The organism is Microbacterium rhizomatis (assembly GCF_008710745.1).
GTDB lineage: Bacteria > Actinomycetota > Actinomycetes > Actinomycetales > Microbacteriaceae > Microbacterium > Microbacterium rhizomatis.
Genome location: NZ_VYSA01000002.1, coordinates 56,712 through 170,545, shown reverse-complemented (window position 1 = coordinate 170,545; position 113,834 = coordinate 56,712). Strand labels below are relative to the sequence as shown.

The following is a 113,834-nucleotide window of genomic DNA, read 5'->3' as shown; positions in this document are numbered from 1 at the left end:
CGCCCACGCCCGCACAGCGGCGATCAGAGCTGCCCCGGTCCCTGAGCTGCGCGCGCCCGGAACGACGAACAGATCCTCGAGATAGCAGTAGTCGGTCGTCGACCACGTGGCCGGATGAGTGAGCCAGTGCACGAGCCCGATGGCCCGGCCGTCCTCGTCGCGTGCGAGCGCGCCGTACAGTCCCGAGCCTGGCGTTGTCAGTCGTCGGAAGGTCGATTCGGTCGTCGCCCCCGGAAGTTCGGTCTCGTAGAACGTCAAATAGCCGTTCCAGAGCGCGAGCCAGTCGGGTTTGTCGTTCGAACTCAACCGGGTGATGGTTGCCATCGGACGATCCTACGGTCGACCCTCTACCCTCGCCCCGCGACCGTCGGCTCAGACCCGCGTGCCGACCCATCCGAGAGCCGGAGCGACGTACTTCGCAAACGACTCGACCATGCGCAGATTGAACGCGACGCCCAGCTGCGACGGGATCGTCAGCATGAGCGTGTCAGCGGTCTGGATCGCCGCATCCTCGAGCAGCTGCTCGACCAGCACGTCGGGCGCGGCCGCGTACGTCTTTCCGAAGGTGGAGCGCATGCCGTCGATGTAGCCGACGCCGTCACCGTCCTGACGTCCGCCGAAGTACATGTCCTCTTCGTCCGTCGTGATCGGGAAGATGCTTCTGCTCACCGAGGTGCGCGGTTCTCCCGGGTGTCCTGCCTCGCGCCACGCCTCGCGGAAGGCGTCGATCTGCTGCGCCTGCAGCTCGTCGAACGGCAGTCCCTTGTCTTCGGTGAGCAGCGTCGACGACATCAGGTTGACGCCCATGCGGCCCGCCCATTCGGCCGACTCGCTGTTGCCGGCGCCCCACCAGATGCGCGAGCGCAGCCCGGGGGAGTACGGCTCGATGCGCTGCCGCCCTGTTCCATCGCCGAAGGGGCTGTTCGGGTCGCGCTCGGCCATGCCCTCGCCCTCGATCGCGCGGAGGAACGTCGAGAAGTGCTCGCGCGCGATGTCGGCGCCGCGCGGGTCTTGCGATCCGGTGTACCCGAACGCCTCGAACCCGCGGACGACCGACTCGGGTGATCCACGGCTCACCCCGAGCGCCAGTCGTCCGTCGCTGATCAGGTCGACCGCGGCCGCCTCCTCCGCGAGGTACAGCGGGTTCTCGTAGCGCATGTCGATGACGCCCGTGCCCACCTCGATCCGCTCCGTGCGGGCGGCGATGGCCGCGAGCAGGGGCATCGGCGAGGCCTGCTGCCGAGCGAAGTGATGCACGCGGAAGTAGACGCCGTCCACGCCGAGATCATCCATTCCCTGCGCGAGGTCGATGGCCTGGTGCAGCGAGTCGCCGGCGGTGAGCTCGCGACCACCGCCGAGCGGGCCGTAGTGTCCGAACGAGAGCGTTCCGAAGCGTTGCATGATGATGTCAACGATAGGGACGCCGCATCCATTCCGGTGAATGGATGCGGCGTATTGGGGTTGCCGCTGCCGGTGCTTCTTTACGGCAGCGCAGGGGCGGAGCTGCGACACGCGAAGGTCGAGCCTCCTTGAACGTCGTACCACCACAGCTGCTGCGACTCAGGGCAGAGACCTCGTTCGGTCAGGTACGCGACCGCGCCGGCAAGCAAGATCGTAGAGACGACGCAGACACCGGGAATCGCACAGAGGACCAATCCGAGTGCGGTACCACCACCGCCAAGCAGCATCGCTTGATCAGCTCGGTTAAGCCCAACCGCTACGTACTGCCCCCTTGTCACCACCTCGATCATCGGTGTCACAACGTTCGGGTCGGGGACAGCTTCATCGAACTCTGCGGATGCTAAAAAGGTGGCCTCCGAGGGAAACGTCAGTGATCCTTCGTCGAAGTGGTACTCGTAGAACGTGGCTCCGTCGGCTTCGATTGTGGTGCGAGGGACATCGCTCCCCTCCAGGCCATGTAGAGCAGCCTGAAAGAGATCGGGAGTCACGGTGGCCGCCTGCGAGGCTCCTACTGTCGCATCGGCATGCTCGAGAGAATTCGCGGAAGCTGTTTGCGCTCCGGAGAAGCTGGCTGCGGCCACGAGGGCGGAAATGAGGAGAGCGCCTACGGTGTTCCGGCGGTTTCGCATGAGAACCCTTCGTTCGAGTGGTGAGTCGCCCTCTTCACCGCACATCGCCATCCCTCGGCGGAGGGCTTCTCGTGGGCTGGTTGTGCCTGGTTGCAAAATCGATAAGGTGAGAACCGACTCGTTGGAGATGAACTTTGAAGTACTGGTATATCCTATTCGGCGTTCTCTTAGCAATGCTTGCCCTCGTTTGGTTCGCGGGCTACGCCGCGCCGTCCGACTCATGGCTCGCCCCTGCTCTGGCGGCAATGACCGTCGCGGTCGCCGGAGTCGGCTCGATGGTCATCAGGCGGCGGCAACGTCGAGACCGTTCGCGATCGTCGGATTCTCGCTGAAGGGCGAATCGCGAGGAGGCCCGGACTGATCAGCGCGATGATGGAGCCGTGAACACCCGAACCCTCCACGACGGCGCCGTGCTGCGCGCCGCGCAGCCCGGTGACGAAGCAGGCATCCTGGCGTGCATCCAGGCGCTCGCCGACTATGAACACGAACCGGATGCGGTGGCCAACACCGCTGAAATGCTCACCGCGTCGCTGTTCGGCGCCGATCCCCGCGTCTTCACCCATGTGGTGGAGCGCGAGGGGAGGATCGTAGGCATCGCGATCTGGTTTCTCACCTATTCGACGTGGACGGGTCGCCACGGCATCTGGCTGGAAGACCTCTTCGTCGGCGAGGAGCAGCGCGGTCGCGGATACGGAAAGGCGCTGATCGCGTCGCTCGCGACCGAGTGCGTCACGCGCGGATACTCGCGTCTGGAGTGGACGGTGCTCGATTGGAACGCGCCGTCGATCGCGTTCTATCGATCACTGGGCGCGACTCCGATGGACGAATGGACCACTCAGCGCCTTGTCGGAGACGATCTGGAGACACTCGCCGCCCACGCCGGCTGAAGCGCGGTCCGGATCACGGAAGCTGCGGAGTGGGTGCCTTGCCTCTCGAGGTCGCGTCCTCTGCGACCAATACGACCATTAATCGGCAGCTGGCATTGCACTCGTTACGGTTTCCGTGTATCTCGCCGATGACGGGTCGAGATCGCTCGAGACCGCCACTGTCGGCGGACGGAAGGAGGAGTGATGCGTCACCCAGACTCGAGCATGCCCGGCTCTTCGGAGATCGAACGAGTCCGCCCAGTGCGCCCGGGAGACAGAGTTTCGGCGACCGGGCGCGCAGTCGGCGGCGGGGGAATGCTACGGCTTCAGGCGGTGGGGCAAGGTCACTACGACCGGGTCTTCCAGAATGCGGGCGGTCTCAGTATCCCCATCCGTGTAGACAGGCATCACGACGATGCACACGTCGTGACGGTGGAAGGGATCTGGACGGGAGATGCCATCGACCATGTGCGCATCGTGTCGCCCGTCGCGCCGGTCGCGCCGCCCGAGCACCTCGGCGCCCGGATCGACCCGGCTATCGTGCCGCGCGAACGCCGTTCGAGAGAAGAGCTGCTTACCCCACCGGTGCTCGAAGCAGTCGATCGACTCCGTGCGGAGGGGCTGCTCTTCTACGGAGTTCATCGGTTAGTCGATGGCTGGGTAGGCGTCGCCTGCACCACGAATGCTGAATCGGCGGTGGACGCGCTCGAACCGCTCCTGGGAGCAGCTTTCACGGTCGTCGAGGTCACCTGGAGTGGTCAGGACCTCGAGCGCGCGGATGACGCACTCGACCTAGCCGCGCGAGACGGCGTGCTTCTGTTCCAGGGGAAGTTCATGGACCCCGGTGGCCATTACCGCACGTGCGCGCTGGTGGGCATGGTCACGCAGGAACTCTACGGAGCACTCTCCGCCATCGATTCCGACGCACTCGTCCTAGACAGCTGGATCCGCAGAGCGTGACTCCTGCGTCTGGCCCCACAGCACCCACACGAAGTAACAGGAGCGCTATGTCCCATCACACTCGCCGGCGCAAGCGGTCAGCGGTAGCGGTAGTGCTGCGAGACGGTGTTGATCCACGTGGCGAACTGGCCCGCGCGGCCCTCCTGCCCCGGGGGCACGGAGGCCAGCCAGACCTCTGACCCCACCTCGACGAGAAGGTACGTCGCGCCCGGGTCGATCGATCGCTTCAGCAGGTTCGGAGTGATCGGGCCTGCCGGCCCGAGGAGGGCGCGTGCCACCGCGGGCCGCGCGAGCCGGCCTCGCTTGAGCAGCTCTGCACCGGCGGATCGTGTCGCGGATGCCCCGGCGACGGGCTGGGACGACGGGCCGAAGTGGATCCAGCGTCCGTCGACGACGATGCCGGCGAACTCCTCCTCCGAACCGCTGTAGCGCGCGGCATCCGTCCATCGCGTGCCGTTCCACCAGCGGAGGCGACCTCGGCTGTCGTCGTACCATCCCTCGCGTGCGGGAGCATTCGTCGGAGCCGGGTCGCTGCGCAGTTCGAGGTAGCGATCGTTCAGATCGATGTACTGATCTGTCCACCGCGAGCCGTCCCACCAGCGCTGCTTGCCGGTGCCGTCGTCGTACCAGCCCGCCTCGGGTCCTGTCGCCATGCATCGAGGGTAAGCCCGTCGCAATCGGGAATACCGCGAGCGTCATCGATGTCATGTCTGCAATGACATCGAAGACGTGGTTCATCACCGGCACCTCCCGTGGATTCGGACGGGAGTGGACGATCGCGGCGCTCGAGAGAGGCGACCGCGTCGCCGCGACCGCGCGCGACACATCCACCCTCGGCGACCTGGCGGACAGGTACGGAGACGCGCTTCTGCCCATCGAGCTCGACGTCACCGACCGCGCCGCGGACTTCGCGGCCGTGCAGCGAGCGCACGAGCACTTCGGCACGCTCGACATCGTCATCAACAACGCGGGGTACGGGCACTTCGGCATGGCGGAGGAGATCAGCGAGCAGGAGCTCCGCGATCAGCTCGAGACCAACGTCTTCGGGGCCGTGTGGGTCACTCAGGCGGCGCTTCCGATCATGCGCGCCCAGGGCTCCGGCCACATCCTCCAGGTGTCGTCCATCGGCGGTGTCTCGGCGTTCCCCAACCTCAGCGCATACCACGCGTCGAAGTGGGCGCTCGAGGGCTTTTCGCAGGCGCTCGCGGCCGAGGTCGCCGAGTTCGGCATCCATGTGACCCTCATCGAGCCGGGCGGGTTCGCGACCGACTGGTCGGGACCGAGCTCGCGCCACTCGTCGGACATCCGCGCGTATGACGGCCTTCGCGAGCGCAGCACGGCGGAACGGGCGAAGCGTGCGGCTTCCGGCGGGGGAGCGGGCGACCCGCAGGCGTCCGCCGCGGCGCTCCTGCGCGTCGTGGATGCTGTCGAGCCGCCGCTGCGCGTCTTCTTCGGCGCCTCCGCGCTCGGCATCGTCCGTCCCGACTACGAGTCGCGCCTGGCGAACTGGGAGAAGTGGGATGACGTCGCGCGTCTCGCCCAGGGCTGAGTCCGCTCCTGCTGATTCGGCGAGAATGGGCGCATGACAGATCCCGTCGACATCATTCCCCCCGCCTACCGTCGTTTGCTCGAAGCGCCGAACTACGGGAGCCTCGGCACGATCCGCCCCGACGACACCGTTCAGGTCACGCCGATGTGGTTCGAATTCGACGGCGAGCACCTGCGCTTCACGCACACGAACAAGCGGCAGAAGTACCGCAATCTGCAGCACAACCCGTCGATGGCGCTGTCGGTCATCGACCCCGACGACCCGTTCCACTACCTCGAGGTGGCGGGCGAGCTCGTCGAGGTCATTCCGGATCCGTCAGGGGACTTCTACGTCCGGCTGCAGAACCGGTACGGCAATCCGAGCGATGTACCGCCGCCCGACAAGGCTGACCGCGTCATCCTGGTCATGTCGATCTTGCGGGCGACCAAGCAATAGTCGAGGGCACCGCCTCCTCGCGGCCCACTCATCCTGAGCGCATGCCGTTCGCAACGGTCGCGGGCAGCGCCATCGGCGCTGCCCTGGTGGTCAACGCCGTGCCGACGGGGTGAGCGGGGTGCAGGGCAAGCCCTTCCCCAGCCCGTTCGCCGACCCTCCCGGTGTCGGGATGCCTGCGCCGCTCGCGAACGTCTCGTACCAGCCCGCCTCGGGTCCTCTCGCCGTGCATCGAGGGTAAGCCGGGCGTGTGTCTCGCCCAGAGGAGATCTCCCCACGCTTTCGGTCTGCGTGAGAAAGCGAATCGTACAGCAGGCAACTTATTACTCATCATCCTCACCTTTTGCTTGACCGTTGTCATTACGAGACCGTACGGTGGGAAAGCTTCCCGATCCCCCGCCGGAGGCTCGCGCAGAGCAGCGCACAGTAAAGGACGACGATGACCCACACTGTTTTCGACAATGACCGCCCCACGACGCCGCGCGTCGGCGCCTGGTTCATCGGCGCACGAGGATCGCTGGCCACGACCGCCGCGATCGGACTGCACGCGCTGACCCGTGGCATCGCCGAGCCGTGGGGTCTGACCACGACCTCATCCGACTTCGACGACGTCCCCTTCGCCGGATTCGATGAGATCGTGATCGGCGGTCACGACATCTCGCAGGTGCCGCTGGCCCGCAAGGCCGCGGCGCTCGCGGCCGGTGGAATGTTCCCCGCAGCTGTGGTGGCCGCGGTCGAACCCGACCTCGAGCGCGACGAGGCCGAACTGCGGGTGATCGACCAGACCGGCCTGACGCAGCAGCACACGATCGATCGCATGGCGGCCGATATCGCCGGCTTCCGCGATCGGCACGGCCTGCGCACGGTCGTGGTCGTCGACGTGTCATCCACGGAGGCTCTGCCGGCCGACCATCCCGCGTTCCACTCGGAGGACGCCCTGACCGCGGCGCTGCGAGACCCCGCCCTTCGCGTGCTGCCCCCGAGTTCGATCGCGGCCGCAGCCGCGATCCAGGCCGGCGCCGCCTACGCCGGATTCACCCCGTCCGCGGGTCTCAGCCTGCCGGTGCTGCGCGCCCGCGCCGAGGCTGCCGGGATCCCCTTCGCCGGCCAGGACGGCAAGACCGGCGAGACGCTGTTGCGGACTGTGCTCGCGCCCATGTTCGCCGCTCGAGGCCTGAAGGTGCTGTCGTGGGCGGGCACCAACCTGCTCGGCGGTGGCGATGGCGCCACCCTCGCCGACCCCGAGGCGGTGCGTTCCAAGCTCGCCTCGAAGAATCGGGGTCTGCACGCCCTGGTCGGAGACGACGTCGTGGCACCGCTGCACATCGACAACGTGCCCGACCTGGGCGACGTCAAGACCGCGTGGGACCACGTGAACGCGATCGGTTTCCTCGGCAGCCGCATCACTCTGCAGACGACCTGGAGCGCGTACGACTCGACGCTCGCCGCGCCCCTCGTCATCGACCTCGTCCGTGTGCTGGCGCTCGCGTCGGCCGCGGGACAGTCCGGGCCGATCGCCGAACTGGGCTGCTTCTTCAAGGATCCGTGGGGCAGCGATGTCCACGCCTTCGCCGAGCAGACCGCCGCGTACGTCACCTGGGTCCAGCAGACCGGCGTCCTTGCGGCGCTGGATCACGAGGTGCGCGCGGGATGACTCCGCGCTTCAGCGACGTGCTCGAGCTCGTTCGGGCACCCGCGATCCTGACCGTCATCGGCGACGCGGTGGTGGGAGCCGCGAGCGCGAGAGGCGGCGCCGGCATCCGTGCGGTACCGCTCTCGAGCTCGTCTGCCTGCTTGTACGCGGCGGGAATGGCCCTCAACGACGTCGCCGATGCCGAGCTGGATGCCGTCGAACGGCCCGAGCGGCCGATTCCGTCCGGTCGCGTGCGGCGCAGCACGGCGTTCGGCATCGGGGCGATCCTGACCGCCGTCGGGATCGGAGTCGCCTTCTCGGCCGGTCGCGCCGCGGGACTCGTCTCCCTCGCGACCGCAGCGTCGGTGTGGACGTACGATCTCGCCGCGAAGCCCACCCCGGCGGGCCCGGCTGTGATGGCCCTCTGCCGTGGTCTCGATGTCATGATGGGCGCCGCCGGGCCCGGATGGCGGCGCGGGCTCCTCCCCGCCGCCGTGGTCGCGGCCCACACGCTGGGCGTCACCGCGCTTTCGCGCGGCGAGGTCGCCGGCACGAGCCGTACGACCGCCGGGACGGTTGCCGCCACCAGCGTCGCGGCAGCGGCGGCGGCGACGTTCGGCGCCGGGACTTTCACCGGCGGCGCGCTGGTCGGGGGTGCGAGCTATCTCGCGTCGACCCTTCCATCGCAGCTCACCGCTGCGCGTGAGCCGACCGCCGCGCACGCACGGACCGCGACGCGCCAAGGGATCCGCTCGATGATCCCGCTGCAGACGGCCCTCGTCGCCCGCGCAGGATCGGTGGCTGCGACCGCGTTCCTGCTCGGCGTCGACGTCGCCGGGCACGCCATCGCCCGTGCACGCACGAAGGGAGACGTGACATGACAGAGCCTCGCTGGGTGCCGGGCTACGGCACGAACGGCTTCGCCGACCACACGCTCAGCGACGCGCTCGACGTCATGCAGGGGTGCGGCTACGGCGCGGTCGCGCTGACCCTCGGGCATCCCCACTTCGATCCGTTCGCCGTGGACTGGGAGGATGCGGCGACCTCCCTCGCCGAAGACCTCCGCCATCGCGGGCTTCGTGTGGTCGTCGAGACCGGCGCGCGTTACCTCCTCGACCCGTGGGTCAAGCATCGCCCGACGCTCGTCGACATCGATGCGGACGCCCGCCGCGCGTTCCTCCGCCGCGCCGTGCAGATCGCCGCGATCCTCGACGCCGACTGCGTGTCGCTGTGGAGCGGGGTGCTCCCCGCTGACGTGACGGCCGAAACCGGGTGGGCACTCCTGATCGAGCGACTCGGATCGCTCGCGCGATTCGCCGCAGACCGGGGCGTCCGCATCGCGATCGAACCCGAGCCGGGGATGCTGGTCGAAACCGTCGCGGATGCACTCCGTCTCCGCGCGGATCTCGGTGATCCCGACAACGTCGGCATCACCGTGGACCTGGGGCACTGCGTGGCGGTCGAACCCGACGGAGTGGTGCGAGCGCTCCATCGGGCCGGTCCGCTCCTGTGGAACGTGCAGGTCGATGACATGCTGCCCGGCATCCACGAGCATCTCGAGCTCGGAACGGGCGCGCTCGACCTCGAGGCGGCGATCGAGGCCCTCGACGCCATCGGCTACGAGGGGGTCGCGGCCGTCGAGCTGCCTCGCCACTCCTTCGACGCACCGCGGCTCGCCCGCCAGAGCATCGACGCGATCCGCGCGGCGGTTCCCCGGCGTGCCGACCCGTGGACGATCGAGGCGGTGGCGGCGGTGGTCGAAGACCGCTCGAGAGTGCACCGGCTTTTCGCCGAGGCCGGGCGGGCCGTGGGTCGCCAGCCGCTCGATCCGCGCGACGATCCGGGGTTCGCCGTCACCGCCGACGATGCCGCGAGGGCGGCGCTCATCGTTGCGCTGTCATCCGGCGCCGAGCCTGCCGCGGAGCGCGTGCGGACGCTCTATCGCGAGGGCGACGATGCCGAGCGCCGCGGCGTGCTGCGGGGGCTCAACGCGCTCGCCGCGGGCCACGACCCCCTCGATTCTGAGTGGCGGCGCATCGGTCGCGAGATCGTCGACGATGCGCTCCGCACGAACGACCGGCGGCTCGTGGCAGCGGCGATGGGCGACTTCGCTGCGGCGGAGCTCGACGCCCACAGCTGGCGTCACGGTGTGCTCAAGCTCGTGTTCATGGACGTGCCGCTCGCTGTGGTGAGCGGCCTCGAGCGCCGTCGCGACGACGAGCTCTCGGCCATGGCTGCGAGATTCGCCGAAGAGCGGCGCGCGGCGGGGCGCAGCATCCCCTCAGATCTAGACCTTCTCGTTCTCGCGTCCCAGGAAAGGTGACCCATGCGCATCTTCGATCCGCACATCCACATGACCTCCCGCACGACCGACGACTACGAGGCGATGTACGAGTCCGGCGTCCGGGCACTCGTGGAGCCGGCGTTCTGGCTCGGCCAGCCCCGCACGAACGTCGGCTCGTACATCGACTACTTCGACGCGCTGATCGGGTGGGAGAGATTCCGTGCGGCGCAGTTCGGGATCCGGCACCACTGCACGATCGCCCTCAACCCCAAGGAGGCGAACGACCCGCGCTGTCGCGAGGTCATGGCTCACCTGCCGCGCTACCTCGTCAAGGACGGGGTCGTGGCGGTGGGGGAGACCGGCTACGACTCGATGACGCCCGAAGAGGACGACATCCTCTCGCAGCACCTCGCACTCGCGGTCGAGTACGACCTGCCCGCGCTCGTACACACTCCCCACCGCGACAAGGTCACCGGAACCCGCCGCACCCTCGATGTCGTCGTCGAATCGGGACTGCCCGTCGAGCGCGTCCTCGTCGACCATCTCAACGAGACGTGCGTCGACATGGTCGCCGACAGCGGAGCGTGGATGGGCTTCTCGATCTACCCCGACACGAAGATGGACGAGGGCCGCGTCGTGGCGATCATGCAGCGACTCGGGCTGGACCGGATCATCGTGAACTCGGCCGCCGACTGGGGCCGGAGCGATCCGCTGAAGACCGCCAAGACCGGGCTCGCGATGCTCGAGGCGGGGTTCAGCGAAGACGACGTCGATCGTGTGCTGTGGCGAAACCCGGTCGAGTTCTACGGCCAGAGCGGTCGCCTGGAGCTGGCGCCGGTGCCCGGGTTCGCGCCCGCTCAGCAGGGCCCCGACACGTTCGAGGGCAACTCGGTGCTCCGAGGCATGGCCTCGCGTCGGGCGGTGTGAGCGGATGGAGCTCTCGTACTGCACCAACGTCCATCCCGCCGAAGACCTCGACGGCATCATCGAGCAGCTCGACGTGCACGCCGGGCCCGTTCGCATCGCCGCGGGCCGCGACGTGCTCGGCGTGGGCCTCTGGATCCCCGCGCAGACCGCCGCCGTCCTGGCGGCCGACCCCGCCGCCCGCGGGCGCCTCAGCGAGGCCCTCGATCGCAACGGGCTCACGCTGCGCACGATCAACGCGTTCCCGTACCGGGGCTTCCACGACGATGTCGTCAAGCTGGCCGTCTACCGTCCGGACTGGACCACGCCCGAACGGCTGCGGTTCACGATGGACTGCGCGACCCTGCTGGCCGAGATGCTACCCGAGGGCGCGTCGGGCAGCATCTCGACGCTGCCGCTCGGGTGGCGGGAAGGGTGGGATGCTGCAGCCGACGCCGCGGCCGAGGCCTCGCTGCTCGCCCTCCGCGACCACCTGCGCGACCTGCAGAACCGCACCGGGCGAACGGTGCGGATCGGCATCGAGCCCGAGCCCGGGTGCATTCTCGACAACGTGGCGGACATCGTCGCGTGGCTCGGCGCCCGTCCGCACCTCGTCCAGGACGGTCTGATCGGCCTCTGCCTGGACACGTGCCATCTCGCGGTCTCCTTCGCCGACCCCGGTGAAGCGGTCGCCGGCGCGACGGCGGCAGGTGTCCGCATCGTCAAGGTGCAGGCATCCGTCGCGCTCGAACTGACGGATCCGTCGGGGGGCGCTGCGACGGAGGTGCTGGCGCCGTTCGCCGAAGCACGGTACGTGCACCAGGTGCGTGCCCGTCCGACGGGCGCAGGCCCCGGTTCGGGCACCGTCGAGTTCGCCGCCGACGATCTCGACGAGGTGCTGGCCGCGGGTTCGGGATGGCCCACGGATCGCCCATGGCGCGTGCATGTCCACATCCCGCTGCACGCGACGCCGGCGCCGCCGCTGCGGGCGACGACCGAGGTTCTGCTGAGCGCCGTCTCGGCGGTGCTGCAGAGCCCCGGCGGGGCGGATGCGCACCTCGACGTCGAGACGTACACCTGGACGGTGCTCCCCGAGGCGCTCCAGCCCGAGACTCTCGTCGACGGGATCGCCGCCGAGCTGAGGTGGGCGGCCGCCCACCTCTCACACGCGATCACCGCCCCGGCGTCCGTGCGCACCGACGTGATCGGGGCGGCGCGATGAAGAAGGTCCTCCTGCTCGACGTCGTCGGGTTGACCCCGCGTGCCCTCTCATCGATGCCGGCGCTGCGCGCCCTCGGCGAGCGCGGGCGCACCGTCCAGTTGGAGACGATCCTGCCCGCCGTCACCTGCAGCGTGCAGTCGACGATCCTCACCGGTACGATGCCGCGCGATCACGGAATCGTCGGCAACGGCTGGCACTTTCGGGGCCTCGGCGATCCCCTCCTCTGGCGGCAGCACAACGCTCTGGTGGGGGGCGAGAAGATCTGGGAGACGGCACGTCGGGCCGATCCGGCATATCGAGCGGCCAATCTCGGGTGGTGGTACGCGATGGGCGCCACCACCGACATCACCGTCACCCCCCGCCCGATCTATCACGCCGACGGCCGCAAGAGCCCTGACGCCTACGTGCGCCCGCCGGCGCTCCACGACAAGCTCACCGGCGATCTGGGCGAGTTCCCTCTCTTCCAGTACTGGGGCCCGACGGCCACGATCGCGTCGAGCCGGTGGCTGATCGATGCGACGCGCGGCGTCCTGTCGGAGCGGTGGGGGGATGCCGCGCCCGAGCTGGTGATGTCGTACCTGCCGCACCTCGACTACGACCTGCAGCGCTTCGGGCCGAACTCGGGCGAGGCCGATCGCGCGGCGCGCGAGCTCGACGGAGCGCTGGCGCCCCTCCTCGACGATGCGGACGAGCGCGGCTACACCGTGATCGCGCTGGGCGAGTACGGCATCGCCGACGCCGATCGGCCCGTCGACATCAACCGGGTGCTTCGCAGCGAAGGCTTCCTCGAGGTGTACGAGCAGCAGGGGAGGGAACAGCTGGATCCGTGGGTGTCCCGCGCATTCGCGGTCGCCGACCACCAGGTCGCACACGTCTACATCTCCGACGCCGCCGACATCCCGCGCGTGGCCGCCGTGCTCCGTGCGATCCCCGGGGTCGACGAGGTGCTCGATCGTGCCGCACAGGCACGGTACGGGCTCGATCACGAACGAGCCGGGGAGCTGGTCGTCGTCGCCGAGCCGCGTGCGTGGTTCACGTACTACTTCTGGCTCGATGACGCCAAGGCGCCCGAGTACGCCCGCGGTGTCGATATCCACCGCAAGCCCGGATACGACCCCGCCGAGCTGTTCTTCGACCCGGCCGATCGCCTGGCCAAGGCCAAGGCGGGACTCAACCTCGTCAAGAAGAAGCTCGGCCTTCGCTACGCGATGAGCACGGTGCCGCTGGACCCGACGTGGGTGCGGGGCACGCATGGCCGTCTGCCCGAGTCGACGGCCGATACGCCTCTTCTCGTGACATCGGACGCGTCGCTCCTGGACGATGCCGCCACGTCTGTCGCCGCATCCGGTGTGCGTGATCTGGTGCTCACTGCGCAGGGTCTGGCGGCACCTGCAGATCTCTCACGATGAGGGCCCACTGCAGAAGGAACCGCGGCTCGTCGAGCCGCTTGCGCCGCATCCACGAGGTGACCTCGTCGTTGCTCTTGCTCGCATTGCACGACCCGCACGCGGGGACGACGTTCTCGAGCGTGTAGCGACCGCCACGCGAGATCGGGAGCACGCAGTCCTTCTGGAGAGCCGCGCCGTTCGCCCCGCAGTACGCACACGCGGCCCAGGCGTCCAGGATTCGGAACCACTCCGCGTCGGTCAGATCGCTGCCGGATGCGGCGACGCGGAGGGTGCGACGGCGCGCAGCGCGCGCCCTGCGTGTCTGCCGTACCGCCATGTCGCCACGCTAAACGGCCGCGCCGTTCCGTGAGCGCTGCCGCGCCGGAAACTCACTGCCCACACTCAGTCTGGACGATATATCGTTATGTATCGCCGAACCTCGGATGGGTCGGCGCAGAGGAGGTCATCATGAGCAACTTCAATCTGGGCGACGCATTCGGAAAGCCCGGTCGCGGCGGTTCGCAGGGCTGGCCGATGAGCGGCCTGTGGGAAGCCATGGAGCAGTTCGGGAAGCAGTTCGAGCAGAAGGTCGGCGGCACGCGGATGGCGCGCGGCGATGTGCGCTCGGCAGTGCTCTCGCTTCTCGCCGAGCAGCCGATGCACGGCTACCAGATCATCCGCGAGATCGAGGATCGCAGCGGTGGGTCATGGAAGCCCAGCCCCGGTTCGGTCTACCCGACGCTCCAGCTGCTGACCGACGAGGGCCTGATCAGCGCTGAGGAATCCGATGGACGCAAGACCTACTCGCTGACCGAAGCGGGTCGCGCGGTCGTCGACGCCGATGGCGACAAGTCCGCACCGTGGGAGGGCTCGAGCTCGCGCGAGAACCCGCGCACCGGCGCCCTTCCGAAGGCCGGTATCGACCTGGCCCAGGCGGTCGCACAGGTGGGTCGCTCGGGCAGCCCCGAGCAGGTGCAGCAGGCGGTCGACGTCCTCAACGAGGCACGTCGTAAGCTCTTCAGCATCCTCGCCCAGGACTGACACTGCCTTCCCGCTCGGCGGAATACCCGCCGCACGCCGGCGTCAAGGAGATCTGATGACCGACGCCGGTGAAATGCGCGCTCGCTACCGCAGGATCCTGCGATTCGCGGGCCGGTACCTGGTGCAGGCGTGGTGGTTCGAACTGTTCCTGCCTCGTCTGGGGCTGGCCCGCGTATCGGCGCGAAACCGCGCAGCGCGGTTGCAGCACATCGCCCGGCGCTTCCACGTCCTCGCGGTCGATCTCGGTGGGCTCATGATCAAAGTCGGCCAGTTCATGTCATCGCGTCTGGACGTGCTGCCCCCGGAGATCACGAAAGAGCTCGAAGGGCTGCAGGATGAGGTGCCCGCCGTCGATTTCGCCGCGATCCGCCTCCTCGCCGAGGCCGAGCTGGGCGTCCCCCTCGAGCGCGCCTACGCGTACGTCGATCCGACGCCGCTGGCGGCAGCATCCCTCGGTCAGGCACACCGCGCGCGACTCTCGGATGCTGATGCCGCCGACACCGGGCTGACCGACGTCGTCCTGAAGGTCCAGCGGCCGGGGATCGATCAGATCGTCGACGTCGACCTCCGCGCGCTGCGCCGGGTGGCCGGCTGGCTGAGCCGCGTGCGGCTCGTGTCGGACCGCGTCGATATGCCGTCGCTCGTGGAGGAATTCGCCGCGACGAGCCTCGAAGAGATCGACTACCTCCACGAAGCGGCGAACTCCGAGCGGTTCGCCGCCGACTTCGCCGACGATGCCCGGGTCGCGGTGCCGGCCGTCGTGTGGGAGCGAACGACGCGCCGCGTGCTCACGCTGCAGGACGTCACCGCGATCAAGATCAACGACGTCGACGCCCTCCGGGCCGCCGGGATCGACCCGTCGGAGGTCGCGAAAGAGTTCGCGGCGGTGATGTTCGATCAGCTCTTCGCCGACGGCTTCTTCCACGCCGACCCGCACCCGGGCAACATCTTCGTGACGCCTCTCGCGCCGTCCGCGCCGGGGGAGAGGGCGGATGCTCCCTCCCGCGCCTGGAAGCTCACCTTCATCGACTTCGGGATGATGGGCGAGGTGCCCGACGGGCTGCGGCGAGGTCTGCGCCGCATCCTGATCGCCGCTGCATCTCGCGACGGCAAGGGCATGGTCGACGGCATGCGCGATGTCGGGGTCTTCCTGCCCTCGGCCGACACCTCGGAGCTGGAGCGGGCGATGACGCAGCTGTTCGCCCGTTTCGGGGGCATGGGTTTCGCGGAGCTCCAAGAGGTGGATCCGCGCGAGTTCCGCGCCTTCGCGATCGAGTTCGGCGATACGATCCGGTCGCTGCCGTTCCAGCTGCCGGAGAACTTCCTGCTGATCATCCGGGCGATGTCGCTCACCTCGGGAATGTGCAGTTCGCTGGACCCGAAGTTCAACATCTGGGACGCTGTCGAGCCCTACGCGAACCGCCTGATCCGCGAAGAGAGCGGCAACGTGCTCCAGGGGTTCGCCACGCAGGCGATATCGGCCGCGCAGGTCGTCGCCGGTCTGCCCCGACGCCTCGACGAGCTGACCACCCGGATCGAGGCGGGGCGCGTCGTCGTGCAGAACCCGCGACTCGAGCGTCGGATCGGTGTGCTCGAGCGCACCGCGCGTCGAGTGGTGTCGGCCGTGCTCTTCGCCGGTCTCCTCGTCGCCGGCATTCTGCTGCGCTCGACGGACGTCGTCTTCGGGACGATCATGATGTGGGTGTCGGTGCTGCCACTGCTGCACGCCGTGTTCGCGGGCATCGCCGGCCGTCGAGGGCCGGGCTGAGCTCGGTTGGCTGAGCCGGCCCGTCGGCCCGTCCCGGCGTCGGTTCAGCCCGTGGCCGACGTTCGACCGTCGGCGATGCGCGCCTGTGCTCGGTCGTGGTTGTGCGTGATCGGTACGAGCGTCGTCGCCTTCGGCAGCCCCATGGGCTTGGTGGAGACATAGATACTCTCGGCGCGTTCGACGATGAAGGTCTCGTGCCAGATTCCGACAGCGCCGGGGGCCTTCCGGGCCGCCTTGTTGAAACGCGACCATGCGGGCCGGTGCTCCTGCGACGGCGCGGACGCGTACCGATAGAGCTTGTCGGCGGATGACCAGTACTGCACGACGTATGGGCCGCCGGCGCCCATCAGCAGCTGGAAGCCGAGGAATCCCGAGTCCGGGTCCATGCTGAGCTCCCGGAGCATGCGGGGCATTGCTCCGAAGACGGGCAGCCAGAGGTCCAGCCGCCACCATTTGTTGATCTGCATCCCGATGTGGAAGACGACGAGTTCGCCTTCGTACGAGTGGGTCATGCGCCCCTGGACGACGTGCGACACGGTGTCTCCCTCTGCAATGGATAGTATCGCTATCCATTGTGGATAGCGATACTATCCAAGTCAAGGGGTGAAATGAGAATATCTGAGCTGTCCGCGCGGGCGGACGTCGCGGTGCCCACGATCAAGTACTACCTGCGTGAAGGGCTTCTGCCGGAAGGGCAGCGCACATCCGCCACGCAGGCGACCTACTCCGACGTCCACGTCGAGCGGCTACGCGTCGTGCGCGCCCTCATCGAAGCGGGCGTCAGCATCGCCGAGAGCAGGAGGGTGCTGACCGCGCTCGACGCACCGCACGCGGCACCCCAGGATCTCCTGGCGGCCGCGCACGCGGCAGTCACGCCCGCCGCGGGCGAACAGATCGATCTGACGACAGCGCAGCGACTGGTCGAGCGGATCGGCTGGCACCCGGGCATGTGCGATGACGGGGTGCTGGCCGGGATCGCCGTGGCACTGGACAGGCTCGACCGCGCGGGGTTCGAGGTACCGGCAGACGTGATGCCGGTGTACCTCGAGTCGATCCAGCGGATCGCCCGCGCCGAGATCGCCGGCGTCCCGACTGACTCCACGGAGGCGGCGGTGCGCTACGTCGTGCTCGGCTCCGTGCTGGTCGAACCTCTCCTGCTGGCGCTGAGGCGAGCGGCGGAGCAGATCGCCTCAGCGGAGCGGTTCTTCATGACGCCGGGTTCGGATCAGTACCAGCCGACCGATTCGGACTGAGCCCAGGCACCGCACGGGTTGCCGTAGCGGCCGGAGATGTAGCCGAAGCCCCACGCGATCTGGGTGGCGGCGTTGTCCTGCCAGTCGGCACCGGCTGACGCCATCTTGCTGCCGGGCAGAGCCTGGGGGATGCCGTAGGCGCCGCTGGCGTTGCCGGCGTGCACGTTCCAGCCCGACTCGCGGTTCCAGAGCGACACGAGGCAGCCGAACTGGTCGTCGCCCCAGCCGTACCCGGCCAGCATGCTGTGCGCGATGGCCTGCGCATCACCCGAGCTCGTGCCTGCCGACGCGTACGACGGCGAGCTGGCCACCGATGAAGATCCGGACGATGACGACCTCGACGAGGATGCGGCAGCTGCCGCGGCGGCTGCCTCGGCCTGTCGCTGCGCCTCGGCGGCCGCCTCCTGCTGCGCCTTCAGCGCCTTGGCTGCGTCGAGGCTGCTCCGCAGCCCCTGCACGCTTCCGGCGACGGACACGCGGAGTGTGGTGACGGTGGTCGTCAGATCGGGAAGGAGCGGCGCCGGCAGCGTGTCGGCGGCTTTGAGGCGCGCGGCGGCGGCCTTCAGCGCGGTGGTGTCGACCGTCGTGTGCGGAGTTCCGATGTCCAGACCCGAGGCCTGGATGTCGGCGGTGACCGTCGTCGCGGCGGCCATCGCCGCGTCCGCGTCGGCCAAGGCCTGGTGTGCTGCCGCGAGCGTCGTGTCGGTGCCGGGCGTCTGAATCGACGTGAAGGCGGGCTGCGAGCCCGTGAACGATGCGAGGGCGAAGCTCGGAGCAGAGGAGGATGCGGTTGCCTGCGACGCCGTCGCCGTCACCGTCATTCCTGCACTGGCGATGAGGCCGAAGGCGAGGCCGGCCGCGAGAATCGCGGGGCGGCGGCGGGAGTGGCGTTCGGTGAGACGACGAGTGCGGCGGGCAGACGGGGAGGGCGTAGTGGATCGCATAAAACCGGTTTCGTATGAGAGATCCGCGCCTCGGGACGGCGCAGCGCATCCGCTTCTGCGGGCACAAGTCCCCGAGTGTGGCGGACCAGTCTGGGCGTTACCTGAGCGTTACATGGGAGCGGGGGCGGCGGAAAAGTGCTGATCAGAGGGGTGCACTGACTGTTCGGGGCCTCGGAGGCGCGCCGGCGGAGCCGAAGATCCGTACGATGCGCAGTCATATTCGCATACCAATATGCGAACAAAGGTGCTAATGTATCGGGGTGCAGTGTTCAGGTTCCAGACCCTATGGCGAGGCGGGCGATCTCCCGGGCGAATGGGGCTATCTCGGCGGCGTTCCCTACGACGTCGACCGGGAGTGTGATGCCGCTGTCTTCGTCGACGCCCTCGGCGTTCTCGAGCGTCACATGCGCGCCGAGATCCTCATGCGGGCGCTGCCCCTGACCGAAGTCCAGCCACCCAGGTCGTTTCGCACAAATATACGAAAGACGATCGAGGGCGCTGGGGTTCCGACCGACGAGGGCCGTGAGATGTGCAGGCGCCACAGGCTGGATGTGGGTGCTCACTCATCCCGAGTCCGGAGTGGTGCTCTCCGCCGGGCGCGACCTGTGAGGGGGCGGTGGTGCCATCGCGTGGATCTCACCCACGGCGCGCGGGTACCGCGTCGAACCGACGCGCCAGCTCGCGATCCGGTCGGCTCCCGTGTTCACGCCATCGGATCGGGCCGGCGGAGTGAAACCGCTGTTCTGACCACCCTGCCGCTCCCGCCCTCCTCTGCCAGCGGGCGTAGCCTGAGCGGATGTCGATCGCTTCGCCTCCGCAGAGCGCGCGAGCCCAGCTGGCCGCTCTGGCCGCGCAGGCCGAATCCTTCGCGAGAGAGGGGAATGCGAACGGGCTCTGGCCTGAGCTCGCCGGGTTCCCCGAGGTAGCGGATGCCCGTTCGGCCGCCGTGCTCATCCTGTTCGGCATGCTCGACACGCGGCCGAGCGATCGCGAGGCTCAGGCGCGGGCCGTATCCCGCGATCTCGATGTGCTCCTGCTATCGCGGGCCACCACCTTGCGCGCGCACCCCGGCCAGGTCGCCTTCCCCGGCGGACGGATCGATCCCGGCGATGCGTCGACCGTTGACGCCGCGCTGCGCGAAGCACGGGAAGAGACCGGCCTGGATCCCGCAGGCGTCGACGTGCTCGGAACACTCGGCACGGTCCCGCTCCCGTACTCCCAGCACGTGGTCACTCCGGTGCTCGCGTGGTGGCAGCATCCCTCGCCCGTACGAGTCGTCGATCTCGCCGAGTCGGCCCACGTGTTCCGGGCGCCTGTGGCGGAACTCCTCGATCCGGCGAACCGAGGCTCCACTGTCATCCGACGTGGCGGGCGAGAGATGCGCGGTCCTGCCTTCCTGGTGCGCCGAACGCCCGACGAGGATGGGGGAAGGGCGGGCGACCGGCCGGCGGACCATCACCTTGTCTGGGGATTCACCGCGGTGCTGCTCGACGGCCTCTTCACTCGCCTCGGCTGGACGGAACCGTGGGATCGGGAGCGCGAGCTCCCACTGGAGCTTCCGGCCCGCTGAGAATCGCCCTCCGTCGATCCAGGCTCTGCCCTGCGGGCCGATGATTCCTTCCTGAATGTTTGTATATTGATATATGAACAACCCCGAATCTCAGGAGGATCTCCCGTGAAACGCTCGCACGCTCTTCTTGCCGGAACTGCGGCCGTTCTCCTCGCGGTGGGGGGCTTGTCGGCTCCGGCATACGCCGAAGACCCTGGCATCGGCGATACGAAGATGTTCCCTTTATGGGATGGAATTGTTGCCGCCGGCAACATCGTCCCGCTTCCCCGCGCATTCACGTGCCCGGCTGACTTTCCCTATCTCGAACGCAAGCAGTATTCCGCGGGGCGTTTGGTGCCATCCGGAGTGGAGGTCACGACCGATTCAATATGGGTGGGCGTGAACATCAGCGGGGTGTACAACGTGGGACGAAGCCTGCCGGCGCCGCCCACGCACCCGACTCCGGGTGCGTTCCGAGTCGCGGGGTGGACGGACTCCACCCTGCAGGTCGCGAGCGTCAGCAACTGGGACGGGCTCTCCCCGCACTATGTCTCCATCACCGTTTCCTGCACGAACGACTCTTTCGACGGATTCAATTACGATTCGTGGCCTGACTGGCATACGGGCAGCCCCCGTTACCTGCGTCTCTTGCCTCAGTAGAACGACCATCCGCAATCGCGCCGCGGTCGCGGGCACGCGAGCTCCCTCTAACGGGGCGCAGTGAGACCCGTCCGCGCGGCGAGCCGACCCCACCACATCAGCAGAGCGGAGCCGACCAGGCCGAACCACAGCCACATCGCGAACGCACCCAAGGTGCCGGTGAGGAAGAATCCGGCGAGCAGAGCGACGACCCAGCTCACGACGATCGCGATCACCGCGACCACGACGGCGAGCACCGCGCGCCATGTCGTCCGGGCGAACACCGCGAAGCCGCTCACCGCGCTGCGACCGGCCGCAACTCCGGGCAGGACGCAGAGCATGACGATCGCGATGAGGGGGAGCGCCAGCGGGAACACCACCGCGACCACCCCGGTGGCAGCCACGGCGACAGCGGCCCACGCCCACAGCCCGCCGCGCACCCTGCCGAGCGGGGCTCTCGCGGTGACCGCCGCGGCAGCCCAGGCCGTCGCGACCAGCTGCAGCCACAGCGCCACCACGGATCCGGCCGCGGCGACGGCGAACAGCCACGTCGGCATGCGCCCCAGACCCGGGGCGGCGCTCACGGCCTGAAGAACGGCGCCGACGACGATGGTCGCCGCGAGCACGAGCCAGGGGATGCTGCGCCCCCCGCTCATCGCTGCATCGCCTTCTCGAGCACGTCCTGCACCGACCCGTCGTAGAGGGTGTCGGATCCGACCGTCACCGTGACGTCGTCCGGCGATGCGCCGGTCGACACCGCGCGGATGGCCTGACCGTCCACCGTGGTCCCGCCGCACGTGACCGTCTCATCGGCGCCCTGCGTACATATCGGCGCCGTGAGGATCTCGACGTCCGCACTCGTCAGCACGTCCAGCGCTGCGTAGCGCACCTCCGCCAGCCGGCTGCCGCCGACCGGGGCGATCGCCGCGACCTGAGAACAGCCGCTCAGGATGACCGCGGCGACTGCGAGCAGTGCGGCAGCCAGCCGGCGACGAGTCACTTCGTCGCCACTTTGCGCTCGTGTGCCGCGATCCGGGCGCGCTCGGTCATCCGCTGGGCCTCGAGCGCAGCATCCGTGATGGTCTCCATATCGAAGGGCGCGGGCAGGAGCAGCTCGGTGTTGCGGTCCAGCGGCGAACCCCGGCGCATCGACGGCGACTCGGCCCAGTCGTTGGCCGCGAGCTCCCGCGCTCGGGATGCGAGATCGATCGAGCGACCCGATGTGCCCGGCGCGGCGGGCGAGGCGTGATCGAGCACGGTCGTGAAGAGCGAGAGCGTTCCGTCGCGATTGTCGATGATCTCGACCACCTGCTGCTGCTGCGGGAAGTCGATGCACGACGCGGTCGTGATCTCCCAGAATCCGCCCGTGGGGGAGGTGTGGGCGAGGATCTGGTTGAGATGAGTGTGGCCGTTCAGCCAGGCGATCGCGACCGGATACTGCAGGAGCAGCGCGATGAGTTCGTCGGCGTGATGCAGCGTCTCGTTCTCCCCGGGCCGCTGGGCGGTGTTCTCGAGCGTCAGGCTGTTGTGGTGGCTCAGCACCAGAACGAGCGTCTTCTCCTTCTGAGCGCGGGCCAGTTCCGCGCGGAGCCACTGGAACTGGGCATCGGGCACGGCGCCGTCCGGGCCGGCGACGGCGTTGCAGGTATCGAGTCCCAGTGCGCGCACGTGAGGGCTGAGGTCGGCCTTCCACCACGTTTCGCCGGAGTCGATGTTGTGCTGCGTGAAACCGTGCCCGACCGGTCCTGGGTCAGGCTCGGTGACGAAGTGCTCGGCCATGAATTCGCGGTTCTCGAAGAGCCGGCGCTCAGGATTGGCCGTGACGGACCTGAAGCCGGCGCGGCCGAACGCCACCCCGAGTGCGTCGAAAGCCTGCTGGATCGCACTTCCGCTCGATGCATATCCGTTGAGGATGCTGGATGCCGTCGCATCGAGCGCGTACGACTTACGTCCTCCAACTGCCAGGGCGTGCAGCTGCGGACTGAGGTCGAAGGTGCCGAGGAGAAGCGTGTCGTGGTTGCCGTAGACCGCGTACCACGGTGCGGGAAGGCCGGGTGAGGTGACCGGCGCCGCGATCGCGTCGGCCAGAAGCGACGGCAGCCGAGGGAAGCCGTAGGCGCCGAAGTCGCCGCCCGCCGGATCGCCCGGTCGATACGCCCATGTCGCTTCCGACCAGGCCTGCACGCCTTGATAGTCGGGCCCGGCGCTGGCCGGATCGACCGACAGGCCGTCCATCAGATCGATGTACCACCGAAGCTCGAGGTGCGAGTGCATGTCGGCACTGTCGCCGGTCACCACCGCGGCCCCCATCGGGGCACCTGTGAGGGGGCTCACCCGCGCATCGGAGAAGGCCTGCACCATCGCGGCGGTGGTGTGCGGACTGAGCGGATCCTGCGGGTGGAACGCCGAACCCCACGCGGAGTGGTCCTGCACGATCATCGGCTCGATCCGGCCCGGAGACTGCGCGTCTATCACGTGAAGATCCGAGAGATGCCCGAGATAGAGCAGCGACCGCCGCCGGGCGGTGCGACTGGCGTCAGCGCCCTTGCGGAGCACGTCCAGCCGGGCGATGTAGGGCTCGCCCGGGCCTGTGGTGAGCGTGCGGTAGCTCCCCGTCGTGATGCCACCGTGCAGGATCGTCTGCAGCAGGGTCGACGGCACGGTGCCAGGGTCGGTGCTCGCCCGGGCGAGCAGGGGCGCGAGCTCGTCGATTCCCATTCCCCACGCAGCGGCGAGTACCGCCGCTCCGGAGAGGAAACGGCGTCGGGAGAGTCCGCCCATTGCAGCCCTCTGCCTTCATCGATTCGGGTTGGTGCAGTCACGGGACAGACCACATGATGGCAGTCGGACACAGGCGGCGGCAAACCTCCACCGCGGCCTCATGGGGCACCCCTAGACTTCCCCTGGACGCCCGTCGACGCGAGGAGTAGCGATGCAACTGGGAATGATCGGCCTTGGCCGGATGGGGGCCAACATCGTGCGGCGCCTGATGCGCGACGGTCACGAGTGCGTCGTCTTCGACGTGAATGCGGATGCTGTCACCACCCTCGCGGGCGAAGGGGCGACCGGCTCGGGCTCGTACGCCGAGCTCGCCGCCCAGCTGAAGGCACCTCGTGCGATCTGGCTGATGATCCCCGCCGGACTCACCGGTCAGGTCGTCGACGAGGTCGCCAAGGTCCTCGAACCCGGCGACATCATCATCGACGGCGGCAATTCCAACTACCGCGACGATGTGCGTCGGGCGGCGAAGCTGAAAGACGCCGGCATCCACTACGTCGACATCGGCACGAGCGGTGGCGTGTTCGGACTCGATCGCGGGTACTGCCTGATGGTGGGCGGTCCCGACGAGGCGTTCGCCCGCATCGAGCCCGTGCTCCGCACCATCGCCCCGGGGGAGCAGGGCATCCCGCGGACACCGGGCCGGGAGGGCGCACTCACCCCAGAGGAACTCGGCTACCTGCACTGCGGGCCCTCGGGCGCCGGCCACTTCGTGAAGATGGTCCACAACGGCATCGAATACGGCGTCATGGCGGCGCTCGCCGAGGGACTCAACATCCTGGATCACGCCGATGCGGGGCTCGACCAGGCAGAGCACTCGGCCGAGGTCGCGCCGCTCGAAGAGCCTGAGTTCTACCAGTTCACGATCGACACGCCGAAGGTCGCCGAGCTCTGGCGGCGCGGCTCGGTCATCTCGTCGTGGTTGCTCGATCTGACCGCCGCAGCCTTGGAGTCCAACCCCACCCTCGACGGGCTCGCCGGACGTGTGTCCGATTCGGGCGAAGGCCGCTGGACGGTCAAGGCCGCCGTCGACACCGGGGTTCCGGCGCCGGTGCTGGCAGCATCCCTCTTCGAGCGCTTCGCCTCGCGGGGGGAAGACCACTACGCCAATCAGCTCCTCTCCGCGATGCGCCTGCAGTTCGGCGGGCACCAGGAGCTCCCGGCCGGGGACGTGCTGGAGGCCGGCGGCGCGAAGTCCGAGTCGACCCCCTAGATGTGCTGACAGCCCTGTCCTGACAGCCCCGCCCTGACAGCCCCGCCCTGACAGCCCGGTCCTGACAGCCCGGAGCGCGCACAACGCAGGATCGACGCCGGATCCGAGACGCTGATCGCGGCGTGTCGCGTGCTGGTCGCACGATCCGTCCTGCGTTGTGCTCGCCACCATCACAGGCAGGGCCGGTACCGTTAGCCCCATGCGACTGACTGCCGTGCTCCTGATGGCATTGATCGCGATCGTCGGCGTACTGGGTGGAATCCTGCTGATGATGCGACCCGACGGGGGAGCCCTCGGTCTGAGCCTTGCGCTGCTGCCCGAGTGGTACACGGGCAGCTTCTTCGCATCCGGCATCCTGCTTCTCGCGGGGTTTGCCACGGTGCCGATCGTCGGCATCGTGCTCCTGCTGACACGACCGCGTATCGGATGGTACGCAGCGGCCTACATCGGCGCGGGCCTGATCATCTGGAGCTATGTACAGGTGATGACCTTGGGCCTGATCCTTCCCGCCGTCCAGATCGCGTTCCTGCTCGTCGGGGTCGCGCTGGTCGTGCTCGGTCTCGCACGTATCCGCGCCGTCCGCAGAGAAGCGGCGAACGACGAGGAAGTGCGCGCCGCCCGCTAGGTTCGGCCCGTTGGGGGTCCTCGGGCTCCGTCCGAATCATCCGTGGTGGGTGACGGGGTCGATGACGCCGCTCAGTACTGTGACGGGAGACCGCTCGCTCACCCGTCGAAGGAGCATCCCGATCTCCCCCTCGAAGCAGCCACGACGTCAGAAGCCGCCGCGCAGTGAATTGAAGAGCACGGGCTACGAGATCTTCATCGGCATCCTGTCGGTGCTCTCGATAGTGAACCTCGTGCTGCTGCTCACGTTCGTCGATGATGCGTCGATTCAGATCGTGCTGATGGTCATGAACGGGCTGTTCAGCGTGATCTTCCTGGGCGACTTCATCTATCGGCTGTCGACGGCCCCGTCGCGCAGCGCCTATTTCTTCCGTCACTTCGGGTGGGCCGATCTGCTGGCGAGCCTGCCGTTCGCGCAACTGAAGGTGCTGCGCGTATTCCGGCTCGTGCGGGTCTACCGGCTGCTGCGCCAGCTCGGTCCGCGTACGATCTGGCGCACACTCACCAGAGACCGGGCGGGAAGCGCCCTGCTCATCCTGTTGCTCATGGGCATCCTGGTGCTGGAGTTCGGCAGCATCTCCATCCTGTACATAGAGAAGGACGCCCCCGGTGCGAACATCACCTCGGGCTCGGATGCCATCTGGTACGTGATCGTCACGATTTCCACCGTGGGATATGGCGACCAGTATCCGGTGACGAACCTCGGGCGACTGATCGGAGCGCTCATCATCATCGTCGGGGTCGGCATCTTCGGCACATTCACCGGATACCTCGCGAATCTGTTCCTCTCCCCGCGCAGCGACGACGGCGAAGGCGAAGACGCGGAACCGCTCGTCCAATCCCCGCCGGTCGCGTCGGTGCACGCGTCGTCTGCCGAGGTGGAGGAGCTCCGTTCGCTGCTCCTCACATCGCAGTCCGAGCTCGCCGAGATCAAGCGCCTTCTGTCACCCGGCGGCGGGGGCGGACCGAATCGGGCAGACTGACGGAGTAGGACGGCCACCCGGAAGGAACACATGCAGGCGATCGGCCATATGATCCCCATCGCTCTGGCGGTCGCGATCAGCTCGGTGCCGATCATGGCGATGTTCTTCATGCTGCTCTCACCGGGCCGCAATCGCTCGGCCGTCCCCTACATGATCGGCTGGGTCGTCGGCCTCGTCATCGTGCTGGCCGTGTGCGCGCTGCTGGCCCACACCGTTCCCACCGCAAGCTCGGACCGTCAGCCCGACCTGGCCGTCGGAATCGCCGAGATCGTCGTGGGGATCGCACTCGTAGGGCTTGCGTTCTTCTCCTGGCGCCGCTCACGGCACCAGACCGCCCCACAGACACCGGGTTGGCTCAGTTCGGCGGGAAAGCTCGGTCCGTGGTCGTCGCTGGGACTGGGTCTCGTCCTCAACATCCGGCCGAAGGGAATCCTGCTCGCCGTCGCGGCGGGCCTCACGCTGCGCGCCGATGCCGACACCACCTCGGTCGTGGTCGTCTCGATCGTGATCTACACGGTGATCGCCGCATCCACGGTCGCCGTGCCCATCATCGCGACCGTCGCCGCACCCAAGCGGATGGAGCCACGACTGGTGAGCGTGCACGATTGGATGCTGCGCAACGGCGGCCTGCTGACCGGCGTGATCGTCGGATTCGTCGGCGTCGTCGTCATCGGCACGGGAATCGGCCGGCTCTGACCGCTACGTGAGCTCGCCCTGCGGCTGACGGTCGCGGGTGAAGTACCACAGCACTCCGACGAGCGCGACGAGCCCCAGGTAACAGGCGATCGGGTTCGCGGCGACCCCGGTGAAGATCGGCTGCAGAACGGTATCACCGCCGACGGCGATGGCGACGATCCATGCGATGGCCGCGACGATCGCGACCGATGCGACCCCGATCCGGAAGCCCGCGTACGCCCGGGCATGTGACAGCCAGATGAGCAGCGGGAGCACGAGCACGGCGGCGATCAGCTGCGCCAGTTCGACCCCGACGTTGAAGCCGAGGATCGCGAGCAGCTTCTCACCGAACCCGAGGTTGAGGTCGAGGATCGTCGTGGCGAAGGCGGTTCCGTGCACCAGGCCGAATACTCCGGCGATCAGCAGCTCACCGCGGGGGAGGAGCGGCTTGATGGCGTGGGCGGCGGCGACCATGATCGACACCGCCACGAGGATCTCGACGGGCTTGGTCGGAAACGACAGGAGCCCGAGTGAAACCAGGGCGAGGGTGATCAGGTGCCCGGCGGTGAACGATGTGATGATCAGGGTCGCCCGGCCGATGGTCTTCCTCAGGGGGATCGGCTCCGTCCACCGGTGGCCCCAGCGGGCGCGCACCGCCATGGCGGGGGCGACGATCAGCAGCGTCGAGAGGAACAGCAGGTGGTCGGTGCCTTCGGCGATGTGCAGCATCCCGAGCCAGACGACGGCGAGAAAGCCGCTGACCGGCGTCTGATCGGTGCGCTCCAGGGTGATCGATGTCACGCCGCCCCCGAGCACGCCGAGTACCTGCGGGTCTCCCTCGGCGACCTGTCCGTTGCTCCAGTCGCTGACCAGCGACACATACACCTGGTGGCTCGGCATGACGTCGAGGATGAAGGTGTCGTCCAGCGTGACCTCGCCCGAGAGGGGTCGGTCATCGGTGAACCGGAGCTTCGTGACGACCGCGTCGTCGCCGTTGATCGTCTCGAACCGGGGCTGATCGATCACCTCGGCGGCGAGGGCGCCGGTCGAGTCCGAGACGTGCACCCGGTTCATGATGAACGACATGAGGTTGTCCGCGACCTTGTCGAGCTCGGACTGCACCGGTCCCTTGTCGTAGCCGGTGGCGGCGACGAACCCGTCCATGTGCACCTGCATCTCGACCTCGACCGCGTCCGACTGCACCGTCACGAGCACTCCCGTCGTGCCTGCGGGGTGGGCGTGGGCCTTCTGCGCAGACACCACCACGAACAGCACGGCGAGCGATGCCACGAGGGCGATGAGCACGGGGCGCCGGAGTCGCCGGGTCTGCAAGAGCACGCCGCGACGATAATCACCGGCCGGGAACAGTCCGCGTACGGAAGGCGAACGGATGCTCAACACCGGGTGCCGCGGCCTAGTATCGTTCGGCGGGGGCCGGCGAGTGCCGTGAGCCCCGACGAGCGGAAGGCGGTCGGACGATGCGGTTCGGACTGATCCAGAACTACTCCTCCGACATCGCGGAGATCGCGGATGCCGTCGATGCCTACGAGACGGCTGGCCTCGACACGATCGCGGTCGCGGAGGCGTATTCGTTCGATGCGGTGAGCCGCCTCGGTTACCTCGCGGCCAAGACGCAGACCATCGGGCTGATGTCGAACATCTTCCAGCTCTACACGCGAACTCCTTCGCTCACGGCGATGACGGCCGCGAGCCTCGATTCACTGGCCCCCGGCGGGTTCACCCTGGGATTGGGTGCATCGGGACCGCAGGTCATCGAGGGATTCCACGGTGTTCCCTACGATGCGCCGCTCGGGCGCATGCGCGAGATCGTCGAGATCTGCCGGCAGATCTGGCGACGCGAGCCCGTGGTCCACGAGGGCAAGCACTATTCCGTTCCGCTCAGCCGCGAGCGCGGCGGATCAGGCCTGGGTAAGCCTCTCAAGCTCATCAATCCCATGGCGCGGCCCGACATCCCGATCTCGATCGCGGCCCTCGGTCCCCAGAGCGTCGCCCAGGTCGCCGAGATCGCCGATGGGTGGCAGCCGATCTTCTTCGATCCGGAGCTCGCCTCGAAGGTGTGGGGCGAGTCGCTCGAGGCGGGCACCGCCAAGAGGCGGCCGGAGCTCGGACCCCTCGACATCCAAGTCCAGGTGTTCTTCGCATTCGGCGACCCGTCGCCCGAGGCGGTCATGCGGATCCGGGCGTACCTTGCGCTGTACATCGGGGGCATGGGAGCCAAGGGCAAGAACTTCTACAACGACATCGTCTCGAAGTATGGCTTCGACGCGGAGGCGGCCGAGATCCAGGACCTCTACCTCGCGGGGCGTCGCGCCGAGGCGGTGGCCGCGGTCCCCGACGAGCTCGTGCACGGCGTGACGCTCATGGGTGACCCCGAGCGGCTGCGGAGGCGGGTCGCCGGGTTCGCCGCTGCCGGCGTGACAGAGCTGCTGCTCGCGCCCGTCGCCGAGACCGCCGAGCAACGTCTCGACGACGTCATCTCGCTGCTCGGCGCTGTGCGGGATTCGGGCACCGCGCAGCGGTAGACCGATCGGAGCGCATCGCTCAGCGGATTCATCGGCGGATGAGCGACCCTTCACGGGTGGATGCGCTTCTGAGCCCGTGGGCGCCGAGCGTGGTGGGCCTTGGTCTGCCGGCGCTCGCCGCCGTCGCGTACGCGGTGGGCGTCGCGGTCGCGCGTGGTCGCGGCATCCCGTGGGCCATCTGGCGCGTCGTGATCTGGATGGTGACGTGCGCGCTGGGGGTGTGGACCTTCGCCGGTCCGGCGCAGGCCCTCCGGGACGTGAACCCCTGGATGGACGGCGTCTCGATCGGCATGGCCGCCGCCGTGCTGCCGCTCGGCGTCGCGCTCGGCGATCCCGTCAAGCTCATCGAGCTCCTCCGCGGTCGGCGCATCGGGTGGGCGCGCGGACGCGTCGCTCGATTCGTCATGTTCCCGGGTGTGGCGTCGCTCGTGAGCGCCGTCGTGCTGACGTACGCCATCACGTCGCAGTGGTACCAGGCCTCGCTGACCGAGCCGTTGCCCTGGGTGCTCCTGCTGCTGACGGCGTTCGTCACAGGTCTGGCGGTGAACCTGCCGCTCTTGAGCGACGACCTCATGCCCGAGTGGGCCACGCCGGCGGTCAAGACGCTCGTGGCGTTCGCCGACGGTCTCTTCGACGCCGTCCCCGGGCTCGTCATGATGCTTCTCATCAACAAGTACTCGGGGGGCGCCCTGCTCGCGATCGCCGAGGTCATCGGTATCCCGATGATCGCCGCCACCGTGGTCATGTGGGTGCGCGCCGATGCGCGGGAGCAGCGTGAGATCGACGCCGAGCTGGATGCTCGCGAGGCGGAGGGACAGGGCCCGTGGTGGCTCGACGATCCTCGCTTCGCCGATCGTTTCCGCGACTAGCGAGGCATGATTGTCGAGGCGATTGAGAAGAGGTTCACCACATGATCGCAATGAGCATCCCGAGCCCACCTCCTGAGTGGGCGCAGTTCTCCCTCGGCCCGCTGACGATCCACACCTACGCGCTCTGCATCATCACCGGGATCATCGCGGCGACGATCATCACGCAGCGTCGCCTGTCGCGTCGGGGCGCCGAGGACGGTGTCGTGCTCGACATCATCCTCTGGGCGGTACCGCTGGGGATCGTCGGAGCGCGGTTCTATCACGTGTTCACCCACGGCGGGGACTACTTCTACCCGGGCGCGAACCTCTGGAATGTGTTCGCGATCTGGGACGGCGGCAACGCGCTGTACGGGTCGCTGATCGGCGGCGCGGTCGGTGCGTACATCGGGTGCCGTCGCACCGGCATCCGATTCTGGTCCTTCGCGGATGCTCTCGCCCCTGCCATGCTGGTCGCCCAGGCGATAGGCCGGCTGGGCAACTACTTCAACCACGAACTGTTCGGATTGCCGACCACGTTGCCGTGGGGTCTGGAGATCCTCCCGACCGACACCATGTTCCCCAAGGATCTGCCGGCCGGGACGCTGTTTCATCCCCTGTTCCTGTACGAGATCATCTGGAATCTGGTGGGCGTCGCGATCATCCTTCTGCTCGAGCGCCGGATCGATCTGCGCTGGGGTCGCGCCTTCGGCGTCTACCTGATCTGGTACGGGCTCGGCAGGAGCTGGCTGGAAGCGATCAGGATCGATCCCACCAGCGACGCGCTGTTCGGGATCCCCGCTAACGTGTGGGCCTCGTTCGTCGCCGTCGGGCTGGGCATCGTTCTGATCGTGGTCCGAAGCCGACAGCATCCCGAGCCGGAGACATCCGTCTACCGAGCCGGACGCGAACCCGAGCCTGCGCTGCCGCGCGATGCTGACGGCGACCACACCGCCGAGCCGGCCCCGGCCGCGGTTCGCGAACCGGGACGGCCGTGACCGGAGGCGAGAGCCGTGAGCTCGATGAGCTGCGCCGGAGAGTGTTCGGGCCCGATCCCGCCCAGACGGTGACGGATGCCGACATTCGGCGCCTGCGGGAGCTCGAAGGGATCCAGAGCGAGACCGTGACCCTCCCCGCGCCCGTTGACGCGCCCCTCGACGGGCCCCTCGACGAGCGCCCACCCATGGGCGAGCCGGGCGAGCCGGGCGATCCGGCGATCGTCGGTGCGAAGAGGTTCGCGCCGTCGGGCTGGCCACGCTGGCTGCTTCCTTCGGTCAGCGCGATCGCGCTCGCTGCGATCGGACTGTGCGTCGGCGTCGGCATCGGCGTCGGCATCGCTGGAGGCCGTGTTCTCAACCCGGAGGCAGGCAGCACGCTGCCGGAGCTGGCCACGGCGCAGACCGATGAAGACCGGCTCCCGGCACAGTTCCTGGGCTCGGATCCGCACATCGATCCGGACACGGTGCGATTCGTCGCGATACTCGACGGTTACTACATCGCTCTCGCGCGCCCGTCCGCGTACGACGGAATATGTATCGTCAGCTTCCGGACGGATCGGCAGAATCGCACCGCCGATTCGGTGGGCTGCGCGGGTGAGGGTGCCAGCGGCAGCGTCAGCGGCAGCGGATTGGCTGTCGCCATCAGCGGGACGCTGAACGTCGTGGTCGGTGAGATGACCGTCGAGGGGGAGCCCATCCGGCTATCTGAGAGTGTGACCGCGTACCGCCACTAGATCGGCCGCCGAGCCGTGAGTGTCCCGCGGATGTCCGCGGAGATGAAAGATGTCTCGCGACATGTGAGACACACGTCGCGAGACATCAGTGGCGGAGGATGGGGGATTCGAACCCCCGAGGGCTTTCACCCAACACGCTTTCCAAGCGTGCGCCATAGGCCACTAGGCGAATCCTCCGTGGTCCCGGAGGACCGCAGACCATCCTAGCGTGCCCGTGCGTGCGAACCCGACCCTGCCCCGGAACCCGCGTACGCGCTGCCGGGGCGCACGATCAGCGAGCGCGGAGCGGCGATGGCCAGTAGGCGACGAGGCCGGTCGGCCGAAGCCAGCAGGCCGGTGCGCACGGCGGCGGCAGCATCCGCCAGCTCATCGCCCTGCCAGAAGCCGTGGTGACCGCCGGAGGCGTAGCTGGCCCGCTCGATTCCGCCGATGAGCACCGTCATGGGATCGGGGGGAGCCCCGTGCTCATCGACGAGTCTGGTCCCGAGCGACCGAGGGGACTCGCTCGCCGGCACGGGGATGCCGAGGTCGATCGCAGCGTCCTGCACGCTCATCCACGCGGCGGCCGCGTCGCCGGAGCGCGCTGCGGCGAGCAGCTGGCGCCGCCTGATCTCGCGGATCAGGCCGGGGATCGCGAGAGCGAGCAGGATGCCGAGCACTGCGGTGATCGCGGGCAAAGGGTTGACCGCTGTCGCGGTGCTCCGTGCGAAGGAGTCATCCCGCGGCAGATTGGGATCGACCGTGCTCTGCGTCGCCGTCGGGGAGGGCGTCGCCGCGGGCCCGGTCGTGGGAGCGGCCGTGCTGCCGGGCACACCCGTCGTCAGCGAACCGGGTGAGAAGGATGTCGGGCTCCCCAGGCTGTTGGTCGGCTCGAAAGGGATCCAGCCGATGCCGCCGAAGTAGACCTCGGGCCACGCGTGCAGCTGGCTGCTCATGACCGAGTACACGGTCTCATCGCCGATGGACGTATTCGTGTTCGATCCCGGGAGGTAGCCCACCACGATGCGGGTGGGCATGCCGAGACTGCGCGCCATCAGGGCGAAGGCGGAGGCGAAATGCACGCAGTACCCGGCGCGCACGTCGAGGAACTGGGCGACCGCATCCGCACCGGTCCCGTCGAAGCCCGCCTCGACCGGAGCGTTCAGCGAGTACCGGAACGCGGAGCTGCGGAACCAGGTCTGCAGGGCGACGAGCTTGTCGTAGTCGGTCGTTGCGCCGGCCGTCACCTGAGTGGCGAGCTGACCGATGACGGGCGGCAGATCGGCCGGCAGCGAGAGGGTGTCGTCTGACAGCCCCGCCGCGCTGGCGGAGTGCGAGCGCGCCTGTTCGAGCGTAGGACGCGGCACTTGCGTGACGATGTCGTACGTCTGGCCCTGCGTCGACGCGCCCTGCGCGATCACGGTGCGGTTGGTGGGTACCGCCGCCCACGCGCCCTCGAGCCCCGTGACGGCGACGGCGGGGAAGGCGACGGGCAGCCACGCCGAATTGAGGTTCTTGACCTCGACCGTGGTCGTGTACTCGTCGACGCGGATGTCGGGGTCGGCGGTGACCGGCCCCAGGCTCGCGTCGCCGAGGGGTACGGAGCTCGGCTGATCGGGCGACCACACCGCCCCGTCGAACTTGGACAGGGTGGCGGCGCGGAGATAGGGCGCCGCGGGCGCCGAGCTGCGCACCGTGAGCACCTCGATGTCTCGGGGTCGACGCAGATCGTTGCCCAGCTGCAGCGAGGGATCGATCGCGGCGCCGACGCCGGTGCCGCCGATCCCCGATGCGGTGGGCGCGGGCAGCAGGGGAGTGGCGACCATCGCGATGATGACGGCGACCGCGCCGATGCCGAGCGCCGTCGCCGACACGCCGTTGTTCACCTGAGCCGGCGCCCGTATGGTCGCCGGATCATCGACGGCGTCTCGGCCGCGCTGCTGTTCTCGCGATCGCGTCTCCACGCGCATCATGAAGAGGATCGCGGCCGCCAGCAGCACGAAGGCCGTGCCGTCCAGCGGCCCGGGCACCGCGATGGACGGAACGAGCGAGATCGCGATGAGTCCGACGGCGGCCAGGAGCGGCATCCGTGCCGTCAGCACCACGTGGTCGATCGCGATCGCCAGCAGGCCCATCGAGCCGACGATGACGAACGAGAGCGCCGGGGACGGGTCGAGGGGGGCAGCGCCGAGCTGGACCGCATCCATGGCTGTCGAGACCAGCGCGGGCACCGTGCGCACTGTCTCGGGCGTCGGAACGATGCCGACCAGGGCTGTATCGGCGAGGAACATCCCTGTGAGCAGCGCGACCCAGACGACCAGCTCGATGAGGGTGACGGCGATCGCGGGAAGGCGGAACCGGCGCGCGACGAACCCCGCCGCGAGGATCGCGCCGGTGAGCGCGAGTGCGCCGAGCACCCACCAGCTCAGCGTGACCACGCGGATCAGCGGCATCATCGCGGCGTAGAGCGCGACGTACACCCCGATCGTCAGTGCGAGCTCCGCCGGGCGACGGGATGCCGCGGCGTCAGGCGACGACATTGCTCACCCCCTGATCCGCAGCTCCCGACCAGGCGGCCACCAGATCGGCGTCTGCGCCGATCGGCGCAGCGCGCCAGCCGAGATCGGTCGCGCGGTCGAGCGCGTCTCCGGTGGGAGCGGCGGCCAGCACGATCGGCAGGGCCGAGTGATGAACGAGCGGGGCGAGGGCCTCGGCATCCGCGGGATCGAAGCGCCCCGTCACCACGACGACCGGGCCGGTCATGGCGCCGGCGAACAGCAGGGGGAGCTTGGCGAGGGTGTCGCCGCGGCGAGCCGTGATGGTCGCCAGGTGCGTGGCGACGGCTTCGACCCCGCCGAGGTCGCCCCCGTCGATGGGGTCGGCGAGCGCCGTGCCGTCCGAATCGATCAGCTCGACCACGTAGCCGTCGGTGACGAGGCGAGAGACGACGGAGATGCAGCTCGAGACGGCCGCCTCGAAACCCGCGTCCAGGCCGGTGGTGCGCAGTGCTTCGGCGCTCCACCGCTCTGCGGCGCGGTCGAGCACGACCGTGGCCTCGGGAGTGGATTCCTGCTCCTCCTGCCGCACCATGAGCGCGTCGCGGTGCGCGGTGGCCCGCCAGTGGATGCGGCGCATCGAGTCGCCGGGGGCGTAGGGGCGGGCGATGAGGTTGTCCGAGCCCTGTCCGATCTGATTCGTCGTGGTGTGCAGGGTGCCCCCTGACTCGCCGGAGAAGTTCGCGAGCACCGGCAGGTCGACGATCGCGGGCGTCACGGTGACCTGCGTGCGCACGCCGAGCACATTGCTGCGCCGCGCGAGGCCGAACGGATCGGTGGATGTGACCGAAAGCGGGCCGAGGGGGTGCACGCCCCTGCGCGCACCCGTGATCGTGTACCGCAGCTCGACGGCTCGCTCGTCGCCCCGCAGGCCCGAACCGAGCGCGGGGAAGACGCCGTGCGCCACTCCGGTGAGGCCGGCCGGCACCGCGTCGCGCCACAGACCTGCCGCCGTCGGCACGGCAGTGCGCACGCCGACCCGGACAGTGACGGTGGACGGTCGGCCGACGGTCGCGACGTCGGGGCTGAGGGAGCGCCCGACGCTTTCGGTGCGCCGGGTCACGTAGAGCGAGACGATGCTTGCCGCGAGGGTGGCGAGCAGGAGGATCCCGAAGTACAAGAGCTCGACCAGTCCGAGCTCGTTCGCCAGCACGAAGCAGGCGATCGCCAACACGAGCGCGCCCGTCCCTCGGACGGTCAAAGGCCATACGCGTCTCATCGGCGGGTCACTGTCGGGTCACTGTCTGGTGGGCGGGGAACTCTTCACGGATGACGTCGTCACTGCCGAGCCGCAAGGGGCACGCGGACGGTGGCGGCGATGCGCTCGAGGATGCCGGTGATCGCGTCCGTCGTCGATCGGGCGCGCACTCCGCCCGCTGCGCGCGTCGGGATCAGCCGGTGCGCGAAGACGGGAATCAAGAGCGCGGTGATGTCGTCGGGGATGACGAACCCCCGGCCGTCCAGGGCAGCCCACACCTTCGCCGCGCGCACGAGCTGCAGCGTCGCCCGCGGGCTTGCGCCGAGGCGAAGGTCGGGGTGGGTGCGCGTCGCCTGCGACAGCCCCACCGCGTAGTCCTCGATCGCGGGGGCGACGTGCACGGCGCGCGCCCAGCCGATGAGTGCGGTCACCTCCGCCGACGAAACGACCGGGGTGAGCGCCTCGAGGGGGTTCACCGCATCCCGCTGCCGGAGCATCAGGGCCTCGGACCGCGCGTCGGGGTAGCCCATCGAGATGCGCATCATGAACCGGTCGCGCTGCGCTTCCGGGAGCGCGTACGTGCCCTCCATCTCGAGCGGGTTCTGCGTGGCGACCACGAGGAACGGGTAGGGCAGCGCGTGGGTCTGTCCGTCGACGGTGACCTGGCCCTCCTCCATCGCCTCCAGCAGCGCGGACTGGGTCTTCGGCGACGAGCGGTTGATCTCGTCCGCGATCACGATGTTGGCGAAGATCGCGCCGTGCTTGAACTCGAACTCGCGATCGACGGGGTTGAACACGCTCACGCCGGTCACGTCGCCGGGGAGCAGATCGGGCGTGAATTGGATGCGGCGCACGGAGGCGTCGACCGATGCGGCCAGCGCTCGCGCCAGCATCGTCTTGCCGACGCCGGGGACGTCTTCGATCAGAAGATGCCCCTCTGCCAGGAGCGAGACGAGGGCGCTGCGGACGGCATCCGGTTTGCCATCGATCACCGTCCCCACCGAAGTGAGGATCTGGTTCGTCAGACTCTCGAACGACTCGGGCGACATGACGGGTGGTGTCGGGTGCGATCGGTCGGGCGTGCCCGACTCACCCAGCGCGATGTGGTCCATGGGCCCCCTCCGGTCCGCGGGTGGGCATCATCGCCCGGCGTTATTCGATCGTAACCTCCAGCCATGACCGGTGGCGCGGGGCGCAGGGGATTCGCAGGTGCCCCGGACGCCGGTTAGAATAGTCTCAGCTCTCCGCGCGGCGGCATCCAGGCCAACTCCCCCAGGACGGAAACGTAGCAAGGGTAACCAGGCTCTGCCGGGTGCGCGGAGAGTCTTTCCATGTCCGGCCCCCGATCGGGCCCAGGCGATCTCGCGACATCGAGAGATCCCCGTGTGGCGGCGGCACGCCGACTCTAGGCTGAGACCGTGACGCAGAGCATCTTCATCACGTCGGCAGAGGGTCATTCGGGCAAGTCCACGATCGCACTGGGCGTGCTGGATGCGCTCGGTCGCGCGACTCCGCGCGTCGGCGTCTTCCGCTCGATCGCACGGTCGACGGTGGAGCGCGACTACGTCCTGGAGATGCTCCTGGCCCACGCCGTGATCGACCTCGACTACGATGAATGCGTCGGCGTCACGTACGACGACGTGCGTGCGGATCCGGATGCCGCACTCGGCACGATCGTCGAGCGCTACAAGCGCGTCGAAGCCCAGTGCGACGCGGTCGTCGTGCTCGGCAGCGACTTCACGGATGTCTCGAGCCCGGCAGAGCTCGGCTACAACGCCCGGATCGCGGCCAATCTCGGCGCCCCCGTGCTGCTGGTCGTCGGCGGACGCAGCCAGCAGGGTTCGGAGGAGCAGCTCGGCTCGTCGACCCCTCGGACGCCGGCCGAGATGGGTCAGACCTCCGCGCTCGCCCTCGTCGAGCTCGCTCACGAGCGCGCGGAGCTGTTCGGCGTCGTCGCGAACCGCGCGAATCCCGACGAGCTCGACGAGATCGTGGCGGCGATCCGCGCCGCGGTCGACGCGTCGCCGGTGGTGACGGCATCCGTCCTCGGCGACGATTCCGCGGCTCACCCGGTGGTTCCGGTGTGGGCCCTCCCCGAAGACCGCTTCCTGGTGGCTCCGTCGGTGCGCGGAGTGATGCGCTCCGTCGAGGGGCGCCTCGTGCGAGGCGACCCGGAGCTCCTGACGCGCGAAGTGCTCGGGGTGGTGGTGGCCGGCATGTCGATGGTGAACGTGCTGCCGCGTCTGACCGAGAGCGCGATCGTGGTGGTACCGGCAGACCGCACCGAGGTGCTCCTGGCGACGCTGCTCGCCAACGCGTCCGGGACGTTCCCGTCGCTCGCCGGCATCGTGCTCAACGGCGGTTTCGATCTGCCCGAGTCGATCGTGCGCCTCCTCGACGGCCTGAGCTCGTCGCTCCCGGTGATCGCGACCGATCTCGGGACATACCAGACGACGCTGCGGATCATCAATACCCGCGGACGCCTCGCCGCCGACTCGCAGCGGCGGTACGACACGGCGCTGTCGATCTTCGAGCGTCACATCGACACCGACGAGCTCGTCAGGGCACTGGGAGTCGCGCGGGCGAGCGTGGTGACCCCGCTCATGTTCGAGTACGGCCTCATCGAGCGCTCGCGCTCGGACCGCCGGCGCATCGTGCTGCCCGAGGGCACCGACGACCGGATCCTGCGTGCCGCGGCGACCGTGCTGTCGCGCGGAATCGCCGACCTGACGATCCTCGGCGAAGAGATCGAAGTGCGAAACCGGGCGATCGAGCTCGGCATCGACATCCGGGATGCTCAGGTGCTCAGCTCGTTCGACGCCGTGTACGTCGACCGGTTCGCACGCGAGTACGAGCGCCTCCGGGCGCACAAGGGCGTCACCTACGCGCAGGCGGCCGACACCGTGACCGACGTGTCGTACTTCGGCACCCTCATGGTTCACCTGGGCCTGGCCGACGGGATGGTCTCCGGGGCGGCCCACACAACGGCGCACACGATCCGCCCGGCCTTCGAGATCATCAAGACCAAGCCGGGAGTGTCGGTGGTCTCGTCAGTGTTCCTCATGGCGCTCGCCGACCGCGTGCTCGTGTACGGGGACTGCGCCGTCATCCCGGACCCCACGAGCGAGCAGCTGGCCGATATCGCGATCTCGTCGGCAGCGACCGCCGAGCAGTTCGGCATCGAACCGCGCATCGCGATGCTCTCGTACTCGACGGGCGAGTCCGGCTCGGGCGCGGAGGTCGAGAAGGTGCGGACGGCGACGGCGCTCGTGCGCGAGCGCGCCCCCGAGCTGCTGGTCGAAGGACCGATCCAGTACGACGCGGCCGCCGATGCCGCTGTCGCGAAGGCGAAGATGCCGGGTTCTGCCGTCGCGGGCCGGGCGACGGTCTTCATCTTCCCCGACCTGAACACCGGCAACAACACCTATAAAGCGGTGCAGCGCTCGGCGGGCGCCGTGGCGATCGGCCCGGTCCTGCAGGGGCTCAACAAGCCAATCAACGATCTCTCGCGCGGCGCGCTGGTGGACGACATCGTCAACACCATCGCGATCACCGCGATACAGGCACAGGGAGAACCGTCGTGAGCGTGGTCCTGGTCGTCAACAGCGGATCGTCGTCCTTCAAGTACCAGCTGCTCGACGTCGAGACGGAGCGGATGCTGGCCTCCGGCCTCGTCGAGCGCATCGGCGAACCGATGGGTGTGTCGAAGCACACCGTGTTTGCGCCGTCGGCCGAAGGGGCGACGATGCTGGACGCGACCTACTCCCGTGAGTTGCCGATCCCGGATCACACGGCCGGTTTCGCCGTCATGCTGGACGCGTTCGCCGAGAACGGGCCGTCGCTGGCCGCGCATCCGCCGACGGCCGTCGGCCACCGCGTGGTGCACGGGGGTGCGCGCTTCTTCGAACCGACGATCATCACGCCGCTCGTCGAGATCAACATCGCGGATCTCTCGGTGCTGGCCCCGCTGCACAACCCCGCCAACCTCGCGGGGATCGTCGCCGCGAAGAAGGCGTTCCCCGACGTGCCGCACGTCGCCGTCTTCGACACCGCGTTCCACCAGACCCTGCCCCCCGCGGCGTACACGTACGCGATCGACGCGGAGCTCGCCGCATCCCATCGCATCCGCCGCTACGGGTTCCACGGTACGTCGCACAAGTTCGTGAGCGAGGCGGCGGCCGCGTTCCTCGGACGGCCGCTCGGCGACCTCAGGCAGATCGTGTTCCACCTCGGAAACGGCGCCTCGGTCGCCGCGATCGACGGCGGTCGATCGGTCGAGACCTCGATGGGCCTCACGCCCCTGGAGGGTCTGGTGATGGGCACCCGCTCGGGCGACATCGACCCCGCCGTCCTGTTCCACCTCTCGCGCCGTGCCGGCATGTCGATCGACGACCTCGACGCGCTCCTGAACCGCGGGAGCGGGCTGCAGGGCCTCGCCGGCGTCTCCGACATGAGGGACATCATCGCGGGCGTGGAGGCGGGGCAGACCGCACCCACTCTGGCGTTCGAGGTGTACGTGCACCGCCTTCGCGGCTACGCCGGGTCGTACATGGCCCAGCTCGGCGGCGTCGATGTCATCTCGTTCACCGCCGGAGTCGGCGAGAACGCACCCGAGGTACGCGCGGGCGCCCTCGCCACGCTCGGGTTCGCCGGGGTCGAGATCGATCAGGAGAGAAATGCGACGCGAGGTCGCGGCATCCGCGTCATCTCCACCGATTCGTCGGCCGTCACGGTTCTGGTGGTCCCGACCAACGAAGAGCTCGAGATCGCGCGCCAGACCCTCGCTGCGACCGGCGGATAGACGTCGGGCGTTCCCGGTTATCGTGCGTGCGCACGCCCGCACTACGCTGGTATAACGGCGCACCGTCGAGCCGTTCACCCGTCGCCCTCTCCCCTCGCTGGAGGCTTTCGTGACCGCCGAACTGCCCGATCTCACGACGTATGACGCCGTGCTCTTCGACCTGGACGGGGTGATCACGCCGACCGCCGAAGTGCACATGGACGCGTGGCGGGCGATGTTCGACACGCTGTTCACGGAGTGGGACATCACGCCCCCCTACGGCGAAGCCGACTATTTCGAGTACCTCGACGGCAAGAAGCGCTACGACGGCGTCGCGAGCCTGCTGCGCAGCCGTGACGTCGAGGTGCCGTGGGGGGATCCCTCCGATCCGCCGACCGCCGACACGGTCTGCGGGATCGGCAACCGCAAGAACGAGTTCTTCGCCCGGGTCCTGCGCGAGGAGGGCATCGTCGCCTACCCCGGCTCGATCGCCGTGCTCGACGTCCTCGCCGCGGCCGGTACGCCGATCGCGATCGTCTCCAGCTCCAAGAACGCGCGCGAAGTGCTCACCTCTGCCGGGATCATCGATCGCTTCCCCGTGATCATGGACGGGGTGATCGCCGAGCGCGACCACCTGGCCTCCAAGCCCGCTCCCGACGTCTTCGTCGAGGCGGCGCGGATGCTGGGGGTCGCACCCGCCCGCAGCGCCGCCGTCGAAGACGCCCTCAGCGGGGTCGCATCGGCCGCCGCGGGGGGATTCGGCCTCGTGGTCGGCGTCGACCGCGGCGTCGGTGCCGATGCGCTTCGCGAAGCGGGTGCCGACCTCGTCGTCCCCGACCTTTCCGCCTTCACCGCCCCCGCGCCTGAACGAGAGGCATCCGCATGATGAATCGCGATCGATTCCCCGTCGATCCGTGGCGGCTCGTCGAGACCGCCCTCGACCTGGAAGACGCCGGCGTCACCGAGACGCTGTTCGCGGTCGGCAACGGCTACCTGGGGCTCCGCGGCAATCACCCCGAGGGCAGGCAGGCGCAGGAGCACGGTACCTTCATCAACGGGTTCCACGAGACCTTCCCGATCCGGCACGCCGAGCAGGCCTACGGCTTCGCAGAGGTGGGTCAGACGATCATCAACGCGCCCGACGCGAAGGTGATGCGGGTCTACGTCGACGACGAGCCGCTGTCTCTGGATGTCGCCGACATCCGAGAGTACGAGCGTTCGCTCGACTTCCGGGACGGGGTGCTGCGCCGTCACATCCTGTGGGCGACGCCGTCGGGCAAGCTCGTGCGGATCGACTTCGACCGGATGGTGTCGTTCGAAGAGAAGCACCTCGCCGTGCTCAGCGTCGAAGTCACCGTGCTCAACTCCGACGCTCCCGTGACGGTCAGCTGCCAGCTGATCAATCGGCAGGACGGCGAGGATGTGTACGGCGGCACGCCCAACGCGACGAAGAAGGCGGGATTCGATCCACGCAAGGCCGATCGCATCCACGAGCGGGTGCTGCAGCCGCAGGAGTACTGGCAGGACGGGCTGCGCTCCACTCTCAGCTATAAGGTCGCCGACTCGGGAATGACGATCGCCGTGGTCGCCGACCACGTCATCGAGACCGACAACGAGTTCTCGGCGCGGACGCTGATCGAGCCCGACATCGCCAAGAACGTGTTCCGCGTGCAGGCGAAGGCGGGGGTACCGATCCGGGTCACCAAGCTGGTCAGCTATCACACGTCTCGGGGCGTACCCGCGCGAGAGCTCGTGGATCGCTGCCGGCGCACGCTCGACCGGGCCCGCTCCGAGGGGGTGGCCCTTCAGTACGAGCGTCAGCGCGCGTGGATGGATGCGTTCTGGACCCGTTCCGACGTCCGCATCGGCGGCCATGACGACCTCCAGCAGGCGACGCGCTGGTGTCTGTTCCAGCTCGCCCAGGCCGCCGCCCGCGCGGACAGTCAAGGGGTGCCCGCGAAGGGCGTCTCCGGGTCGGGGTACAGCGGCCACTATTTCTGGGACACCGAGATCTACGTGCTCCCGTTCCTGGCTTACACGACCCCGCTCTGGGCTCGCAATGCCCTCCGGATGCGGTATCTCATGCTTCCCGCATCCCGTCGACGCGCCCGTCAGCTGAACGAGGCGGGAGCGCTCTTCCCGTGGCGCACCATCAACGGTGAAGAGGCGTCCGCGTACTACGCGGCGGGCACCGCGCAGTACCACATCAACGCCGACGTCAGCTTCGCGCTCGCCAAATACGTGCGCTCCACCGGCGACGACGACTTCCTCCGCCGCGAGGGCGTCGATATCGCCGTCGAGACCGCTCGTCTGTGGGAGACTCTGGGGTTCTGGCGCGAGAGCGACGGCGAGGACACATTCCACATCCACGGCGTCACCGGCCCGGACGAGTACACGACGGTCGTCAACGACAACCTCTTCACGAACGTCATGGCGCGATTCAACCTGCGATTCGCCGCCCGCACCGTGCGCGAGATGGCCGAGGACGACCCGGAGGCCTACCGCGCGGCCGTCGACAGGCTCGGGATCGAACCTGGTGAGCCGGAGGCGTGGGACCGGGCCGCGGAGGCCATGCACATCCCTTACAGCCCGGCGTTCGGCATCCACCCTCAGGACCACGTCTTCCTCGACAAGGAGGTATGGGACCTCGAGAAGACCCCGGCCGACCAGCGGCCCCTCCTCCTGCATTTCCACCCGCTGGTGATCTACCGCTACCAGGTGCTCAAGCAGGCCGATGTCGTGCTCGCGCTGTTCCTCCAGGGCAATCACTTCTCGGACGAAGAGAAGCTGGCCGACTTCGAGTACTACGACCCGCTCACGACGGGCGACTCGACGCTCTCGGCGGTCGTACAGGCGATCCTGGCCGCAGAGGTCGGATACCAGGACCTCGCCCTGGACTACTTCCGGGAGTCGCTGTTCGTCGATCTCGCCGACCTGCACCACAACGCGTCGGACGGCGTCCACGTGGCGTCGGCCGGCGGCGTCTGGACGGCCCTCGTCTCGGGCTTCGGCGGAATGCGCGACCACTTCGGCGACCTGTCGTTCGACCCGCGCCTGCCCGCCGACTGGCCGGAGCTTGCGTTCGTGCTGCACTGGCAGGGCACGCGGCTGGGGATCACGATCACGCGTGACGAGATCCGGGTGGCAGCAAGCGGTGGCGCGCCTGTCGGCTTCTCGGTGCGCGGCGCCGCGTTCGTGGTCGGCGACGGCGAAGAGGTCGTCGTCCCGCTCGCCGACCAGGGTCCGGTCATCCCCGGCAAGCCTTCGCTCAAGCAGTTCGCCGACATGCGCAGGGAGGACGGCACGTTCCTCTCGGCGTCGGTTCCCACTGTCACGTCGACGATTCCGGTCATCACGGCGAGCGTTCCGATCATCGTCACCGAGTCGTCACTGGAGACTGCCGACCCGAAGGTGGGGGCCGATTCCTGAGCGCCCGCGAGGGAGGCGCGATCGGAGTGGACGGGGCGGGCGGGATGTCGCGGGCACGGCCTAGGCTGGGTGCGTGACCACCGCCCTCTATCGCCGCTACCGTCCTGAGGCGTTCGGCGAGATGATCGGCCAGTCGCAGGTCACCGACCCGCTCATGACGGCGCTGCGCAGCGACCGGGTCGGCCACGCGTACTTGTTCTCGGGCCCGCGCGGGTGCGGCAAGACCACGTCGGCGCGCATCCTGGCGCGGTGTCTGAACTGCGCGCAGGGTCCGACCGACGTGCCGTGCGGCACGTGCGACAGCTGCGTCGAACTCGGGCGCGACGGTGGCGGGTCGCTGGATGTCGTCGAGATCGATGCCGCCAGCCACAACGGCGTCGACGACGCCCGCGATCTGCGCGAGCGTGCGATCTTCGCGCCCGCGCGCGACCGCTTCAAGATCTTCATCCTCGACGAGGCGCACATGGTCACCCCGCAGGGGTTCAACGCGCTGCTGAAGCTCGTCGAAGAGCCGCCCGACCACGTGAAGTTCATCTTCGCGACGACCGAGCCCGAGAAGGTCATCGGCACGATCCGTTCCCGTACCCACCACTATCCGTTCCGCCTGGTTCCGCCCGCCGCGATGCTCGAGTACGTGCAGGCGCTGTGCGAGACCGAGGGCGTGTCGGTCGAGCCCGGCGTCCTGCCGCTCGTGGTGCGAGCGGGCGGCGGCTCGCCGCGCGACACCCTCTCGCTGCTCGACCAGCTGATCGCCGGATCAGATCCGGCGCCGGATTCGGGGGCGGTGCGCGTGCGATACGAACGCGCGGTCTCGCTCCTGGGCTACACGCACGCCGAACTGCTCGATGAGGTCATCGACGCATTCGGGGCCGCCGACGCGTCGGCCGCCTTCGCCGCGGTCGACAGGGTCGTCCAGACCGGTCAAGACCCGCGACGGTTCGTCGACGATCTGCTCGAGCGTCTGCGCGATCTGATCATCATCGCCGCGACCGGTCGCGGGGCCGCTGCGGTGCTGCGCGGAGTGCCCTCGGAAGAGCTCGAGCGGATGACGCGACAAGCGTCGATCTTCGGTGCCGACCGGCTGTCGCGCACCGCCGACCTCGTGATCGCGACTCTCGACGAGATGACCGGCGCGACCTCGCCGCGCTTGCAGCTCGAGCTCATGGTCGCCCGTATCCTCACCCACGCGGGGATCGGCGTCGCGGCTGCTGCGGTGGCGGCGCATGCTCCTGCGCCTGCTCCGGTGGCTGCGCCTGCTGCGGTGGCTGCGCCTGCTGCGGTGGCTGCGCCTGCTGCGGTGGCCGCCCCTGCGCCTGCTGCGGTGGCTGCGCCTGCTCCGGTTGGTCCGCCCGCCGAAGCGTCACCCCCGGTGGTATCGCCCCCGGCCCCTCGCGGTCCGGTGACCGTGCAGCTCATACGCGATGCGTGGCCCGAGATCCTGGGCGCGCTCGAGACCACGAGCCGCGCGTCGTGGCTCGTTGCCAGCGGTGCGCGCGTGATCGGATTCCGCGACGATGTGCTCAGTCTCGCGTTCCAGAGCCAGAGCGACGTCGCGTCGTTCAAGAAGCTCAATGCGGGCGCCGGGCCGAGCGAAGACCTGCGTCAGGCGATCGTGGCGGTGCTGGGCGTCCGCGTGAAGTACATCGCCAAGCACGACAGCGACATCGCTCCGCACGAGCCGCCGCCCGAGACGGACGACCCGGGTCCTTCCGACCCCGGTCCCTCCGACCCCGGTCCCTCCGACGTCCTGCCGCCCGACGTCCTGCCGCCGGACGTCCCGCCGCGCGACGTCCCACCGCCGCCCGCGTCGACCCGCCGTGAGCCGGACCGCCCTGAGCGGCAGGCGCCTTCCACGGCCCGTCGTGCCGCCGAACGCCCGCCCGCGCGTTCGGCTCCTGCATCCGCTGCCCCGGTGACCGAGTGGGCCGTCGCGCCGATCCCTACCGAACAGCCTGCCCCGTCGGCGGTGTCGCAGTTCGCCGTCGACGACGAACCCGAAGACGTCGCGGGTGCAGCGCGCGCACGCACCGCGACCCTGGCCCCCGCGCCGGCGCGGGGAGCCGCTGGCCTCGACGGCACAGTTCTGCCCGACGCCGAGGTGGAACCTTCGATCGAAGACGACGAGCTCGACCCGACCGACGTCATCGAAGCCCCCACCGCCGACGCGCCGGTGCCGCCGGTCGTCGCGCCGCCGCTGCCCATCGGCAACGCCGCTGCGCGAGGCGTCGCGGCAACCAACGGGGGAGTGCAGCGCTATGGCGAGGCGGTCATCCGGCAGATGCTCGGGGCCGCGTTCGTGCGCGAAGAGCCCTATGAGCCCCCCACGAGGTTCAGCTGACCATGTACGACGGCATCGTTCAGGATCTCATCGACGAGTTCGGCCGACTTCCGGGCATCGGGCCGAAGTCGGCGCAGCGCATCACGTTCCACATCCTTCAGACGCCGTCGTTCGACGTCACCCAGCTCGCCGAGCTCCTCGCCCACGTCCGCGAGCGGGTGCGCTTCTGCGAGATCTGCGGCAACGTCTCTGAGCAGGATCGGTGCGCGATCTGCCGGGATCCCCGCCGCAACGCGACCCTGATCTGCGTCGTCGAAGACGCGAAGGACGTCGCAGCGATCGAGCGCACGCGGGAGTTCCGCGGGCTCTACCACGTGCTGGGCGGTTCGATCAGCCCGATCGCCGGCATCGGCCCCGACGACCTTCGCATCCGTCAGCTCATGCAGCGTCTCGCCGACGGCACGGTGCAAGAGGTCATCCTCGCCACCAACCCCAACCTCGAGGGCGAAGCCACGGCGACCTATCTGAGCCGGCTCCTGCACACCCTCGAGATCTCGGTGACCCGCCTGGCCTCCGGGCTTCCGGTGGGCGGCGATCTCGAGTACGCCGACGAGGTCACCCTCGGTCGCGCGTTCGAAGGGCGTCGCGCGGTCTGATGGCCGCCCCTCTCACACGATTCGACGCTCGCGCGTGGATTCTCTTCGGCGCGATGGCGTTGCTGTGGGGCCTGCCCTATCTGTTCATCAAGCAAGCCGTCGACTCGTATTCGCCCGCCGCCGTCGTCTCGGGGCGCACACTCGTCGGCGCGCTCCTGCTCCTTCCGTTCGCGCTCCGCGCGCGAGCGCTGGGCCCGGCGTTCGCCAAGATCGGCTGGGTGCTCGCGTTCGGCGCGATCGAGATGGCCGGACCCTTCCTGCTGCTGGGGCACGCGGAGCAGACGCTCCCATCCGGGCTCACCGGACTCCTGGTGGCGACCGTGCCGCTGTTCGCCGCGATGATCGCCCTCGCCGGAGGCGACCGGTCGGTGCTTCGTCCGTCCCGCGCGATCGGGCTCGTGGTCGGCTTCGCCGGCGTGGCAGTGATCGTCTCGGGGCCGGGCCTCGCGGTCTCCGGAGGTGCCGGTCTGATCGCGCTGGGCGAGGTCCTGCTGGTCGCGGTGTGTTACGCGACCGCACCGTTCCTCATCGCGCGCAAACTGGTCGACGTGCCCTCACTCGGCACGATCACGCTGTCGCTCGCGGCCGTAGGCATCTTCTACCTCCCGATCGCTCTGCTCACCCAGCATCAGGTGCCCACGCTGCAGAGCACGGTTTCGCTGCTTTCTCTGGCGGTGCTGTGCACGGCTGTCGCCTTCATGGTGTTCTTCGCGCTGATCGCCCGGGTCGGGCCCGTGCGCGCACCGCTGTTCACTTACGTCAACCCGATCGTGGCGATCCTGCTCGGCGTGATCGTGCTGGGGGAGCAGATCACCGTAGGACTGCTCATCGGCTTTCCGCTCGTGATCTTCGGATGCTGGTTGGCCGCCACAGGCGGCATGCTCCGGTCTCGGCGCAACGCCCCCGACGAGCGGCCCTTCGCGTCCGGTTAGGTCGGGTCGCGGCATCCGCCTCAGTTCTTGCACGCCGTGTGGCGTTGTGGCGCAGGAAAGTGGCGCCGGTCGGTCGGGAAGGGCGTCGGTCAGCGCAGCACTTCGACCAGGACGATCCACGACACGAGGAGCGATGAGACGATCGCGATGAGCGATCCCGCCGCGAACCACACGAGTCCCGAAGGCGCGCCCGCGACGAGCAGGACCGAACCCACGAGGTAGGCCGCCGGCGCCGCGAAGCACACGAGCGACTTGACCAGCTTCACGTGGTTGTCAGGGTGCCGGTTCGCGTAGATCTGCCTCGCGGCCTCCACCCCGAAAACCGCAGCCAGGAGTGAGATGACGAGCATCGCGATGCCGTAGGCGCCGATCGTCACCTCGGGGATGAGCCCGATGGCCGAGGAGATCAGAGCCAGCACCAGGCCGGCGACGCCGGCCGCGAGACGCGCGGTGAGGGACTTCTCCTTGACGATGTCGGCGATGTTGACGCTCGCCGCCACGATCATGAGACCGGCGAGGGCCGCCGTCGCGCCCGCCATGGCGACATTGAACTCCGACCAGCCCTCTACCGTCGCGCCCATGCTCGCATGCTAGCGGCTCGCCTCCGCGGATGCCGTCACATGGCCGGCTCGGCATCCACGCCTCCGTAAGATGGTGCGTTGGGCGTGGCATCCCGCCCGTTTCAGGTCGCCCTCGCAGAAAGACGGACCGGCGACACATCCCCGGGGAGTTCCACTGTGGCGCTGATCGTGCAGAAGTACGGCGGCTCGTCCGTCGCCGACGCGGAGAGCATCAAGCGCGTCGCCAAGCGCGTCGTCGACAATCGCCGTGCCGGGCACGAGGTCGTCGTGGCCGTCAGCGCGATGGGCGACACGACCGACGAGCTGCTCGATCTCGCCAACCAGGTGTCGCCGATGCCCGCTCCGCGCGAGCTCGACATGCTCCTCTCCAGCGGTGAGCGCATCTCGATGGCCCTGCTCGCGATGGCGATCCATTCCATGGGCTTCGAGGCTCGTTCGTTCACCGGCAGCCAGGCGGGCATGATCACGGATGCCACGCACGGCGCTGCGCGCATCGTCGATGTCACCCCCGTTCGCCTGCGCGAAGCGCTCGACGAGGGTGCGATCGTGATCGTCGCCGGATTCCAGGGCTTCAACCGCGACACCCGCGACATCACGACGCTCGGCCGCGGCGGGTCCGACACGACCGCCGTCGCCCTCGCCGCCGCGCTCGATGCGGATGTGTGCGAGATCTACAGCGACGTGGACGGCATCTTCACGGCCGACCCGCGGGTCGTGCCGAAGGCACGAAAGCTCGATCACGTCTCGAGCGAAGAAATGCTCGAGCTCGCCGCCAACGGCGCCAAGGTCCTGTACATCCGCGCCGTCGAGTACGCGCGCCGCCACGGCGTGCTGATCCACGCGCGCTCGTCGTTCAGTTCGGGCGAGGGCACGTTGGTGCTCAACGACAAGCACCGCGCCCGGTATGTGGAAGAGGGAAAGCCCATGGAAGAGCCCATCGTCGCCGGCGTCGCCACCGATCTCGGCCAGGCCAAGATCACCGTCATCGGCGTACCGGACGTCCCGGGCAAGGCGGCCGAGATCTTCAAGATCGTCGCCAACTCCGGAGCCAACGTCGACATGATCGTGCAGAACGTCTCGGCAGCGACGACGGGCCGCACCGACATCTCGTTCACGCTGCCCAAGGCGGATGCCGCGACCGCCATCCGCGCGCTGGCTTCGGAGCAGGCGCAGGTCGGCTTCGCGAGCCTCGTGCACGACGACCAGATCGGCAAGCTCTCGGTGGTGGGCGCAGGTATGCGCACGCACTCCGGCGTCTCGGCGACGCTGTTTGAGGCGCTGAGCATCGCGGGCATCAACATCGAGATGATCTCGACGTCCGAGATCCGCATCTCGGTCGTCGTCCGCGGCGATGACCTGGCCGCCGCGGCGCGGGTCGTGCACACCGCGTACGGGCTCGACGGCGACGACGACGCCATCGTCCACGCCGGCACGGGCCGCTAGGCACGCCGCCCCGTACAGCGAGACTCCAGCATCCCGCCTTACCTTCTGCTCGGGAGGAGGATGCTGTGGCACGAGCGAAGCTCTCTACCCGGGCGCGCTGGCTGTGGAGTGCGACCGCGGCGATCGCGGTGCTGGCGGTCGGGGCAGTGCTCTTCCAGCCGTGGCTGCTTCTGATCGATGTGAGGGTGGCCGACGCGATCCCGACGGCCATCGCCACCGCGCCCCCGACGAACCAGGCATCTCGGCAGACGAGCGCGGCCACACCGCCGGGCTCCGTCGAATCGGTCGAGATGCCGGCCCCTGCGCCCGGCCCCGTCGATCTGCTCGCCGGAGAGTTCGTGAGCCACGAGCACGAGACGAACGGGGGTGCCCGCATCATTCAGCTGCCGGACGGTCGACGCCACCTCGCGATCGAGGGCCTCGTCACCAGCAACGGACCCGATGTGCATGTCTGGCTCAGCGCCGGTCCTGTCGTCGAGGGTCTGGACGGCTGGTTCACCGCCGCGGGATACGACCACATCGACCTCGGACCGATCAAGGGGAATCTGGGCGACCAGCTGTACGACATCCCCGCCGAGGTGGACCTGGCAGCATTTCGCACCGTCGACCTGTGGTGCGAGCGATTCTCGGTGTCGTTCGGGGCGGCGGCGCTTTCCTGATCCGGCCCGACTGACCTGGCCCGCCCTCGCATGCCACGCGTCGAACGAGCGGGAGAAACTGCGGCATTCCGTGTGCGTGCCCCACTCTGTGACCACTCGTCCCGGCCGATTGACCGTCGTCGCCCGGCACACGCCAGCGTCGGCGCTCGGCCGCCGATAGAATCGGGCTTTCACCCCACGAACGTCGAGGATCGCCATGACGCACATCTCTGATTCCGGACTCTCCGTCGCCGTCGTCGGCGCCACGGGCCAGGTGGGCAAGGTCATGCGCGAGATTCTCGCCGAACGCGCCTTCCCGATCCGCGAGCTGCGGTTGTTCGCGACCGCCCGGTCGGCCGGCACGGCCGTGGACTTCGGCGGGACGTCGATCATCGTCGAAGACGTCGAGACCGCCGACCCCGCCGGCATCGACATCGCCCTCTTCTCCGCCGGCGCCACGGGCAGCCGCGCGCATGCTCCCCGGTTCGCGGCGGCGGGCGCCGTCGTGATCGACAACTCGAGCGCCTGGCGCATGGACCCCGACGTTCCGCTCGTCGTGAGCGAAGTCAACCCGCACGCCATCCGCGAGGCACGCAAGGGGATCATCGCCAACCCGAACTGCACGACGATGGCCGCCATGCCGGTGCTCAAGGTGCTCGATGCCGATGCAGGCCTCGAGCGCCTCATCGTCAGCACGTACCAGGCGGTCAGCGGTTCCGGCATCGCCGGCGCCGAAGAGCTGCTCGGTCAGGTCGAGGGCGTGCTCGCACAGGGCGACACTCTGCGGCTCGTGCACGACGGGTCGTCGATCGACTTCCCCGCCCCGGAGAAGTACATCGCTCCGATCGCGTTCGACGTGATCCCCTTCGCGGGCAATCTCGTCGACGACGGCGACAACGAGACCGACGAAGAGAAGAAGCTCCGCAACGAGAGCCGCAAGATCCTCGAGCTCCCCGATCTCCGCGTCGCGGGCACCTGCGTGCGCGTCCCCGTGTTCACGGGTCACTCGCTCAGCATCCACGCCGAGTTCGCGCGCGACATCACCCCGGATCGCGCGCGCGACATCCTCGCCGACGCTCCCGGCGTTGCTCTCGAAGAGGTTCCCACGCCGTTGCAGGCCGCGGGCAAAGACCCGAGCTTCGTCGGGCGCATCCGTGCCGACCAGTCGGCGCCCGAAGGCAAGGGACTCGTCCTGTTCATCAGCAACGACAACCTCCGCAAGGGTGCTGCGCTGAACGCCGTCCAGATCGCCGAGCTCGTGGCCGCCTCACTGGGTGTGGACGCCTGAGGTTCTTACCGAATCCGCAAGAACCGCGAAGTTGGATGCCGGTGGGATGCGGCATCCGGAATACCGTCCTCCCAGCGAGAACTAGACTTGTCCGGTGACAGAAACGGTCGACGTCGTCCTCATCGGCGGGGGCATCATGAGTGCCACGCTGGGCACCTTCCTCTCCGAACTCCAGCCTGACTGGAAGATCGCCGTGTACGAGCGACTCCACGATGTCGCGCTGGAGAGCTCGAACGCGTGGAATAACGCAGGCACGGGGCACGCCGCGCTCTGCGAACTGAACTACACGCCCGAGTCGCCGGACGGTACGGTCGACCCCTCGAAGGCGATCACGATCAACGAGCAGTTCCAGCAGAGTCGGCAGTTCTGGTCGTCCCTCGTCGAGGAGGGCGTGCTGGATGCGCCGTCCACGTTCATCAATTCCACCCCGCACATGACTTTCGTCAGGGGCGAGAAGGACGTGGCCTTCCTCAAGACCCGTTACGAGGCGCTCAAAGACCAGCCGCTGTTCGCCGGCATGGAGTACAGCGAAGACTCGCGCGTGATCAATCAGTGGGCGCCCCTTCTCATGAAGAAGCGCAGAGCGACAGAGCCGTTCGCCGCGACCCGTATGCCGGCGGGAACGGACGTGGACTTCGGCGCTCTCACGCACCAGCTCTTCGACAACCTGAAGGAGCGCGGGGCTCAGGTCGTCACCAACCGCGAGGTCCGCACGCTCAAGCGGCAGAAGGACGGCACCTGGCTCATCAAATGGCGCGGCTCGATCGGCCGCACTCCCGGTGAGACCAAGGCGCGGTTCGTCTTCGTCGGCGCCGGCGGCTGGGCGATCAAGCTGCTGCAGCGTTCGGGCATCCCCGAGATCAAGGGATACGGGGTCTTCCCGATCGGCGGTCAGTGGCTCAAGACATCCGACCCCGGACTCGTCGCCCAGCACAAGGCCAAGGTCTACTCCCAGGCGTCCGTCGGGGCTCCGCCCATGTCGGTTCCCCACCTCGACACACGCGTCGTCGACGGAGAGACCTCGTTGCTGTTCGGCCCTTTCGCGACATTCAGCCCCAAGTTCCTCAAGAACGGATCGATGCTCGACCTCGTCGCGCAGGTACGCCCGGGCAACCTGTGGCCGATGATCAAGGTCGCGATCGACAACCCCTCGCTGATCACCTACCTGATCGGCGAACTGCTCAAGAACCACGAGAAGAAGGTCGACAGCCTCCGTACCTTCATGCCCACCGCCAAGGCGGAGGACTGGCAGCTGCTGGACGCGGGCCAGCGCGCGCAGGTCATGAAGAAGGACCCGAAGAAGGGCGGGGTGCTCCAGTTCGGCACCGAGGTCGTGACGGCGCAGGACGGCTCCATCGCCGGCCTTCTCGGCGCCTCGCCGGGTGCTTCCACGGCGGTCTCGATCATGCTCGGCTTGCTGGGGACGTGTTTCCCCGACCGGATCGAGGGGTGGAAGCCGCGTCTGCGGGAGCTCATCCCCAGCTATGGGGAAACCCTCAACACCCGGCCCGAGGTCGCGAAAGAGGTGCTCGGCGAGACCGCCGCCGCCCTCGCGCTGACCGCCTGAGGTCGGGCGAGCAGCCCATGGCAAAGCTGTACTTCCGCTACGGGGCGATGAACTCCGGCAAATCGACGTCGCTCCTGCAGGCCGCGTACAACTACGAAGAGCGGGGTCAGCGGGTGCTGCTCACGAAGCCCCGCATCGATACCAAGGGCGCGCATCAGATCTCGAGCCGCCTGGGTATGACCCGCCCGGTCGACTTCCTCATCGGCGCCGGGGATGACGCGCGCGGACTGTTCGCGGAACATCAGGCGCGCGTGCGGTACACGCACGACGAGCTGGTAGGGCTCAGCCGGGGGCCGGCCGAGGTCGCGTGCCTCCTCGTCGACGAGGCTCAGTTCCTCAGCGCGGCACAGGTCGATGATCTGTTCCGGATCGCAGTGCTCGATGACATACCCGTGCTGGCATATGGCATCCGCACCGATTTCCGTACGGCGGCGTTCCCGGGATCACGGCGTCTCCTCGAGGTCGCGCACGCCCTCGAGGAGCTCAAGACGATCTGCCGTTGCGGCCGAAAGGCGCTGTTCAATGGTCGTCTGATCGACGGCCACTTCGTGTTCGACGGCGACCAGGTCGCGATCGACGGCCAAGAGGTGACGTACGAGTCGCTCTGCGGCGAGTGCTATCTGCGCGAGTCGGGCGGGCGGCTCGCGGCCCCCTGACCGTCAGGCCGTTCGCGGCTGTTCCTCCGTGCGCTTGGGCGGCCAGGGGACGAGCATCGACGTCGTGCGCTGGTACTGCGCGTACGCCGGGTGCCGCCCCGCCGAGATCGATTCGGTGAAGATCGTCGAGCCGATGAACAGCACGGTCAGCAGCGCCGCCCCGACGATGGTCCAGTTCAGGGCTCCGCCCCACAGGCCCAGGCCGGATGCGACCGCAGCGGATGCCCCCATCGCGTAAAACACCCACCATTGCGCCTGCTCGAAGAAGAAGTTGGGGTGTCGGCTGTATCGGAACAGTCCTCCCGTGGCGAAGCCGGGCTCCAGGGTGCCGCCCGCGGCCTTCTTCGCCTGGTGGAAGTTCCACTGCTGCTGGTCAGCTGTGAACTCGCCGATCAAGAATGCTGCGAACAGCACCGCGAACGCGACATCCCATCCGTTGATCGCCCCGGGATTCTGCCACGCGATGAGCGCAGGGAGCGTGATGAGCACGAGGAGCGCGTTCTGGTACAACACGATGAACAGCAGGTTGAAGACCTGGAACTGCCAGGGTTTCATGCGGCCGCGGAGGATCGCCCACCGGTAGTCCTCCATTCCGCTGTAGCCACCCTTGCGGGCGAAATTGAAGGTCAGTCGTGCTCCCCAGGCTGTGACGAGCACGGCCATCAGCACGAGGCGAGAGGCCTCCTTGCCCTCACCGATCGCGAAGCCCGCGAAGATCCAGACGTATGCCACGGGAACAACCGACCAGATGCGGTCGACCCATGAGGTGTCCTTGGTGATCAGTGAGGCGATCCAGCAGAATGCGCAGACGACGGCGAAAAGTGCGATGACGACGACGAACGGATCCATGCCCGTCAGCCTAGGGGCGTTGCATGGTCAGACCACATGTACTACCGTGGTCAGACCACACGCGGCGAGCGCGCCGAGCTTCGAGGAGGATGCCGTGACCACCGACGTCGACGTCGCTGTCCCCCCGGCTCGGGCGTGGAGGGTCGTGCTCGAGAAGATCGAGAGCGACCTGCTCGAGGGCCGCCTCGCGCCCGGGGATCGCCTGGCTTCCGAGCGTGATCTGTCGCTCCAGCTGGGGGTCGGCCGCTCCAGCGTCCGCGAGGCTCTGCGGGTCCTCGAGGTCATGGGACTGATCCGCACCGGAACGGGTTCCGGGCCCACCTCCGGCGCGATCATCATCGCGACGCCGACCGGCGGCATGTCTGCGCTTCTGCGCCTGCAGGTCGCCGCGCACGGGTTCCCCCTCGATGACGTGGTGCGCACCCGACTCGTGCTCGAGTCCGCCGCGATCGAGACGCTCGCCGCCGACCCCGCCCGCTCCACTGCCGCGGCGCACCGGGTCCTGGACGCGATGGACGACGCCACACTCACCTCGGCGGAGTTCCTGGCGCTGGATGCCCAGTTGCACAGGGCGCTGGCCGAGGCATCCGGGAATGTCGTCATCGCGTCGATGATGGCGGGCCTCGGTACCGCGATCGAATCGTATGTGCAGGCCGGCGCCGAGCGCATCGATGACTGGGATGCCACCGCTCGGCGCCTGCGGCGGGAGCACCGCGCGATCGTCGCCGCCGTCGACGACGGGCGACCCGAGGCAGCGCGAGACCTCGTTCGCGATCACATCATCGACTACTACGCAGCGGCCGGCCTCGCCCGCGAGCTGCCGGCCTGAGAACACGATTCGCCTGTTGAGAAGAGGAACACCGATGGTCCAGCGCCAGCTGCCCAACCCCGCCGAACTGCTCGAGCTGATGAAGTTCAAGAAGCCCGAGCTCGACGGTCGCAAGCGGCGTCTCGACGCCGCCCTGACCGTTGCAGACCTGCGGGCGATCGCCAAGCGGCGGACTCCGAAAGCCGCGTTCGACTACACCGACGGCGCCGCGGAGGGTGAATTGTCACTCGCTCGAGCGCGGCAGGCGTTCGAAGACATCGAGTTTCACCCAGGCATCCTGCGGCCCGCACCCGATGTCGACACGTCGGTGCAGATCCTCGGGGGCCCGAGCGCGCTCCCGTTCGGCATCGCCCCGACCGGATTCACGCGACTCATGCAGACGGAGGGTGAGGTCGCCGGTGCGTCCGCGGCCGGAGCAGCCGGCATCCCGTTCACGCTGTCGACCCTCGGTACGACGTCGATCGAAGAGGTCAAGCGTGCCAATCCGGACGGACGCAACTGGTTCCAGCTGTATGTGATGAAGGACCGTGACATCTCGTACGGGCTCGCCCGTCGTGCGGCGGATGCGGGTTTCGACACGCTCATGTTCACGGTCGACACCCCCGTCGCCGGCGCTCGGCTGCGAGACAAGCGGAACGGCTTCTCGATTCCGCCCCAGCTCACCCTGGGCACGATCATCAACGCGATCCCGCGGCCGTGGTGGTGGTACGACTTCCTCACGACGCCGAAGCTCGAGTTCGCCTCGCTGTCGACGACGGGCGGAACGGTGGGGGAGCTGCTGGATGCCGCGATGGATCCGACGATCAGCTATGACGATCTCGAGGTGATCCGCGCGCTGTGGCCCGGCAAGATCGTGATCAAGGGTGTGCAGAACGTCGAGGACTCGAAGCGACTCGTCGATCTCGGCGTCGACGGGGTCATCCTCTCCAATCACGGCGGTCGCCAGCTCGACCGTGCGCCGATCCCGTTCCACCTCTTGCCGCACGTCGTGCGCGAGGTCGGTGCCGATGCGACCGTCATGATCGATACCGGCATCATGAACGGGGCCGACATCGTGGCGGCGGTGGCGCTGGGCGCCAAGTTCACTCTCGTGGGGCGCGCGTACCTGTACGGGCTGATGGCCGGGGGCCGCGAGGGGGTCGACCGGATGATCGCGATCCTCCGAGCCGAGATCGAGCGGACGATGCGCCTTCTGGGTGTCGCGTCGCTCGACGAGCTCGAGCCCACGCACGTCACCCAGCTCGCGCGATTGGTCCCCGTCGGAGGCGCGCGGGCTTACACCGGCGCGTGAACGTCGGCTTTCGTCAACGGGGGGGCAGCGAGGGGAGGAGTGCGTCGAGGTACTCGGCGGTCTCTTCCCAGCCGTCGACGGAGTGGCAGCGGACGCCCATCGCAAGCACGGGATAGTCATTGCCGTCGGGGTCGAGGCGGTCGCCGACGAAGAGCATGTCGTCGAGCGCGATGCCGGTGACTTCCGCGAGCTTCGTCATGCCGTAGGCCTTGTCGATCCCGGCGTGGGTGATGTCGACCGATGTGGAGCCACCCGAACGGACCTCGAGGTCGGGAATGCGCGCCGCGACCGCTTCGCGCAGCGCGTTCTTGCGGGCACCCGTCGGATCCCAGGCGATCTTGGCCTCGAGCGGTGCGCGCTGACCGAGGGCGGAGAAGGTGATCTGCGAGTGGCGGTCTTCGAGGATGTCTCCCCACGGCTCCGATTCCCAGAGGCCGAGCCGGCGGGCTTCTTCTTCGACGGCGGACAGCGCGCGCTGCTTCTCATCGTCGGTGAGGCCATGCGCATAGACGACGGAGAACTCTGTGCCGTCGTAGCGGTAGTACTGGGTTCCGCAGGTGGGCATCAGGTGCATTCGCGAGAGCGTTTCGGGCGCCGCCTCCGGAAGATTGTCGATCACCTGCGCCCGGAACTGAGCGATCTGGCCACCGGAGATGATCGCGACCTGCACCCGTTCCGCGAGTGCGATGAGCAGGGCGCCGATGCGCGGGTCGATCGCCGACTTGGACGGGGCGAGCGTGTCGTCGAGATCGAATGCGACGAGGCGGGTCTGGGCAGGGATGCTGGCGTGCACGGTGCTCCTGGGGCCGGGGGAGGGGGTCCTACGCGAAAGGCCCCATCCGATCCTTCCGGATTCGTGATGGAGCCTCTCTGCGGTCGGGGTGACAGGATTTGAACCTGCGGCCTCGTCGTCCCGAACGACGCGCGCTACCAAACTGCGCCACACCCCGTGGCAACCCCCCGAGTCTACCCGATGGTCGTGACTGCACAGAACCGGCGGGGGAAGGGCGATCACCACCGAGCTCACCACCTCCCTGGCCATCGCTGTCACCCCCGCGCGCCGTGCCTGCGCCGACGAAATGCGACGGCCAGGGCCGCTCCCAGCGTCACGATGGCCGCCCCGAGAGCGCCCATCGGCAAGATCGGGATCCCCGCACCCGGGCCCGTCGCGGCAAGCGCTTCCACGGTCGTCGACTCGTGCTCCTCGCCGCATTCGCCGCGATGGATGTTCGCCATCACGGCGCCTTCGCCGGCATATCGCAGCTCGGCGATCCAATACACGATGCCGGTTCGATCGGACCGCACGTGCGGCGAGACATACTCCCCGTCGCCGCGCACGACCACCGCCGCCGTTTCGGCGAGCAGAGTCTCCTCCGTGCAGACCGGCGACGCATCCAGGGGTGTGCGATAGGCGAAGAAGACGAGCTGAGCCTCGGCATCGGGAGCGAGGCCCTCGATCGTCGCGGTGTCGGTGAACGGCTCATCCGTCGCAGCGCGCGCGGTCGCCGTGGTGACCACCGCCGGGGCTTGCATCACGACCGTTTCATCGGGCGCGCCGCACGCCCCCTCGGTCAGCAGCCGTGCTTCGGTCTCGCCGTCCCGCGTGTGCCAGAGCCGTTCGATCCACGCGAAGATGCCGGCAGCCCCCGGGCGCAGCTCCGGTGACGAGTACGAGCCCGCAGCGGTGACGGCGATCGGATCGGTCAGGGTATCGCCGACCAGATTCCCGGGAGTGCATGCGGACGCCGGGTCTGCAGGGTCGAGCACCCGGTACAGGTCGAACGTGAGCACCGTGCGCCCGGTCTGGGGCACGGGCCCCGAAACTGTTGCGACGTCGCTCACACCGCCGCCGAAGCCGGGGCTCGCGCCCGCGCGCGTCGTCACCGTCGGCAGCGGCGCCCGCGTCGTCTCGCCCTCGACCCCGCACGGACCTTCGTGCACGAGTCGCCCTTCGGAGTCCACCGCGCGTTCACGCCAGAAGTAGGTTCCGAAGTCAGGCACGACCGGTGCCGTGATCGTGGTCGTGCCCGCGGAGGTCACACGTACGGGAGCGCCGGCGTTCGACCACACAAGGGTCTCGGGTGTGCACGAATCGGCAGGGGCGAGCCCATCCACGCTCCGGTACACCGCTGTCGTGACATCCAGCCCCGCAGCGGGCACCGGCCCCTCCACGACGACCTCGTCCTTCATGGTCGCGCCGACAGGCACGACAGGCTCCGCGCGCGACGAGATCGCCGGGATGATCATGATCTGCGTCTGTTCGCCGAACGGTTCGGTCCACGAGTAGCCGGGTTCAAGAAAACTCACCGTCTCCGGCGACTGCGCCTCGACGCGGATCTGCCAGACCGCGGTATAGAAGCCCGGGCCGGCCAGGCCGGTCTCCGACTGCACGCGGTAGGGAACCGTCGCCCCCGTCTCGGGCAGGGTGGTCACCGCCAACTGCGCCACCATCTCGGCTTCGGGGGGCACAGCCCCGGTCGACGGTTCGTGCGAGGTGCGGTACACCGTGCCGGTCGCCGCGACCGTGACGTATCGTCCGTCCGACGCCCGCGGCCATATCCCGCGCGCGGTGGTGAATGTGACGTCGTCGACGAAGGGCCCGCTCTCGACGTAGCGCGACGCGACCTGCGTCGTGATCACAGGGGCGAATGTGGTGACACGATCGGCGGCGTCCTGTCGCGCGACCGAGAACTCCGTGAAGCCTCCCGCTCCTGCCGTGTCCTGCCCACCGCTTGTGGTGTAGTGCCGCACAGCGGCTTGGTAGCCCCCGCGGAAAGTCCCGGTGCCTCGCACCCGGAAGGTCGCCTGGTGCTCGGTGGTGACGATGTCGAAGGCCGTTCCCGGTGTGACCCCATCCCTGCTCGCGGACCCCGAATCGACGAAGACGGCGCCATCCAGCTGCACCGACCCGCTGACGCCGGCGATGTCGGTCACGGCGGTGACCGTGCCTCGGGACGGATCGGCGGGATCCGTGGTGAAGATGAGTGTTCCTGAGCCGCCCAGCGCCCCTGTTCCAGCACTCATCGCCTCGGCGTAGTAAGACGCGGCGAGTTGTTGCACGACCGCGTTGCTCTCGGGTGCGAGGGCCGAGAACGTCCAGTTGATGGCACCTTGGAGAGTGTCGCCGGGGTACCCGTATGCATGAAGGGTCTCGTTCCAGTCGGCGACCGCCTTCACCGCCCAGCCCACGCTCGCGGCCTGCACCGGGTCGGAGGTCTGCCCGTATTTCGAGACGAGCAGGTTGATGCCGGTCAGCTGTGCCGGGCTGAGGCCGGCGGCCGTCCCGCTCACGCCGTTGTCCGTGCTCTGCCCGGTGGGGGCGGGGAGCCCCGGGCGGATGCAGTACGTGTAGGCGCCGTTGATCAGCATCGAACCGTGCCATCCGTAGGCGGAGACCGGTGCCCATGTTCCGAACCCCGCGCCCTGTGAGGCAGCCTGCACAGGGGAGTACGAGGTCAACGCCCCTACGGCGATGGCGACGGCGATGACGATCACGGCGACAGCTCGTTTCATACCTTCGATCGTCGGGTGTCACGCACGCGGCGAGCGGGCGCTCCGGGTCATCTGTGGATGGCGGAGGCCGAACGCGGCGCTGGGGAGGAACCCAGGTCCGAGGGGACTGTCAGCGGGCGAGAAGAGTGAAGAAGGTCGCCTCGGGCCGGCACGCGAAGCGTACCGGAGCGTAGATCGAGTGGCCGATTCCTGCGCTGACATTGAGCGGGAGGGTGCGACCGCCGTGGGACCATTCGCTGAGCCCACGCGCTTGGCGGAGCGGTATGTCGCAGTTCGCGACGAGTGCGCCGATCCCGGGCACCCGCACCTGTCCGCCATGAGTGTGACCGGCGAAGATCATGTCGGCATCGAGGTCGGTGAAGGCGTCCAACACCCGGCGATACGGGGCATGCGTGACGCCCAGCCGCAGATCGGCTTCCGGGAGGGCGGCCACGAGCGGCGGAAGCGCCTCGAGGTCGTCCCAGTGGCGGTGCGCGTCGTTGACGCCGAACGCATCGATACGCACACCGCCGGCATCCATCGAGGTGGCGGAATTGTTGAGGTCGTGCCATCCGAGTTCATCGGTCAGATAGCGGTTGAGGCCGTCCACATCGAGCGGCTGCTCCTTCGGCCGGGCCTGGGACGGACCGGTGAAATACCTCAGCGGGTTGCGCGGTGACGGCGCGGAATGGTCGTTGGACCCGTGCACGAAGACACCGGGGATGCCGCGGAAGGGGTCGAACGCCGCGCGCAAGCCGTCGAGTCCGTCGGCGTGCCCGATGTTGTCGCCGGTGTTGACGATCAGGTCGGGCTCGAGCTCGGCGAGCTGTGCGATCCAGCGCTGTTTCCGATGCTGCCACGGTGCCATGTGCGTGTCCGACACGTGGAGCACCCGCAGCGGAGCCGACCCGGCCGGAAGGACGCGCAGCGTGTGATGGCGGGTCGTGAAAAGGTAGCGCTCGATCCCGATGCCCCATACCGCGGCGCCTACACCGGCCGCCCCCACCACCCCGAGGGTGGTGAGGGCGGCACGGGCCGTGCGTGGCGGCACTAGGGGCACGTCTTCGTCGAGTAATTGACCGTGATCGACGTGTTGCGGTTCGTGAGCGAGTTCGCAGCGGGGCTCGTGGAGGTGACGACCCTCTTCCCGTCGCTGTTCGGGTCCGCTGTGCACGATCCCGCCGCCGCACTGCCGAATCCGGCGGCCCGGAGGTCGCTCAGCGCCTTGTCCACTTCGCGGCCGGTCACGTCCGGAACCGACACTCCCTGGCCATTGCTCGGGCTGAGCGTCACCGTGGTTCCGGCCGCAACGCTGCCGGGGCCGGGGCTCTGCGCGGCGACGATACCTGCGGCGTCCGTCGCGTCGACCGCAGCTCCCTGCGTCACGGAGAAGCCGGCGGCCTCCAGCGTCTTGGTGGCCTGGTCGACGCTCATACCCACGACATTCGGGAGGTTGGTGAGCGTCTGACGCGTCAGCGACGAGTCCGGCGCGGGGAACGCGTCTCCCCCGTATGCCGAGTCAACAGCTTCCTGGATCGGGGCGGCGATCCGATAGCGCAGTTGCGACCCCTGCGTTCCGTTGATGTACGGGTTGAAGATGTCTCCGGCGCCGTCCGAGTTGCCCACCCATGTAGCCGTTGTCACTTTCGTGCTCGACTCGATCATCCACGTCTGCTTGTCCTCGTGCGTGCCGGTCTTGCCGATCAACGGGGTGCCGTCATACGGGTTGCCCGGAGACCCGGTGCCGCCGCTGTTCATGACGCCCTGGAGTGCGTACGCCGCGGTAGCGGCGATCTTCGGGTCGAGCACCTGGCTGCAGGTCGTCTGCGGCGGGGTCATCTCATTGCCGTCCGAATCCACCACCCTGTCGATCACCTTGGGCTGACAGTAGATGCCGTTGTTCGCGACAGTCGCATACGCACCGGCCATGGCGATCGGCGCGACGTTGTTCGATCCGATGACCGAGAACTGGTTGTCCATGACGACGGGTGAGTCATCGCCGCGCGTGACCCCCATCTTTGTGGCGACCTTCTGGATGTCGCACAGGTCGAGCTTCTCGGCCATGGCGAAGAATCCCGAGTTGAGCGAGTCTCGAGTGAACTGCATCGGCGTGCCGACGTAGCCGTTCCCGGAGAAGTTGGCGACCTTGGTGTTGTCGGTGTTGATCCAATCGCCCGTACACGAGTTCGTCATCCGCTTGAACACCCGGTTGACGCCGTTGACCGTCGCGTTGACGGAGTTTCCCTTCTCGAGCCAGTCGACGAGTGTGAAGAGCTTGAACGTCGATCCTGCTTCGAATCCGCCTGAGGTGCCGTACTTCTCATCACCCGCATAGACGAGGGAAGAGTAGTTCGGATCAGTCGCGAGACTGCCGTCCTCGCTGAACTTCGTGTTCTGCGTGATCGACAGCACGCGTCCCGTCGATGCCTCGATGCTCACCGTGGCCGCACCGAACCTGCCCGTACTCGCGTCGACCATGCCGTCTACGGACGTGGGGGTCCACTCTTTCATCGCCGCCTCGGCGGGGAGCTGGACGCGCAGATCGAGTGTGGTGTAGATCTTCAGCCCACCGCGCTGCAGCGTCTTGATGCGATCGTCTTTCGTGGCGCCGAAGGCAGGATCGGTCTTGATCACATTCTTGACGTACTGGCAGAAGTAGGCGCTTCCACCCGCTTCAGCGCAGCCCCCGGCGAGCGGGGTGATGTTGGGTGTGATCGGTGCGATCGCGGCCTCTTCGTACTGGGCCTGCGTGATCTTGCCGTCGCTGAGCATCCGGCTCAGCACATACAGCTGGCGACCCTTGGTGGCGGTGTAGCCATCCGCGGCATTCGTGTACTGCTCCTGCGTGATCGTGCCGTTCGCGAGAAGACTGTCGAGCGCGGCGAGCTGACCGGGATCCGCCGTCACCGTGCCGTCCGGCTTGCCGTTGCTGGCGTTGTCCGGCTGGTCGAGGCGGTACGTATTGGGGTTCTGCAGAATGCCGGCGAGTGTGGCCGCCTGAGCGAGGTTCAAGTCCTTGGCCGGGACCCCGAAATAGTACTTCGAGGCGGCGTCGATCCCGTACGTGAGGCCGCCGAAGTTGGCGATGTTGAGATATCCCAGCAGGATCTCGTTCTTCGAGTACCGCTGCTCGAGGGCGATCGCGTACCGCATCTCCTGCAGCTTGCGCTGGATGCCGTCGGTCCCGCTGGACTGGGTGGCTTCTGTGAAGCAGGCGTTGAGCTCATCCTCGGTGGCCGCGTTGGACTCGCAGCGCTGGATGAGGATGTTCTTGACGTACTGCTGGCTGATCGACGAGCCGCCCTGAGTCTCGCCGCCGCCCTGCGCGTTACGGAGGATGGCACGGCTCGTGCCGATCAGGTCGATTCCTCCGTGCTGATAGAAGCGCGGGTCTTCGCTGGAGAGGATCGCGTCGTACATGACCGGGTTGATCTGGTCGAACTGCACGGGGGAGCGGTTCTGGTCGTAGAACGTCGCCAGCTCGCTGCTCTGACCGGATGCCGGGTCTGTGTAGTACAGCGTCGTCGGAAGCATGAGCTTCTCGATGTCGAGCACGCTCGGGAGGTTGTCGAACATGGTGATCGCACCGGAGGCGGCGGCACCCGAGAGAGCGATGGCAGGCGTGACGGTGGCGGCGATCAGCACACCCGCGACAGCGCTCAGGCCAACGAGGCCGGCGATCCCGCCGAGCACGCCGCTGGCCGTGCGGTTCTTATCAGGCATAGGCTAGATCGTAAGGGAGTTACCTGGGCGAAGTCTTGAGGGGCCGCCCTGCATGCGGCGTCTTCTCAGAGTCACACCTCGGGCATGTACGCGCAGATCCCCGCACACCGGCCGCCGATCCGAGGAGCACCGATGACGACGTGGGAGTACCTCACCACGCCCCTGCTGATCCACAACACCGCCGCGATCCTCAACAACTGGGGCAAGCAGGGGTGGGAATTGGTGCAGGTGGTGACCGGTCCAGAAGGCGGGCTCGTGGCCTACCTCAAACGCCCGACGGGTGGCGGTACGACCAACGCGGGGCTGGATGCTGCGGCTCAGGCCGCCCGACAGTTCGAGGAGAACTGAGATGACCGTTTCGCAGAAACTCGCCGAGCTCGGCATCGAACTTCCTCCTGTCGCCACGCCCGCGGGCGCCTACGTGCCCGCCAAGGCTCACGGCGACCTGGTGTTCACCGCCGGCCAGCTTCCGCTCACCGCGGGTGCGCTTCCCGCGACGGGCAAGGTCGGCGACGCCCACGGGCTCGTGCCCGCGTCCGACGCGAAAGAGTATGCGCGCCGCTCGGCGCTCAACGCGATCGCGGCGGCCGCCGACGCCGTCGGAGGTGTCGATCGCCTCACGGGTGTCGTGAAGGTCACCGGGTTCGTGGCATCCGTTCCCGACTTCACGGGCCAGCCCGGCGTGATAAACGGGGCGAGCGAACTTCTCGGCGAGGTCTTCGGCGACGCCGGACGCCACGCCCGTTCGGCGGTGGGTGTGCCGGTACTGCCGCTGGACAGCCCCGTCGAGGTCGAGGTCGTCTTCTCCTTCGTGTAAGACCCCCACGCAGCGTCAGTGCGGCTCAGCGCACCTGGGCGGAGATCACCGACATCACGGCCGTGTCCGCGAGCGTGGTCGTGTCTCCGACCTCGCGCCCCTCGGCGACGTCGCGCAGCAGCCGCCGCATGATCTTGCCGGATCGGGTCTTGGGCAGCTCCTCCACGATGTAGACGTCTCGAGGTCGTGCGATCGGGCCGATCTGCTCGCCGACCCAGGCACGCAGCGACTGGGCGAGCCCATCGGGCGAGTGCGCGGCCAGGTAGCTCTGCTTGATGATGACGAACGCGGCGACGGCCTGCCCGGTCGTCTCGTCCGACGCGCCGACCACTGCGGCCTCTGCGACGGCCTCATTGCCGACGAGCGCGGATTCGATCTCGGCGGTCGAGAGGCGGTGGCCTGAGACGTTCATCACGTCGTCGACGCGGCCGAGCAGCCACACGTCTCCGTCGTCGTCGAGACGCGCGCCATCCCCGGCGAAGTAGTAGTTCTGCGCTGAGAACTTCTCCCAGTACGTCTCGACGAAGCGATCGGGGTCGCCCCAGATCCCGCGCAGCATCGACGGCCACGGCTCCGTCACGACCAGCAGGCCGCCGTTGCCGTTGCCGACGTGCACGCCGTCATCGTCCACGACCTCGATCGAGACACCCGGGATGGCGACTTGAGCGCTGCCCGGCTTGGTCTCGGTCACCCCCGGGAGGGCGGAGATCATGATCGCCCCGGTTTCGGTCTGCCACCACGTGTCGACGATCGGCGCTGCCTTGCCGCCGATCACCTTCCGGTACCACATCCACGCCTCCGGGTTGATGGGCTCCCCGACGGAGCCCAGAAGGCGGATGCTCGACAGATCGAACTTCTGCGGGATCTCTCGTCCGAGCTTCATGAACGAGCGGATCGCGGTGGGCGCGGTGTAGAAGATCGACACTCCGTACTTCTGGATGATCTCCCACCAGCGTCCGGGATGCGGGGTGTCGGGCGTGCCCTCGTAGAGCACTTGGGTGGCGCCGTTCGCGAGCGGCCCGTAGGTGACGTACGAGTGCCCGGTGATCCAGCCGATGTCTGCCGTGCACCAGAACACGTCAGTCTCGGGGTGGATGTCGTGCACCACCTTGTTCGTGAACATCGCCTGCGTCAGATACCCGCCCGACGTGTGCATGATCCCCTTCGGCTTCCCGGTCGTACCCGACGTATAGAGGATGAACAGCGGGTTCTCGGCCGGGAAGGCCTGCGCCTCGTGATGGTCGGATGCGGCGGGCACCACGTCGTGCCACCACAGGTCGCGTCCCTCCGTCCACGCGACGTCGTTCCCGCCGCGTCGCACCACGAGCACGTGGTCGACGGTGTCCTGCACGCCCGAGCCGTTGCGATCGGCGAGCGCCTGGTCGACCGCGGGCTTGAGGGAAGACACCTTGCCCTTGCGGTAGCCGCCGTCGGCGGTGATGACGACTTTCGCGCCCGCGTCATCGATGCGCGATCGCAGGCTGTCGGCGGAGAATCCGCCGAAGACGACGGAGTGGATCGCGCCGATCCGCGCGATCGCGAGCATCGACGCGATCGCCTCCGGGATCATCGGCAGGTAGATCGCCACGCGGTCGCCCTGACCGACGCCCAGTCCCTCGAGAACGTTGGCGACGCGCTTCACTTCCGCGGTGAGCTCCGCATAGGTGATGCGCCGTTCGTCGCCGTTCTCGCCTTCCCAGAGGAGCGCGACACGATCCCCGGCGCCCGCTTCGACATGCCGATCGAGGCAGTTGTAGGCGACGTTGAGCTCGCCGTCGGCGAACCACTTCGCGAAGGGCGGATTCGACCAGTCCAGCGTCTCGGTGAAGGGGGTGTGCCAGTGCAGAAGCTCGCGAGCCTGATCGCTCCAGAACCCCACGCGATCCGCAGCGGCCCGCTCGTACAGCTCCGCCGTCCCGACGGCAGCGGCGGCGAATGAGGAAGGCGGCGCGAAGCGTCGTGTCTCGGTGAGGAGGTGATCGATCTGGCTGCTCATGTGGCGGGCTCCTTTGCCGTCGGTCGTGCAGGGTAAATCTATCGGTCGCGGCCGGCTGCCCGACCCCTTCTGATGTACCAGGTGACGCCCTCGCGACGTGTTTGGAAGGTTGCATGAACTTGCGTATGCTTCTCACCGGCCGAACATTCGATTCGCGCATCGCGGCACCCGATCACCCCCCGAAACGGTGTCGCTTGTGGCGGCATCCCATTCCCCCCATGGGATGCCGCCCTCTTCGTCTTCCGGGAGCGCGGCGCGCTCCGGCCGGCATCGACGCCTCCCCACCCGTGGCTCGGCACGGGATAGTGCACCGAACGCCTGCTCGGCCCGGAACGGTGCTCCTGCGGGCTCTAGCGTTCTTCCATGCCCGAGCCGTTCGTCGTCATGCCGCGCCCCGTATCCGGGCCGGCCTCCGGCGAATCTCCGCTCCCGGCGCCCGCTCCCCGTGAACGTCGTGCCGCAAGGGTGACGGCGGCCCCCCGGCCCGCGGTGCTGCAGCCCCTCGCGCCGTTCCTCGACGAGCCGGACGTCACGGATCTGTTCATCAACGGCTCCAGCGGGCTCTATGTGGATCGCGGCAGCGGACCGGTCGAGGTCGCCGAATGGTGCGCCGCAGAAGACGAGGTGCGAGATCTCGCGGTCGCGCTGATCGCGCTCGGCGGTCGCCATATCGACGACGCCACGCCGTGCGTCGACGTCCGGCTCGAAGACGGAATGCGAGTGCACGCCGTCCTTCCGCCGGTGTCCGCCTCGGGCACGACGGTCTCGATCCGCATCCCGATGGCCGACGCGCCGACTCTCGAACAGCTGCAGGAGCGTGGGATGCTCGACCCCGCGCAACGTCGGCGAATCGATGAGATCGTTGCGGCGCGCCGGAACATCCTGATCACGGGGGCCGCCGGTGCGGGCAAGACGACACTGTTGGCGGCGATGCTCGGGCTCGCGACCGCCGCCGAGCGGATCGTGACGATCGAGGACGTCGCAGAGCTTCGGATCCGGCATCCGCATCACGTGCGTCTCGAAGCGCGCCAGTCCAACCTCGAGGGGATCGGCGCGATCGGGCTCGCCCGGCTCGTTCGCGAGGCCCTCCGTATGCGACCCGACCGGCTCGTCGTCGGCGAGTGTCGCGGCGACGAGGTCCGCGAACTCCTCTCGGCGCTCAACACCGGTCACGATGGGGGAGCCGGCACCCTGCACGCCAACAGCCTGAGGGACGTGCCCGCGCGTCTCGAGGCCCTCGGTGCTCTCGCCGGGATGCCGGACCTGGCGCTCGCGCGGCAGGTCGCGAGCGCGATCCACGTCGTGCTCCACCTCGAGCGGGGGCGGGATGGAGTACGGCGATTGGCCGGGATCGGCGTACCCGCCATCGACGCCGCGGGGCGACTCCGGATCGACATCGAGGGGGAGTCCTGATCAGCCTCATCCGGGTGCGCGGGAAGTCAAGGTCCGCGCATCTTCCCGAGCCGGACGCCGCTACCGCCGCCGATACGGTGCTGCGGGTCGCCGTGCTTCTGCAGGCGGGCATCGCGCCCTCCCGCGCCTGGGCGCACCTCGCCGCGACGGGGGACGCAGTCGCGGCGGCGGTGCATGCCGACGTGGGTCAAGGCGCGTCCGTCCCGCACGCCATCGCGGCCCGGGGCGGCAGCTGGCGCGAGATCGGAGCCGCCTGGCGGGTGGCCGAGGCCGTCGGCGCCCCCCTCGCCGAGAACCTGCGCGGAATCGCCGCCGCGCTGCGCGACGCCCAGGAATCCGCCGACGAGATCCGCGTCGCGCTCGCCGAGCCGGCCGGCACGACACGCCTCATGGGTTGGCTTCCGCTCGTGGCGGTGCTGCTCGGCGGTGCACTCGGCTTCGACACCTTCCTCGTGCTGCTGCGAAATCCGCTCGGCTTCGCGTGCCTGATCGCCGGGATCGCTCTGGTCATCGCCGCCAGGCGGTGGTCTGGAGCACTGGTTCGATCCGCACGGCCAGGCCCGGGGATCCCCGGAATGCGCGCCGAGCTTCTGGCCATCGGCTTGAGCGGCGGCGTCTCGATCGACCGGGCGAAGAGGATCGTGGCCGAATCGACGGGGGAGTCCGGCGCCGTGACGTACGCCACGGAATCGGCCGAATCAGAACCCCCGCCCGACGAGATCGACGCGACGCTGACGCTGTCGCGGTCGGCCGGTGTCCCGGCCGTCGAATTGCTCAGGGCCGCAGCATCCCTCGCCCGCCATCGCGCTCGTACGGACGGGCGACTCCGAGCCGCGCGGCTCTCATCGCGGCTTCTCCTGCCACTGGGCGTCTGCACCCTCCCGGCATTCCTCCTGCTGGGCGTCGCTCCGATGCTGCTCAGCGTCATCTCTTCCACCTCAGTGCGACTGTGAGGTGTTGATCGTGCCCACACGTCCATTCCGAGCAAGGAGCAACACATGTCATATCCCGTCCCTCTCGTCGATCGTTCCGAGCGCCCCTCGCCGCCGCCGTTTCTGACCGGTCGCCGGGCAGCGCGACTGTTCGGCGACGAATCCGGTGCCGCGACCGCCGAATATGCGATCGCCACGATGGCCGCGGTCGCGTTCGCGGGACTGCTCGTGGTGATCATGCGTTCCGACGAGGTGCGCGGCATCCTCACCGATCTCATCCGCCGCGCACTCACGGTGGCGTGAACGGCCGGTCGGGCCGGAGCGGGGCACGGCGGGCCGCCGACGAAGGGTCGGTGGTGGCGGAGTTCGCCATCGCACTGCCGGCGATCACCGTTGTGCTGCTGTTCGCCGCCGGAGCCCTCGGCGCGTGTGCGCAGCAGGTGCGGCTGCAGGACGCGGCGGCCGACGCTGCCCGTCTTGCGGGACGCGGTGAATCCGACGCGCGTGTGTCATCCGCGGTGGCCGACGTCGGCGCCGCGGCGGCGGTCGATCGCCACGGAGACATCGTGTGCGTCACCGCATCCTCGCCGAGCCCGATGTCACTGGGCTCGATCTCGCTGGGCGCGCTCGATGCCACCAGCTGCGCACTCGCAGGCGGCCGCTGATGCCCGGCACGATGCTCGCCGCAGGAGTCGTGGCGTGCTCGGCGACCCTGGCCGTCGGGCTCGTGACGGCCGGGGCGGCTGCGGTGTTCGCGCAGCGCCTGGCGGGTGCGGCGGACGCCGCAGCGCTCGCCGCGGCGGATGCGGGATCCGGTGCCGTGCCGGGCGTCCCGTGCGATCGGGCCGCCGAGATCGCGGCGGCCGGCGGTGCGGTCGTGCTCCGCTGCGAGCTGGAGGGGCTGGTGGCAACGGTGATCGTGGGGGCCGAGTTCGCTCGCCTGCCCGCCACCGCCGCGGCCCGGGCCGGCCCCCCGCCGTAGTGCCGCGCCCGTGTCACCGCGCGATCATCGACCGGTCGGTACGCCCGGGCTCACAGCGCTCCTTGCAGTGCACGGTGTGTATGGTGTGCATCGGAGAAGGGACCATCAGTGCCACAGGGACAGCCGCACGGCAAGAAGCTCGTCATCGTCGAGTCGCCGACCAAGATGAAGTCCATCCAGGGCTACCTCGGTGACGACTACGAGGTGCTGAGTTCGGTCGGGCACATCCGCGACCTCGCGAGCAAGAAGGACATCCCCGCCGATAAGAAGGCGTCCTACGGCAAGTACTCGATCGACGTCGACAACGACTTCGATCCCTACTATGTGGTTAACGAGCGCAAGACCAAGACGGTCGCCGAGCTCAAGCGCGCGGTCAAAGACGCCGATGAGGTCCTGCTCGCCACTGATGAGGACCGCGAGGGCGAAGCGATCGCCTGGCACCTGCTGGAAGTGCTCAAGCCCAAGGTCCCCGTCAAGCGCATGGTCTTCCACGAGATCACGAAGGACGCGATCCGGGCCGCCGCAGAGAACACGCGTGAGCTCGATCTCGCGCTCGTCGACGCGCAGGAGACCCGCCGCGTGCTCGACCGGCTCTACGGGTGGGATGTCTCGCCCGTGCTGTGGCGCAAGGTCGGCAGCGGCCGCGAGGGCGCCGCGCTCAGCGCGGGGCGCGTGCAGTCCGCCGCCACTCGGATGGTCGTCCAACGCGAGCGCGAGCGGATGGCGTTCGTCGCCGCGTCCTACTGGGACGTCGAGGCGACGGCGGTGAAGGCGGCCGACTCGTTCGCCACGCGCCTCGCGCGGGTGGACGGAGCACCGCTCGCCCGCGGCACGGACTTCGACGACCTGGGCCAGCTGAAGAAGGCCGTGCTCGTGCTCTCCGAGGACGAGGCGCGGCAGCTGGCGGCCGCGATCGAGGCCGCCGCCGAGGCATCCGTCTCGAATCTCGAGTCCAAGCCGGGCACCCGCAGCCCCAAAGCCCCGTTCACCACCTCCACCCTGCAGCAGGAGGCCGGCCGCAAGCTCTCGATGAGCGCGAAGCACGCGATGAGCGTCGCCCAGCGGCTGTACGAGAAGGGGTTCATCACCTATATGCGCACCGACTCGACGGCGCTGTCGTCGCAGGCCGTCACGGCTGCCCGCCAGCAGGCCGTCGCGCTCTACGGCGAGAAGGCCGTCCCGCTGAACCCTCGGGTATACCGCAACAACAGCAAGAACGCGCAAGAGGCGCACGAGGCGATCCGCCCCTCGGGCGAGGACTTCCGTACACCGGCCTCAGTGACCTCCGAGCTCGATCGCGACGAGCACCGCATGTACGACCTCATCTGGAAGCGCACGATCGCCAGCCAGATGTCCGACGCGAAGTACGAGACCACGACGGTGACGCTGTCGGTGGATGCCGGGGGCAGGGCCGCCGAGTTCACCGCTTCCGGCACGGTCTACACGTTCAAGGGCTTCCTCGAGGCCTACGAAGAGGGTCGCGACGAGAAGCGCGGCGACTCCGACAAGGCCGACGACCAGTCGCTCCCCGTGCTCGCGGTCGGCGACAGGCTCGCGATCCGTGATGTCGAGTCGAAGGGTCACTCGACGACCCCGAAGCCGCGTTACACCGAGGCGAGCCTCGTGAAGGCGCTCGAGGAGAAGGGCATCGGCCGACCCTCGACCTTCGCGAGCATCATCGATGTGATCCTCGATCGCGGCTACGTCACCAAGCGCGGACAGGCGCTCGTGCCCAGCTGGCTCGCGTTCAGCGTGGTGCGCCTGCTGGAAGAGCACTTCGCCGACCTGGTCGACTACGACTTCACCGCGGCGCTCGAAGACGACCTCGATGCGATCGCCCGCGGAGAGCAGCAGCGCGGGGAGTGGCTCCGCTCCTTCTACTTCGGGTCGGACGAGCAGGTGGGGCTGCGCAACATCGTGGAGAACCTCGGCGAGATCGACGCCCGCGAGCTCAACGCCACCCGGATCTCCGACACGACGACCCTCCGGTTCGGCAAGTACGGCCCGTACCTCGACGTCGTGGATGCCGAGCAGCCCGACGCCGAGCCGCGGCGCGTGAACATCCCCGACGATCTCGCGCCCGACGAGCTGACGCCGGCGCGGGCACAGGAGCTGATCGACGCTCCCGTCGCGGGCAACCGTGTGCTCGGCGAGAATCCCGAGAACAACCGACTCGTCGTGGTCAAGGACGGCCGATTCGGTCCCTACGTCGAGGAGACGATCCCCGAGGAGCCGGTCGCCGTCGACGAGGCGACCGGAGAAGTCATCGAGGCGCCCAAGAAGCGCGGTCCGAAGAAAGAGGTCGCGCCCAAGCCGCGTACTGCGTCGCTGTTCAAGTCGATGTCGGTAGAGACGATCGATCTCGACACGGCGCTGCAGCTGCTCGACCTCCCGCGTACGGTCGGCACCGACCCCGAGTCCGGCGAGGCCATCACCGCGCAGAACGGCCGCTACGGTCCGTATCTCAAGCGAGGCACCGACTCGCGGTCGCTGGACACCGAGGCGCAGATCTTCGACATCACGCTCGAGCAGGCTCTGGCCATCTACGCCCTCCCGAAATACGGCGCACGTCGTGCTTCGAGCGCGCTCGCCGAGTTCGACAACGACCCGGTGAGCGGCAAGCCGATCAGGGTTCGTGACGGCAGATTCGGTGCGTATGTCACCGACGGCGAGACCAACGTGACGATTCCGCGCGGGCAGACCGTCGCCGACATCACCTACGAGGTCGCGGTCCAGATGCTCGCCGACAAGCGTGCGAAAGGCCCCGCGCCCAAGCGCACGCCGGCGAGACGCGCGGCGCCCGCCAAGACGACGGCGGCCAAGACGACGGCCGCGAAGACGACGGCAGCCAAGACGACGGCGGCCAAGACGACGGCGGCCGCCAAGACGACGGCCACGAAGTCGCCGGCGGCCAAGACGACGGCCGCCAAGACGACGGCCACGAAGACGACGGCCGCCAAGAAGGCTCCGGTCGTCAAGGCTCCGGCGAAGAAGGCGCCGGTCGCGGAAGCGGCCGCGCAGAAGTGACCGGCCACGACGCATGACGGGGCTCTTCGTCACGTTCGAGGGCGGCGACGGCGCGGGGAAGACCACCCAGGCGATGCTGCTGCAGGATTGGGCGGTCGCGCAGGGTCGCACCGTGGTGCGCACCCGTGAGCCCGGCGGCAGCGAAGTGGGAGAGCTGATCCGCGACATCGTTCTTCACCACCGCGGCGAGGTCGCTCCGCGCGCCGAGGCATTGCTCTACGCAGCCGATCGGGCGCACCACATCGCCACGGTCGTGCGTCCTGCGCTCCAGCGCGGCGAGATCGTGATCCAGGACCGCTATCTCGACTCGTCGGTCGCCTATCAGGGGGCCGGGCGAGTACTGGATTCCGGAGAGGTGCGCGAGCTGTCGCTCTGGGCGGCCGAGGGGCTCCTCCCCGACATCACGGTGCTGCTCGACGTGGATCCGGCGACCGCACGCGGGCGGATCGACGCGGATGACAAGCCTTTCGACCGACTCGAAGCCGAACATGGTTCGTTCCATGAGCGCGTGCGCGAGGCTTTCCTGACGCTCGCCGGCAACGAGCCCGAGAGGTTCCTCGTGCTCGACGCGTCACGACCCGTCGATGAGCTCGCCGCGGCCGTGCGGGCCAAGGTCGACGAAGTCCTCAGCAGATCCGGTGACGTCGGCACCCGAGGTTAGGCTGGGCGAATGGATGCTGCCGCCTCGCCCGCCCTCGTGGCGCCTGCGAGCGGCGCGCCCTGGGGCGACGTGTGGGGGCAGGACGAGGCGGTCGGGCAGCTGCGGGCCGCAGCATCCGATCCCGCGAGCATGACTCACGCGTGGCTGATCACCGGTCCTCCCGGGTCGGGGCGTTCCACGCTCGCCTACGCGTTCGCTGCGGCTCTCATCGCCGAGGACGGTGATGAGGCCGCGATGCGGCAGGTGCTCGCCGGCACCCATCCCGACCTGACCGCACTGCGCACCGAGGGCGTGATCATCACGATCAAAGACGCCCGTGCCATGGTCGAGCGTTCCTACTTCTCGCCTTCCCTCGGCCGCCATCGCGTGATCGTGATGGAAGACGCCGACCGTATGACCGAGCGCACCTCGAACGTGCTGCTGAAAGCCCTCGAAGAGCCCCCCGAACGCACGGTCTGGGTGCTGTGCGCCCCGAGCGATGCCGATCTGCTCCCCACGATCCGCTCCCGGGTGCGGACGCTGCGGCTGCACGAACCCGATATCGCTGCGGTCGCGCGACTGATCTCCGAACGCACCGGCGTCGACTGGGCGATCGCCGAGCAGTCGGCGCGCCATGCGCAGCGGCACATCGGCATGGCCCAGAGGCTTGCGACGGATGCTGCCGCCCGCGCGCGCCGCGACGACACCCTGCGCGGCGTGCTGGGCGTGCGCAGCGTGGGCGATGCGGTCGAGGTCGCCGGGCGGATCGTCGTGGCCGCCACCGACGATGCCAAGGCTCTGACCTCCGAGCGGGACGAGGCGGAGCGCTCCAGCCTCCTGCGCACGATCGGCGTCGCCGAGGGCGCGGCGGTCCCTCCCGCCGTCCGGGCCCAGCTGTCGGCGCTCGAAGACGACCAGAAGCGGCGAGCCACCCGCAGTCTCCGCGACGGTATCGATCGAGTGCTCACCGACCTGCAGTCGATGTTCCGCGACGTCGTGCTGCTGCAGTTCGGCCGCGGCGTCGAGCCGGACGACGAGCTGATCAATCGTGAGCTCGAACCGGCGCTGCGCGACCTCGCCGCCGCATGGACCACCGAACGCACGCTGGTCGTCCTCGACCAGATCGCCGCGACGCGGCGCAACCTCGAACAGAACGTCGCCCCCACACTCGCCCTCGAGAGCATGCTCGTCACCGTCGCGAGCGGGAGGATCCCTTGAACCCCACACGCACCCGGCGCTCCGCGCCCCGCCGCCCCTTCGCCCGCCGTGCGGTGGCGATCATCGCGGGCCTGGCGACAGCATCCCTCGCCCTGTCGGGATGCCTCTATTCGATGATCCCCGACACGACGGCCGCCCCGTCGGCGACGACGAGCCTCGCGCCCGATACGACGGGGATCGCCGCAGATCTGCTCCCGTACTACGAGCAGACCCTCACCTGGACGTCGTGCAACGGAACCTTCGACTGCACCACCGTGCGCGCTCCGCTGGATTGGACCGACCCGTCCAAGGGCGACATCTCACTGGCCGTCATCCGCCACCGTGCGACCGGCTCGACCGTACTGGGCTCTCTCCTGACCAACCCCGGTGGCCCCGGCGCGAGCGGGATCGCCCTCGTCCGCGACTCGCTGTCGTTCGCAGTCGGCAACGCCCTGCAGCAGAAGTACGACGTGATCGGGTTCGACCCCCGTGGGGTGGGGGAGTCCACAGCCGTGCGCTGCCTCGATTCGTCGGCGATGGACAAATACCTGTACGGCATCCCGCAGGGTACCCGCGGATCGGCTGACTGGACTGCGGGCCTCCTGGCCGCGCACAAGAACTTCGCCGATGCGTGCGAGGCGAACAGCGACGGAATCCTTCCCTACATCACGACCGACAACTCCGCGCGCGACATGGACCTGTTGCGCGGTGTCCTGGGCGATCCGAAGCTGAACTACCTCGGCTACTCGTACGGTACGTTCCTCGGAGCCACATACGCGAAGCTCTTCCCCGAGCGGGTGGGCCGGATGGTGCTCGACGGCGCGCTCGACCCGTCGATCTCATCGACCGACGTCAGCACGATCCAGGCGATCGGTTTCGAGTCGGCTCTCCGCGCGTACATGGCTGACTGCCTGACGACCTCCAACTGCCCGTTCAGCGGCTCGGTCGACGAGGCGATGACCGATCTCGGCACGCTCCTGGCCAGCTACGATCGCACCCCCGTCGCGACCTCGGACGGCCGCATGGTCGGCGCCGACACGCTCACGACGGCGATCGTCGCCGCCCTCTACTCTCAGGACAGCTGGCCCTACCTCACCACCGCGCTGAGCGATGCCCTCCAGGGCAACGCGGAGGTCGCCCTCCAGCTCGCCGACTTCTACAACTCGCGCGAGAACGGTGCCTACACAGACAACTCGACCGAGGCCTTCCGCGCCTACAACTGCATGGACTACCCGCGCGACACCACTCAGGCCGAGAAGGACGCCTCCGACGCCAAGATCGCCGCCGAGGCGCCGACCATCGCGCCGTACTGGTCCGGACCCGACCCGTGCGACGTCTGGCCGTACCAACCGACGGGAGTGCGAGAGAAGATCACGGCGGACGGCGCAGCTCCGATTGTGGTCATCGGGACGACGAACGACCCGGCCACCCCGTACGAATGGTCGGTGGCCCTTGCCGACCAGCTGTCCTCGGGTGTGCTCATCACGCGCGTGGGCGAAGGTCACACCGGCTACAACAAAGGGAACTCGTGCGTGGACTCGGCGGTGGAGTCGTATTTCATCGACGGTACGGTTCCTCAGAACGGCCTGCGCTGCGAGTGACGCATCGGTTCGCGGGGGCTCCGTCGACACTGTAAGATCGATGATCGTGCATCGCGCAAGCGGCGCGCGCCGCCTTAGCTCAGTTGGTAGAGCAATTCACTCGTAATGAATAGGTCTGGGGTTCGAGTCCCCAAGGTGGCTCGAATGTCGAAGGGGTCGCGGAACGCGACCCCTTCGTTGTATCCGGAGACGGGGTGAGCGGTCGTGCAGCAGGTCGTCGAAGCGCTCTTGGAGATCTTCACCTGGGCCGGTCTCGGCTTCGGCGCGGTGGTCGCCGGTGTCGCCCTCGTGCTCTTCCTCCTCGACGGGACCTGGCTGCCGGTTCGCGCGGTCGTCGAGACGACGGGACCGCAAACGGCGGAGCCCGGCACCCCGGTGCATCGCGTGGTGCGCTGGTTCGACGAGACCGGCGGCGTGAACGAGGCACCCCTGTCCGAGGCGGAGTACGCGCAGCTCGGGGCACACGATATGGCCGACATCTACTATCGCCGCGGCTGGACCAACAGGATGCGGCTCACGCCCGGATCGCCCGCCGTCCGCGGTGCCGCGCAGCTCGCCGCGGGCCTGGCAGGCGTAGGTGTCGTCTCGCTCGTGATCTCGTGGGTGATGTTCTTCGTCCGCGGCTGATCGGCGGTCTGCCTGCCTCGCGTCAGGCCAGAGCGAGCATCACCCCCGCCGCCAGCGCAAGCGACAGACCCACCCACTGCACCGCGGCGATCCGCTCTCGCAGCACCACCGCCGCGAGCACGATCGTGCCCGCCGGATACATCGCGGTCAGCGCCGACACGATCGACAGATCGCCGACGCGCAGGGCGAGCAGGAGCATGGTGTTGGCTCCGGCATCCACCACTCCGCAGGCGACCGCGAACATCCATGCGCGAGAAGGCCTCATCGACGGCGCGTCCTCCCGTCCGACCGCGCTCTCGTTCACGATGACGGATGCCGCACGTCGGCCGCGTCGCACCGCGCCGAACGCGATCGCGCCGACGATCGCCAGGGTGATCGTGGCGCTGGTCGCACGACCGACGACGAGGGGAACGACGCCGCTGTCGGGCGAGGTGTGATCGATGGCGATCACGAAGGCGCCGATCGCCGCCCCCGACCCGATCGCCATGAGGAGCCCCTGCACGGTGGGGCGCGTGACCCCGGTTCCGGGAACGAATCCGACCAGAACGACCGCCACGAGCGCGACCGCCAGGCCGGCATAGCCCACCGTCGAGAGTGCTTCGCCTCCGACGAGCAGCCCCCAGAGCATCGGCGCGATCGCCGAGACGACGGCCGTCAAGGGCGCCAGGATGCTCATCGGTCCGATCGCGAGGCAGGCGTACAGCAGGACGAGCGCGAGGACGCCGAAGACGCCCGCCAGGGCGCCCCACGCGACGTCGACCGGATCCCATGTTCCGCCGATGAAGGGCAGCAGGACGCATAGAAGGGCGAGTCCGGATGCGGCTGCGACGGCTGTGACGACGATCGACCTGAGCCGCTTCGCCGCGAGTCCCCCGAGGAAGTCCGCCGAGCCGTACACGAGTGCGCCGGTGAGAGCGAGGATGGCTGCCAGCATCCCGACCCAGCCTAGAGCGTGATGAGGATTTGACTCGCGATGCGGGCATTCGCTAGATAAGCTAACGATATGACCTCGCCGAAAACCGATCGCGTCTCGCCCTCCCGCTGGCTGCGCATCGGCATCCCCGTCGTCCTGGTGCTCGTCTGGCTCGTCGGAGGATCGATCGGCGGACCGTACTTCGGCAAAGTCGACCAGGTCGCGACGAACAACCAGTCGTCCTTCCTCCCGCAGAGCGCGGATGCGACGCAGGTCAGCGAGCGTCTTCCCGACTTCCTGGGGAGCGACAGCATCCCCGCGGTCGTCGTGATCTCGTCCGACAGCGCTCTGACCCCCGAGCAGCTCGCCGAGACCCAGACCATCGCCACCGATATCGGCGGCATCGAGGGAGTGCTCGACGGGGTGTCGCCACCGGTCGAGTCGGAAGACGGGCAGGCCGTCCAGATCTTCGTGCCGATCGATTCGTCGGGCGAGGTGCGGGTCACCGTCGAGGAGATCCGCACGATGCTGGGCACCGAACTGTCCGACGGGCTCCAGGCGTGGGTCACCGGCCCCGCGGGCTTCACCGCAGACCTCGTCAAGGGGTTCCTCGGCATCGATGGGCTTCTCCTGCTGGTCGCCCTCCTCGCCGTCTTCGTGATCCTCATCATCGTGTATCGGTCACCGCTCCTGCCGATACTCGTGCTGATGACGTCGCTCTTCGCGCTGTGCGTCGCGCTGCTGACGGTCTGGTGGCTTGCATATGCGGGCATCGTCGTGCTCAACGGCCAGGTGCAGGGCATCCTCTTCATCCTGGTGATCGGAGCCGCGACCGACTACGCGCTCTTGTACGTGGCCCGCTTCCGAGAGGCGATCGGATCGGGCGCGCGGCGTTGGGATGCCACGACGCAGGCGTGGCGAGGAGCGTTCGAGCCGATCCTCGCGTCGGGCGGAACGGTGATCGCCGGACTCCTGTGCCTCCTGCTGTCCGACCTCGCCACCAACCGTGCGCTGGGGCCGATCGCGTCGATCGGGATCGCGTTCTCGGTGCTGTCGGCCCTGACGTTCCTGCCCGCGCTCCTGGCCCTGGTGGGCAAGGCAGCCTTCTGGCCCTTCATCCCCAAGCACGGCACCGTCTCGATCCCCGATGATCTGACCCAGCCGGTCAAGGGCTTCTGGCCGCGTCAGGCCCGGCTCATCGCACGCCGTGCACGCCCCGTCTGGATCATCAGTACGATCGTCCTGCTGGTGGCCGCGGCCGGCGTCACCCAGCTGAAGGCCGATGGCGTGCCCTCGAGCGATCTGGTCCTCGGTGCTTCCGAGGCGCGTGACGGCCAGGCCGTGCTCGGCGAGCACTTCCCGGCGGGTTCGGGCAGTCCGGTGTATGTGATCGTGCCGGAGTCCGACGTCGCCACGGCGGCGGACGTGCTGAGCTCGAACTCCGGAATCCAGTCCGTGGCCGCAGCATCCACAGATTCTCCGACCGGTCAGGCGACCGTGACGGTCGAGAACGGCGCTCCCGTGTACGCAGCCGTCGGTCCGCCCGGAACGGCTGCCCCGTCGCCGACCGTGTCCGGGGGCGACGTGCTTCTCATCGGGACGCTGACGGATGCTGCCGACTCACCCGCCGCGGAGGACACCGTCCGCGCGCTGCGCGTGAGCCTGGACGATGCGCTCGGAACGGGCACCGCGCTGGTCGGCGGCGTGACCGCGACCGACATCGACTCGAATGACACGTCGATCCGCGATCGTACGATCATCATTCCCGTCGTGCTGCTCGTGATCCTGCTCATCCTGATGCTCCTGCTCCGGGCGATCCTCGCGCCGGTGCTGCTGATCCTGAGCGTGATCCTGTCGTTCGGTGCGGCGCTGGGGGTCAGTGCCCTCGTGTTCGACAACGTGTTCCACTTCCCAGGAGCAGACCCATCCGTGCCGCTGTACGGGTTCGTCTTCCTGGTGGCGCTCGGCGTGGACTACAACATCTTCCTGATGTCACGCGTCCGCGAAGAGTCGCTCGGGCACGGCACCCGGCGAGGAATCCTGCGTGGTCTCGTCGCCACCGGGGGAGTGATCACCTCGGCCGGTCTGGTACTGGCCGCGACGTTCGCCGCGCTCGGCGTCATCCCGATCCTCTTCCTCGCGCAGATCGCCTTCATCGTCGCCTTCGGCGTCCTGCTCGACACGTTCGTCGTGCGCTCGCTGCTCGTGCCCGCGGTGACGTACGACATCGGGCGTGCGATCTGGTGGCCGTCCACGCTCTGGCGTCAGGACGGCCCTGCCGCCGGGGCCCTCGAGACGCCGCCCGCGTTGCCCGCCGACATCGATGCCGACCTCGTCGGCGACGATGGCCGCGCACTCACCCGCGAGGAGTACCGGCGTACGCTCGAACCATGACCAAGGCGCTGTTCATCGTCGATGTCCAGAACGATTTCACCGAACGCGGTGCGCTCGGTGTCGCCGGCGGCGACGAGGTGGCCGCGCGCATCACCGCGTTCCTGAAGGATCACGCGGGCGACTACGCGCTGATCGTCGCGTCGCGTGACTGGCACGACGCAGACAACGACAACGGCGGCCATTTCGCCCCCGAGCCCGACTTCATCGACACCTGGCCCCCGCACTGCGTCGCCGGGACGTTCGGGGCGGAGTTCGACGAGGGCTTCGACACGTCGGCGGTGACGCACCAGCTCAAGAAGGGCCAGGGCAGGCCCGCCTACTCGCTGTTCGAGGGGGTCGCCGACGATGGTGCCACCGCGGCGCAGCTGCTCGATGAGCACGGCATCATCGACATCGACGTGGTCGGGCTTGCGACCGACTACTGCGTCCGCGCATCGGCGCTCGATGCGATCGCGCACGGCCGCCGCGTGCGGGTCTTCACCGATCTGGTTGCGGGCGTGCACGCGGATTCGAGCCAGCGCGCCCTCGCAGAGATCGCCCACGCCGGTGCGGAGCTGGCTGACTCCGGCGTCTGATCCCGCGGCAGGACAGCTCGCGCGGCTTCCATCGGCGCTCCCACCGGCCGACACCGTCTTCGGCGCGCACGAGATCGAAGCGCTCGCCGCGGCAGCAGCCGGATCGCGTGTCCGCGCAGCTACGGAGAGCCCGGTGCCGGCGCTGGCGGATCTGCAGGAGCTGACGCCGGGCTCTCGCGACTGTTGTCGTGCTGCCCGTCCGACCGAAACTCCGATCGCGACGGCAGCTTGGCGATTCTCAGCCGAAGCTGTTGAATCTGCCGCTGGAGGTTGTCGTCGACCGCGTGGAGCCCACGGATGCGCAGCAGCACTTCCTCGATCTGGTTCGAGAGCGTCGCCAGTTTGCCCGCGAGCTCCCTCGTCGTGGGGGGCAGTTCCGGACGGGAAGTCGACAGCAGCGGGGTGAAGGTCACCCGGCTGGGTGCGGGGCCGGCGGGAGGCAGCGTCTGCAGCTCAGGGGGAGCGGCACCGGTTTCGCGTGCCTGCCGCGCTCCATTCGACAACGCGGCCGCGCTCAAGCCCAAGCCGGCGCCCTCCAGTACGACAGTGATCGCCTGTCCCGGTATTTGAATTTCTTCACCGTGGCCCGATGCGAGAAAGCCGAACGTCACGAGGCTCAGCACGAGGCTGAGCCCACCCAGGCCGAGTTGAAACTTCTGAGTGAGACGTCCCATGGCAGTCTCACTGCCAACCTCGAGATGGAGAAGCTCTATGGCTACCACGGGGTCTTCCAAGTACGCCCGGATATCGTCGTCCGGCGGTGTTGCTCGGTAGAGAACGAGAAGTGCCGCAGCATCGGTGGCGATCTGCAACCGCTGTCGGAACGCGGTCGTAGCGCGCAGGTCGGACGATTCGATGTGGTACGAGAAATAGACCTCGTCGAGCGAGCTATCGTCCGAGGTCTCAAGCCACTCAGGCGGCACGCTCCGTGCCAAGAACTCGCCGTACGCGGCGACGTCGTTGCGATACGCCTTCGATACGCTCACGCTGCCCCCAGCCCGCGTTGTTGCGATCAGGGTAGTAGTGGTCGACTTCCTGAACAAGACCGGGGGAGGTCCCGTGAGCGGTCCCCGACGGGCATCGACGGATGCTGAATCCAGCGACGCTCGCAAAACCAGAGCTCGCGTGAATCATCGCCTTCGCCAACGATCGCGTGAGCCGAAAACAGTGGGCCCGGAGGGGCTCGAACCCTCGACCCGCGGATTAAAAGTCCGATGCTCTACCGACTGAGCTACAGGCCCGACCGAACTAGCCTACTTCGACGAGCGGCCATCCGAAGCCTCGGGCGATCACACGATCATCCCTGCACAAAGACGTCGCGACCGCCGATACCCCTCGTCGAGGTACCGGCGGTCGCGACCGCCCTGATCCGGCTGGAGCCGGAAGCGCTATTAGGAAGCCGGGGGCGTCAGAACGGTGTCGATGAGGTACACGACGGCGTTGGCGGTCTGGACTCCACCGCAGATGACAGCGGACGAACCGTTGACCATCAGGTTGTCGCCGCTACCGGTGACCTCGAGGCTGCCACCCTCGACGGTGGTGTGCGTGCCGACGATCGCGTCAGGCTGGATCATGCCCGGAACGACGTGGTACGTGAGGATCTTGGTGAGCGTCGCGCTGTCGGTCTTGAGCGTCTCGATCGTGGCGGGGTCGATCTTCGCGAAGGCGTCGTCCACCGGAGCGAACACCGTGAACTTGCTGCCGTTGAGCGTGTCAACGAGGTTCACGTCGGGGTTCAGCTTTCCGCTGACCGCTGCGGTGAGCGTGGTGAGGATCGGGTTGTTCGACGCGGCGACGGCCACGGGGTCGACGGCCATTCCTGCGACCGAGCCGGCGCCGGACGGAACCGCGTCGGCGTAGGCGGCGCAGCCGGTGCCGACCAGGTTGGCGGTGGCGTCCATGGCCGAGGCGCTGGGCATTGCAGACGACATCGACGGCGACGACATGGGAGCCGAAGAGGTCTCCGACGTCGTGCTGGCGGATCCGCCGCTGCAGGCGCTCAGTGCGAGTGCAGCTGCGAAGGCCACTGCGACTCCGGCGGTGATGCGAGTAGTGCGAGACATGACGTTCCTCCTCTTATACGGTCCGTCTGGGCCGTGAGTGACAAATTCCCCGGTGCGGGGGCAGCCACTCTGTGAGCGGCTACAGACACTCTTCGGAGCGGTCTCGCGATCGGATGGCGGCGATCGCGGATTGGTCCGCTCGCCCACTCGATCCCCGCGGATTCCGGCGGCCATGGCGCCCGAGAGGACGGATGCGCGAGCTCGGGGCATCCGTCAATCCCCCCGCGCCTTTCTGCGTCTGGAGGGGTACTAAGGCATGCTGGTTCCTGTGGTGATAGACGGAGTAGAGGTGCCCGAAGACGGCACCCCCTCGGTCGACCACGCCGGAGAGCTGCTGGTGCGCTCCGCCGCCGGCGATCAGGGCGCTTTCGCGCGGCTGTATGACATGCTCTCGCCGCGCGTGTTCGGCCTCATTCTGCGCGTGCTCGTCGACCGTTCGCAGAGCGAAGAAGTACTTCAGGAAGTCTTCCTCGAGGTCTGGCAATCCGCTGGCCGATTCGCTCCGAACAAAGGCCAAGGAAGGTCGTGGATCCTCACGATCGCACACCGCAGAGCCGTCGATCGAGTTCGGTCGGCTCAGGCGAGTGCAGATCGCGACGTACGAGCGGGCTTCCGAGACCTCGACGTCGCCCACGACGGCGTCGCGGAGGAAGTCGAACTGAGAATCGAGGGGAAGCGAGTGGCACAGGCCGTTGCAGCTCTTCCCGAGTCTCAGCGAGAGGCACTGACGCTCGCGTACTACGGGGGTTACAGTCAAAGCGAAATCGCGGCGTTGGTGGGGGCGCCACTGGGGACGATCAAGACGAGAATGAGAGACGGGCTCTCTCGACTTCGCACGGAGATGGGGGTGACATCGTGAACGTCAATGACTTCGCCGAGCTGGCGGCCGGGCACGCTCTGGGAGCCCTTTCTCCCGAAGACGAGTCCGCCTACCGGACCGCGCTGCGCGAGCACCCCGAATGGGAGACGATCGCCGAAGCGGATGCGGCGACAGCCGCAGCGCTCGCCGAGACCACCCTGCCGGTCACGCCGCCCGCCTCACTGCGCGCAGACCTGCTCGCACGCATCGCCGTGACACCGCAGGACGGCTCTGCGGCGTCACAGGTAGGCCCTCTCGCGGCTGCCGTCTCGGACGCTGCGGACGGTGGCCCCGAGCCGCCGCTCGATACTGCTGAGCTCCAGACCGTTGCGCGTCGCAGTTGGACGCGCGGCATCTTCGCGCTCGCCGCGTCGCTCGTGCTGCTGGTCGCGCTCGGATTCGGTGCTGCCACGATCGGTCAGCAGCTGAATCGGCCGGCCTCCGTCGTCGCGCTGTCGCAGATCCAGGACGCCCCCGATGCGCAGGCTTCCACCGTCACGCTCGACGGCGGCGGCACAGCGACCGCTCACTGGTCCGATTCCTTGGGCAAGGCCGTCCTCGTTTCCACCGGCTTGCCCGCGATCGCTTCCGACCAGGCGTACGAGCTGTGGTTCGTCCGCGACGGCGCGCCCCTCTCGGCAGGTGTGGTGGATGCAGCGCCCGGCGGCGACGTCACCGCGCTGCTGACCGGAGAGATGCACGCGGGCGACATCATCGCGGTGACCGTCGAGCAGGCAGGCGGGTCGCCGACGGGGCAGCCGACCTCGTCGCCGATCGTGGCGATCGCGACGGCCTGAGGCAGCGCCGAGATCGGCCCGTCGCGCTAGCGTGGAGCCGTGGCATCCGTCGTGCAGAGTGCGCAGACGCTCGTGCACCTGCGGCGTGCACGAGACCTGATGGACCGCGCGTACGCCGAGCCGCTCGACGTGCCCACGATGGCGGAGCGCGCCCTCATGTCGCCCGCGCATTTCTCGCGCGAGTTCAAGATCGCGTACGGCGAGACTCCCTATGCGTACCTGATGACCCGGCGGATCGAGCGGGCGATGGCACTGCTGCGGTCAGGCTGGTCGGTGACGGATGCCTGTACCGCCGTGGGCGCGACGTCGCTCGGATCGTTCAGCTCGACCTTCAGCGAGATCGCGGGGGAGTCGCCGAGCGCGTATCGCGCGCGCGAGCACGCCGTCGATGAGGCGATGCCCGCCTGCATCGCGAAGATCCTCACCCGCCCGGCCCGTTACGTCTGATCCGCTATCGAGCAGTTTTCGAGAAGCAGCGCGCCGGCCGGATCTCTAGCGTTGAGGCATGCCGAACATCTCTCTTGCGTACTGCCCCATCACCGTCGACGACGTCGAGGCGGCGATCCCCTTCTATCGCGACGGCCTCGGCCTCGAGATCGTCAACGATGTCGCATACGACGGCCACCGATGGGTGAGCTTCGGCCTTCGCGGGCAGAGCGGACTCGCCGTCGTCGTCTCCGACCCCGGCGCCGGGCGCTCACCCGATGACGGCGACGCCCTCACCCGCCTCGTCGTGAAGGGTTCGGGTCCTGGCCCGTACGTCTTCACCACGGACGATCTGGATGCCACCTTCGAGCGTCTGCAGTCGTTCGGCGCCGAGGTGCTCCAGGAACCCATCGAACAGGCCTGGGGGCCGAGGGATTGCGCGTTCCGCGACCCCGCGGGCAACCACGTGCGCATAAACCAGGCGTCCTGAGGTCGCGTTCGCGGAACGCTGACACGGGCGGGGCCGGTCGCATCCGCCGGTAGCCTGGACCGCGTGAGCGACGAACCGAGGGACTTCCACAAGCCCGTGCGGCGACCTGCCGAGCTGTTCGACCGACGATTCGCCGCCGACGATCCGGCCGAAGTGTCCCGCGTCGCGCACAGCACCGCGCAGGCGCTCATGGCGCGGGTGCGCGATGAGCCGGACTCCGAGATCGTCGACCGGCTCGTGTCGTTCACCGATCAGCACGGCATCGACGACATCGCCGAACTGTGGTCGCGATCGCCGGCGAAATCGCTCCCGGGTGCCCTGTGGCGTCTCTACCTGCTGCAGCTCATGATCCACGACGATCCGCAGACCGCGGCGCTCCTGTACGAACGGGGCCGTCTCGAGCTCGAGTCTCCCGACCCGGTGATCGCCGGCGCTCCTGTTCCTGCGGGCCCGGACGAACTGGTGGCGCTGATCGACGCGATCCTCCGCGGGCTCTTCCAGGGCGACTTCGCCGTCGCGCTGGAGCGGGCTGCCGCCTTCAGCCGCGTGCAGGCATCGGGGGCGACGCATGTCGCCGACGATTACGAATCGACCGAGCCCGCACGTGCGTCCGCGCTCACGACGCGGGCCCTTCGGCTCTCGACGTATGCTGCCGACCTCACCGCGTGCGCCGCGCTCTGGCGCCGCGACGCCCTCGCCTGACGCGCTCGTCTCCCACGCGCCCCCGCCGGATACCGCGAGACCGGATAGACGCCACGAGACCGAGTGCGTCTGTCCCCGTCTCGTCGCGTCTATCCGGTCTCGCGGAAGGAGAAGGCCGGTCTCGCGGAAGGAGAAGGCCGGTCCGCGGAAGGAGAAGGCCGGTCCGCGGAAGGAGAAGGCCGGTCCGCGGAAGGAGGGCAAGGAAGTGCCGGGCCGCAGAACGCCTCTCGGCGCGAGGCCGCTCTCGGCGGCAAAAGATGGAGCCCGGGGTTACTGCGGCCCGGCTGAACCAGTGTAACCGAGCACCGCCCGCCCGCATTCCCGGACATAGGCTCGGAGCATGGCCTGGCGTTACGCACTCACGATTGAACCGGTAGCATCCGACGACGCGCGCACCGATTTCGGTGACACCTTCTCGGTGATCGATCCCGTCGCGCCGGCGCTGAGCGTGGGCGAGCTGAGCACACAGCGCGGTGACGGTGTCTTCGAGTCGATCGGCGTGATCGACGGGCATGCCCAAGAGGTGTCCGCGCATCTCGACCGGCTCGCCCGTTCGGCGCAGCTGTGCGATCTGCCGGTTCCGCATGAAGGCCAGTGGCGACAGGCCATCGCCGCCGCCGCAGCCGCCTGCGACCCGGGGGAGTCCGTCATCAAACTGATCCTCAGCCGAGGTGTCGAGCACGGTCCTGCGCCGACGGCATGGGTGACCGTGGCATCGGCGACCGACTTCGCAGATGCGCGCACCCGCGGCATCCGAGTCGTCACGCTCGACAGGGGTTTCGACAGTGCGGCCGCCGCGCGAGCGCCCTGGCTGCTGCTCGGTGCCAAGACCCTGTCGTACGCCGTCAACATGGCGGCGATCCGCGAGGCCAAGCGGCGCGGCGCCGATGACGCTCTGTTCGTCTCATCGGACGGGGTCGTGCTCGAAGCGCCGACGGCGTCGGTGATCCTCCGCATCGACGGCGTGTTCGTGACCCCGGCGCCGACCGGGCTGATCCTGCACGGCACCACGCAGCTGAGCGCGTTCCAATGGCTCGCGTCGCGCGGGTTCGACACCGAATATCGCGATGTGGCCGCAGCCGAACTCCAGAGGGCCGATGCCGCGTGGCTGGTCTCGAGCGTCCGTCTCGCCGCGCCGATCACGGCGATCGACGCCATGCCCCTCACGAACGATGTCGAGCTCACCGCGGCGCTCAACGCCTACCTGCTCTCGCCGCGCGACTGATCTCTCGCGGCGCGACTGATCTCTCGCCGCGCGACTGATCTCTCGCGAACCGGTCGAGCGCGCCGTCGAACGGCCGGGATATTCTCGGTGGTTCATCCCGACGGCCGCATCAGCGATGGCCCTTCTCCCGGATCATCGACGGGTCCAGGGCAAGACGCGCACACGGGCCGAAAGGAAGAGCGGATGCCTCGACCCGAGGCATCCGCTCCTTTCTCGTCGTGACGGACTATCCGAATCGCCCCGACACGTAGTCCTCGGTCGCCTGGACGTTCGGCGTCGTGAAGATCGCCTTGGTGTCGTTGTACTCGATGAGCTTGCCCGGCTTGCCGGTGCCCGCGATGTTGAAGAACGCAGTGCGGTCCGAGACGCGGGAGGCCTGCTGCATGTTGTGCGTGACGATGACGATCGTGTAGTCGCTCTTGAGCTCTTCGATCAGCTCCTCGATCGCGTACGTCGAGATCGGGTCGAGGGCCGAGCACGGCTCGTCCATCAGGAGCACCTGCGGCGAGACCGCGATCGCACGCGCGATGCAGAGGCGCTGCTGCTGGCCGCCGGAAAGACCGGCACCGGGCTTGTCGAGTCGGTCGCGGACCTCGTTCCAGAGGTTCGCCCCCTTGAGCGACTTCTCGACCAGGTCGTCGGCGTCGGATTTCGAGATGCGCTTGTTGTTCAGGCGGACCCCTGCCAGCACGTTGTCCTTGATCGACATCGTGGGGAACGGGTTGGGGCGCTGGAACACCATGCCCACCTGGCGGCGGACGAGCACGGGGTCGACCCCGGGTCCGTAGAGGTTGTCGCCGTCCATCAGTACATCGCCCTCGACGTGGGCGCCGGGAATGACCTCGTGCATGCGGTTGAGGGTGCGGAGGAAGGTCGACTTGCCGCAGCCCGACGGGCCGATGAACGCCGTCACCGAACGAGGGGCGATCTCCATCGAAACGCCCTCGACGGCGAGGAAGTTGCCGTAGTAGACGTTGAGATTGTTGACTTCGATGCTCTTGGACACGCGTGGCGCCTTTCTGGCTAACGGGTCTTCGGCGCGAACACGGTCGCGACGATACGGGCGATGAGGTTGAAGATCACGACGAGGATCACCAGGAGGAGCGCGGCTCCCCACGCCTGCGCCTGGCTGGCGGCGATATCGGTCGTGGGGAAGCTGTAGTTGGTATACGCCATCACAGCGAGGGTCTGCATCGGGTCTTGGAACGGGTTGAGATTCAGCGCGTCGGTGAAGCTCGCTGCGATGAAGATCGGTGCCGTCTCGCCGACGATGCGGGCGATGGCGAGCACCACACCGGTGACGATGCCGCTCGCTGCCGTACGGAGCACGATCTTGAGGATCGTCGTCGACCGCGGCACGCCGAGGGCGAACGACGCCTCGCGGAGCTCATTGGGGACGAGCCGCAGCATCTCCTCGGTGGAGCGCACGACGATCGGGATCATCAGCACGCACAGGGCGATCGACGCCGAGAATCCGCTGAAGGCCTTCGGCCCCACGATCAGGGAGAAGAGCGAGAAGGCGAAGAGACCGGCGACGATGGACGGGATGCCGGTCATGACGTCGACGAGGAAGGTGATCGCGCGCCGGAGCGGATTGTTGGGCTGCGCGTATTCGACCAGGTAGATCGCCGTCAGGATGCCGATCGGCACCGAGATGAGGGTCGCGATGCCCGTGATGATCAGCGTTCCGACGACGGCCTGGAACGCGCCGGGTGTGTAGGTGACCTCGAGCGTGTCCGGGTTGAACGACGTGCCCCCCACCGTCCAGATGAAGTTCCAGTTGAGCACCGCGGCGCCCTGGACGATCACCGTGACAAGCGTGGATACGAGGGGGATCAGGGCGAGAATGAACGCGCTGATCACCAGTCCCCGGACGACGCGGTCGGTAGCCTTCCGGCGATTCTCCACGACGGTCGATCCGAGGCCGATGCCGACCAGGTAGACGATGGCCGTGAAGAACAGCCAGACGCCCGCGTTGAAGCTCTGCGTGAGCACGAAGAGCACCGCGGCCACGACGATGGCGGATCCGGCGAGCACTGCCGGTTCGATCCAGCGAGGCAGCTGACCGCTGGTCAGGGTGATGGGTGCCGAACTGCGCGGAACCGGCGGAGCGTTGGTCGTGGAGGCGCTCACGCGCTCTTTCCCTTCGAACGGCGCTTCTCCTTCTTCGGCCCAGAGGCCGAGACGAGCGAGCGAGCGAGGATGTTCACACCGAACGAGACCACGAACAACATGAGCCCCGTGCCGATCAGGGCGGATCGCTGCATCTCGTCGGAGATCGGGAAGTTGAGCGCGATGTTGGCCGCGATCGTCTGAGAGTTGTAGCCGTCCGTCAGCACCTTGACCGAGTAGATCAACGACGGCGAGATGATCAGCGCGATGGCCATGGTCTCACCGAGCGCCCGGCCCAGGCCGAGCAGTGTGGCCGACACCATGCCGCTGCGAGCGTAGGGCAGCACCGAGAGGCGGATCATCTCCCAGCGCGTCGCCCCGAGGGCGAGCGCCGCCTCCTCGTGCAGGCGCGGGGTCTGCAGGAAGATCTCACGGGTGATCGAGGTGACGATCGGCAGGATCATCACCGCGAGTACCACGCCGCCGGCAAGGATCGTCGATCCGGTGGACGAGACCGGACCTTCGAAGAACGGCAGCCAGCCGAAGTACTCGTTGAGGAAGTGCGACAGGGGAAGCAGCAGGGGGCGGATGACCATGATGCCCCACAGGCCGAAGACGATCGAGGGAACGGCTGCGAGAAGGTCGACGACGTAGCCGAGTGCTCCGGCGATGCGGCGCGGTGCGTAGTGAGAGATGAACAGCGCGATGCCGATGGCGACAGGGGCCCCCAGCAGCATCGCGATGAACGCTGACCAGATGCTTCCCCACAGGAGAGGTCCGACGTACTCCCAGAAGCTTCCCCACGGCACCTGCGCCGGGTTCTGAATCACGCTGAGTGACGGGTTCGTCGCCCAGTTGGCCGTGATGGCCGGCCAGCCCTGGATGATCAGGAAGATCGCGACGCCGGCGAGGATCACGAGGATCGAGACGGCGGATGCTGTCGACAGGCCGAGGAACGCGGTGTCGCCGGCCCGGCGCTTCGTGGAGGGGCGCTTGAGCGCCGGAGGCGAGGGAGCGATCGTGTCAGTCATCACAATCCCCAGGGTGTCGGATCGGCACGGTGGCTCCTAGATCGGCGTCGGTGGATCTACATCGGGTGGTCGGTGTGGGTGGTGTTCAGCCGGCGACTCGGCCCCGCCTCCGACACGGTGTTCGGAAGCCCGGCCCAGTCTGCCCCGCCCGAGAATAAACCTCGGACGGGGCAGCTGTCTGGATGAGGTGGTTGACTACTTGATCGTCGCCAGCGTCGCCTGAGCCTGCTCGAGGATCGAGTCGGGCAGCGGAGCGGAGCCTGCGTTCTTCGCGGCGACGGACTGTCCGGCCGTGCTGCTGATGAACGACAGGTAGTTGACCGTGAGCTTGGCCTGCTCGGCGCTCTTGAACGTCGAGCAGAGGATGCCGTACGACACGAGCGGGATCGGGTAGGTCTCGGCCGTCAGCTTCGAGTAGTCGAACTTCTGCGACAGGTCTCCGGGGACACCGTTGGATGCGGGGACCGCGGCGACGGCGAACGTCTGGGTGACAGCCTCGGGGCTGAACGGGATGGCCGTTCCGTCCTGGATGATCGCAGCCGAGTTCAGCGTGCCGATCGCGGAGTGGTCGGCGTAGCCGATCGTGCCGGTGCCCGACTGCACCGTGTTGACGACGCCGGAGCCGCCCTTCTGGGCCGAGACGTTGCCGGTGACGGGCCACGAGTTGGCGGCCGGGTACGGCCAGTCGGTGGGCTGCGTCGCGGCGAGGTAGTTCGTGAAGTTCTGCGTCGTGCCGGAGCCGTCGGACCGAGCCACCGTGGTGATCGGACCGGCCGGGAGGGCGGTGCCGTTGTCGGCGGTGATCGCGGGGTCTGACCAGTCGGTGATCTGCAGGTTGAAGATCTTGGCGACCGTCGCGCCGCTGAGCTTGAGGCTCGTCACGCCGGAGATGTTGTAGATGATCGCAACACCGTCGAGGTAGATCGGGATGTTGAGCCCACCGGCGGTGCACAGCGACTTGGACTGATCGGTCTGGTCGGCCTTGAGCGGCGAGTCCGAGCCGGCGAAGTCGTAGGCGCCGCTGAGGAAGTTGGTGACGCCACCGCCCGAGCCCTGCGACTTGTCATAGTTGATGGTGACGCCCTTGACCTGGGCGTTGTAGGCGGCGGTCCACGCCGCCTGGGCGTTGGCCTGGGCGCTCGAGCCGCCGGCGGTGATCGTACCCGTCAGGCTCGGGTCGACGGTCGAGGCGACGGCGGCCGTGGTCGGGGTCGAAGAGGCCGTGCTGCCGGGCGTCGTGCTTCCGGATGAACATCCCGCGAGGGCGACCGCGCCGATGGCGATCACCGCGCCGACGAGGGCGAATCGAGTCTTCTTCACTGTGAATCCTTCACATTCAGGGTTTTTGCGGCCCGGTGCGGGGCTCGATCTGAACGTAGACACGGACTCTTAAGGGAGTGGGCTGGAAGGGTGAACGGGAGGTGAACGCAGGCCCAGCACTCAAAGCCGGTCGGAGCCCTCGATCGGTCGTTCGAGCGGCGCCCGCGCGCGATCACACGCTGGCGTCGTGCGTCTCGATGGCGACGATTCCCGAGCCCGGGTTTGTCGCTGAGAGGTGGACCACCGAGAACGAACCGGTCTCGAGGGCCGAGGCGCTGCCCAGGTAGGAGCCCCTCAGCGTGCCCGTCGCCAGTGCGATCTCGCTGAGGATGTCGGGCAGCACCGGGCCGTGACTGCACAGCACCGCCGCCTTGCGCGAGCGCACTCGCTTTCCGACGATGCTGCGCGCATCGCCGTCTCCTGCCTCCCAGGCGTCCTGGCTGATCAACGTGGTCCGAACGATCTTGCGACCGAGCGCCGCGGCGAGCGGCGTCACCGTCGCGACGCAGCGCACGGCGTCGCTGGTGATGATCCTTCGCACCCCGAACGTCGAGAGGGTTCCCACGATCGCCGATGCCTGACGGGCCCCACGGTCAGTGAGGGGCCGTGCGGCGTCCGGGCCCTTCCAGCCTTCGCGAGGTGTCGCCTTCGCATGACGGAGCACGATGATCGGGAACGTTTCGAGAATCCCGTCATCGACGAACCCGAGGAAATTCTCCAGGATCTCCACATCTACCGGGTAGCTGAGGTAACCGAGCGCCCGCTTGGGCGTCACCCATTCGAGGGCGGCGATCTCGCGGTTCGGCACGAACGCCGAGGCCCGGATCGCGTCGTCGGTCGCCTCCGCAGCCCAGTAGTGCACGATCTTCTGCCGCTTGCTGGGCATCCGGTACCGTGACACCCCCACCGGGATGCCGAGGTTCACACGGATCCCTGTCTCTTCGAAGATCTCACGTACGGCGGTCTCGGCGAGCGTTTCGCCCGGGTCGACCTTGCCCTTCGGGAGCGTGACGTCGGCATACGCCGTCCGGTGGATCACGAGCACCATGAGTTTTCCGTCTACGAGGCGCCAGATCACTCCGCCCGCGGCGTAGACAGCGGTGTCGGTCATCGCACCGCCCGAGCTCGGCGGCGGCGCGGCACGTTCGCCATCGTGTAGTCCTGAAGATCAAGGAGTGGCTTGCCGTCCGCACCGATGCTGTGCCTGGTCCACTCGCCCTCCGACCCCAGCCACCACGAGCTCGTCTCGTCGCTCATCGCGCGGTCGAACAGGTCGGTGAGTTCTTTGAGGTGCGCCGGCGCCACGACGCGCACGAGCGCCTCCACGCGCCTGTCCAGGTTGCGATGCATCATGTCGGCGCTGCCGATGTAGATCTCGGGGTCGCCGTCGTTGTGGAACGCGAAGATGCGCGAGTGTTCGAGATAGCGGCCCAGGATGCTGCGCACGGTGATGTTCTCGCTCACGCCCTCCATTCCGGGTTTGATCGAGCAGATCCCGCGCACCCAGATGTCGATCCGCACGCCCGCCTGGCTTGCGCGGTACAGCGCGTCGATGATCTGCTCGTCGACCATCGAGTTGACTTTCAGGCGGATGCTGGCCGGCCGGCCGTCGAGGGCGTTCCGGCGTTCCTTGTCGATCTGCCTCAGCAGCCCCTTGCGCAGGTGCAGCGGGGCCACGAGCAGCCGCTTGAACTTCTTCTCGATCGCGTAGCCGCTCAACTCGTTGAAGAGGCGGGTCAGGTCTTTGCCCACCTGCCCGTCCGTGGTGAACAGACCGAAGTCCTCGTAGATACGGCTCGTCTTGGGGTTGTAGTTGCCCGTGCCGATATGGCTGTAGTGGCGCAGCACTCCGTCCTCCTCGCGGATGACGAGGGCGAGCTTGCAGTGGGTCTTGAGTCCGACGAGTCCGTAGACGACGTGGACCCCTGCCTTCTCGAGCTTGCGCGCCCAGACGATGTTGGCGGCCTCGTCGAAGCGCGCCTTCACCTCGACGAGCGCGAGCACCTGCTTCCCTGACTCAGCGGCATCGATGAGCGCCTGCACGATCGGGCTGTCGCCCGATGTGCGGTACAGCGTCTGCTTTATGGCGAGCACGTGCGGGTCTCTGGCGGCCTGCTCGAGGAATGCCTGCACGCTTGTCGCGAACGATTCGTACGGGTGGTGCACCAGCACGTCGGCCTTGCGGATCGCCGCGAACAGGTCGGGGCGCCCGTTCTGCTCGGCGGGCTGGAAGGCGACCGCGGTGGTGGGCACGTGGGGCGGATACCGCAGCTCAGGCCGATCGACGCTCCCGAGCTCGAAAAGGCCTCGCAGATCGAGCAGCCCGGGAAGGCGATAGACCTCCTGCTCGGTGATCGACAGTTCGCTGATCAGCAGATCGAGCGTGACGTCGTCCATATCGTCGGTGACCTCGAGCCGGATCGGCGGCCCGAACCGGCGGCGGAGCAGCTCGGCCTCGAGGGCCTGGATCAGATTCTCGGTCTCGTCCTCCTCGATCACGACGTCCTCGTTGCGCGTGAGGCGGAACGTGTGGTGGTCGAGGATCTCCATGCCGGGGAACAGGTCGCCCAGGTGATTGGAGATGAGGTCTTCGAGGGGGAGGAATCGGGTCGAATCGCCGTCGTGCGGCACTTCGATGAGCCGCGGCATCATCGGGGGAACCTTCAGGCGCGCGAACTCCTGGCGACCGGTCTTTGCATTGCGGATGCGGATCGCCAGATTGAGCGACAGTCCCGAGATGTACGGGAACGGATGGGCAGGATCCACGGCGAGCGGCATGAGCACGGGGAACACCTGCGACTGGAAGTAGTCGCCGAGGCGTTCGCGCTCAGCATCCGTGATCTCGTCCCAGCGCATGACCTCGATGCCGGAGTCGTGCAGCTGCGGTCGCACGAGGCTCTTCCAGGCATCCGCGTGCCGCAGCTGCAGCCTGTGGGCCTCGGCGGAGATGTCCGAGAGAACATCCTGCGGTGACCGACCCACGTTGGTGGGTACGGCCAGGCCGGTCACGATGCGGCGCTTGAGCCCGGCGACCCGCACCATGAAGAACTCGTCCAGGTTGCTCGCGAAGATCGCGAGGAAGTTCGCCCGCTCGAGGATCGGGAGGCTCTCGTCTTCGGCGAGCTCCAGGACCCGTTGGTTGAATGCGAGCCAGCTGATCTCGCGGTCGAGGTAGCGGTTCTCGGGAAGCTGCGAGTCGAATGCTTCGACAGCCTCATCGAAATCGTCGTCGTCCGCGTCGCCGAGGCCCGCGTCGAGCACGTCGTGTCCGATCATCCACTCATCATTGCAGGACGATGTGACGTAGGTGTGAACGGTGCGGCCAAGTGTGATCGCGACGCCGAAGCGGTCAGGAACGCGGGGAGGATGTGGGGAGCTGGTCGTCCTCGTACACGTTGAAGCGGTACCCGACGTTGCGGACCGTGCCGATCAGCTGTTCGAGATCGCCCAATTTCGCTCGCAGGCGGCGGACGTGCACATCCACCGTCCGCGTGCCGCCGAAGTAGTCGTAGCCCCACACCTCGCTGAGCAGTTGCTCACGCGTGAACACCCGGGACGGGTGGGTCGCGAAGAAGTGGAGGAGCTGGAACTCCTTGTAGGTGAGGTCGAGAGGCTTGCCGTGGACCTTCGCCGAATACGACGACTCGTCGATCGAGATGCCGGAGGTCTGGATGCGGGTGGACACCTGCTCCTTCGACATGCGCCCGATCGCGAGGCGCACGCGCGCATCGACTTCGGCGGGGCCGGCGCTGACGAGGATGACGTCGTCCACGCCCCAATCGGTGGAGACCGCCGTCAGGCCGCCTTCGGTGACGACCAGCACGAGCGGCGCATCCAGCCCGGTGGTGTTCAGGATCTTGCAGAGCGACTTGGCCCCGACGAGGTCGATGCGCGCATCCACGAAGATGACATCGGCGCTCGGTGCGTTCACCAGCTGCGCGGGTTCGGCGGGAATCTGGCGCACCCGGTGGCTCAGCAGCTCCAGTGAAGGCAGGACGGGGCCGCCTCCATGCGCGGAGCTCAGAACCAGAAGCTGTGCCAAGAACGTCGCCCTTCCGGCGCACTGCGCGCGCCGTACCTCTCAGTTTAGGGTGCGCCGGCCTCCGCCCGCGCAGGCAGGTCGCGCACGAGGGTGCACGCGAGGGCCGAGTGCGCGAGAATGGCTTCGTGGCCACACCGGAACTCGCTCCCCGCCGAACGATCGGCGGCATCATCGCGGTGTGGATCGCAGCCGCCCTCCTCGGGCTGTCGATCGGCATCTTCGTTCCCGTGGAGTGGCGCGCGGCCTGGCTGATCGTCGGACTGGGTGGATGCCTCATCCTCTCGTTCGCCGTGCAGCTGGGCTATGGGCGGTCCCAGGGCTTCACGCAACGCGTGGCACTGAGCGTGCTCGGCTCGCTTCTGGTGCTCGGCGTCGTGAGCGCGGGATTCGGCCTGGCGACCATCATCCCGGCATAGCAACCGAGGTCGGTCCGTCCTGGCGGTTTCGGGATAGGCTCGTGCTATGGATCTCGTCGCGCTCGAACTGTTCTTCGTCGGACTGCTCGGACTCGCCTCGCTTGCGATCGTCTTCGTCTCCGGCGTCGTTCTGAAGAACCTCTACCGCGGCCAGCGCTGACGGTCGCGTCGTGTTCGACCTGCCGACCGATCTCGCCGCCGACCTGGTGCCCCTTTCGTGGCTGCTGGGCGTCTGGGAGGGCACAGGGGTCATCGAGTACGAGGCCGAGGAATCGCGTTTCGCCGGCGAGTTCGCCCATCGGGTGAGCTTCAGTCACGACGGAGGCGGCTACCTCAACTACGCCGCGAACGCCTGGCTCATCGAAGGCGAGGGCGATCAGCAGACGCGCCGCCCCCTCGTCTCCGAGGTCGGGTTCTGGCGGCTCTCCCGGCCGGCGACCCCCGCTGACGCCGGTCCCGGCCTGCTTCCTCCTCTCGAGCTCGCCGCGCCGCGCACGGCGGACGACGTCGAGCAACTCCGCAATGCGGAGGGCGGCTTCGACATCGAGGTGCTTCTCGCGCACGCCGACGGGGTGAGCGAGCTGTATCTCGGTCAGGTGCGCGGACCCCGGATCGACATCTCGACCGATTATGTGGTTCGCACCGCCGGATCGAAGTCGTACGCCGCGGCCTCGCGCATGTACGGCCTCGTCGACGGTCATCTCCTCTGGGCGTGGGACATCGCCGCACTCGGCCAGGAACTCGGATCGCATGCGTCGGCCCGACTCGCGCGGGCAGACTGATGAGTGATCTGTTCGCACGTGTGCCGGGTGCTGTCATCGTCGGCGCGGGCCTGGAGCACCTGGGCAATCCGCTGGGCGAGCAACGCGCGCTCGCCGATGGCTCGGCCGTTGCGCCGCTGGAGGATCGCCGAGTACTCGCCGTCCCCGGTGAAGACCGGCTGACGTGGCTCGACTCGCTGGCCTCGCAGGGGCTGGCGGCGCTCGAGCCCGGGCAATCGACGGAGCTTCTGATCCTCGACCCGAACGGTCGGATCGAGCACGCGGCCGCCGTTGTCGACGACGGTGAGACCGCCTGGCTGATCGCGGACGACGGTGACGCCGACGCGCTGCTGGCCTGGTTGATGAAGATGCGCTTCCGGCTCCGCGTGGCTCCCCGCGACGCGAGCGACGAGTACGCCGTGATCGGGGGCACGGCCGCGGCCGTCGCTGCGGTCGGAGCGGCAGCGCCCGTCGGCGTTCCGCTGATCTGGCATGATCCATGGCCGCACGTCGCCGTCGGCGGATACGGATACGCACCGGTCCACCCTCACCCCGGCGAAGACCGCGATTGGGCAGAGGCGATCGTCGCGCGGAGCACGCGCGACGATCTGGCCGATGCCGCGGCGCGGGGTGAGCGCAGACTCGCCGGGTTGTCGGCCGCCGAGGCGCTGCGCATCGCGGCGTGGCGGCCGCGCTGGTCGCACGAGGTGGATGAGCGCGCGATCCCGCATGAACTGGACTGGATGCGCACCGCGGTGCACCTGAGCAAGGGCTGCTACCGGGGGCAGGAGACGGTGGCGAAGGTGCACAACCTCGGGCACCCGCCCCGGCGGGTCGTCGCTCTCCAGCTCGACGGTTCCGGCAGCCGCCTGCCCGCTCAGGGCGCCGTCGTCCGGCGGGGCGACGACGCGGTCGGCGCGATCACCTCGGCCGCGCTCCATTACGAAGAGGGCCCCATCGCCCTGGCGATCGTCAAACGCAGTGTCCCCATCGACGCCGACCTCACGGTCGACGGCGAAGACGGACCCATCGCCGCATCGCAAGAGATCATCGTTCCCCCCGATGCCGGGGCCACCGCGAGCATCCCGCGGCTGCCGCGGATCGGTCGTCGCGCGCCCGCCCGGTGACCGGGCCGCGCGAGCCGTCGCCGACCACCGGCGCGACCGCCGCGGGCTGGCGCTCGCGGTTCACGCTGCGTCCCGGCATCCTCCGCGTGTGGAACTCGGCGAACGCGATCCTGCAGATCGTCGTCGCCGCCACGGGTGCGTATGCCTTCTGCTTCTACGTGCTGGGTCACCCTGCACCGCTGCTGGCCGCGACCGTCACGGTCTCGAGTCTCGGTCTGGTGCGCGACGCACGACCGCGTCGGGTTCTGGAGACAGTGCTCGGGATGCTCGTGGGCATCCTCGTCGCCGAGCTGCTGCTCCTCGGGTTCGGGTCCGGATGGTGGCAGCTCGCCCTCGCGCTGGCGATGAGCCTGATCGTCGCACGGTTCCTCTCGCCGCAGGCGAGCTTCGCGATCGCCGCTGCGATCCAGTCGCTCATCGTGATGGTCATCCCTTCCGGTACGCCCTTCCTCCGTCTCGTGGACGGAGTGGTCGGGGGGATCGCCGCCCTTCTCGTGACCGCGCTCATCCCGCGCAATCCGCAGCGTGCGGCGATGCGCGACGGGTCGGCGCTCTTCCGTGCCGTCGACGGGACATTCGGGACGCTCGCGCAGGCGCTGCGGAGAGGCGACCGCCTCCGCGCTGAGCGCGGACTCGAGAAGGCCAGGGCGCTGCAGCCGCTCGTCGACGACTGGCGCTCGTCGCTCGAATCGGGTGCTGCCATCGCCCGCATCTCGCCCTTTCTCCGGCGCCAGCGCTTCGACCTCGAGCGCCACGAGCGCATCCGGCAGTCGATGGACCTGGCGACGCGCAACCTGCGCGTCGTTGCGCGCAGGGTCGTGTACCAGAGCGATGACGGCGTGCCTCGGCCCATGATCGCGTCGCTCTTGGGCGAACTCGGCGGTGGTGCCGAGCTCGTCGGACGCTCGCTGGGTGATATCTCGCTCGTACCGGTGGCCCAGGAGTCGCTCAAGGCGATAGCTGCGCGCCTCGATCCCGCGGGTATCGCCCCGGGGGGATCGCTCGGCGAGCAAAACCTGATCGCCGCTCTGCGCCCGCTCGCGGTCGACCTGCTCACGGCGACGGGGATGACTCCTGCCGAGGCGCGCGCCTGCGTGCCGCGCATCTGAGCTCAGCTCGGTGCCACCGCGGACCATGGCACGGTGAGCTCGCCCAGCCGCCACCGGGACCGGTCCGCGATCGGCCATCCCGAAGCGGCCAGTGCTCCGACGGCGGCCTGCCAGCGCTGCACCGCGCCGAACGCCGACATCCCCGCGGCGCGCTCCCATTCGCGGTCGAGGTCGGCGAACAGGGCGTGTACGCGTTCGCCGGGCACATTGCGGTGGATGAGTGCCTTGGGCAGCCGCTCCGCCGCGATCGACGGCCTCTCGAGTGAGGCGAGTCGTAGCGAGAGCGAGAGCGAGAGCGGGGTGGCGTCCGATCCGAGCGCAACCCATGTGCAGACGCGCCCGATCTCGTCGCACGTGCCTTCGACAAGAAGGCCCCCGGGTGCGAGGCGTGCGGCCATCCGCGCCCAGGCGCCCTGCACATCGGCCTCGTCGTACTGGCGAAGCACATTCATCGCCCTGATGACCGCGGCGCGCCGTCCGCCGGGCAACGGCACCTCGAACCCACCGCGAGCGAACGAGACGGCGGCGTCGGAGCGGAAGGGCGTCGACCCGGCCCGCACGGACTCGAGTTGCGTCCTCGCACTCGCGACGCGCGAGGAATCGATCTCCAGGCCGTGCACCTCGACGTCTGGGCGCGTGCGCGCCAGGCGTGCGTGCAACTCGAACGCCGTCACCCCGCTCGCCCCGTACCCGAGGTCGACCACGAGCGGATCAGCGGCGTTGCGCAGGGCCGGTCGACGCGCGATCCAGCGATCCACGCGGCGAAGACGGTTGGTGCCGGTCGTCCCGCGGGTGATCTGTCCCACGGGCGCGTCGGCGGAGGGCATGCCCCACATCCTCCCAGACGCCCGGCCTCGATATCATGGCGGCATGACCGGACCCCACACCCTGATCCTGCTCCGCCACGGCCAGAGCGAATGGAACGAGCTGAACCTGTTCACCGGATGGGTGGATGTACGCCTGACCGAGCAGGGCAAGGCGGAGGCCCGGCGCGGCGGCGAGCTGCTCGCCGAGGCGGGCCTGCACCCCGATGTGCTGTACACCTCCGTGCTGAGCCGCGCCATCCAGACGGCGAACATCGCGCTGGACGCGGCCGACCGGCTATGGATCCCGGTCAAGCGCTCGTGGAGGCTCAACGAGCGCCATTACGGCGCCCTGCAGGGCAAGGACAAGGCGCAGACCCTCGCCGAATTCGGCCAGGAGCAGTTCATGCTGTGGCGTCGCTCGTTCGATGTCCCGCCCCCGCTCCTGGACGACGACAGCGAGTTCAGCCAGGTCGGCGACCCCCGCTACGCGGGGATCGACGGCGAAGTGCCCCGCACCGAGTCGCTCAAGCTCGTGATCGACCGACTGCTGCCCTATTGGCACAGCGATATCGTCCCCGACCTGAACGCGGGCAAGACGGTCCTGGTCACCGCCCACGGCAATTCGCTGCGAGGTCTCGTCAAGCACCTCGAGGGAATCAGCGACGACGACATCGCAGAGCTGAACATCCCGACCGGTATCCCGCTGGTCTATCACCTCGACGAGAACCTGGTACCCACCGGTCCCGGGGAATACCTCGACCCCGCCGCCGCGGCGGCCGGCGCGGCAGCCGTCGCCGCGCAGGGCAAGAACTGATCCGTAGACGCAGAAGAGCGGATGCCTCGAACCGAGGCATCCGCTCTTCCTCTGTCTACGGCTAGAGCTCGACCACCGCAGACCGGCTCGAGCTATCGTCCTCGCCCGTCCAGTCGCCTGTGGCGAGGTAGATGACCTTCTTGGAGATCGAGACCGCGTGGTCGGCGAAGCGCTCGTGGTAGCGGCTCGCGAGCGTCGCATCCACCGTCGCGGACGGCTCGCCCCGCCAGCTGTCGCTCAGAACCTTCTCGAAGACACTGATGTGCAGTTCGTCGATCGCGTCGTCCGCGTTGCGGATCTCGTCGGCGACCTCGAGGTCTTCCGTGCGGAGCAGGATCGCGAGACGCCGCGCGATCTCGACGTCGAGCTCACCCATGCGCGTGAAGGTGCCCTTGAGTCCCTTGGGGATCGCGCGCTCGGGGAACCGCATCCGGGTGAGCTGGGCGATGTGCTCGGCGATGTCGCCCATGCGTTCGAGTGATGCGCTCACGCGCAGTGCCGTGACGACGATGCGCAGGTCGCGGGCGACGGGCTGCTGGCGGGCGAGGATCTCGATCGCCAGCTCGTCGAGAGCAGCCGCCTTCTCGTCGATGACGCTGTCGTCGGCGATCACCTCTTCGGCGAGCGAGACATCGCTCGTGCCGAATGCCGTGGTGGCTTTGTCGATCGCCACGCTCACGAGGTCGGCGATCTCGACCAGCCGGGACTGCACGTCCTCCAACGACTGATGAAACACTTCGCGCATCGCAATACCTCTCCTGGGTCATACGGTCGGGCGTCCGCCCAATGAGCCGCTGTCGGCCGCTGCCGCCATCAAAGATCCGATGGTCGCCGAGGCGATCATCCTCATCGAAGGTTAACGAACGGTGCTCAGAGAGTGAATACTGACCGGCCGACCCGCGGGACGCGGGCACAGGAAGAAGTCGGGTTCGGCCGGGCGACGTACGCTGATCCCATGGATACGACGCAGCTCACGCTGCTCGCCCTCGGGATCGGGGCGATCATCGGAGGCGCTGTGTCTCTCCTGGTGGTCGCGTCGCTGCGGGCACGCGAGCGCGTGCTGGCCGAGACCTCGCTCGACGTGCCCGACGGCGTGCGCGACGTGATCCATGCGATGGACGACGCCGCTGTCGTCGTGGACACCTCTTCGACCGTGCTCGCCGCGTCCGGCCCGGCCGGCCCGTTCGGCCTCACCGAGGGGCAGGTGCTGCGCAGCGATGAGCTGCGATCGCTCGCTCGACGTGCGCGCGCCGCAGAGACATCGGGAGCCAAAGCGGGCACGGCAACCTCGACGATGCGACTTCGCCGGGGCGCTCCGCCGGCCGAGCTGCGTCTGGTCGCGGCCCGGGCGACGGTGATCTCGCCCCGCCTCGTGCTCGTCGTCTTCCGCGACATCACCGAGCGCGAGCGCGTCGAAGAGATGCGCCGCGACTTCGTCGCCAATACCAGCCACGAGCTGAAGACTCCCGTGGGGGCGGTCAGCCTGCTCGCCGAGGCGATCGAATCCGCCGCCGACGACCCCGCACAGGTGCGGATCTTCGCGTCCCGGATCGGTGCCGAAGCTGCTCGGTTGGCGAATCTGACATCTCGCATCATGAACCTCTCGCGTCTGCAGGCGTCCGACGAGCTCGACAACGTTCGCGAAGTCTCGGTCGATGAGATCGTCGCCTCCGCGGTGGACGCGCACGCGATCCAGGCGACGTCGGCCGGTGTGGAGGTCATCCGTGGCGGAGACCGCGGCCTCTATGTCCGCGGTGACTCGCAGGTGCTCAGCGAAGCCGTCGGAAATCTGGTCGCGAACGCGATCGCCTACTCGCCGAGCGCTTCGAGCGTGGGCGTCGGCGTCAAGGCGGAGGGCGACATCGTCGAGATCGTGGTGACCGATCGCGGCATCGGAATCGCCGAGGAAGACCAGCAGCGCATCTTCGAGCGGTTCTACCGGGCCGACCAGGCACGATCGCGTCGTACCGGCGGAACGGGTCTCGGGCTGTCGATCGTCAAGCACGCCGTGCAGCGCCACGGCGGCGAAGTCAGGCTGTGGTCGCGACCCGGCCGCGGATCCACGTTCACCATCCGCCTCCCGCTCGTGGCGGGACCGGAGGAGATTGCGCCGCGCAAGAAGCGCGCGCGAAAGAAGAAGCTCGTACCGGGTGCCAAGGCATCCCGGCCTGCCCGCACGAATGGAGAACCCGCATGACCCGAGTACTTCTGGTCGAAGATGAGCCCGACCTCGCCGATCCGCTCGCCTATCTGCTCCGGCGCGAGGGCTACGAGGTCGAGATCACCGAGGACGGCGCTGCCGCGCTGGCGACCTTCCACGAGCGCGGTGCCGATATCGTGCTCCTGGACCTGATGCTCCCCGGGATGCCGGGAACCGAGGTGTGCCGGCAACTGCGCACCACCTCCAACGTGCCCATCATCATGCTCACCGCCAAAGACTCGGAAGTGGACATCGTGGTCGGCCTGGAGCTGGGCGCCGATGACTACGTCACGAAGCCCTACTCGGCGCGAGAGCTGCTCGCCCGCATGCGCGCCGTCATGCGCCGGCAGACGCAGCTCGACGCCGATCTCGACGACCGGGTGCTCTCGGGTGGGCGCGTCACGCTCGACATCGATCGACACACGGTGGCAGTGGAGGGCGGCGAGATCAGCATGCCGCTCAAGGAATTCGAGCTGCTCGAGGTGCTGATGCGCAACGCCGGGCGGGTGCTCACACGCGGACAGCTGATCGATCGCGTCTGGGGTACCGACTACTTCGGCGACACCAAGACGCTCGACGTGCACATCAAGCGGATCCGCTCGCGCATCGAGCAGAACCCGGGCGAGCCGTCGATGCTGGTGACCGTGCGAGGGCTCGGCTACCGCTTCGAGAGTTGAACTCCAGCGCGACTACCGCGGTGCGAGCGCCGTGAGGTAGTCCAGCGTGCCGTCGAGCACGGGGACGGTCGCGAGAACTCCGCCGAGGTCGCCGGACTGGAAGTACATGTCGAGGTTGGCACCGGGCTTGGTGTTGATGCCCTCGAGGCGGAGCGGCTTGGTGTCTTCCGCTCCGAGGCTCACGGTGGTGTTGGCGGGAACCCGCACGGTCTTCTTGATCGAGCCGTCACCAGCCTCGATGCTGAGGACCTGCGGGTCGGAGGTGTCATTGACGATCGCCGCGACGAAGTTCCCGACGGTGCCGTCCTCGTTGGCCACGATCAGGGCGTTGCGGACCTTGAGCGGCGCCGACCCGGCCACCGTCACCCCGTCGGACGGGGAGTAGGGGATCGTCGTGGCCTGCGACGCGAGCAGGCTGCAGCCCGTCGTTCCGAGGAGGATGGCGGCACCTACGGCGAGGGACGCGATGAGGCGCGATTTCACGGATCCTCCAAGGGGAAGCTTCGGCTGTCCCTTGCATTCTATGGGTTCGCGGGCGCGCGTGCAGGGCAGCCGGGCGGGTGCGGGCGAACCTTAGCGCATCTCCGCCTGTGGTATCCTAGAGGTTGCCGAAAGGACATAACTGCATGCTTTTTGAGGTTGGCGAGACGGTCGTTTACCCCCACCACGGGGCAGCCACCATCGCGGAAGTGAAGACCCGCATCATCAAAGGTGAAGAGAAGGTCTATCTCAAGCTCCGCGTCACTCAGGGTGATCTGACGATCGAGGTTCCGGCCGACAACGTCGACCTGGTCGGGGTTCGTGACGTGATCGGCAAAGAGGGTCTCGAGCGTGTCTTCGAGGTGCTCCGCGCTCCGTTCACGGAAGAGCCGACGAACTGGTCGCGTCGCTACAAGGCGAACCTCGAAAAGCTCGCGTCGGGCGACGTGATCAAGGTGAGCGAGGTCGTCCGCGATCTGTGGCGCCGCGATCAGGACCGCGGTCTGTCAGCGGGAGAGAAGCGGATGCTCGCCAAAGCGCGTCAGATCCTCATCTCTGAACTCGCTCTGGCGGAGAAGACCGACGAAGAGAAGGCGGGCGTCGTCCTCGACGAGGTCCTCGCTTCCTGACGGGCGTGTGCGCGATAGCGTGATCGCGTGAGCATCACGCCCGTTCCGCGCATCGCCGTCGTCGTCGTCGCCGCAGGCTCCGGCACCCGTCTGGGAGCCGGAGGACCGAAGGCTTTCGTCGGCATCGACGCCCATTCGGTGCTCCGACATGCCCTCAACGGCGTGTTCGCCGCGCCGTCTGCGCAGGTCATCCTCGTCGTGCCCGCGGGTCGCGAGGGCGATGCAATGACCGAGGCGCTCTCTGCCGCGGGCGAAGAGCGGCGCGATCTCGTCTCGGTAGTGGCCGGCGGTGCCACCAGGCAGGGTTCGGTCGCTGCCGGTCTTGCCGTCGTATGGCCCGACATCGACATCGTGCTCGTGCACGACGCCGCGCGGGCGTTCACGCCCCCGGACGTCTTCGAGCGTGTGATCGCCGCCGTCGGCGTGGAAGCACCGGGAGTAGTCCCCGTACTCCCGGTCGTCGACACGATCAAACGCGTCGTCGGCGACGATGTCGTGGGCGGCGTCGATCGCTCCGAGCTGACCTCGGCGCAGACTCCGCAGGGATTCGATCGCGCGGTCCTGGATGCCGCCTACCGCGTCGCCGATCGCGAGCACACCGACGATGCGGCACTTGTGGCGGCGGCAGGGCACCGGATCGTCGCCGTCGAGGGCGATGCCGCGTCGTTCAAGATCACGACGCCCGCCGACCTCGACAGGGCGCGCGGACTGGCGGCGAAGCATCCGCCCTCCTCTCTTCGCTCGCGCGCCCTCCTGGATCACGCGCCTGCCGTGCCGCGAGTCGGGGTCGGGACCGACGCGCACGGCATCGGCGGCGAGGGCACCTTGTGGCTTGCCGGCCTCGAGTGGCCCGGCGAACCGGCACTGGCCGGCCACTCCGACGGCGACGCGGTCGCGCATGCGATCGTCGACGCCCTCCTATCGGCGGCGGGCCTCGGCGACATCGGTACTCACTTCGGAACCGATCAGCCCGAGTTCTCTGGCGCCCATGCGGCGGCGTTCCTCGCCCGCACCCTGGGCCTCCTGGGCGAGGCGGGGTGGCGCGTGGGCAACGTGTCGGTCCAGGTGCAGGCGAATCGGCCGCGGTTCGCCGCTCGCCGGGAGGAGGCCGAGGCCGTCCTCTCGGAAGCGCTGGGCGGAGCATCCGTTTCGCTGTCGGCCACCACAACCGATGGCCTCGGGTTCACCGGGCGCGGGGAGGGCGTGTCGGCCTTCGCGGTGGCTCTCGTGGTCCCCGCCTGATCGCCGGTCAGAGAGTCCGCGTCATGTATACGGAGAAAGGGTCCTCGCGGTAGTCCTCGAACGGCCCGCAAGACAGGAAGCCCTCGCTCGCGTAGAGGCGGTGCGCGGGCAGGAACTCGTCGGTGCTCCCAGTCTCGAGCCACAGGCTCGTCATACCGCGTTCGCGTGCGGCGGACATGATGCGACGCAGGAGCGCCCTGCCGACACCGGTGCCGCGGAAGCGGTCATCGACGCGCATCGACTTGATCTCGCCGCGGTCCTCGTCCAGGCGTTTGAGGGCTCCGATCCCGGCGACTTCGCCCCCGATCCATGCCGACCAGAACGTGACGTCGGGGTGGCGGAGCCCGTCGATGTCCAGCGCGTGGACGCTCCCCTCGGGCGAGGTCGCCCGCATGTCGCTGAGGTGGAAGGCGATGAGCGCACGCGTCTCGTCGCCGGTGAGGTCGTCGGTGATGATCTCGATGTGGGCCATGCTCACGCCTCCACGGCGAACGGTTTCGGGTCGCGCGGCGATCGCGATCCCCAGGCGAGCAGGGCGAGTCCGAACGCGAGGACGGCGAGTCCCAGGATCGCGAGAACCGAGAGTCGTTCGCCGAGCACGGCGATGCCGAGGATGCTGGCCGTCAGCGGCTCACCGAGGGTGAGGGTCGCCGCAGTGGCGGCGGTGAGGCCGTTCAGGCCCCAGGTGAACAGGACGTAGGCGATCGAGATCGTCGCCAGGCCCAGCCATAGCGCCATGATGAGCCCGGCCGTCGTCGTGAGCCACGAGACGTCGACGAACGGCAGCACCAGCGCCGACAGCGCCGCTGAGCTCGCGCCCATCGCCCCCACCACGGTGAACGGGTCCCACCCGGAATCCAGCAGTCTCCGCTGCGCGTTCGCGATGACGGCGAACGATGCCCCCGCGCCGACGCTGCCCAGGATCCCGAGGGGGTCGGTGCCGCCTGTGGTGCCGGCTTCACCGCCGAAGCCGAGCATGACCACCCCGATCGTGGCCAGGCCGGTCGCCAGCATCCACACGCCGCCCGGAACCCGTCGCGTCAGCCCCCACTCGAGCAGCCCGGCGAGGATCGGGGCCGAGCCCAGGGCGACGACGGTGCCGACGGCGACGCCGTTGCGCGCTGTGCCGAGGAAGAACAGCGGCTGATACAGCGCGAGGCAGAATCCTGTCAGCACCATGAGCGAAAGAGGACGGAAGCTCGGCCGCGGCCGGGCCGGAGCATCCACGGGCAGGCGGATGCGGTGCCGGCGGGCCAGCACGAATGCGAGGAGAGCGAGGCCTGTGCCCCCGATCACCATCCGCATGACGCCGATCGACAGGGGCGTCGTGCCGTCGGGTCCGAGGGCCTGCGACGTCCCCGTCGTGCCGAACAGGAGCGCGGCGGCGAGGACGGCGAGGACGTGGAGCACCCTACAGTTCTACCGCCCGCCCGCCTTCCCGTTGCACAACGCAGGATCGATGGCTCCAGCGTCTCGGCACCGTCCTGAGATTCCGCGGTTCCGGCTGGCCGCGCGACCGGCCGATCCTGCGTTGTGCACGCCGCGACAGTGACAGGGTCACACCCAGGTCTCGCGCATGCCTCGCCGGTAGGCTGGTGCGGTGACAGTCCGGCTCTACGACACCAAGGCGCAGGCCCTGCGCGACTTCGTGCCGATCGACCCCGACAACATCACCATCTATGTCTGCGGGCCCACGGTGCAGTCCGGGCCCCACATCGGCCATCTCCGCGGTGCGCTGGCATTCGACATCCTGCGCCGCTGGCTCGAATACCGGCACGGCCGCGTGACGTTCGTGCGCAATGTCACCGACATCGACGACAAAGTGCTGCAGAACGCGACGGAGTCCGAGCCATGGTGGGCACTCGCGTATCGCATGGAGCTGGCGTTCTCCGCCGCGTATGCCGCGATCGGCATCCGGCCGCCCACCTACGAGCCGCGCGCGACGGCGTCGATCCCACAGATGCAGGAGCTGATCTCGCGGCTCATCGACGCCGGCCACGCCTATGCGGCGGCCGGTGATTCGGATGCTGCGGGCGACGTCTACTTCGACGTCCGGTCGTGGTCGGTCTACGGCGAATTGACGAACCAGTCGATCGACGCCATGGAACCTGCGAGCGACGCCGATCCGCGGGGCAAGCGCGACCCGCGCGATTTCGCGCTGTGGAAGGGCGCCAAGCCGGGTGAGCCGTCCAGCGCGATGTGGGATTCGCCATGGGGGAGCGGGCGCCCCGGGTGGCACATCGAGTGTTCCGCGATGTCGCGGCGCTACCTCGGCCCCGAATTCGACATCCATGGCGGCGGGCTCGATCTGCGGTTCCCCCACCACGAGAACGAACTCGCGCAGTCCACGGCGGCCGGGGATCCGTTCGCCCGGTATTGGGTGCACAACGGCCTTGTCACCGTCGACGGACAGAAGATGTCCAAGTCGCTTTTCAACTTCGTACTGGCCGACGACGTTCTCCGCGAGCGAGACCCGCTCGTGGTGCGGTACGCGCTCGCCGCGGCGCACTATCGGTCGAGTCTCGATGTGTCGAGCAAGTCGTTCGACGAGGCCGAGGCGGCGATCGACCGCGTCCGGACCTTCCTCCTCCGCGTCGCGCGCGGTGGTGACTATGGCTGGTTCTCGCACGGGAACGCCGACTTCGACGCCGCGATGGACGACGACCTCGGCGTGCCACAGGCGATCGCCGTCATCCACGCCCGGGTGCGTGAGGGAAACACCGCTCTGGATGCCGGTGACCTCGAGGCTGCGCGAGCGATCGCGGGTGAGGTCTCGGTCATGACGGGGATCCTCGGCCTGAATCCGCTCGATGAGCGGTGGTCGACGACAGGCGTTTCGGCCGAGGCATCCGCTCTGGATTCGCTCGTGCAGACGATGATCACGCAGCGCGCCGACGCGCGCGCCGCGAAGGACTGGGTGGGAGCTGATCGCATCCGTGATGCGATCGCGGCTGCGGGCATCGTGCTCGAAGACACCCCTGACGGAACACATTGGAGTATCGATGGCCGGTAAGCCGGGGCGCCCAGGCGCCAGTAGAAGCCCGCGCAAGGGGCCCGTCAAGGGCACCGGCGGCAAGAACAAGCGTTCGCTCGAGGGTCGTGGACCGACGCCGAAGGCCGAGGATCGCGCCTGGCACCCGGCAGGCAAGCGCAAGGCAGCCCAGGAGCGCTATGTGGCCGCCGGAGGCAGGGGAAAGCCCGCCGGTCAGCCTCAACAGCGCCCTCGCGCCGCCAAGAAGGATGACGACACCGAGACGGTCACCGGCCGCAATTCGGTGCTCGAGGCACTTCGGGCCAAGATCCCCGCGAGCGCGTTCTACATCGCTCAGCGGGTCGAGATGGACGACCGTGTCAAAGAGATGCTGTCGATCGCTACCCACCGGAACATCCCCGTTCTCGAGGTCACCCGCCCGGAGCTCGACCGCATGGCCGGGTTCGACGGCGTGCATCAGGGCGTGGCGCTCAAAGTGCCGCCGTACGAGTACGCCCACCCGCACGACCTCCTGGAGCAGGTCATCGACGCCGGCCACGTGCCGCTCTTCGTCGCTCTGGACGGCATCACCGATCCACGGAACCTCGGGGCGATCATCCGCTCCACCGGCGCTTTCGGCGGCCACGGCGTGATCGTGCCGCAGCGTCGGTCGGCGAGTGTCAACTCCGCGGCCTGGAAGACGAGCGCGGGCGCGGCCGCCCGAATCCCCGTGGCGATCGCGCCGAACCTCACCTCGACGCTGAAGGACTTCAAGCGCCAGGGTGTGTTCATCCTCGGGCTCGACGGCGGTGGCGACATCTCGCTGCCGGCGCTCGAACTCGCCGACCGGCCCGTCGTGATCGTCGTCGGCTCCGAGGGCAAGGGACTCTCGCGTCTGGTCACCGAGACGTGCGACCAGATCGTATCCATCCCCATCGAGGCGGCAACCGAGTCGCTGAACGCGGGAATCGCCGCATCGGTCGCGCTCTACCAGGTCTCCACCACCCGGGCAGCCCAGGCGTAGATTCCCCTCGCCAAGAGTCGTAGAACCCTCGAAAGGATCATCATGGCCCGTATCGCCGTCATCGGAGGAACCGGCTACGCCGGACGCCATATCGTCGCGGAGGGGGTCAGCCGCGGGCACACCGTGGTTTCGGTCGCCCGCTCGGTCGCCGCCGAGCGCGTCGAGCATGCCACCTACATCGAGGGGTCGCTGCTGGATGCTCCGACGCTCGCTGCGGAGCTCGACGGGGTGGACGTCCTCGTGTTCGCCGTGCCGGCGCGCGGCGACATGCTCGGGAAGGTCCGGCCGGCCGTGGCCGAGCTCGTGGCGACGCTCTCCCCGACCGTGCGCGTCGGCGTGATCGGCGGCGCCGGAGGGAGTCTCGTCGCTCCGGGTGGTCCCCGCGTGATCGATGGTGAAGGCTTCACCGAGGAGTACAAGCCCGAAGCGTTCGAGGCGATCGGCATCCTCGACGACCTCGAATCAGGCGCCTCGGGCCATGACTGGTTCTACATCCACCCCGCGGGCGGGTTCGGTGCCTGGAATCCGGGAGAGCGCACGGGAAGCTATCGTGACGGCGGCGACGTGATCGTGACGGATGCCGAGGGCGAGTCGTTCATCTCGGGAGCTGACCTCGGAGTGGCTGTCATCGACGAGATCGAGAACGGGAAGCATTCGCGGGAGCGCTTCACCGTCGGATACTGACGTCTTCCGGACGAGCGGCCACTGATGAGGCGCCGGGTCACACGAGGTCGCGCCAGTCGACCTGCTCGTCTTCATCATCATCGACGGTCACGACCGAACCGGTGATGACCGGTAGCGACATCGTCTCAGTCGCCGGGCCCATCAGCGTCGCCTCATCGCGGCGATGGCGCAGGACGTCGTCGATATAGGAGGTCAGGACTTCTGCGAGTGGCACTGATCGGCCGCGTGCCTGCGACATGTACCAGCGGTGCTCGAGTACTTGGTGGTACACCTCGGCGGGTTCGAGTTTCGCACGCAGGTCGAAGGGGATCGCCTTGACGACCGGCTCGAAGACGCGAGTGAGCCACTCGTGGGCGACCATCTCCTCGTCGGCACCCAGGCGAGAGATCCGGGCGCTGAACTCGTCGAGGTCGTTGAGCAGGCGTCGTGCCTGGTTCTCTTCGACATCGAGTCCGGTGAGCCGGATCAGCCGTCGCTGGTGGTGCCCCGCATCCACGACTTTCGGCTGAATCGAGACCTTCGTGCCATCGGCGCGCGCCTGGATCGACATCTCGCCGATGTCGAAGCCGAGCTCGTTGAGCTTCTGAACGCGCTCGGTCAAGCGCCAGGCCTCGTCGGACGCGAATGTCTCCTGGTCCGTCAGTGCCGCCCAGAGCGAGCGGTACGACGACATGATGCCGTCGGCGACGGCGACAGCATCCACTCCACCCTCTAGGCGTCCGCCCGCTTCCAGGTCCATGATCTCGCCGGCGATGTTGGTCCGCGCGATATCGAGGTCGTGTTCGCGCTGGCCCGAGGTCAGCCCGCCCTCGTGCAGTTCGCCGGTCTCGGCGTCGACCAGATACGCGGCGAAGGCCCCGGCGTCCCGCCGGAACAAGGTGTTGGACAACGACACGTCGCCCCAGAAGAAGCCGACGTTGTGCAGGCGTACGAGCAGCGCCGCCAGCGCGTCGACGAGCCGTGTCGCGGTGTCGGGGCGTAGCACCTGTGTGAAGAGGGCCCGGTAGGGGAGTGAGAACTTGAGGTGGGCCGTGACGAGGGCCGCAGGGAGAGGATCGCCGTGATCGTCGGTGCGGCCGGCGATGACGGCAACCCGATCCACACACGGAGCGTCGAGCCGAGCGAGGTTGCCGAGCATGTCGTACTCGCGCCGGGCCATCTCCTCGGTCGTCTCTTTGATGGCGACCACGCGTCCCGACAGATTCGCGAAGCGCACCAGGTGCCGCGAGATGCCCTTCGGGAGGAAGACGATGTTGCTGCTCGTCCAGTCCTCGAGCGGTGTGGACCACGGGAGGGTGAGCAGACCGGCATCCACCGAACTTGCGGTGATGCTGAGGGTGTCCGGCATCTGATTCTCCCTGGAAGCGCCGCGGCGCGGGCGGGTCCGAGACCCGTCCGCGCCGCTGCGTCGTTCTTTGTCACGCCGAAGCGATGAGTGTCACGCCGAAGCGATCGCCCTGTCAGTCAGGCGCTCGCCGCTCTCGACGTCGAACACGTGCACGTGACCGGGCAGGGCGGCGAGGGTGACCGTCTCGCCCGCGTTCGGGTGACGGCGCCCGTCGACGCGCGCGACGATGTCGGTGCGCTTGCCGCCCAGGTCGGTGTGGCCGTACAGGTAGCCGTCTGCGCCCAGTTCCTCGACAAGGTCGACGATGACGGAGATACCCTTGCCGTCGGCGGGGCCGACCTGGATGTCCTCGGGGCGGACGCCGACGGTGACCTCCGAGCCGTGAGCGCGGGCCAGCGTGTCAGCCTCGATCCCGACGACCGAGCTACCGAACTGGATGCCGCCTTCCGTGAGGTCGGCCGTGAACAGGTTCATCGCGGGCGAGCCGATGAAGCCGGCGACGAAGACGTTCTTCGGCTTCTCGTACAGGTCGCGAGGGGTTCCGACCTGCTGGAGCAGGCCGTCCTTCAGGACCGCGATGCGGTCACCCATCGTGAGGGCCTCGGTCTGGTCGTGGGTGACGTAGACCGTCGTGACGCCCAGGCGACGCTGCAGTGAGGCGATCTGCGTGCGGGTCTGCACACGGAGCTTCGCATCGAGGTTCGACAGCGGCTCGTCCATCAGGAACACCTGCGGCTGACGCACGATCGCGCGGCCCATGGCGACGCGCTGACGCTGTCCACCCGAGAGGGCCTTCGGCTTGCGGGTCAGGTATTCCTCGAGGTCGAGGAGCTTGGCGGCCTCGAGCACGCGAGCGGCGCGCTCTTCCTTGCCGACGCCCGCGATCTTCAGGGCGAAGCCCATGTTCTCGGCGACCGTCATGTGCGGGTACAGCGCGTAGTTCTGGAAGACCATCGCGATGTCGCGATCCTTCGGCGGGATGTCGGTGACATCGCGGTCACCGATCAGGATGCGGCCGGAGTTGACCTCTTCGAGGCCCGCCAGCATGCGCAGGGACGTGGACTTTCCGCAGCCAGACGGGCCGACCAGGACGAGGAACTCGCCGTCGGCGACCTCGAGGTTGAGCTTGTCGACCGCGGGGCGAGTGCCACCGGGGTACAAGCGGGTTGCATTGTCGAACGTGACAGATGCCATTGTTTTCTTCTCCTTCACCGGCAGGTACGTGCCGGACGATCCGTAGTGATGGAATGAGCGGGGGCTTGGCCCGCACGCCCGCCGTTGGACGCT

General features: G+C 68.3%; 108 protein-coding genes, 4 tRNA genes and 1 other RNA gene (1 of these 113 only partly in view). 71 read left to right on the top strand and 42 right to left on the bottom strand.

What is annotated here, in order from left to right; genetic code table 11:
* The 3 genes from F6B43_RS09190 to F6B43_RS09180 all read right to left on the bottom strand — a co-directional run.
* A protein-coding gene (locus tag F6B43_RS09190) for a GNAT family N-acetyltransferase (RefSeq protein ID WP_150448662.1) crosses the window boundary here: on the bottom strand, window positions 1-324 show its 5' portion. The gene continues 120 nt to the left of window position 1, outside the view; 324 of the gene's 444 nt are visible here — the first part of the coding sequence; its start codon is at window positions 322-324; its stop codon lies beyond the left edge, outside the window.
* Between the two features lie 48 nt (window positions 325-372).
* The gene (locus tag F6B43_RS09185) at window positions 373-1,401 is read right to left on the bottom strand and encodes an LLM class flavin-dependent oxidoreductase (protein ID WP_150448661.1); all 1,029 of its coding nucleotides are present in this window, start codon (window positions 1,399-1,401) and stop codon (window positions 373-375) included.
* A gap of 80 nt (window positions 1,402-1,481) precedes the next feature.
* Window positions 1,482-1,949: a hypothetical protein gene (locus F6B43_RS09180; protein WP_150448660.1), complete on the bottom strand. Its 468-nt coding sequence runs from the start codon at window positions 1,947-1,949 to the stop codon at window positions 1,482-1,484.
* Between the two features lie 521 nt (window positions 1,950-2,470).
* Here F6B43_RS09180 and F6B43_RS09175 point away from each other — a divergent pair.
* Both F6B43_RS09175 and F6B43_RS09170 read left to right on the top strand, forming a co-directional pair.
* On the top strand, window positions 2,471-2,977 hold the full coding sequence (locus tag F6B43_RS09175; protein ID WP_246159887.1) for a GNAT family N-acetyltransferase: 507 nt from the start codon (window positions 2,471-2,473) through the stop codon (window positions 2,975-2,977).
* 294 nt (window positions 2,978-3,271) lie between these two features.
* Entirely contained in the window at window positions 3,272-3,916 is a 645-nt protein-coding gene (locus F6B43_RS09170) for a hypothetical protein (protein ID WP_150448659.1), read from the top strand.
* 77 nt (window positions 3,917-3,993) lie between these two features.
* Here F6B43_RS09170 and F6B43_RS09165 read toward each other — a convergent pair whose 3' ends face one another.
* Complete coding sequence (locus F6B43_RS09165; RefSeq protein ID WP_150448658.1) at window positions 3,994-4,569, bottom strand: DUF2510 domain-containing protein; 576 nt, start codon at window positions 4,567-4,569, stop codon at window positions 3,994-3,996.
* A gap of 62 nt (window positions 4,570-4,631) precedes the next feature.
* On the opposite strand from F6B43_RS09165, the gene F6B43_RS09160 reads away from it, so the two are divergent.
* The 8 genes from F6B43_RS09160 to F6B43_RS09125 all read left to right on the top strand — a co-directional run bounded on the left by F6B43_RS09160 (window position 4,632) and on the right by F6B43_RS09125 (window position 13,348).
* A complete protein-coding gene (locus F6B43_RS09160; protein ID WP_150448657.1) occupies window positions 4,632-5,465 on the top strand; it encodes an SDR family oxidoreductase in 834 nt (277 codons plus the stop codon).
* Between the two features lie 33 nt (window positions 5,466-5,498).
* A complete protein-coding gene (locus F6B43_RS09155) occupies window positions 5,499-5,900 on the top strand; it encodes a PPOX class F420-dependent oxidoreductase (RefSeq protein ID WP_150448656.1) in 402 nt (133 codons plus the stop codon).
* 436 nt (window positions 5,901-6,336) lie between these two features.
* Window positions 6,337-7,551: an inositol-3-phosphate synthase gene (locus F6B43_RS09150; protein WP_150448655.1), complete on the top strand. Its 1,215-nt coding sequence runs from the start codon at window positions 6,337-6,339 to the stop codon at window positions 7,549-7,551.
* Window positions 7,548-8,411, top strand: a complete 864-nt coding sequence (locus F6B43_RS09145) for an SCO3242 family prenyltransferase (protein ID WP_150448654.1) — start codon at window positions 7,548-7,550, stop codon at window positions 8,409-8,411. The genes F6B43_RS09150 and F6B43_RS09145 overlap by 4 nt, the downstream gene beginning before the upstream one ends.
* On the top strand, window positions 8,408-9,853 hold the full coding sequence (locus F6B43_RS09140; RefSeq protein WP_150448653.1) for an EboA domain-containing protein: 1,446 nt from the start codon (window positions 8,408-8,410) through the stop codon (window positions 9,851-9,853). The genes F6B43_RS09145 and F6B43_RS09140 overlap by 4 nt, the downstream gene beginning before the upstream one ends.
* Before the next feature lie 3 nt (window positions 9,854-9,856).
* Window positions 9,857-10,741 (top strand): TatD family hydrolase, encoded by an 885-nt coding sequence (locus F6B43_RS09135; RefSeq protein ID WP_150448652.1) that lies wholly within the window; start codon window positions 9,857-9,859, stop codon window positions 10,739-10,741.
* 4 nt (window positions 10,742-10,745) lie between these two features.
* Window positions 10,746-11,939: a metabolite traffic protein EboE gene (eboE, locus tag F6B43_RS09130; protein WP_150448651.1), complete on the top strand. Its 1,194-nt coding sequence runs from the start codon at window positions 10,746-10,748 to the stop codon at window positions 11,937-11,939.
* Window positions 11,936-13,348, top strand: a complete 1,413-nt coding sequence (locus F6B43_RS09125; RefSeq protein ID WP_150448650.1) for an alkaline phosphatase family protein — start codon at window positions 11,936-11,938, stop codon at window positions 13,346-13,348. Before eboE ends, F6B43_RS09125 begins: the two co-directional genes overlap by 4 nt.
* Here the strand turns inward: F6B43_RS09125 and F6B43_RS09120 are convergent.
* Complete coding sequence (locus F6B43_RS09120) at window positions 13,305-13,664, bottom strand: HNH endonuclease (RefSeq protein WP_150448649.1); 360 nt, start codon at window positions 13,662-13,664, stop codon at window positions 13,305-13,307. The genes F6B43_RS09125 and F6B43_RS09120 overlap by 44 nt on opposite strands.
* A 131-nt stretch (window positions 13,665-13,795) precedes the next feature.
* Between F6B43_RS09120 and F6B43_RS09115 the strand changes: the two genes are divergently transcribed.
* Together F6B43_RS09115 and F6B43_RS09110 are read left to right on the top strand one after the other, a co-directional pair.
* The gene (locus F6B43_RS09115; RefSeq protein ID WP_150448648.1) at window positions 13,796-14,368 is read left to right on the top strand and encodes a PadR family transcriptional regulator; all 573 of its coding nucleotides are present in this window, start codon (window positions 13,796-13,798) and stop codon (window positions 14,366-14,368) included.
* A gap of 55 nt (window positions 14,369-14,423) precedes the next feature.
* Complete coding sequence (locus F6B43_RS09110) at window positions 14,424-16,136, top strand: ABC1 kinase family protein (protein ID WP_150448647.1); 1,713 nt, start codon at window positions 14,424-14,426, stop codon at window positions 16,134-16,136.
* Between the two features lie 44 nt (window positions 16,137-16,180).
* Here the strand turns inward: F6B43_RS09110 and F6B43_RS09105 are convergent, their stop codons facing one another.
* On the bottom strand, window positions 16,181-16,672 hold the full coding sequence (locus F6B43_RS09105) for a DUF4188 domain-containing protein (RefSeq protein WP_150448646.1): 492 nt from the start codon (window positions 16,670-16,672) through the stop codon (window positions 16,181-16,183).
* Window positions 16,673-16,744: 72 nt separating this feature from the next.
* Between F6B43_RS09105 and F6B43_RS09100 the strand changes: the two genes are divergently transcribed.
* Complete coding sequence (locus F6B43_RS09100) at window positions 16,745-17,389, top strand: MerR family transcriptional regulator (protein ID WP_150448645.1); 645 nt, start codon at window positions 16,745-16,747, stop codon at window positions 17,387-17,389.
* Here F6B43_RS09100 and F6B43_RS09095 read toward each other — a convergent pair.
* Both F6B43_RS09095 and F6B43_RS20010 read right to left on the bottom strand, forming a co-directional pair.
* Window positions 17,362-18,333: an aggregation-promoting factor C-terminal-like domain-containing protein gene (locus F6B43_RS09095; protein ID WP_211368097.1), complete on the bottom strand. Its 972-nt coding sequence runs from the start codon at window positions 18,331-18,333 to the stop codon at window positions 17,362-17,364. The genes F6B43_RS09100 and F6B43_RS09095 overlap by 28 nt on opposite strands.
* Before the next feature lie 269 nt (window positions 18,334-18,602).
* Window positions 18,603-18,737, bottom strand: coding sequence for a hypothetical protein (locus tag F6B43_RS20010; RefSeq protein ID WP_281349530.1), 135 nt, complete (start codon window positions 18,735-18,737; stop codon window positions 18,603-18,605).
* Window positions 18,738-19,129: 392 nt separating this feature from the next.
* On the opposite strand from F6B43_RS20010, the gene F6B43_RS09090 reads away from it, so the two are divergent.
* Both F6B43_RS09090 and F6B43_RS09085 read left to right on the top strand, forming a co-directional pair.
* Window positions 19,130-19,903 (top strand): NUDIX hydrolase, encoded by a 774-nt coding sequence (locus F6B43_RS09090; protein ID WP_150448644.1) that lies wholly within the window; start codon window positions 19,130-19,132, stop codon window positions 19,901-19,903.
* A 105-nt stretch (window positions 19,904-20,008) separates the two neighbouring features.
* The gene (locus F6B43_RS09085) at window positions 20,009-20,542 is read left to right on the top strand and encodes a hypothetical protein (protein ID WP_150448643.1); all 534 of its coding nucleotides are present in this window, start codon (window positions 20,009-20,011) and stop codon (window positions 20,540-20,542) included.
* A 47-nt stretch (window positions 20,543-20,589) separates the two neighbouring features.
* Here the strand turns inward: F6B43_RS09085 and F6B43_RS09080 are convergent, their stop codons facing one another.
* The 3 genes from F6B43_RS09080 to F6B43_RS09070 are packed head-to-tail and all read right to left on the bottom strand — an operon-like array spanning window position 20,590 to window position 23,302.
* Complete coding sequence (locus F6B43_RS09080; protein ID WP_150448642.1) at window positions 20,590-21,177, bottom strand: hypothetical protein; 588 nt, start codon at window positions 21,175-21,177, stop codon at window positions 20,590-20,592.
* Window positions 21,174-21,521 (bottom strand): hypothetical protein, encoded by a 348-nt coding sequence (locus F6B43_RS09075; protein WP_150448641.1) that lies wholly within the window; start codon window positions 21,519-21,521, stop codon window positions 21,174-21,176. The genes F6B43_RS09080 and F6B43_RS09075 overlap by 4 nt, the downstream gene beginning before the upstream one ends.
* Complete coding sequence (locus tag F6B43_RS09070; RefSeq protein WP_150448640.1) at window positions 21,518-23,302, bottom strand: TIGR03767 family metallophosphoesterase; 1,785 nt, start codon at window positions 23,300-23,302, stop codon at window positions 21,518-21,520. The genes F6B43_RS09075 and F6B43_RS09070 overlap by 4 nt, the downstream gene beginning before the upstream one ends.
* Window positions 23,303-23,453: 151 nt before the next feature.
* On the opposite strand from F6B43_RS09070, the gene gnd reads away from it, so the two are divergent.
* The 4 genes from gnd (at window position 23,454) to F6B43_RS09050 (ending at window position 26,815) form a co-directional block, all read left to right on the top strand.
* Complete coding sequence (gene gnd / locus F6B43_RS09065) at window positions 23,454-24,512, top strand: phosphogluconate dehydrogenase (NAD(+)-dependent, decarboxylating) (RefSeq protein ID WP_150448639.1); 1,059 nt, start codon at window positions 23,454-23,456, stop codon at window positions 24,510-24,512.
* A 199-nt stretch (window positions 24,513-24,711) separates the two neighbouring features.
* Complete coding sequence (locus tag F6B43_RS09060; RefSeq protein WP_150448638.1) at window positions 24,712-25,137, top strand: hypothetical protein; 426 nt, start codon at window positions 24,712-24,714, stop codon at window positions 25,135-25,137.
* A 169-nt stretch (window positions 25,138-25,306) separates the two neighbouring features.
* Window positions 25,307-26,119, top strand: a complete 813-nt coding sequence (locus F6B43_RS09055) for a potassium channel family protein (RefSeq protein ID WP_246159886.1) — start codon at window positions 25,307-25,309, stop codon at window positions 26,117-26,119.
* Window positions 26,120-26,167: 48 nt separating this feature from the next.
* Window positions 26,168-26,815 (top strand): GAP family protein, encoded by a 648-nt coding sequence (locus F6B43_RS09050; RefSeq protein WP_170285607.1) that lies wholly within the window; start codon window positions 26,168-26,170, stop codon window positions 26,813-26,815.
* 3 nt (window positions 26,816-26,818) lie between these two features.
* Here F6B43_RS09050 and F6B43_RS09045 read toward each other — a convergent pair whose 3' ends face one another.
* Complete coding sequence (locus F6B43_RS09045) at window positions 26,819-28,132, bottom strand: HupE/UreJ family protein (protein ID WP_150448636.1); 1,314 nt, start codon at window positions 28,130-28,132, stop codon at window positions 26,819-26,821.
* Between the two features lie 140 nt (window positions 28,133-28,272).
* Between F6B43_RS09045 and F6B43_RS09040 the strand changes: the two genes are divergently transcribed.
* Genes F6B43_RS09040 through F6B43_RS09025 form a run of 4 tightly spaced genes read left to right on the top strand, consistent with a single transcriptional unit; the run spans window position 28,273 to window position 31,914 of the window.
* Window positions 28,273-29,337 carry an LLM class F420-dependent oxidoreductase gene (locus F6B43_RS09040; protein ID WP_150448635.1) on the top strand — a complete coding sequence of 355 codons (1,065 nt, stop codon included), beginning with the start codon at window positions 28,273-28,275 and terminating at the stop codon, window positions 29,335-29,337.
* A 38-nt stretch (window positions 29,338-29,375) separates the two neighbouring features.
* Window positions 29,376-30,206, top strand: a complete 831-nt coding sequence (locus tag F6B43_RS09035; RefSeq protein ID WP_150448634.1) for a cytochrome c oxidase assembly protein — start codon at window positions 29,376-29,378, stop codon at window positions 30,204-30,206.
* A gap of 41 nt (window positions 30,207-30,247) precedes the next feature.
* Window positions 30,248-31,180 (top strand): prolipoprotein diacylglyceryl transferase, encoded by a 933-nt coding sequence (gene lgt / locus F6B43_RS09030; protein ID WP_150448633.1) that lies wholly within the window; start codon window positions 30,248-30,250, stop codon window positions 31,178-31,180.
* Window positions 31,177-31,914, top strand: coding sequence for a hypothetical protein (locus tag F6B43_RS09025; RefSeq protein ID WP_150448632.1), 738 nt, complete (start codon window positions 31,177-31,179; stop codon window positions 31,912-31,914). The genes lgt and F6B43_RS09025 overlap by 4 nt, the downstream gene beginning before the upstream one ends.
* Before the next feature lie 89 nt (window positions 31,915-32,003).
* On the opposite strand, the gene F6B43_RS09020 is transcribed toward F6B43_RS09025, so the two are convergent.
* The 4 genes from F6B43_RS09020 to F6B43_RS09005 form a co-directional block, all read right to left on the bottom strand.
* Window positions 32,004-32,091, bottom strand: a tRNA-Ser gene (locus tag F6B43_RS09020).
* Between the two features lie 26 nt (window positions 32,092-32,117).
* The gene (locus F6B43_RS09015; RefSeq protein WP_150448631.1) at window positions 32,118-34,433 is read right to left on the bottom strand and encodes a transglutaminase TgpA family protein; all 2,316 of its coding nucleotides are present in this window, start codon (window positions 34,431-34,433) and stop codon (window positions 32,118-32,120) included.
* Window positions 34,420-35,667, bottom strand: a complete 1,248-nt coding sequence (locus F6B43_RS09010; RefSeq protein ID WP_150448630.1) for a DUF58 domain-containing protein — start codon at window positions 35,665-35,667, stop codon at window positions 34,420-34,422. Before F6B43_RS09010 ends, F6B43_RS09015 begins: the two co-directional genes overlap by 14 nt.
* Window positions 35,668-35,726: 59 nt before the next feature.
* The gene (locus tag F6B43_RS09005) at window positions 35,727-36,695 is read right to left on the bottom strand and encodes an AAA family ATPase (protein ID WP_150449509.1); all 969 of its coding nucleotides are present in this window, start codon (window positions 36,693-36,695) and stop codon (window positions 35,727-35,729) included.
* Between the two features lie 186 nt (window positions 36,696-36,881).
* Here F6B43_RS09005 and ffs point away from each other — a divergent pair.
* From ffs to F6B43_RS08965, 8 genes are all read left to right on the top strand, one after another.
* Window positions 36,882-36,978: signal recognition particle sRNA small type (ffs, locus tag F6B43_RS09000), an RNA gene on the top strand.
* An 86-nt stretch (window positions 36,979-37,064) separates the two neighbouring features.
* On the top strand, window positions 37,065-39,230 hold the full coding sequence (gene pta / locus F6B43_RS08995) for a phosphate acetyltransferase (RefSeq protein WP_150448629.1): 2,166 nt from the start codon (window positions 37,065-37,067) through the stop codon (window positions 39,228-39,230).
* Entirely contained in the window at window positions 39,227-40,447 is a 1,221-nt protein-coding gene (locus F6B43_RS08990; protein ID WP_150448628.1) for an acetate/propionate family kinase, read from the top strand. Before pta ends, F6B43_RS08990 begins: the two co-directional genes overlap by 4 nt.
* A gap of 109 nt (window positions 40,448-40,556) precedes the next feature.
* The gene (locus F6B43_RS08985) at window positions 40,557-41,312 is read left to right on the top strand and encodes an HAD family hydrolase (RefSeq protein WP_150448627.1); all 756 of its coding nucleotides are present in this window, start codon (window positions 40,557-40,559) and stop codon (window positions 41,310-41,312) included.
* Window positions 41,309-43,855: a glycoside hydrolase family 65 protein gene (locus F6B43_RS08980; RefSeq protein ID WP_150448626.1), complete on the top strand. Its 2,547-nt coding sequence runs from the start codon at window positions 41,309-41,311 to the stop codon at window positions 43,853-43,855. Before F6B43_RS08985 ends, F6B43_RS08980 begins: the two co-directional genes overlap by 4 nt.
* Before the next feature lie 73 nt (window positions 43,856-43,928).
* Entirely contained in the window at window positions 43,929-46,193 is a 2,265-nt protein-coding gene (locus tag F6B43_RS08975) for a DNA polymerase III subunit gamma and tau (protein ID WP_150448625.1), read from the top strand.
* A 2-nt stretch (window positions 46,194-46,195) separates the two neighbouring features.
* On the top strand, window positions 46,196-46,789 hold the full coding sequence (recR, locus tag F6B43_RS08970; protein ID WP_150448624.1) for a recombination mediator RecR: 594 nt from the start codon (window positions 46,196-46,198) through the stop codon (window positions 46,787-46,789).
* Entirely contained in the window at window positions 46,789-47,721 is a 933-nt protein-coding gene (locus tag F6B43_RS08965) for a DMT family transporter (protein ID WP_150448623.1), read from the top strand. Before recR ends, F6B43_RS08965 begins: the two co-directional genes overlap by 1 nt.
* Window positions 47,722-47,810: 89 nt before the next feature.
* Here F6B43_RS08965 and F6B43_RS08960 read toward each other — a convergent pair whose 3' ends face one another.
* On the bottom strand, window positions 47,811-48,302 hold the full coding sequence (locus tag F6B43_RS08960) for a hypothetical protein (RefSeq protein ID WP_150448622.1): 492 nt from the start codon (window positions 48,300-48,302) through the stop codon (window positions 47,811-47,813).
* Window positions 48,303-48,458: 156 nt separating this feature from the next.
* Between F6B43_RS08960 and F6B43_RS08955 the strand changes: the two genes are divergently transcribed.
* From F6B43_RS08955 to F6B43_RS08935, 5 genes are all read left to right on the top strand, one after another.
* Entirely contained in the window at window positions 48,459-49,745 is a 1,287-nt protein-coding gene (locus F6B43_RS08955; protein WP_150448621.1) for an aspartate kinase, read from the top strand.
* A 65-nt stretch (window positions 49,746-49,810) separates the two neighbouring features.
* Window positions 49,811-50,404 carry a DM13 domain-containing protein gene (locus F6B43_RS08950; RefSeq protein ID WP_211368096.1) on the top strand — a complete coding sequence of 198 codons (594 nt, stop codon included), beginning with the start codon at window positions 49,811-49,813 and terminating at the stop codon, window positions 50,402-50,404.
* Window positions 50,405-50,600: 196 nt separating this feature from the next.
* Window positions 50,601-51,671, top strand: a complete 1,071-nt coding sequence (locus F6B43_RS08945) for an aspartate-semialdehyde dehydrogenase (protein ID WP_150448620.1) — start codon at window positions 50,601-50,603, stop codon at window positions 51,669-51,671.
* Between the two features lie 94 nt (window positions 51,672-51,765).
* Entirely contained in the window at window positions 51,766-53,238 is a 1,473-nt protein-coding gene (locus F6B43_RS08940) for a malate:quinone oxidoreductase (protein ID WP_150448619.1), read from the top strand.
* Window positions 53,239-53,255: 17 nt separating this feature from the next.
* Entirely contained in the window at window positions 53,256-53,894 is a 639-nt protein-coding gene (locus tag F6B43_RS08935; protein ID WP_150448618.1) for a thymidine kinase, read from the top strand.
* Window positions 53,895-53,897: 3 nt separating this feature from the next.
* On the opposite strand, the gene F6B43_RS08930 is transcribed toward F6B43_RS08935, so the two are convergent.
* Window positions 53,898-54,743, bottom strand: a complete 846-nt coding sequence (locus tag F6B43_RS08930; protein WP_150448617.1) for a DUF1295 domain-containing protein — start codon at window positions 54,741-54,743, stop codon at window positions 53,898-53,900.
* 94 nt (window positions 54,744-54,837) lie between these two features.
* On the opposite strand from F6B43_RS08930, the gene F6B43_RS08925 reads away from it, so the two are divergent.
* Window positions 54,838-55,572: a FadR/GntR family transcriptional regulator gene (locus F6B43_RS08925; RefSeq protein ID WP_246159885.1), complete on the top strand. Its 735-nt coding sequence runs from the start codon at window positions 54,838-54,840 to the stop codon at window positions 55,570-55,572.
* A gap of 34 nt (window positions 55,573-55,606) precedes the next feature.
* A complete protein-coding gene (locus F6B43_RS08920) occupies window positions 55,607-56,863 on the top strand; it encodes an alpha-hydroxy acid oxidase (protein ID WP_150448615.1) in 1,257 nt (418 codons plus the stop codon).
* Window positions 56,864-56,876: 13 nt separating this feature from the next.
* On the opposite strand, the gene F6B43_RS08915 is transcribed toward F6B43_RS08920, so the two are convergent.
* The 5 genes from F6B43_RS08915 to F6B43_RS08895 all read right to left on the bottom strand — a co-directional run bounded on the left by F6B43_RS08915 (window position 56,877) and on the right by F6B43_RS08895 (window position 64,078).
* Window positions 56,877-57,656, bottom strand: coding sequence for an HAD-IIB family hydrolase (locus F6B43_RS08915; RefSeq protein WP_150448614.1), 780 nt, complete (start codon window positions 57,654-57,656; stop codon window positions 56,877-56,879).
* Window positions 57,657-57,739: 83 nt separating this feature from the next.
* Window positions 57,740-57,813 (bottom strand) — tRNA-Pro (locus tag F6B43_RS08910).
* Window positions 57,814-57,910: 97 nt separating this feature from the next.
* Window positions 57,911-60,376, bottom strand: a complete 2,466-nt coding sequence (locus F6B43_RS08905; protein WP_150448613.1) for a hypothetical protein — start codon at window positions 60,374-60,376, stop codon at window positions 57,911-57,913.
* A gap of 109 nt (window positions 60,377-60,485) precedes the next feature.
* Window positions 60,486-61,406, bottom strand: coding sequence for a metallophosphoesterase (locus tag F6B43_RS08900; protein WP_150448612.1), 921 nt, complete (start codon window positions 61,404-61,406; stop codon window positions 60,486-60,488).
* On the bottom strand, window positions 61,406-64,078 hold the full coding sequence (locus F6B43_RS08895; RefSeq protein ID WP_150448611.1) for a transglycosylase domain-containing protein: 2,673 nt from the start codon (window positions 64,076-64,078) through the stop codon (window positions 61,406-61,408). Before F6B43_RS08895 ends, F6B43_RS08900 begins: the two co-directional genes overlap by 1 nt.
* 132 nt (window positions 64,079-64,210) lie before the next feature.
* Between F6B43_RS08895 and sp36 the strand changes: the two genes are divergently transcribed.
* Window positions 64,211-64,426 (top strand): Sp36 family protein, encoded by a 216-nt coding sequence (gene sp36, locus F6B43_RS08890; RefSeq protein ID WP_150448610.1) that lies wholly within the window; start codon window positions 64,211-64,213, stop codon window positions 64,424-64,426.
* Between the two features lies 1 nt (window position 64,427).
* Window positions 64,428-64,895, top strand: coding sequence for a RidA family protein (locus F6B43_RS08885; protein ID WP_150448609.1), 468 nt, complete (start codon window positions 64,428-64,430; stop codon window positions 64,893-64,895).
* A 25-nt stretch (window positions 64,896-64,920) separates the two neighbouring features.
* Here the strand turns inward: F6B43_RS08885 and acs are convergent, their stop codons facing one another.
* Complete coding sequence (gene acs / locus F6B43_RS08880; RefSeq protein ID WP_150448608.1) at window positions 64,921-66,891, bottom strand: acetate--CoA ligase; 1,971 nt, start codon at window positions 66,889-66,891, stop codon at window positions 64,921-64,923.
* A gap of 363 nt (window positions 66,892-67,254) precedes the next feature.
* Between acs and F6B43_RS08875 the strand changes: the two genes are divergently transcribed.
* The 11 genes from F6B43_RS08875 (at window position 67,255) to F6B43_RS08825 (ending at window position 77,310) form a co-directional block, all read left to right on the top strand.
* Window positions 67,255-68,304, top strand: a complete 1,050-nt coding sequence (locus F6B43_RS08875; RefSeq protein ID WP_150448607.1) for a TadA family conjugal transfer-associated ATPase — start codon at window positions 67,255-67,257, stop codon at window positions 68,302-68,304.
* Between the two features lie 14 nt (window positions 68,305-68,318).
* Window positions 68,319-69,257 (top strand): type II secretion system F family protein, encoded by a 939-nt coding sequence (locus tag F6B43_RS08870; RefSeq protein ID WP_150448606.1) that lies wholly within the window; start codon window positions 68,319-68,321, stop codon window positions 69,255-69,257.
* Between the two features lie 45 nt (window positions 69,258-69,302).
* The gene (locus F6B43_RS08865; RefSeq protein WP_150448605.1) at window positions 69,303-69,539 is read left to right on the top strand and encodes a DUF4244 domain-containing protein; all 237 of its coding nucleotides are present in this window, start codon (window positions 69,303-69,305) and stop codon (window positions 69,537-69,539) included.
* Between the two features lie 53 nt (window positions 69,540-69,592).
* The gene (locus tag F6B43_RS08860; protein WP_246159884.1) at window positions 69,593-69,901 is read left to right on the top strand and encodes a TadE family type IV pilus minor pilin; all 309 of its coding nucleotides are present in this window, start codon (window positions 69,593-69,595) and stop codon (window positions 69,899-69,901) included.
* Window positions 69,901-70,218, top strand: coding sequence for a helicase (locus F6B43_RS08855; RefSeq protein WP_150448603.1), 318 nt, complete (start codon window positions 69,901-69,903; stop codon window positions 70,216-70,218). The genes F6B43_RS08860 and F6B43_RS08855 overlap by 1 nt, the downstream gene beginning before the upstream one ends.
* Window positions 70,219-70,326: 108 nt before the next feature.
* Window positions 70,327-73,245 carry a type I DNA topoisomerase gene (gene topA / locus F6B43_RS08850; protein WP_281349529.1) on the top strand — a complete coding sequence of 973 codons (2,919 nt, stop codon included), beginning with the start codon at window positions 70,327-70,329 and terminating at the stop codon, window positions 73,243-73,245.
* A 13-nt stretch (window positions 73,246-73,258) separates the two neighbouring features.
* The gene (gene tmk, locus F6B43_RS08845; RefSeq protein ID WP_150448602.1) at window positions 73,259-73,906 is read left to right on the top strand and encodes a dTMP kinase; all 648 of its coding nucleotides are present in this window, start codon (window positions 73,259-73,261) and stop codon (window positions 73,904-73,906) included.
* A gap of 9 nt (window positions 73,907-73,915) precedes the next feature.
* Window positions 73,916-75,103, top strand: a complete 1,188-nt coding sequence (locus F6B43_RS08840; protein WP_150448601.1) for a DNA polymerase III subunit delta' — start codon at window positions 73,916-73,918, stop codon at window positions 75,101-75,103.
* Window positions 75,100-76,683, top strand: coding sequence for an alpha/beta hydrolase (locus F6B43_RS08835; RefSeq protein WP_246159883.1), 1,584 nt, complete (start codon window positions 75,100-75,102; stop codon window positions 76,681-76,683). Before F6B43_RS08840 ends, F6B43_RS08835 begins: the two co-directional genes overlap by 4 nt.
* A gap of 68 nt (window positions 76,684-76,751) precedes the next feature.
* Window positions 76,752-76,824 (top strand) — tRNA-Thr (locus F6B43_RS08830).
* A gap of 63 nt (window positions 76,825-76,887) precedes the next feature.
* On the top strand, window positions 76,888-77,310 hold the full coding sequence (locus tag F6B43_RS08825; RefSeq protein WP_150448600.1) for a hypothetical protein: 423 nt from the start codon (window positions 76,888-76,890) through the stop codon (window positions 77,308-77,310).
* A 22-nt stretch (window positions 77,311-77,332) separates the two neighbouring features.
* Here F6B43_RS08825 and F6B43_RS08820 read toward each other — a convergent pair whose 3' ends face one another.
* Window positions 77,333-78,244 (bottom strand): EamA family transporter, encoded by a 912-nt coding sequence (locus F6B43_RS08820; protein WP_150448599.1) that lies wholly within the window; start codon window positions 78,242-78,244, stop codon window positions 77,333-77,335.
* Between the two features lie 69 nt (window positions 78,245-78,313).
* Between F6B43_RS08820 and F6B43_RS08815 the strand changes: the two genes are divergently transcribed.
* Both F6B43_RS08815 and F6B43_RS08810 read left to right on the top strand, forming a co-directional pair.
* Window positions 78,314-80,617, top strand: coding sequence for an MMPL family transporter (locus F6B43_RS08815; protein WP_150448598.1), 2,304 nt, complete (start codon window positions 78,314-78,316; stop codon window positions 80,615-80,617).
* Window positions 80,614-81,192 carry an isochorismatase family protein gene (locus tag F6B43_RS08810; RefSeq protein WP_150448597.1) on the top strand — a complete coding sequence of 193 codons (579 nt, stop codon included), beginning with the start codon at window positions 80,614-80,616 and terminating at the stop codon, window positions 81,190-81,192. The genes F6B43_RS08815 and F6B43_RS08810 overlap by 4 nt, the downstream gene beginning before the upstream one ends.
* A gap of 119 nt (window positions 81,193-81,311) precedes the next feature.
* On the opposite strand, the gene F6B43_RS08805 is transcribed toward F6B43_RS08810, so the two are convergent.
* The 3 genes from F6B43_RS08805 to F6B43_RS08795 form a co-directional block, all read right to left on the bottom strand.
* Complete coding sequence (locus F6B43_RS08805; RefSeq protein WP_150448596.1) at window positions 81,312-82,178, bottom strand: hypothetical protein; 867 nt, start codon at window positions 82,176-82,178, stop codon at window positions 81,312-81,314.
* 182 nt (window positions 82,179-82,360) lie between these two features.
* Window positions 82,361-82,433 (bottom strand) — tRNA-Lys (locus F6B43_RS08800).
* A 150-nt stretch (window positions 82,434-82,583) separates the two neighbouring features.
* Window positions 82,584-83,255, bottom strand: a complete 672-nt coding sequence (locus tag F6B43_RS08795; protein ID WP_150448595.1) for a fasciclin domain-containing protein — start codon at window positions 83,253-83,255, stop codon at window positions 82,584-82,586.
* A gap of 256 nt (window positions 83,256-83,511) precedes the next feature.
* Here F6B43_RS08795 and sigK point away from each other — a divergent pair, with 256 nt between their 5' ends.
* The 6 genes from sigK (at window position 83,512) to F6B43_RS08765 (ending at window position 87,754) form a co-directional block, all read left to right on the top strand.
* Window positions 83,512-84,114, top strand: coding sequence for an ECF RNA polymerase sigma factor SigK (gene sigK, locus F6B43_RS08790; protein ID WP_150448594.1), 603 nt, complete (start codon window positions 83,512-83,514; stop codon window positions 84,112-84,114).
* Complete coding sequence (locus tag F6B43_RS08785; RefSeq protein ID WP_150448593.1) at window positions 84,111-84,911, top strand: anti-sigma factor; 801 nt, start codon at window positions 84,111-84,113, stop codon at window positions 84,909-84,911. Before sigK ends, F6B43_RS08785 begins: the two co-directional genes overlap by 4 nt.
* A gap of 99 nt (window positions 84,912-85,010) precedes the next feature.
* Window positions 85,011-85,358 carry a helix-turn-helix transcriptional regulator gene (locus F6B43_RS08780; protein ID WP_150449505.1) on the top strand — a complete coding sequence of 116 codons (348 nt, stop codon included), beginning with the start codon at window positions 85,011-85,013 and terminating at the stop codon, window positions 85,356-85,358.
* 58 nt (window positions 85,359-85,416) lie between these two features.
* Window positions 85,417-85,827 (top strand): VOC family protein, encoded by a 411-nt coding sequence (locus F6B43_RS08775; protein ID WP_150448592.1) that lies wholly within the window; start codon window positions 85,417-85,419, stop codon window positions 85,825-85,827.
* Window positions 85,828-85,890: 63 nt separating this feature from the next.
* Window positions 85,891-86,529: a DNA-directed RNA polymerase subunit beta gene (locus tag F6B43_RS08770; protein ID WP_150448591.1), complete on the top strand. Its 639-nt coding sequence runs from the start codon at window positions 85,891-85,893 to the stop codon at window positions 86,527-86,529.
* Window positions 86,530-86,869: 340 nt separating this feature from the next.
* On the top strand, window positions 86,870-87,754 hold the full coding sequence (locus F6B43_RS08765; protein ID WP_150448590.1) for an aminotransferase class IV: 885 nt from the start codon (window positions 86,870-86,872) through the stop codon (window positions 87,752-87,754).
* Between the two features lie 226 nt (window positions 87,755-87,980).
* Here F6B43_RS08765 and pstB read toward each other — a convergent pair whose 3' ends face one another.
* From pstB to F6B43_RS08730, 7 genes are all read right to left on the bottom strand, one after another.
* Window positions 87,981-88,760, bottom strand: a complete 780-nt coding sequence (gene pstB, locus F6B43_RS08760) for a phosphate ABC transporter ATP-binding protein PstB (protein WP_150448589.1) — start codon at window positions 88,758-88,760, stop codon at window positions 87,981-87,983.
* Between the two features lie 17 nt (window positions 88,761-88,777).
* Entirely contained in the window at window positions 88,778-89,887 is a 1,110-nt protein-coding gene (gene pstA / locus F6B43_RS08755; RefSeq protein WP_150448588.1) for a phosphate ABC transporter permease PstA, read from the bottom strand.
* Entirely contained in the window at window positions 89,884-90,897 is a 1,014-nt protein-coding gene (gene pstC / locus F6B43_RS08750; protein ID WP_150448587.1) for a phosphate ABC transporter permease subunit PstC, read from the bottom strand. Before pstC ends, pstA begins: the two co-directional genes overlap by 4 nt.
* A gap of 195 nt (window positions 90,898-91,092) precedes the next feature.
* Window positions 91,093-92,217, bottom strand: a complete 1,125-nt coding sequence (locus F6B43_RS08745) for a phosphate ABC transporter substrate-binding protein PstS (protein ID WP_150448586.1) — start codon at window positions 92,215-92,217, stop codon at window positions 91,093-91,095.
* 172 nt (window positions 92,218-92,389) lie between these two features.
* The gene (locus F6B43_RS08740; protein ID WP_150448585.1) at window positions 92,390-93,328 is read right to left on the bottom strand and encodes an NUDIX hydrolase; all 939 of its coding nucleotides are present in this window, start codon (window positions 93,326-93,328) and stop codon (window positions 92,390-92,392) included.
* Window positions 93,325-95,493, bottom strand: a complete 2,169-nt coding sequence (locus F6B43_RS08735; protein ID WP_150448584.1) for an RNA degradosome polyphosphate kinase — start codon at window positions 95,491-95,493, stop codon at window positions 93,325-93,327. Before F6B43_RS08735 ends, F6B43_RS08740 begins: the two co-directional genes overlap by 4 nt.
* 73 nt (window positions 95,494-95,566) lie before the next feature.
* A complete protein-coding gene (locus F6B43_RS08730) occupies window positions 95,567-96,259 on the bottom strand; it encodes a winged helix-turn-helix domain-containing protein (RefSeq protein ID WP_150448583.1) in 693 nt (230 codons plus the stop codon).
* A gap of 125 nt (window positions 96,260-96,384) precedes the next feature.
* Here F6B43_RS08730 and F6B43_RS08725 point away from each other — a divergent pair, with 125 nt between their 5' ends.
* The 4 genes from F6B43_RS08725 to F6B43_RS08710 all read left to right on the top strand — a co-directional run bounded on the left by F6B43_RS08725 (window position 96,385) and on the right by F6B43_RS08710 (window position 99,672).
* Window positions 96,385-96,675, top strand: coding sequence for a hypothetical protein (locus F6B43_RS08725; protein ID WP_150448582.1), 291 nt, complete (start codon window positions 96,385-96,387; stop codon window positions 96,673-96,675).
* A 170-nt stretch (window positions 96,676-96,845) separates the two neighbouring features.
* Window positions 96,846-97,457, top strand: a complete 612-nt coding sequence (locus tag F6B43_RS08720; protein WP_150448581.1) for a heme-binding beta-barrel domain-containing protein — start codon at window positions 96,846-96,848, stop codon at window positions 97,455-97,457.
* On the top strand, window positions 97,457-98,563 hold the full coding sequence (ygfZ, locus tag F6B43_RS08715) for a CAF17-like 4Fe-4S cluster assembly/insertion protein YgfZ (protein ID WP_150448580.1): 1,107 nt from the start codon (window positions 97,457-97,459) through the stop codon (window positions 98,561-98,563). Before F6B43_RS08720 ends, ygfZ begins: the two co-directional genes overlap by 1 nt.
* Complete coding sequence (locus tag F6B43_RS08710; protein WP_170285606.1) at window positions 98,560-99,672, top strand: FUSC family protein; 1,113 nt, start codon at window positions 98,560-98,562, stop codon at window positions 99,670-99,672. The genes ygfZ and F6B43_RS08710 overlap by 4 nt, the downstream gene beginning before the upstream one ends.
* Window positions 99,673-99,674: 2 nt before the next feature.
* On the opposite strand, the gene F6B43_RS08705 is transcribed toward F6B43_RS08710, so the two are convergent.
* Complete coding sequence (locus F6B43_RS08705) at window positions 99,675-100,499, bottom strand: class I SAM-dependent methyltransferase (RefSeq protein WP_150448579.1); 825 nt, start codon at window positions 100,497-100,499, stop codon at window positions 99,675-99,677.
* A gap of 43 nt (window positions 100,500-100,542) precedes the next feature.
* On the opposite strand from F6B43_RS08705, the gene F6B43_RS08700 reads away from it, so the two are divergent.
* On the top strand, window positions 100,543-101,292 hold the full coding sequence (locus F6B43_RS08700) for a phosphoglyceromutase (protein ID WP_150448578.1): 750 nt from the start codon (window positions 100,543-100,545) through the stop codon (window positions 101,290-101,292).
* 61 nt (window positions 101,293-101,353) lie between these two features.
* Here the strand turns inward: F6B43_RS08700 and phoU are convergent, their stop codons facing one another.
* Window positions 101,354-102,037: a phosphate signaling complex protein PhoU gene (gene phoU, locus F6B43_RS08695; RefSeq protein WP_150448577.1), complete on the bottom strand. Its 684-nt coding sequence runs from the start codon at window positions 102,035-102,037 to the stop codon at window positions 101,354-101,356.
* A gap of 210 nt (window positions 102,038-102,247) precedes the next feature.
* On the opposite strand from phoU, the gene F6B43_RS08690 reads away from it, so the two are divergent.
* Together F6B43_RS08690 and F6B43_RS08685 are read left to right on the top strand one after the other, a co-directional pair.
* Window positions 102,248-103,489, top strand: coding sequence for a sensor histidine kinase (locus F6B43_RS08690; RefSeq protein WP_150448576.1), 1,242 nt, complete (start codon window positions 102,248-102,250; stop codon window positions 103,487-103,489).
* Complete coding sequence (locus F6B43_RS08685; protein WP_150448575.1) at window positions 103,486-104,169, top strand: response regulator transcription factor; 684 nt, start codon at window positions 103,486-103,488, stop codon at window positions 104,167-104,169. Before F6B43_RS08690 ends, F6B43_RS08685 begins: the two co-directional genes overlap by 4 nt.
* Window positions 104,170-104,181: 12 nt before the next feature.
* On the opposite strand, the gene F6B43_RS08680 is transcribed toward F6B43_RS08685, so the two are convergent.
* Window positions 104,182-104,652 (bottom strand): DNA modification methylase, encoded by a 471-nt coding sequence (locus F6B43_RS08680; RefSeq protein WP_150448574.1) that lies wholly within the window; start codon window positions 104,650-104,652, stop codon window positions 104,182-104,184.
* A gap of 143 nt (window positions 104,653-104,795) precedes the next feature.
* On the opposite strand from F6B43_RS08680, the gene F6B43_RS08675 reads away from it, so the two are divergent.
* A complete protein-coding gene (locus F6B43_RS08675) occupies window positions 104,796-105,278 on the top strand; it encodes a CarD family transcriptional regulator (protein WP_150448573.1) in 483 nt (160 codons plus the stop codon).
* Window positions 105,279-105,305: 27 nt separating this feature from the next.
* Entirely contained in the window at window positions 105,306-106,520 is a 1,215-nt protein-coding gene (gene ispD, locus F6B43_RS08670) for a 2-C-methyl-D-erythritol 4-phosphate cytidylyltransferase (protein ID WP_150448572.1), read from the top strand.
* Window positions 106,521-106,527: 7 nt separating this feature from the next.
* Here the strand turns inward: ispD and F6B43_RS08665 are convergent, their stop codons facing one another.
* Together F6B43_RS08665 and F6B43_RS08660 are read right to left on the bottom strand one after the other, a co-directional pair.
* On the bottom strand, window positions 106,528-106,992 hold the full coding sequence (locus tag F6B43_RS08665) for a GNAT family N-acetyltransferase (protein ID WP_150448571.1): 465 nt from the start codon (window positions 106,990-106,992) through the stop codon (window positions 106,528-106,530).
* Between the two features lie 2 nt (window positions 106,993-106,994).
* Window positions 106,995-107,930: a DMT family transporter gene (locus F6B43_RS08660; protein WP_150448570.1), complete on the bottom strand. Its 936-nt coding sequence runs from the start codon at window positions 107,928-107,930 to the stop codon at window positions 106,995-106,997.
* 190 nt (window positions 107,931-108,120) lie between these two features.
* Here F6B43_RS08660 and cysS point away from each other — a divergent pair, with 190 nt between their 5' ends.
* From cysS to F6B43_RS08645, 3 genes are read left to right on the top strand one after another with little or no spacing between them, the layout of a single operon-like run.
* Entirely contained in the window at window positions 108,121-109,533 is a 1,413-nt protein-coding gene (cysS, locus tag F6B43_RS08655) for a cysteine--tRNA ligase (protein ID WP_150448569.1), read from the top strand.
* Complete coding sequence (rlmB, locus tag F6B43_RS08650; RefSeq protein WP_150448568.1) at window positions 109,523-110,515, top strand: 23S rRNA (guanosine(2251)-2'-O)-methyltransferase RlmB; 993 nt, start codon at window positions 109,523-109,525, stop codon at window positions 110,513-110,515. The genes cysS and rlmB overlap by 11 nt, the downstream gene beginning before the upstream one ends.
* A 42-nt stretch (window positions 110,516-110,557) precedes the next feature.
* Entirely contained in the window at window positions 110,558-111,199 is a 642-nt protein-coding gene (locus F6B43_RS08645) for an NAD(P)-dependent oxidoreductase (protein ID WP_150448567.1), read from the top strand.
* A 37-nt stretch (window positions 111,200-111,236) separates the two neighbouring features.
* Here the strand turns inward: F6B43_RS08645 and F6B43_RS08640 are convergent, their stop codons facing one another.
* Together F6B43_RS08640 and F6B43_RS08635 are read right to left on the bottom strand one after the other, a co-directional pair.
* Window positions 111,237-112,547, bottom strand: a complete 1,311-nt coding sequence (locus F6B43_RS08640) for a DUF4032 domain-containing protein (protein WP_150448566.1) — start codon at window positions 112,545-112,547, stop codon at window positions 111,237-111,239.
* A 90-nt stretch (window positions 112,548-112,637) separates the two neighbouring features.
* A complete protein-coding gene (locus F6B43_RS08635) occupies window positions 112,638-113,741 on the bottom strand; it encodes an ABC transporter ATP-binding protein (protein ID WP_150448565.1) in 1,104 nt (367 codons plus the stop codon).
* Window positions 113,742-113,834: the final 93 nt, after the last annotated feature.

Bases quoted from the DNA above. Each gene is read 5' to 3' on its own strand.
- F6B43_RS09100 (WP_150448645.1), top strand. From the start codon at position 16,745: ATGAGAATATCTGAGCTGTCCGCGCGGGCGGACGTCGCGGTGCCCACG.
- F6B43_RS08690 (WP_150448576.1), top strand. From the start codon at position 102,248: ATGGATACGACGCAGCTCACGCTGCTCGCCCTCGGGATCGGGGCGATC.
- F6B43_RS09070 (WP_150448640.1), bottom strand. From the start codon at position 23,302: ATGGGCGGACTCTCCCGACGCCGTTTCCTCTCCGGAGCGGCGGTACTC.
- sp36 (WP_150448610.1), top strand. From the start codon at position 64,211: ATGACGACGTGGGAGTACCTCACCACGCCCCTGCTGATCCACAACACC.
- tmk (WP_150448602.1), top strand. From the start codon at position 73,259: ATGACGGGGCTCTTCGTCACGTTCGAGGGCGGCGACGGCGCGGGGAAG.
- F6B43_RS08840 (WP_150448601.1), top strand. From the start codon at position 73,916: ATGGATGCTGCCGCCTCGCCCGCCCTCGTGGCGCCTGCGAGCGGCGCG.
- F6B43_RS08885 (WP_150448609.1), top strand. From the start codon at position 64,428: ATGACCGTTTCGCAGAAACTCGCCGAGCTCGGCATCGAACTTCCTCCT.
- F6B43_RS09155 (WP_150448656.1), top strand. From the start codon at position 5,499: ATGACAGATCCCGTCGACATCATTCCCCCCGCCTACCGTCGTTTGCTC.
- F6B43_RS09115 (WP_150448648.1), top strand. From the start codon at position 13,796: ATGAGCAACTTCAATCTGGGCGACGCATTCGGAAAGCCCGGTCGCGGC.
- F6B43_RS08740 (WP_150448585.1), bottom strand. From the start codon at position 93,328: ATGACCGACACCGCTGTCTACGCCGCGGGCGGAGTGATCTGGCGCCTC.
- phoU (WP_150448577.1), bottom strand. From the start codon at position 102,037: ATGCGCGAAGTGTTTCATCAGTCGTTGGAGGACGTGCAGTCCCGGCTG.
- F6B43_RS09150 (WP_150448655.1), top strand. From the start codon at position 6,337: ATGACCCACACTGTTTTCGACAATGACCGCCCCACGACGCCGCGCGTC.
- F6B43_RS08855 (WP_150448603.1), top strand. From the start codon at position 69,901: ATGCCCGGCACGATGCTCGCCGCAGGAGTCGTGGCGTGCTCGGCGACC.
- F6B43_RS08935 (WP_150448618.1), top strand. From the start codon at position 53,256: ATGGCAAAGCTGTACTTCCGCTACGGGGCGATGAACTCCGGCAAATCG.
- sigK (WP_150448594.1), top strand. From the start codon at position 83,512: ATGCTGGTTCCTGTGGTGATAGACGGAGTAGAGGTGCCCGAAGACGGC.
- F6B43_RS08675 (WP_150448573.1), top strand. From the start codon at position 104,796: ATGCTTTTTGAGGTTGGCGAGACGGTCGTTTACCCCCACCACGGGGCA.
- F6B43_RS09080 (WP_150448642.1), bottom strand. From the start codon at position 21,177: ATGAGCGGGGGGCGCAGCATCCCCTGGCTCGTGCTCGCGGCGACCATC.
- acs (WP_150448608.1), bottom strand. From the start codon at position 66,891: ATGAGCAGCCAGATCGATCACCTCCTCACCGAGACACGACGCTTCGCG.
- F6B43_RS09060 (WP_150448638.1), top strand. From the start codon at position 24,712: ATGCGACTGACTGCCGTGCTCCTGATGGCATTGATCGCGATCGTCGGC.
- F6B43_RS09185 (WP_150448661.1), bottom strand. From the start codon at position 1,401: ATGCAACGCTTCGGAACGCTCTCGTTCGGACACTACGGCCCGCTCGGC.
- F6B43_RS09165 (WP_150448658.1), bottom strand. From the start codon at position 4,569: ATGGCGACAGGACCCGAGGCGGGCTGGTACGACGACGGCACCGGCAAG.
- F6B43_RS08775 (WP_150448592.1), top strand. From the start codon at position 85,417: ATGCCGAACATCTCTCTTGCGTACTGCCCCATCACCGTCGACGACGTC.
- F6B43_RS08930 (WP_150448617.1), bottom strand. From the start codon at position 54,743: ATGGATCCGTTCGTCGTCGTCATCGCACTTTTCGCCGTCGTCTGCGCA.
- F6B43_RS08645 (WP_150448567.1), top strand. From the start codon at position 110,558: ATGGCCCGTATCGCCGTCATCGGAGGAACCGGCTACGCCGGACGCCAT.
- F6B43_RS09135 (WP_150448652.1), top strand. From the start codon at position 9,857: ATGCGCATCTTCGATCCGCACATCCACATGACCTCCCGCACGACCGAC.
- F6B43_RS09140 (WP_150448653.1), top strand. From the start codon at position 8,408: ATGACAGAGCCTCGCTGGGTGCCGGGCTACGGCACGAACGGCTTCGCC.
- F6B43_RS09095 (WP_211368097.1), bottom strand. From the start codon at position 18,333: ATGCGATCCACTACGCCCTCCCCGTCTGCCCGCCGCACTCGTCGTCTC.
- F6B43_RS08820 (WP_150448599.1), bottom strand. From the start codon at position 78,244: ATGCTGGCAGCCATCCTCGCTCTCACCGGCGCACTCGTGTACGGCTCG.
- F6B43_RS09050 (WP_170285607.1), top strand. From the start codon at position 26,168: ATGATCCCCATCGCTCTGGCGGTCGCGATCAGCTCGGTGCCGATCATG.
- F6B43_RS08705 (WP_150448579.1), bottom strand. From the start codon at position 100,499: ATGCCCTCCGCCGACGCGCCCGTGGGACAGATCACCCGCGGGACGACC.
- F6B43_RS08795 (WP_150448595.1), bottom strand. From the start codon at position 83,255: ATGTCTCGCACTACTCGCATCACCGCCGGAGTCGCAGTGGCCTTCGCA.
- F6B43_RS09170 (WP_150448659.1), top strand. From the start codon at position 3,272: ATGCTACGGCTTCAGGCGGTGGGGCAAGGTCACTACGACCGGGTCTTC.
- F6B43_RS08905 (WP_150448613.1), bottom strand. From the start codon at position 60,376: ATGAAACGAGCTGTCGCCGTGATCGTCATCGCCGTCGCCATCGCCGTA.
- F6B43_RS09160 (WP_150448657.1), top strand. From the start codon at position 4,632: ATGACATCGAAGACGTGGTTCATCACCGGCACCTCCCGTGGATTCGGA.
- gnd (WP_150448639.1), top strand. From the start codon at position 23,454: ATGCAACTGGGAATGATCGGCCTTGGCCGGATGGGGGCCAACATCGTG.
- lgt (WP_150448633.1), top strand. From the start codon at position 30,248: ATGATCGCAATGAGCATCCCGAGCCCACCTCCTGAGTGGGCGCAGTTC.
- F6B43_RS08945 (WP_150448620.1), top strand. From the start codon at position 50,601: ATGACGCACATCTCTGATTCCGGACTCTCCGTCGCCGTCGTCGGCGCC.
- ygfZ (WP_150448580.1), top strand. From the start codon at position 97,457: ATGAGTGATCTGTTCGCACGTGTGCCGGGTGCTGTCATCGTCGGCGCG.
- F6B43_RS08700 (WP_150448578.1), top strand. From the start codon at position 100,543: ATGACCGGACCCCACACCCTGATCCTGCTCCGCCACGGCCAGAGCGAA.
- F6B43_RS08780 (WP_150449505.1), top strand. From the start codon at position 85,011: ATGGACCGCGCGTACGCCGAGCCGCTCGACGTGCCCACGATGGCGGAG.
- F6B43_RS09125 (WP_150448650.1), top strand. From the start codon at position 11,936: ATGAAGAAGGTCCTCCTGCTCGACGTCGTCGGGTTGACCCCGCGTGCC.
- rlmB (WP_150448568.1), top strand. From the start codon at position 109,523: ATGGCCGGTAAGCCGGGGCGCCCAGGCGCCAGTAGAAGCCCGCGCAAG.
- F6B43_RS09010 (WP_150448630.1), bottom strand. From the start codon at position 35,667: ATGAGACGCGTATGGCCTTTGACCGTCCGAGGGACGGGCGCGCTCGTG.
- F6B43_RS09005 (WP_150449509.1), bottom strand. From the start codon at position 36,695: ATGTCGCCCGAGTCGTTCGAGAGTCTGACGAACCAGATCCTCACTTCG.
- F6B43_RS08920 (WP_150448615.1), top strand. From the start codon at position 55,607: ATGGTCCAGCGCCAGCTGCCCAACCCCGCCGAACTGCTCGAGCTGATG.
- F6B43_RS09040 (WP_150448635.1), top strand. From the start codon at position 28,273: ATGCGGTTCGGACTGATCCAGAACTACTCCTCCGACATCGCGGAGATC.
- F6B43_RS08665 (WP_150448571.1), bottom strand. From the start codon at position 106,992: ATGGCCCACATCGAGATCATCACCGACGACCTCACCGGCGACGAGACG.
- F6B43_RS08635 (WP_150448565.1), bottom strand. From the start codon at position 113,741: ATGGCATCTGTCACGTTCGACAATGCAACCCGCTTGTACCCCGGTGGC.
- F6B43_RS09015 (WP_150448631.1), bottom strand. From the start codon at position 34,433: ATGTCGTCGCCTGACGCCGCGGCATCCCGTCGCCCGGCGGAGCTCGCA.
- eboE (WP_150448651.1), top strand. From the start codon at position 10,746: ATGGAGCTCTCGTACTGCACCAACGTCCATCCCGCCGAAGACCTCGAC.
- F6B43_RS08735 (WP_150448584.1), bottom strand. From the start codon at position 95,493: ATGATCGGACACGACGTGCTCGACGCGGGCCTCGGCGACGCGGACGAC.
- F6B43_RS08765 (WP_150448590.1), top strand. From the start codon at position 86,870: ATGGCCTGGCGTTACGCACTCACGATTGAACCGGTAGCATCCGACGAC.
- recR (WP_150448624.1), top strand. From the start codon at position 46,196: ATGTACGACGGCATCGTTCAGGATCTCATCGACGAGTTCGGCCGACTT.
- F6B43_RS08980 (WP_150448626.1), top strand. From the start codon at position 41,309: ATGATGAATCGCGATCGATTCCCCGTCGATCCGTGGCGGCTCGTCGAG.
- F6B43_RS08865 (WP_150448605.1), top strand. From the start codon at position 69,303: ATGTCATATCCCGTCCCTCTCGTCGATCGTTCCGAGCGCCCCTCGCCG.
- F6B43_RS08640 (WP_150448566.1), bottom strand. From the start codon at position 112,547: ATGCCGGACACCCTCAGCATCACCGCAAGTTCGGTGGATGCCGGTCTG.
- F6B43_RS08965 (WP_150448623.1), top strand. From the start codon at position 46,789: ATGGCCGCCCCTCTCACACGATTCGACGCTCGCGCGTGGATTCTCTTC.
- pstC (WP_150448587.1), bottom strand. From the start codon at position 90,897: ATGACTGACACGATCGCTCCCTCGCCTCCGGCGCTCAAGCGCCCCTCC.
- F6B43_RS08685 (WP_150448575.1), top strand. From the start codon at position 103,486: ATGACCCGAGTACTTCTGGTCGAAGATGAGCCCGACCTCGCCGATCCG.
- F6B43_RS09120 (WP_150448649.1), bottom strand. From the start codon at position 13,664: ATGGCGGTACGGCAGACACGCAGGGCGCGCGCTGCGCGCCGTCGCACC.
- F6B43_RS09035 (WP_150448634.1), top strand. From the start codon at position 29,376: ATGAGCGACCCTTCACGGGTGGATGCGCTTCTGAGCCCGTGGGCGCCG.
- F6B43_RS09090 (WP_150448644.1), top strand. From the start codon at position 19,130: ATGTCGATCGCTTCGCCTCCGCAGAGCGCGCGAGCCCAGCTGGCCGCT.
- F6B43_RS08960 (WP_150448622.1), bottom strand. From the start codon at position 48,302: ATGGGCGCGACGGTAGAGGGCTGGTCGGAGTTCAATGTCGCCATGGCG.
- F6B43_RS08815 (WP_150448598.1), top strand. From the start codon at position 78,314: ATGACCTCGCCGAAAACCGATCGCGTCTCGCCCTCCCGCTGGCTGCGC.
- F6B43_RS08875 (WP_150448607.1), top strand. From the start codon at position 67,255: ATGCCCGAGCCGTTCGTCGTCATGCCGCGCCCCGTATCCGGGCCGGCC.
- F6B43_RS08895 (WP_150448611.1), bottom strand. From the start codon at position 64,078: ATGCCTGATAAGAACCGCACGGCCAGCGGCGTGCTCGGCGGGATCGCC.
- F6B43_RS09145 (WP_150448654.1), top strand. From the start codon at position 7,548: ATGACTCCGCGCTTCAGCGACGTGCTCGAGCTCGTTCGGGCACCCGCG.
- F6B43_RS09110 (WP_150448647.1), top strand. From the start codon at position 14,424: ATGACCGACGCCGGTGAAATGCGCGCTCGCTACCGCAGGATCCTGCGA.
- F6B43_RS08810 (WP_150448597.1), top strand. From the start codon at position 80,614: ATGACCAAGGCGCTGTTCATCGTCGATGTCCAGAACGATTTCACCGAA.